This window comes from Brenneria izadpanahii (assembly GCF_017569925.1).
GTDB lineage: Bacteria > Pseudomonadota > Gammaproteobacteria > Enterobacterales > Enterobacteriaceae > Brenneria > Brenneria izadpanahii.
The window spans coordinates 2,820,470-2,935,812 of record NZ_CP050854.1; the positions used below are offsets into that span (position 1 = coordinate 2,820,470).

85 protein-coding genes, 1 tRNA gene and 3 pseudogenes (2 of these 89 running past the window's edge) are annotated in these 115,343 nt (G+C 58.7%); 30 read left to right on the forward strand and 59 right to left on the reverse strand.

Annotated elements, in window-relative coordinates; translation table 11 throughout:
* The 7 genes from nirB to HC231_RS12735 all read right to left on the reverse strand — a co-directional run.
* Positions 1 to 2,817, reverse strand: the 5' portion of a protein-coding gene (nirB, locus tag HC231_RS12705; protein ID WP_208227006.1) for a nitrite reductase large subunit NirB. It extends 93 nt beyond the left edge of the window; the window shows 2,817 of its 2,910 coding nt (coding positions 1-2,817); the start codon lies at positions 2,815 to 2,817; the stop codon falls past the left edge of the window.
* Between the two features lie 108 nt (positions 2,818 to 2,925).
* Positions 2,926 to 3,720: an ABC transporter ATP-binding protein gene (locus HC231_RS12710; RefSeq protein ID WP_208231325.1), complete on the reverse strand. Its 795-nt coding sequence runs from the start codon at positions 3,718 to 3,720 to the stop codon at positions 2,926 to 2,928.
* A gap of 10 nt (positions 3,721 to 3,730) precedes the next feature.
* Entirely contained in the window at positions 3,731 to 4,651 is a 921-nt protein-coding gene (ntrB, locus tag HC231_RS12715) for a nitrate ABC transporter permease (RefSeq protein WP_208231326.1), read from the reverse strand.
* An 11-nt stretch (positions 4,652 to 4,662) separates the two neighbouring features.
* Positions 4,663 to 5,922: a CmpA/NrtA family ABC transporter substrate-binding protein gene (locus HC231_RS12720; protein WP_208227007.1), complete on the reverse strand. Its 1,260-nt coding sequence runs from the start codon at positions 5,920 to 5,922 to the stop codon at positions 4,663 to 4,665.
* A gap of 380 nt (positions 5,923 to 6,302) precedes the next feature.
* Positions 6,303 to 7,607 (reverse strand): nitrate regulatory protein, encoded by a 1,305-nt coding sequence (locus HC231_RS12725; RefSeq protein ID WP_208231327.1) that lies wholly within the window; start codon positions 7,605 to 7,607, stop codon positions 6,303 to 6,305.
* A 180-nt stretch (positions 7,608 to 7,787) separates the two neighbouring features.
* A complete protein-coding gene (locus HC231_RS12730) occupies positions 7,788 to 8,657 on the reverse strand; it encodes a helix-turn-helix transcriptional regulator (RefSeq protein WP_208227008.1) in 870 nt (289 codons plus the stop codon).
* Positions 8,658 to 8,771: 114 nt separating this feature from the next.
* Positions 8,772 to 9,488, reverse strand: a complete 717-nt coding sequence (locus tag HC231_RS12735) for an SDR family oxidoreductase (RefSeq protein ID WP_208227009.1) — start codon at positions 9,486 to 9,488, stop codon at positions 8,772 to 8,774.
* A 291-nt stretch (positions 9,489 to 9,779) separates the two neighbouring features.
* Between HC231_RS12735 and HC231_RS12740 the strand changes: the two genes are divergently transcribed.
* The 8 genes from HC231_RS12740 to HC231_RS12775 all read left to right on the forward strand — a co-directional run bounded on the left by HC231_RS12740 (position 9,780) and on the right by HC231_RS12775 (position 19,524).
* The gene (locus tag HC231_RS12740; protein WP_208227010.1) at positions 9,780 to 11,237 is read left to right on the forward strand and encodes an FAD-dependent oxidoreductase; all 1,458 of its coding nucleotides are present in this window, start codon (positions 9,780 to 9,782) and stop codon (positions 11,235 to 11,237) included.
* An 11-nt stretch (positions 11,238 to 11,248) separates the two neighbouring features.
* Positions 11,249 to 11,944, forward strand: coding sequence for an SDR family oxidoreductase (locus HC231_RS12745; protein WP_208227011.1), 696 nt, complete (start codon positions 11,249 to 11,251; stop codon positions 11,942 to 11,944).
* A 30-nt stretch (positions 11,945 to 11,974) separates the two neighbouring features.
* Complete coding sequence (locus tag HC231_RS12750) at positions 11,975 to 13,021, forward strand: uroporphyrinogen decarboxylase family protein (RefSeq protein ID WP_208227012.1); 1,047 nt, start codon at positions 11,975 to 11,977, stop codon at positions 13,019 to 13,021.
* Between the two features lie 258 nt (positions 13,022 to 13,279).
* Positions 13,280 to 14,914 (forward strand): TIGR04028 family ABC transporter substrate-binding protein, encoded by a 1,635-nt coding sequence (locus tag HC231_RS12755; RefSeq protein WP_208227013.1) that lies wholly within the window; start codon positions 13,280 to 13,282, stop codon positions 14,912 to 14,914.
* A gap of 53 nt (positions 14,915 to 14,967) precedes the next feature.
* Entirely contained in the window at positions 14,968 to 15,912 is a 945-nt protein-coding gene (locus HC231_RS12760; RefSeq protein ID WP_208227014.1) for an ABC transporter permease, read from the forward strand.
* Complete coding sequence (locus HC231_RS12765) at positions 15,909 to 16,763, forward strand: ABC transporter permease (RefSeq protein WP_208227015.1); 855 nt, start codon at positions 15,909 to 15,911, stop codon at positions 16,761 to 16,763. Before HC231_RS12760 ends, HC231_RS12765 begins: the two co-directional genes overlap by 4 nt.
* Positions 16,760 to 18,409: a dipeptide ABC transporter ATP-binding protein gene (locus tag HC231_RS12770; RefSeq protein ID WP_208227016.1), complete on the forward strand. Its 1,650-nt coding sequence runs from the start codon at positions 16,760 to 16,762 to the stop codon at positions 18,407 to 18,409. The genes HC231_RS12765 and HC231_RS12770 overlap by 4 nt, the downstream gene beginning before the upstream one ends.
* Entirely contained in the window at positions 18,406 to 19,524 is a 1,119-nt protein-coding gene (locus HC231_RS12775) for an alkylhydroperoxidase domain protein (protein WP_208227017.1), read from the forward strand. The genes HC231_RS12770 and HC231_RS12775 overlap by 4 nt, the downstream gene beginning before the upstream one ends.
* Positions 19,525 to 19,778: 254 nt before the next feature.
* Here HC231_RS12775 and HC231_RS12780 read toward each other — a convergent pair whose 3' ends face one another.
* Positions 19,779 to 20,183: a DUF2251 domain-containing protein gene (locus HC231_RS12780; protein ID WP_208227018.1), complete on the reverse strand. Its 405-nt coding sequence runs from the start codon at positions 20,181 to 20,183 to the stop codon at positions 19,779 to 19,781.
* A gap of 218 nt (positions 20,184 to 20,401) precedes the next feature.
* Positions 20,402 to 21,574: a MalY/PatB family protein gene (locus HC231_RS12785; protein ID WP_208227019.1), complete on the reverse strand. Its 1,173-nt coding sequence runs from the start codon at positions 21,572 to 21,574 to the stop codon at positions 20,402 to 20,404.
* 550 nt (positions 21,575 to 22,124) lie between these two features.
* On the opposite strand from HC231_RS12785, the gene ssuE reads away from it, so the two are divergent.
* Complete coding sequence (gene ssuE / locus HC231_RS12790) at positions 22,125 to 22,676, forward strand: NADPH-dependent FMN reductase (protein ID WP_208227020.1); 552 nt, start codon at positions 22,125 to 22,127, stop codon at positions 22,674 to 22,676.
* Here ssuE and HC231_RS12795 read toward each other — a convergent pair.
* The 9 genes from HC231_RS12795 to HC231_RS12835 all read right to left on the reverse strand — a co-directional run bounded on the left by HC231_RS12795 (position 22,665) and on the right by HC231_RS12835 (position 32,722).
* On the reverse strand, positions 22,665 to 23,786 hold the full coding sequence (locus HC231_RS12795) for an ABC transporter ATP-binding protein (RefSeq protein ID WP_208227021.1): 1,122 nt from the start codon (positions 23,784 to 23,786) through the stop codon (positions 22,665 to 22,667). The two genes, ssuE and HC231_RS12795, sit on opposite strands and share 12 nt — an antisense overlap.
* Positions 23,774 to 24,526 (reverse strand): HAD family hydrolase, encoded by a 753-nt coding sequence (locus HC231_RS12800; RefSeq protein ID WP_208227022.1) that lies wholly within the window; start codon positions 24,524 to 24,526, stop codon positions 23,774 to 23,776. Before HC231_RS12800 ends, HC231_RS12795 begins: the two co-directional genes overlap by 13 nt.
* The gene (locus tag HC231_RS12805; protein WP_208227023.1) at positions 24,516 to 25,952 is read right to left on the reverse strand and encodes a CehA/McbA family metallohydrolase; all 1,437 of its coding nucleotides are present in this window, start codon (positions 25,950 to 25,952) and stop codon (positions 24,516 to 24,518) included. Before HC231_RS12805 ends, HC231_RS12800 begins: the two co-directional genes overlap by 11 nt.
* Before the next feature lie 66 nt (positions 25,953 to 26,018).
* Positions 26,019 to 27,302: an extracellular solute-binding protein gene (locus tag HC231_RS12810; protein ID WP_208227024.1), complete on the reverse strand. Its 1,284-nt coding sequence runs from the start codon at positions 27,300 to 27,302 to the stop codon at positions 26,019 to 26,021.
* A 5-nt stretch (positions 27,303 to 27,307) separates the two neighbouring features.
* Positions 27,308 to 28,228: a carbohydrate ABC transporter permease gene (locus tag HC231_RS12815; protein ID WP_246494482.1), complete on the reverse strand. Its 921-nt coding sequence runs from the start codon at positions 28,226 to 28,228 to the stop codon at positions 27,308 to 27,310.
* Positions 28,229 to 28,239: 11 nt separating this feature from the next.
* Entirely contained in the window at positions 28,240 to 29,118 is an 879-nt protein-coding gene (locus tag HC231_RS12820) for a carbohydrate ABC transporter permease (RefSeq protein ID WP_246494484.1), read from the reverse strand.
* 202 nt (positions 29,119 to 29,320) lie between these two features.
* Positions 29,321 to 30,217, reverse strand: a complete 897-nt coding sequence (locus tag HC231_RS12825; protein ID WP_208227026.1) for a LysR substrate-binding domain-containing protein — start codon at positions 30,215 to 30,217, stop codon at positions 29,321 to 29,323.
* A 439-nt stretch (positions 30,218 to 30,656) separates the two neighbouring features.
* On the reverse strand, positions 30,657 to 31,550 hold the full coding sequence (locus tag HC231_RS12830) for a PHP domain-containing protein (protein WP_208227027.1): 894 nt from the start codon (positions 31,548 to 31,550) through the stop codon (positions 30,657 to 30,659).
* Between the two features lie 20 nt (positions 31,551 to 31,570).
* On the reverse strand, positions 31,571 to 32,722 hold the full coding sequence (locus HC231_RS12835; RefSeq protein WP_208227028.1) for a radical SAM protein: 1,152 nt from the start codon (positions 32,720 to 32,722) through the stop codon (positions 31,571 to 31,573).
* A 286-nt stretch (positions 32,723 to 33,008) separates the two neighbouring features.
* Between HC231_RS12835 and HC231_RS12840 the strand changes: the two genes are divergently transcribed.
* The gene (locus HC231_RS12840) at positions 33,009 to 33,893 is read left to right on the forward strand and encodes a LysR family transcriptional regulator (protein WP_208227029.1); all 885 of its coding nucleotides are present in this window, start codon (positions 33,009 to 33,011) and stop codon (positions 33,891 to 33,893) included.
* A gap of 95 nt (positions 33,894 to 33,988) precedes the next feature.
* On the opposite strand, the pseudogene HC231_RS24385 reads toward HC231_RS12840, so the two are convergent.
* Positions 33,989 to 35,217: pseudogene (locus HC231_RS24385) on the reverse strand (DegT/DnrJ/EryC1/StrS family aminotransferase).
* A 54-nt stretch (positions 35,218 to 35,271) separates the two neighbouring features.
* Entirely contained in the window at positions 35,272 to 36,381 is a 1,110-nt protein-coding gene (locus HC231_RS12850) for an MFS transporter (protein ID WP_208227030.1), read from the reverse strand.
* A 505-nt stretch (positions 36,382 to 36,886) separates the two neighbouring features.
* On the opposite strand from HC231_RS12850, the gene HC231_RS12855 reads away from it, so the two are divergent.
* Positions 36,887 to 38,104 carry an FAD-dependent oxidoreductase gene (locus HC231_RS12855; RefSeq protein ID WP_208227031.1) on the forward strand — a complete coding sequence of 406 codons (1,218 nt, stop codon included), beginning with the start codon at positions 36,887 to 36,889 and terminating at the stop codon, positions 38,102 to 38,104.
* 72 nt (positions 38,105 to 38,176) lie between these two features.
* On the opposite strand, the gene HC231_RS12860 is transcribed toward HC231_RS12855, so the two are convergent.
* Positions 38,177 to 38,506, reverse strand: coding sequence for a DMT family transporter (locus tag HC231_RS12860; RefSeq protein ID WP_246494488.1), 330 nt, complete (start codon positions 38,504 to 38,506; stop codon positions 38,177 to 38,179).
* Between the two features lie 527 nt (positions 38,507 to 39,033).
* Here HC231_RS12860 and HC231_RS12865 point away from each other — a divergent pair.
* A tRNA-Val gene (locus HC231_RS12865) sits at positions 39,034 to 39,110 on the forward strand.
* A gap of 417 nt (positions 39,111 to 39,527) precedes the next feature.
* Here the strand turns inward: HC231_RS12865 and HC231_RS12870 are convergent.
* The 11 genes from HC231_RS12870 to HC231_RS12920 all read right to left on the reverse strand — a co-directional run bounded on the left by HC231_RS12870 (position 39,528) and on the right by HC231_RS12920 (position 51,155).
* Positions 39,528 to 41,210, reverse strand: a complete 1,683-nt coding sequence (locus tag HC231_RS12870) for a methyl-accepting chemotaxis protein (protein WP_208227032.1) — start codon at positions 41,208 to 41,210, stop codon at positions 39,528 to 39,530.
* Positions 41,211 to 41,619: 409 nt separating this feature from the next.
* Positions 41,620 to 41,805: a hypothetical protein gene (locus tag HC231_RS24390; RefSeq protein WP_208227033.1), complete on the reverse strand. Its 186-nt coding sequence runs from the start codon at positions 41,803 to 41,805 to the stop codon at positions 41,620 to 41,622.
* Positions 41,806 to 41,853: 48 nt separating this feature from the next.
* The gene (locus HC231_RS12880; RefSeq protein WP_208227034.1) at positions 41,854 to 42,261 is read right to left on the reverse strand and encodes a hypothetical protein; all 408 of its coding nucleotides are present in this window, start codon (positions 42,259 to 42,261) and stop codon (positions 41,854 to 41,856) included.
* Positions 42,251 to 43,273: a peptidylprolyl isomerase gene (locus HC231_RS12885; protein WP_208227035.1), complete on the reverse strand. Its 1,023-nt coding sequence runs from the start codon at positions 43,271 to 43,273 to the stop codon at positions 42,251 to 42,253. Before HC231_RS12885 ends, HC231_RS12880 begins: the two co-directional genes overlap by 11 nt.
* Positions 43,274 to 43,328: 55 nt before the next feature.
* On the reverse strand, positions 43,329 to 43,886 hold the full coding sequence (locus HC231_RS12890) for a YbjN domain-containing protein (RefSeq protein WP_208227036.1): 558 nt from the start codon (positions 43,884 to 43,886) through the stop codon (positions 43,329 to 43,331).
* A 5-nt stretch (positions 43,887 to 43,891) separates the two neighbouring features.
* Positions 43,892 to 44,572 carry a hypothetical protein gene (locus HC231_RS12895; RefSeq protein WP_208227037.1) on the reverse strand — a complete coding sequence of 227 codons (681 nt, stop codon included), beginning with the start codon at positions 44,570 to 44,572 and terminating at the stop codon, positions 43,892 to 43,894.
* Between the two features lie 21 nt (positions 44,573 to 44,593).
* The gene (locus HC231_RS12900) at positions 44,594 to 46,294 is read right to left on the reverse strand and encodes a putative porin (protein WP_208227038.1); all 1,701 of its coding nucleotides are present in this window, start codon (positions 46,292 to 46,294) and stop codon (positions 44,594 to 44,596) included.
* A 37-nt stretch (positions 46,295 to 46,331) separates the two neighbouring features.
* The gene (locus tag HC231_RS12905) at positions 46,332 to 47,069 is read right to left on the reverse strand and encodes an energy transducer TonB (protein ID WP_208227039.1); all 738 of its coding nucleotides are present in this window, start codon (positions 47,067 to 47,069) and stop codon (positions 46,332 to 46,334) included.
* A gap of 79 nt (positions 47,070 to 47,148) precedes the next feature.
* A complete protein-coding gene (locus tag HC231_RS12910; protein WP_246494489.1) occupies positions 47,149 to 47,514 on the reverse strand; it encodes an ExbD/TolR family protein in 366 nt (121 codons plus the stop codon).
* Between the two features lie 12 nt (positions 47,515 to 47,526).
* Positions 47,527 to 49,458, reverse strand: coding sequence for a DUF2341 domain-containing protein (locus HC231_RS12915; RefSeq protein ID WP_208227040.1), 1,932 nt, complete (start codon positions 49,456 to 49,458; stop codon positions 47,527 to 47,529).
* A gap of 47 nt (positions 49,459 to 49,505) precedes the next feature.
* Complete coding sequence (locus HC231_RS12920; protein ID WP_208227041.1) at positions 49,506 to 51,155, reverse strand: ShlB/FhaC/HecB family hemolysin secretion/activation protein; 1,650 nt, start codon at positions 51,153 to 51,155, stop codon at positions 49,506 to 49,508.
* Between the two features lie 57 nt (positions 51,156 to 51,212).
* On the opposite strand from HC231_RS12920, the gene HC231_RS12925 reads away from it, so the two are divergent.
* Entirely contained in the window at positions 51,213 to 51,356 is a 144-nt protein-coding gene (locus tag HC231_RS12925) for a hypothetical protein (protein WP_208227042.1), read from the forward strand.
* A gap of 47 nt (positions 51,357 to 51,403) precedes the next feature.
* Here the strand turns inward: HC231_RS12925 and HC231_RS12930 are convergent, their stop codons facing one another.
* From HC231_RS12930 to HC231_RS12950, 5 genes are all read right to left on the reverse strand, one after another.
* Positions 51,404 to 58,468: a filamentous haemagglutinin family protein gene (locus HC231_RS12930; protein ID WP_208227043.1), complete on the reverse strand. Its 7,065-nt coding sequence runs from the start codon at positions 58,466 to 58,468 to the stop codon at positions 51,404 to 51,406.
* A gap of 44 nt (positions 58,469 to 58,512) precedes the next feature.
* Positions 58,513 to 59,943 (reverse strand): hypothetical protein, encoded by a 1,431-nt coding sequence (locus HC231_RS12935; protein ID WP_208227044.1) that lies wholly within the window; start codon positions 59,941 to 59,943, stop codon positions 58,513 to 58,515.
* Positions 59,940 to 64,247, reverse strand: coding sequence for a two-partner secretion domain-containing protein (locus HC231_RS12940; RefSeq protein ID WP_208227045.1), 4,308 nt, complete (start codon positions 64,245 to 64,247; stop codon positions 59,940 to 59,942). The genes HC231_RS12935 and HC231_RS12940 overlap by 4 nt, the downstream gene beginning before the upstream one ends.
* Before the next feature lie 449 nt (positions 64,248 to 64,696).
* On the reverse strand, positions 64,697 to 65,368 hold the full coding sequence (locus HC231_RS12945) for a transposase (protein ID WP_208227046.1): 672 nt from the start codon (positions 65,366 to 65,368) through the stop codon (positions 64,697 to 64,699).
* A gap of 605 nt (positions 65,369 to 65,973) precedes the next feature.
* A complete protein-coding gene (locus tag HC231_RS12950) occupies positions 65,974 to 66,420 on the reverse strand; it encodes a hypothetical protein (RefSeq protein ID WP_208227047.1) in 447 nt (148 codons plus the stop codon).
* Positions 66,421 to 66,537: 117 nt separating this feature from the next.
* On the opposite strand from HC231_RS12950, the gene HC231_RS12955 reads away from it, so the two are divergent.
* From HC231_RS12955 to HC231_RS12965, 3 genes are read left to right on the forward strand one after another with little or no spacing between them, the layout of a single operon-like run.
* Entirely contained in the window at positions 66,538 to 67,095 is a 558-nt protein-coding gene (locus tag HC231_RS12955) for a prepilin-type N-terminal cleavage/methylation domain-containing protein (RefSeq protein WP_208227048.1), read from the forward strand.
* 1 nt (position 67,096) lies between these two features.
* Complete coding sequence (gspI, locus tag HC231_RS12960; RefSeq protein WP_208227049.1) at positions 67,097 to 67,492, forward strand: type II secretion system minor pseudopilin GspI; 396 nt, start codon at positions 67,097 to 67,099, stop codon at positions 67,490 to 67,492.
* Positions 67,489 to 68,112: a PulJ/GspJ family protein gene (locus HC231_RS12965; RefSeq protein ID WP_208227050.1), complete on the forward strand. Its 624-nt coding sequence runs from the start codon at positions 67,489 to 67,491 to the stop codon at positions 68,110 to 68,112. Before gspI ends, HC231_RS12965 begins: the two co-directional genes overlap by 4 nt.
* A gap of 51 nt (positions 68,113 to 68,163) precedes the next feature.
* Here the strand turns inward: HC231_RS12965 and HC231_RS12970 are convergent, their stop codons facing one another.
* The gene (locus HC231_RS12970) at positions 68,164 to 69,441 is read right to left on the reverse strand and encodes a substrate-binding domain-containing protein (protein WP_208227051.1); all 1,278 of its coding nucleotides are present in this window, start codon (positions 69,439 to 69,441) and stop codon (positions 68,164 to 68,166) included.
* Between the two features lie 10 nt (positions 69,442 to 69,451).
* Positions 69,452 to 70,558: a substrate-binding domain-containing protein gene (locus HC231_RS12975; protein WP_208227052.1), complete on the reverse strand. Its 1,107-nt coding sequence runs from the start codon at positions 70,556 to 70,558 to the stop codon at positions 69,452 to 69,454.
* Between the two features lie 661 nt (positions 70,559 to 71,219).
* On the opposite strand from HC231_RS12975, the gene HC231_RS12980 reads away from it, so the two are divergent.
* Positions 71,220 to 73,139, forward strand: coding sequence for a pyruvate kinase (locus HC231_RS12980; protein ID WP_208227053.1), 1,920 nt, complete (start codon positions 71,220 to 71,222; stop codon positions 73,137 to 73,139).
* Here HC231_RS12980 and gspF read toward each other — a convergent pair.
* The 9 genes from gspF to HC231_RS13025 all read right to left on the reverse strand — a co-directional run bounded on the left by gspF (position 73,124) and on the right by HC231_RS13025 (position 84,274).
* Positions 73,124 to 74,326: a type II secretion system inner membrane protein GspF gene (gspF, locus tag HC231_RS12985; protein WP_208227054.1), complete on the reverse strand. Its 1,203-nt coding sequence runs from the start codon at positions 74,324 to 74,326 to the stop codon at positions 73,124 to 73,126. The genes HC231_RS12980 and gspF overlap by 16 nt on opposite strands.
* Positions 74,327 to 74,335: 9 nt before the next feature.
* Positions 74,336 to 75,787, reverse strand: coding sequence for a type II secretion system ATPase GspE (gspE, locus tag HC231_RS12990; protein WP_208227055.1), 1,452 nt, complete (start codon positions 75,785 to 75,787; stop codon positions 74,336 to 74,338).
* Positions 75,784 to 78,399, reverse strand: coding sequence for a type II secretion system secretin GspD (gene gspD, locus HC231_RS12995; protein ID WP_208227056.1), 2,616 nt, complete (start codon positions 78,397 to 78,399; stop codon positions 75,784 to 75,786). The genes gspE and gspD overlap by 4 nt, the downstream gene beginning before the upstream one ends.
* Entirely contained in the window at positions 78,396 to 79,028 is a 633-nt protein-coding gene (gene gspM / locus HC231_RS13000) for a type II secretion system protein GspM (RefSeq protein ID WP_208227057.1), read from the reverse strand. The genes gspD and gspM overlap by 4 nt, the downstream gene beginning before the upstream one ends.
* Positions 79,025 to 80,209, reverse strand: coding sequence for a type II secretion system protein GspL (gspL, locus tag HC231_RS13005; protein WP_208227058.1), 1,185 nt, complete (start codon positions 80,207 to 80,209; stop codon positions 79,025 to 79,027). The genes gspM and gspL overlap by 4 nt, the downstream gene beginning before the upstream one ends.
* A 2-nt stretch (positions 80,210 to 80,211) precedes the next feature.
* Positions 80,212 to 81,231, reverse strand: a complete 1,020-nt coding sequence (gspK, locus tag HC231_RS13010; RefSeq protein ID WP_208227059.1) for a type II secretion system minor pseudopilin GspK — start codon at positions 81,229 to 81,231, stop codon at positions 80,212 to 80,214.
* 23 nt (positions 81,232 to 81,254) lie between these two features.
* On the reverse strand, positions 81,255 to 81,707 hold the full coding sequence (gene gspG, locus HC231_RS13015; protein WP_208227060.1) for a type II secretion system major pseudopilin GspG: 453 nt from the start codon (positions 81,705 to 81,707) through the stop codon (positions 81,255 to 81,257).
* A 324-nt stretch (positions 81,708 to 82,031) separates the two neighbouring features.
* Positions 82,032 to 82,946, reverse strand: coding sequence for a FecR family protein (locus HC231_RS13020; RefSeq protein ID WP_208227061.1), 915 nt, complete (start codon positions 82,944 to 82,946; stop codon positions 82,032 to 82,034).
* Between the two features lie 113 nt (positions 82,947 to 83,059).
* Positions 83,060 to 84,274: a sigma-70 family RNA polymerase sigma factor gene (locus HC231_RS13025; protein WP_208227062.1), complete on the reverse strand. Its 1,215-nt coding sequence runs from the start codon at positions 84,272 to 84,274 to the stop codon at positions 83,060 to 83,062.
* A gap of 264 nt (positions 84,275 to 84,538) precedes the next feature.
* Here HC231_RS13025 and HC231_RS13030 point away from each other — a divergent pair, with 264 nt between their 5' ends.
* From HC231_RS13030 to HC231_RS13090, 13 genes are all read left to right on the forward strand, one after another.
* Positions 84,539 to 84,871: a hypothetical protein gene (locus HC231_RS13030; protein ID WP_208227063.1), complete on the forward strand. Its 333-nt coding sequence runs from the start codon at positions 84,539 to 84,541 to the stop codon at positions 84,869 to 84,871.
* Between the two features lie 543 nt (positions 84,872 to 85,414).
* Positions 85,415 to 86,251 (forward strand): UDP-2,3-diacylglucosamine diphosphatase, encoded by an 837-nt coding sequence (locus HC231_RS13035; RefSeq protein ID WP_208227064.1) that lies wholly within the window; start codon positions 85,415 to 85,417, stop codon positions 86,249 to 86,251.
* Positions 86,248 to 87,393 carry a ceramide glucosyltransferase gene (locus HC231_RS13040; RefSeq protein WP_208227065.1) on the forward strand — a complete coding sequence of 382 codons (1,146 nt, stop codon included), beginning with the start codon at positions 86,248 to 86,250 and terminating at the stop codon, positions 87,391 to 87,393. Before HC231_RS13035 ends, HC231_RS13040 begins: the two co-directional genes overlap by 4 nt.
* Positions 87,350 to 87,976: a DedA family protein gene (locus tag HC231_RS13045; protein WP_246494490.1), complete on the forward strand. Its 627-nt coding sequence runs from the start codon at positions 87,350 to 87,352 to the stop codon at positions 87,974 to 87,976. The genes HC231_RS13040 and HC231_RS13045 overlap by 44 nt, the downstream gene beginning before the upstream one ends.
* Positions 87,973 to 88,650 carry a glycosyltransferase family 2 protein gene (locus tag HC231_RS13050; protein ID WP_208227066.1) on the forward strand — a complete coding sequence of 226 codons (678 nt, stop codon included), beginning with the start codon at positions 87,973 to 87,975 and terminating at the stop codon, positions 88,648 to 88,650. The genes HC231_RS13045 and HC231_RS13050 overlap by 4 nt, the downstream gene beginning before the upstream one ends.
* Before the next feature lie 220 nt (positions 88,651 to 88,870).
* On the forward strand, positions 88,871 to 89,803 hold the full coding sequence (locus tag HC231_RS13055; protein WP_208227067.1) for a polysaccharide deacetylase family protein: 933 nt from the start codon (positions 88,871 to 88,873) through the stop codon (positions 89,801 to 89,803).
* 59 nt (positions 89,804 to 89,862) lie between these two features.
* Complete coding sequence (locus HC231_RS13060) at positions 89,863 to 91,365, forward strand: ABC transporter substrate-binding protein (RefSeq protein ID WP_208227068.1); 1,503 nt, start codon at positions 89,863 to 89,865, stop codon at positions 91,363 to 91,365.
* 15 nt (positions 91,366 to 91,380) lie between these two features.
* On the forward strand, positions 91,381 to 92,301 hold the full coding sequence (locus HC231_RS13065; protein WP_208227069.1) for an ABC transporter permease: 921 nt from the start codon (positions 91,381 to 91,383) through the stop codon (positions 92,299 to 92,301).
* An 11-nt stretch (positions 92,302 to 92,312) separates the two neighbouring features.
* Positions 92,313 to 93,176, forward strand: coding sequence for an ABC transporter permease (locus HC231_RS13070; protein WP_208227070.1), 864 nt, complete (start codon positions 92,313 to 92,315; stop codon positions 93,174 to 93,176).
* Positions 93,177 to 93,184: 8 nt separating this feature from the next.
* Entirely contained in the window at positions 93,185 to 93,970 is a 786-nt protein-coding gene (locus HC231_RS13075; RefSeq protein WP_208227071.1) for an SDR family NAD(P)-dependent oxidoreductase, read from the forward strand.
* Complete coding sequence (locus tag HC231_RS13080) at positions 93,967 to 94,959, forward strand: ABC transporter ATP-binding protein (protein WP_208227072.1); 993 nt, start codon at positions 93,967 to 93,969, stop codon at positions 94,957 to 94,959. Before HC231_RS13075 ends, HC231_RS13080 begins: the two co-directional genes overlap by 4 nt.
* On the forward strand, positions 94,956 to 95,933 hold the full coding sequence (locus tag HC231_RS13085; RefSeq protein WP_208227073.1) for an ABC transporter ATP-binding protein: 978 nt from the start codon (positions 94,956 to 94,958) through the stop codon (positions 95,931 to 95,933). The genes HC231_RS13080 and HC231_RS13085 overlap by 4 nt, the downstream gene beginning before the upstream one ends.
* A gap of 10 nt (positions 95,934 to 95,943) precedes the next feature.
* Complete coding sequence (locus HC231_RS13090; protein WP_208227074.1) at positions 95,944 to 98,301, forward strand: penicillin acylase family protein; 2,358 nt, start codon at positions 95,944 to 95,946, stop codon at positions 98,299 to 98,301.
* A gap of 40 nt (positions 98,302 to 98,341) precedes the next feature.
* On the opposite strand, the gene entS is transcribed toward HC231_RS13090, so the two are convergent.
* The 11 genes and pseudogenes from entS to HC231_RS13145 form a co-directional block, all read right to left on the reverse strand.
* Complete coding sequence (gene entS / locus HC231_RS13095; RefSeq protein ID WP_208227075.1) at positions 98,342 to 99,574, reverse strand: enterobactin transporter EntS; 1,233 nt, start codon at positions 99,572 to 99,574, stop codon at positions 98,342 to 98,344.
* 109 nt (positions 99,575 to 99,683) lie between these two features.
* On the reverse strand, positions 99,684 to 99,926 hold the full coding sequence (locus HC231_RS13100) for a phosphopantetheine-binding protein (RefSeq protein WP_208227076.1): 243 nt from the start codon (positions 99,924 to 99,926) through the stop codon (positions 99,684 to 99,686).
* Positions 99,927 to 99,944: 18 nt separating this feature from the next.
* Positions 99,945 to 103,892, reverse strand: a complete 3,948-nt coding sequence (locus tag HC231_RS13105) for a non-ribosomal peptide synthetase (RefSeq protein WP_208227077.1) — start codon at positions 103,890 to 103,892, stop codon at positions 99,945 to 99,947.
* 25 nt (positions 103,893 to 103,917) lie between these two features.
* Positions 103,918 to 104,688 carry a 2,3-dihydro-2,3-dihydroxybenzoate dehydrogenase gene (gene dhbA, locus HC231_RS13110; protein WP_208227078.1) on the reverse strand — a complete coding sequence of 257 codons (771 nt, stop codon included), beginning with the start codon at positions 104,686 to 104,688 and terminating at the stop codon, positions 103,918 to 103,920.
* Between the two features lie 45 nt (positions 104,689 to 104,733).
* Positions 104,734 to 105,351 (reverse strand): annotated as a pseudogene (locus tag HC231_RS13115) (isochorismatase family protein); the annotation flags it as partial.
* A 22-nt stretch (positions 105,352 to 105,373) separates the two neighbouring features.
* Positions 105,374 to 106,984: a (2,3-dihydroxybenzoyl)adenylate synthase gene (locus HC231_RS13120; RefSeq protein ID WP_208227080.1), complete on the reverse strand. Its 1,611-nt coding sequence runs from the start codon at positions 106,982 to 106,984 to the stop codon at positions 105,374 to 105,376.
* Complete coding sequence (locus HC231_RS13125; RefSeq protein WP_208227081.1) at positions 106,981 to 108,171, reverse strand: isochorismate synthase; 1,191 nt, start codon at positions 108,169 to 108,171, stop codon at positions 106,981 to 106,983. Before HC231_RS13125 ends, HC231_RS13120 begins: the two co-directional genes overlap by 4 nt.
* A 379-nt stretch (positions 108,172 to 108,550) precedes the next feature.
* Positions 108,551 to 110,856: pseudogene (locus HC231_RS13130) on the reverse strand (TonB-dependent siderophore receptor).
* A gap of 633 nt (positions 110,857 to 111,489) precedes the next feature.
* Positions 111,490 to 112,512 carry a nucleoside hydrolase gene (locus HC231_RS13135; RefSeq protein ID WP_246494491.1) on the reverse strand — a complete coding sequence of 341 codons (1,023 nt, stop codon included), beginning with the start codon at positions 112,510 to 112,512 and terminating at the stop codon, positions 111,490 to 111,492.
* Between the two features lie 208 nt (positions 112,513 to 112,720).
* Positions 112,721 to 114,343: a carbohydrate porin gene (locus HC231_RS13140; protein WP_208227082.1), complete on the reverse strand. Its 1,623-nt coding sequence runs from the start codon at positions 114,341 to 114,343 to the stop codon at positions 112,721 to 112,723.
* 274 nt (positions 114,344 to 114,617) lie between these two features.
* Positions 114,618 to 115,343: the 3' portion of an alpha-L-rhamnosidase-related protein gene (locus tag HC231_RS13145; protein WP_208227083.1), read on the reverse strand. The gene runs 822 nt beyond the window's last position; 726 of the gene's 1,548 nt are visible here — the last part of the coding sequence; its start codon lies beyond the right edge, outside the window; its stop codon occupies positions 114,618 to 114,620.

Below are 115,343 nucleotides of genomic sequence, written 5' to 3' on the forward strand. Positions count from 1 at the left end.
GCGTACGCGCTGCTCGGCATTATCCGGACTGACGCCATCGCGCAGCCTGAAACGCTTTTTGTATAACGGAGAGATCACCACCGGTTCGCCGGATACGTCGCCCAACAGCCCGCGGGACAGGACGTTCGCTCCGCTGCCCGGTTCGTGGTTTTCCAACGCATAAACCCGTTGCTCGCTGGCGGGAAGATGGAACAGCGCGATCTGCTGCTGGCCGAGGCGCGCGGCCATGCCGACATTGGCGGGAATATCCCGCAATGCGCCGATATGAATCCAGTCGCCTTCCGGCGCGGACGCCGTCTGGATCGGCGGCTTTTCATCCTCCCGCGCCGGCCGGATCTGCCCGCGCGTCGGCACCATCACCACCGCTTCATCCGGGCTGTCGCTGTTGAGAAACGCGCGGAACAGCGCCAGACGCTCCGGGCTTTCCAGCGTGGTTTTCCATTCGCACTGGTAGCTATCCACCACGCGCCGCATCTCTTTATCCAGCTCTTCGCCGATATGCAGACTGTCTTGCAGAATCACCTGCCGCAGGTACGCAATGCCGCCTTCCAGATTGTCCAGCCAGGTGCTGGTGCGCTGGAGACGTTCGGCGGTGCGGATATAGAACATCAGCAGGCGATCGATGGTGCGGATCAGGGTTTCGCTATCCAGATCGCTGGCGAACAGATCCGCATGGCGCGGCTTCATGCCGCCATTGCCGCACACGTACAGATTCCAGCCCTTATCGGTGGCGATGACGCCGATATCTTTTCCCTGCGCTTCCGCGCATTCGCGGGTACAGCCGGACACCGCCATTTTGATTTTATGCGGCGAGCGCAAGCCCTTGTAACGCTGCTCCAGCTCAATCGCCAGCGCGGTGGAGTCCTGTACGCCGTAGCGGCACCAGGTGGAACCGACGCAGGATTTCACCGTGCGCAGCGATTTGCCGTAGGCGTGGCCGGTTTCAAAACCGGCGTCGATCAGCTCGCGCCAGATGGCGGGCAGTTGCTCCAGCCGCGCGCCGAACAGATCCACGCGCTGGCCGCCGGTGATCTTGGTATACAGGTTGTAGCGCTGCGCAACCTGCCCGATGGCGATCAGGCCCGCCGGGGTGATTTCGCCCGCCGGTACGCGCGGCACCACCGAGTAGGTGCCGTCCTTCTGGATATTGGCGAAAAAGCGATCGTTGGTGTCCTGCAACGGCAGATGCTGCGGTTTCAGCAGGTAATCATTCCAGCAGGACGCCAGCATGGAGCCTACCAGCGGTTTACAGATCTCGCAGCCCAGCCCGTGTCCGTAATGTTCGAGCAGCTCATCGAAGGAACGAATTTGATGCACGCGGATCAGGTGGTACAGCTCCTGGCGCGACCAGGCGAAGTGCTCGCAGATATCCTTTTTCACCTCAACGCCCAGCTGCGTCAGCTCGTATTCCATCACCTGTTTGAGCAAGGGAACGCAGCCGCCGCAGCCGGTGCCCGCTTTGGTGCAGGATTTGATCGCGCCCAGATCGGCGCAGCCGGCGGCCACCGCCGCCGAAATATCGCCTTTACTGACGTTATGACAGGAGCAAATCTGCGCGCCGGCGGGCAGCGCCGCCACTCCCAGCCCTTTCGGCGCATCGCCGGAGCGGGCCGGCAAAATAAGGCTTTCCGGATGCGCCGGCAGCGGCATGTCGTTGAGCTTCATTTGCAGCAGCGTGCTGTAGTCCCCGCTGTCGCCGATCAGCACGGCCCCCAGCAGATGTTTGCCATCCGCGGAAACCACGATTTTTTTATAAACTTCGTTCGGACCGTCCGTCCACTGATAGCTTTGGCTGCCGGCGGTGCGGCCGTGCGCATCGCCGATGGAGGCCACTTCCACCCCCAGCAGTTTCAGCTTGGTGCTCATATCCGCGCCGGTAAACGGCGTATCGCGCTGCGCCAGCGTATCCGCCACGCTGCGCGCCATCTGGTAGCCGGGCGCCACCAGCCCGAAAATTTGTCCGTTCCACAGCGCACATTCGCCAATGGCGAAAATGGCCTCGTCCGACGTCCGGCAGCGGTCGTCAATCACGATGCCGCCGCGCGGCCCTCTCTCCAGGCCGCAGCCGTCCGCCAGATTATCCCGCGGACGGATACCGGCGGAGAACAGCACCAGATCGGTTTCCAGTACGCTGCCGTCGGCAAAGCACAGCCGATGCAGCGCCTGTTCTCCGTCGACGATTTCACGGGTTTCTTTGCTGGTGTGCACCTGCACGCCCAGCGCTTCTATCTTGCGCCGCAGCATCGCCGCGCCGCCCTCATCCAGCTGTACCGCCATCAGGCGCGGCGCGAACTCGACGACGTGCGTATCCAGCCCCAGTTGGCGCAGCGCGTTGGCCGCTTCCAGACCGAGCAAGCCGCCGCCTATCACCACGCCGGTTTTCGCTTTTTTCGCCTGTTCGGCAATGGCGTCCAGATCGTCCAGCGTGCGGTAAACCAAACAGCCCGGACGCGTATTGCCTGGAATCGGCGGCACGAACGCATAGGAGCCGGTCGCCAAAATCAGTTGGTCATAGGCGGTTTTGTTGCCCTGCGCATCGCAGACGCATTGATGTTCGCGATCGATGGCGGTGATTTGGCTGGCGCTGCGCAGTTCAATGCCGCTGGCGGCAAAAAATCCCTCTTTAACCAGCGACAGGGATTCCGCCGTGCGGCCGGAAAAATATTCAGAGAGATGGACGCGATCGTATGCCTCCCGGCTCTCTTCGCCAAACGCCACGATGCGGTAACGCTGATGCAGATCGCGTTCGACCAGTTGCTCAAGAAAATAGTGGCCGACCATGCCATGGCCGATAACCAGCAAAACGGGTTTGTTCATTAAGTAAATCCTTACTGCTACGGGCTATCATCAAAATCAGAAAAAAACCGAAGCGCGGCGGCGCGGCGCTTGCGCCATGCCAGCGCCAATCATTGTTATCCCTTCTCGTCAGGCGGCCTTCGATTGTTTCTCATACAGGAAATGCAGAACCTGCTGCCGGTACTGGTGGTAGCGGGGATCGTCCGCCAGCGCGACGCGCGAGCGCGGGCGTTCCAATTCAACCGCCATAATCTCCCCTACCGTCGCCGCCGGACCGTTGGTCATCATCAGCACCCGATCCGACAGCAGCACCGCTTCATCCACATCGTGGGTGATCAGTACGATGGTGGTTTGCAGCCGCTGCTGAATTTCCATCACCGCATCCTGCAAATGGGCGCGGGTCAACGCATCCAACGCCCCGAACGGCTCATCCATCAGCAGCACCTTGGGCTTTATCGCCAGCGCGCGGGCGATTCCCACCCGCTGTTTCATCCCGCCGGAGATCTCATTCGGGCGTTTATTCGCCGCGTGCCCCATATTCACCAGTTCCAGATTGTGAGTGATCCACTCATGCATCTCGGTTTTGCTCATCTGGCCGCGAAACACCTGACGCACCGCCAGCGCCACATTTTCATACGTCGTCAGCCACGGCAGCAGCGAGTGGTTCTGAAACACCACGCCGCGCTCCGGTCCGGGGCCGTCGATTTCCCGGTTGTCGCACAGCAGGCCGCCGCCGCTCGGCAGGGTCAGACCGGCGATCAAATTAAGCAAGGTGGATTTGCCGCAGCCGGAATGGCCGATCAGGCTGATGGTTTCCCCGACGTAGATATCGAAGCTCACCTGATCCAGCGCCAGAAACTCGCCGCTGGCAGTGTTGAAACGCTGGCTGACCTGCTGTACCTGAATAATCGGATTGGCTCGCATCGTCGGCTCCTTAGCGGTTGTCATAGTTGAAACGTTTGGCGATCAACATCAGCCCTTGCTCCAGCAGCAGGCCGATCACCCCAATCACCACGATGGCGATAATGATGTTTTCCACATTCAGGTTGTTCCATTCATTCCAAATCCAGAAACCGATGCCGATGCCGCCGGTCAGCATTTCCGCCGCCACAATCACCAGCCAGGCGATGCCGATGGATAACCGCACGCCGGTCAATACATTCGGCAATACCGCAGGCAGCAGAATCTTGCGCATTACGGTGAATTCGGACAGCTTAAGCACCCGCGCCACGTTCAGATAATCCTGCGGAATATGTCTTACGCCCTCGGCCGTATTGAGGATCATCGGCCAAATGGAGCAGATAAAAATGGTCCAACTGGAAGCCGGTTCGGCGCGCTGAAACAACAGCAGGCCGATGGGCAGCCACGCCAGCGGACTCACCGGACGCAGCAGGGAGATAATCGGATTCAGCATATTGGCCACGAAGCTGAAGCGGCCGATCAGGAACCCGGCGGGAATGCCCACCAGCGCCGCCAGCCCAAAACCGATGCCCACGCGCTGCAACGAGGCCACCACGTTCCAGCCGATGCCCTGATCGTTCGGCCCGGCGATGTAAAACGGCTCGGCGAAGATATCCAACGCCGCCAGCCAGGTCGCCCAGGGCGTCGGAAAGTTTTCACTGTTCAGCGCCGCGGCCTGCCAGATACAGAGCAACAGACCCGCGCCCAACAGGGCGGGGAAAACGCGTTGGGCCGCTTGACGCAATAGAGGACGATACCGGCGCGCCGTTGGGGCTGAAGAGACCGCCGCTTTTTCCGCCGCCGATCTAGCCGGCAAGGGCGTAATCTCCGCGCTGTGTACGGCGCCGGGAGGTTTCTCCGGCGCGATTGGAATAACCTGAGCCTGGTTTTTCATCATTGCCTCACTTATTTCTTCACGCTAAAACCGTTGGCGTAACCGGCCGGATCGCTGCCGTCCCAGCGTTGGCCATCCATCAGCACGCTGCTGCGCATATCGCTGTCCGGCAGCGGTACATTGCCGACCGCCGCCGCGGCTTGTTTATAGATATCAATCCGGTTGACCTGCCTGGCGACAGCCAGATAATCCGGATCTTCCGCCAGCATTCCCCAGCGTTTATGCTGGGTCAGAAACCACATGCCGTCGGACAGATAGGGGTAGTTCACCGATCCGTCGTGGTAGAAGCGCATGGCGTGTTCGTCCTTCCAGCTTTTTCCCAGCCCGTTTTCATACTGGCCCAGCATCCGGCCGACGATGGTCTCTTCCTTGGTATTGATGTAGGCGCGGCCCGCCACCACGCCGGCGGTTTCACGGCGATTTTCATCGGAGGCATCAATCCAGCGCGACGCCTCCAGTATTGCGGCGGTGAGGGCGCGGGCGCTGTTCGGGTTGGCGTTGACCCAGTCGGCGCGCGTGCCGAGCACTTTTTCCGGGTGATCGGGCCAGATATCCTGCGACGCGGCGGCGCTAAAGCCGAGCTTGTCGCTGATGGCGCGCTGGTTCCACGGTTCGCCGGCGCAATAGCCGACCATGTTGCCGATCTTCATGTTCATCACCATCTGCGGCGGAGGCACCACCACCGTGCGCACATCGTTCAGCGGATGAATGCCCGCGGAAGCCAGCCAGTAGTAGAGCCACATGGCATGGGTGCCGGTGGGGAAAGTCTGGGCAAAGGTGTAGGTGCCCGCCGGGCTGGCGGCGACATATTTTTGCAGCGCGGCCAGATCGGTTACGCCGGCGTCGCGTAGCTGGTTGGCCAGCGTGATCCCCTGACCGTTCTGGTTGAGCGTCATGAGTGCGGCCATCTCGCTCTGCGGTCCGGATAATCCCATTTGCAAGCCATATAGCTGGCCGTACAGGATATGCGCGGCGTCCAGCTCGCCGGATACCAGCTTGTCGCGCACCGCCGCCCAACTGGCTTCCTTGCTGGGGATAATGGTGATTCCGTATTTCTTGTCGAAGCCTTTTATTGCGGCCATCACCACCGATGCGCAGTCCGTCAGGGGAATGAAACCAACGCGGATTTCCTTTTTCTCCGGCGCGTCAGAGCCTGCGGCCCAGGCGCTGCTCATCAACCCCGGCAGCATAAAACCGCCGCCCAACGCCGCGCCGCCCAGTAAAAACTGACGACGGGAAACCGTCATGCCCTTGCTTTTGGAATCACTCATTCACGACACCTTTCATCAGATTGCTGTTTCTGGCGGTAAAAAAAAACGGCGCCCATAAGCCTATGCAAAAGATGCACGCTTATGGACGCCGTTATCCGGTTAACGCGAAACAAACCGCCGTTGGCTTGAAACGCGTTAATGATGTTTAGTTGTTACTGCCAATTTTAAGGCAAGATATGTGCCAGGAATCACACTTCAGATGAAAATCGCGAAGACTTCATGCGCCGACCACCAACGGCCTTTAGCCGTGTGATGCGGGTTCCGACCCCGGCCACCCCTCCCGCTGGCAAGCAGGAGACCGGGAGGGGGTGATGGTAGGATAAGCCGGCCTTTTGCACCATCGCTGATCGAATCACGCACCTTTTGTGTGCATATGGTTTTTACGGGGTATCTTGAAAAACGTCGGCCACCGCCAGCATCGCCGTAGCGATTTCAATCAATTTTTTATTTTGATTCATCGCCATCTTGCGCAGAGTTTTGTACGCCTCTTCCTCGCTGAGATCGCGGTGCTGCATCAGCAGGCTTTTGGCCCGGTCGATATATTTTCTTTCATTCAGGGTATCGCGCAACGTCGCCAGCTCATGATCCAACGCCTGTAAACGCCGCGACTGCCGTTGTACCAACGAGAGCAACGAACGCCCAAGCTGCGGCCGGACGCCATCGCTATTCAGCCAGCCATGCGACGCGTGCTCCCCGTCCGGTTCGCGTCTCGCCATGTCATGGCTCGCAATAAACACCGAATAGCCCGGATCGTCGTTTTCCCTGGGAGACATCAGGCTTTCTATATCCGCCATTTGCTCGCTGTTCGCCTGCTCGGCCGCGGCGATACGATCGCGGCAAAGCTGCATCAGCGTCTGCTCCAGGCGATCTTCCAGCTGTTTCATGGCATCGATACGCTGCGTGGAAATGGCAAACCAGCGCAGGCTGCCCTCATCCTCGCGTTTTTCCGCCGCGCCGCGGGTGCAGGCAATGCGGCGCAGACGCTCAAATTCGCTATCCGTCGTCATTTGTAGCCAGAGTTGCCGGTTTCGCTCATCGGCGAAATCAGCAAAGGTGGCGAAACACCGCTCCTGCCGTTCGATCAGGTCCAGCAACTTTTGCTGCGTATCTTCATCGAAAACGCCGGAGGCGAAGGCCGCCGCGCCAATCGCCCGTTCTTGTCCGGCGAACTCCTTGCCCTGCATAAAGCTGAACATAGCGATCAACGCGCGCGAGATCACCGGCTCCGCCGCCGTGTCGGAGACTTCGAACACCAGCGAGAGCAGGTTACGGATAATGTCATTGAAAAAGGTCATGGCCTGCGGCAGCGGCAATATGCGCCGGCGAATATCCTGGCGCAGCGACGGCAATAGGCTCAGCGCATAGACCACGCTGGCGACGCGGCTGAACAGACGGCTGGCCTGCGGCAAATCGGCCGTCATGGCCTCCAGTTTATCCAGATGCGCCATCAGCGGTTCCTGCGCCTGCGCCACTTCCCGCTCGCGCAGCGCCAATTCATCCATGAACAGGCGGCCGTCAGAGCAAAGAAACAGGTTGGAGGTGCCGCGCTCGCGTTGCAGCATATGCACCAGTTGACTGATCTTTCCCACCAGCTCGCCGCTTTGCAGCAAATAGCGCAGGCTATTCAACTCGCACTGGCGCGAAGCAAGCAAGAAACGGATCGTTGTTGAAGGGTCCGCCACCATCATTATTACTCCCGAAAAATCACTGGCGAAGAGATGCAATTAATACGCCAGCAACCATTAGTATTGATTTGAAGGCCAGGCTGAACGGCGTTTGCGGCGCCAAAGCCGAACGTTTAACGATCGAAATGCCTTAAAGGAAGATCCCTTCCGCCCGCGGATATGCGGCCTTAACGCTCGCCCTCAGCCGTTATTGCCGGCTAGCCGCTCCCAGCCGCCAATAAGACGCTGCATTTTTTCGACGGTATTGTTCTCTTCGAGCGGGGTATAAACCACCAGCTTCATGTTTCGCCCGTCGTCGGAACTGAAGCTATTGTATTCGAATACCATCGCCCCGACCTCCGGATGGTTTATTCGTTTATTGATCGAGGTATAGCGTATGACATCGTGTCGTTGCCACCAATAGCGAAAGTCCTGACTTTCGCGCAGCAGCGTCGCAACCAACCTGTCATAATCCGCATCGCCGGTCAAAGGCGCATTTTCCGCCCGAAACATGCCGACCACCGTGGGAGCCAGATCCCGCCAATCGGTCAACAGGCGGCGGTGCGCCGGATTATTAAACATCATGTACATGATGTTCCGCTCATCGCCATGCAGCTTGGAATAGTCGCCGAAAAGCGCGCTGGCGGCATGATTCCATGCCACCACGTCCCAACGGGGGCCCAGAATATAAGCCGGTTGATTGACGGCCCGCTGGAGCATGCGCAGCATGGCCTCGCCGGGCGGTTGCGGCTTCGGCCGGTAAACCTTCCGCAGCGGCTGCCCCGCCAAATCAAAAAGATAGCGGCGCTCGGCCTCATCCAACTTTAGGGTTGCGGCAATTGACGACAAAACTTCGTAAGACGGACGAACGTCCCGCCCTTGCTCCAGCCACGTATACCATGTGATGCCGATGCCCGCGAGCAAGGCGACTTCGTCGCGCCGCAAACCGGGCGTGCGCCGCCGCGCGCCGTCGGGCAACCCGACATCCGCGGGACGAAGTCTCTCCCTCCGGGACTTAAGGAAAGAACCGAACTCATGCCGTCTGGCATTTTCACGCGCCGAACTCTTCATCCTGTGCCCCTCTGCGCCCATACCTACCGATCATAGAATAAAATCGGCGCTGTCGACGGTGAAACGGTCAAACCGCAGGCATGGCGCGCATAAGCGACGCCGTCTTATATATCGTTAACTCCCCAGTCGCAAGCCGCCGTCGCAGATAACCACCTCCCCCGACATAAATGCGTTGCCGACCAGAAAATAGACGGCATCGGCGATATCATCGGCGCTCCCGACGCGGCCGACCGGCGTTTTAGCCGCATACTCGGCGAATATCGGGGCTTTCTGTTCATCGCTCAGGAAATTCCACCACGGCGTATCAATCACGCCGGGAGATACGCCGTTCACGCGCCGGGGCTTGAGTTCGGCGGCCAGAATCGGCACCAGCGCGGCGACCGCGGCATTCGCGGCGCCGATGCCGGCGGTGCCGGGCATGGCCGCATGCGCGGTTACCGCAGCAATGAAAGTGATGGAGCCGCGTTGGGCAAGAAACGGAAGCGCCGCCTGCGCGGTGGAAAAGTGCGGGAACACCTTTTCCTCGAAACCGGCGCGAACGTCATTCATATCGACAGAATCAAACGCCCCGCCCCCGCTTGTGCTGCCGAACGCCAACACTAGGTGGTCGAACGCCCCAATCTTCGCGAAAGTTTCTTTTACCGCGGCGGGATCGGCGGCGTCCAGTACGCAGGTCTTCGCCTTATTATCGAGCCAAACGGCGGCCTGCGCCAACCGTGAGGCGTTGCGCCCGCCGATGGTCACCTGAAAACCGGCTCCGGCGAAACGTTTGGCCGCGGCAAGACCAATGCCGGAAGAACCGCCGACGATAACAATATGCTGTTCAGACATGTTGGGTATCTCCTCTCCAAATGGTTGTCTGATGCATATTTCCACGTAACAACCCGCCCAAACAGGTCTGATTTTATACCGGTATTGGCAGTAACAGGATGCGCCGCCAGCAGGCGGAGAAATGCGCGAAAACCGGGCCATCGCCCCCTAACCCGACGATTGCCCTTGCGGCGTCGGTTTATGCCAAGAACACAATAGCCTAGCGAAAATTGTTATTAGCCTGCCCGGCAACGCAATGTTATTACTCAATAAACAGGAGATTGAATTCACTGCAACAGGAAAAGAAATAGCATGTCACAACCCCATGAGGACGCCATCGGACTCCCCGCGCTTGAAGCCCGCGTAAAACAGGATCTTGAATGGCTGGCCCAGCCGGCGAAGCGCTGGTTGCCGGTGACCGAGCACGCGGGCGCGCCGGTAAACGATGTCGTCATTATCGGCGCCGGAATGGCGGGGCTGGCCGCCGCGTTTGCCCTGCGCCTGCAAGGCATCGATGCCGTATTGTACGATAAAGCGCCAAAAGACGACGAAGGGCCGTGGGCGACCAGCGCGCGCATGGAAACGCTCCGTTCCCCCAAGCATTTGACCGGTCCCGCGCTGGATCTGCCTTCTCTGACCTTTCGCGCCTGGTATGAGGCGCAGTTCGGCCTGCAGGCCTGGAACGAACTGGACAAGATCCCGCGCCTGCAATGGGCGGACTATCTGCGCTGGTATCGTCGGGTTCTGGCGTTGGACGTCCGCAACGACCATACGCTGACCGATCTGAATCTTCGCAACGGCCGCCTGGTTGAGCTGACATTTCAGCATCGCGGGCAGTTCAGCGCCATCGCCGCGCGCAAGGTCATTCTCGCCACCGGCATGGATGCGTTTGGCGGGCCGTCGATCCCTGATTTTGTCGCTGAATTACCCAAACGCTACTGGGCGCATTCAGAGGAATCCATCGATTTCGCCGCGCTGGCCGGGCGCCGGGTGGCGGTCGTGGGCGGCAGCGCGACGGCGATGGATGTTTCAGCCACCGCGCTGGAAGCGGGCGCCGCGGGCGTGGAGATATTGATCCGCCGCCCCGATTTTCCGCGCGTCAACCGCTCGAAAGGCGCGGGCAACCCCGGTTTCGAATCCGGATATCCCGCCTTGCCCGATGCATGGAAATGGCGTCTGGCGCACCATATCGCCAGCGAGCAGATCCCGCCGCCGCATGGCAGCACGCTGCGGGTATCGCGTCATAAAAACGCCTGGTTCAACTTTAATGCGCCGGTGCAACGCGTAGAGCCGCAAGGCGGCGGCATCGTCGTCCATACCCCGCAGGGCGAAATCCCGGCGGATTTTTTGATCCTGGCTACGGGCTATCAGCTGGATTGGAACGCTCGCCCAGAGTTCCGCTCGCTGGCCGGTCAGGTAAAAACCTGGGAGGATGCCTGGCGGCCGCCGGCCGATCAGCAGAACGCGCAGTTGGCCCGTTACCCTTATTTGGGCGCGGATTTCGCGTTGCAGCCTAAACACGCCGACGCCCCGCCGGCGCTGTCGCGGCTGCACTGCTTCAGCTATCCGGCCCATCTCAGCAACGGACACGTGGTAGGGCTTATTCCCGGCATCAGTCACGGCGCCCGCACGCTGGCGCAGGCGATCGCCGGACAGCTGTACGTCGAAGACAGCGAATACCATTACCAGGCCATCCTTGATTATGACGAACCCGAACTGCTGGGCGATGAGTGGCGGCCAGCCACGCCTTATGCCTGGCGCCAGCGTTGATGGAGGAATCGATGCCTGAGGAAAAAAACCGCCGTCCCGTCGCGCTGGTCACCGGCGGCACCAGCGGCATCGGACTGGCCGTGGCGCACGATTTGGCTCGCGACCATCAGGTTTATGTCATCGGCCGCCGCCGCGCCGACGCGACGCCGCTGGCCGGACACCCAAACGTTATTCCGGTCAGTCTGGATTTACGCGACGGCGAGGCGCTCGCCGCCTGGGCCGCCGCCCTCGCCCGGCTGGATGTGCTGGTGCATTCCGCCGCCGTCTCACAGCCGTTTTCCGTCGCGGCGGCCACGCCGGAGATCTGGCGTCATCAGTTCGATATCAATCTGTTCGCCCCTGCGGAACTGACGCGCCTGACCCTGCCCGCGTTACGCGCCAGCCGGGGAAGCATCGTCTTTATCAACTCCGGCTCCGGAACGCGGCCGCTGGCGGGACATACCGTCTACTCCGCCAGCAAATTCGCCCTGCGCGCCCTGGCGGAAGCGCTGCGCAATGAAGAGCGGGAACATGGCGTAAGGGTCGCGACCGTTTATCCCGGACCGACGGACACGCCGATGAACCGCCCAGGGGAAGAGGACGATCCGCTGGCGCGCAGTTCGCCGCACTCGATCGCCAAAGCGGTGCGCCTGGTTATCGACACCGATGAAGATTCGCAAATCACCGAAGTCGTGGTGCGCCCCCGCCACGACCCGGCCCAACGCTAAACGATCATCCATGCGGCAAAGGAGCCTGAAATGACCGCGACTTCACGTATAAAAGCCCTGCTGGCGGGAGAAAGTCTGGCGCAGCCCGCCATATCCGGCTGGCTGCATTTGCCGCACGTCGATCGCGATCCCGCGGCGTTTATTCAGGAAACGATCCGCCTGACCGATGAAAACTGCTGGGATTTCATCAAGGTGATGTCGAACGGCCACTATATGGCCGAAGCCTATGGCGCGGACATCGTTTTTTCCCGCGATCCCGCGCAGTGGTCCGGCGTATTCCGCCGCTACCCGATAGCCAGCGCCGCCGATCTGCCGAATCTGCCGGCGCTGACGGCGGATAACCCGGTGCTGGCGCGGGAGATCGGAATTATCCGCGGCCTGGCCCGGCACTATCAGGGCAGCGTCCCTCTGCTGGCGACCTTGTTCACTCCGCTGACCTGGATACAGGAGATGACGCAATCCACCCAACCAGGCCCGACGCTGGCGTTTATCCGCAACCATCCTTCGGCGCTGCGTCAAGGGTTGGACGCTCTGCTGCAAACCAACCTAAACTTCCTTGACGCGCTGTTGCAGGCGGGTATCGACGGCATCTTTCTCGCCACCCAGTATGCGCGCGGCGATCTGCTGTCCGCGGCGGAGTACCAGACATTCTGCCGCCCTTATGATGAAGCGCTGCTCAACCATATAAAAGGCAAAACCTGGTTTAACATTCTGCATCTCCACGGCGAAAGCCAGCTGTTGTTCGAACCCTGTATCGACTACCAGGTTCAGGCGTTCAACTGGGAAAATGCTCCACAATCAGTTACACCGTCACAACGTGTCGGCGTCGCGCGCGTGCGCGCCATGACCGATAAGATTCTGATCGCCGGCATCGATCAAAACCGGGATTTTCATTACGACGGCGGGCGTCGGCCGGCTGTCAAGGCGCGCTTGCGCCAGCGGCTGATGCAGCTCAGAGAGGAAAGCGGCGATCGCGGTTTTATTTTCGCTCCCGGCTGCGCCCTGCCGCTCGACGCCGACGCGCGTCTGTTCACGCTGCTCGCCGAAATCAGCCGTGACGAGGGGGACGGGATGTGAGCGCCAGCGTGAGGAGAACGCATTTATACGCCACTACGTTGCCGTCAAACGCAAACTCGCGCCGGCGTGATTGCGTCATGAGACGCTGGCGCGATGTTTTCTAACAAAATTTCGCATAATCAATATCATTATTGTTCTTTGCTGTTTACATTTTCCTGTGAAAATATCACCTGTAGATACCGGACGGCTAGCCGTCCATATCGCGATGTCGCATCAGCCGACTGCATGATTCGCAAATGATAACTACAGGAAAATACGATGTTGATTCCCTATTCCGGGCAGAAGATCCGCACACTGGTTTCACTGGCATTACTAGGACTCAGCGGCGCAGCGCTTGCCGCAGATCAAACGCCTAAAACGGGCGGCACATTGGTTTATCTTGAACAGCAGGCCCACACCAACCTCTATCCGCCCGCCGGCGGTTTCTATCCCAACGGGGGGATACTGAATCAGATCACCGACAAGCTGACGTGGCAAAATCCGGATACGCTGCAAATAGAACCGTGGATTGCAGAATCCTGGACCATCAACGACGACAATACCGAATACACCTTTAAGATCCGCCCCGGCGTCACCTTCTCCGACGGTACGCCGCTGGACGCCAATGCGGTGGCGAAAAACTTCGATACCTACGGGCTGGGCAATAAAGCGCTGAACCTGCCGGTATCGGAAGTCATCAACAATTACCTGAAAAGTGAAGTCATCGATCCGCTGACGGTAAAATTTTACTTTAACAAACCGTCCCCCGGCTTCCTGCAAGGCACATCCGCCATCGGTTCCGGTCTGGTCTCGCTCGGCACGCTGGAGCGCAACTTCAACCAGCTCGGCAACGGACGCAATATTATCGGCTCCGGCCCGTTCGTCGTGGAAAGCGATCGGCCGGGCCGCGAAGTCAAGCTGACCGCGCGCAAAGACTATGACTGGGCGCCGCCGAGTTTTAGCCATCAGGGACGCCCCTACCTGGACGGCGTCAACATATTGGTGACCCCGGAAGACGGCGTGCGCATCGGCGCGTTGCTTTCGGGCCAGGCCGACGCGATCCGCCAAATCCAGGCTTACGATGAAAAACGCGTTCAGGATCAGGGCTTTTCTGTCTACGCGTCCGCCACGCGCGGCGTCAACAACAGCCTCTCCTTCCGTCCGGATAATCCGCTGGTCGCCGATTTGCGCGTCCGCCAGGCGCTGCTGCACGCCACCAACGCCAAAGAGATCGTCCAGACGCTGTTCTCGGCCAACTATCCGCAAGCCACCTCTCCCTTAGCGAAAACGGCGGCGGGCTATGTCGATCTGTCCGACAAGCTGACCTTCGATGCGGAAAAATCCTCCCGTCTGCTGGATGACGCCGGCTGGAAAACCGGGCCGCAGGGCGTGCGGCAAAAAGACGGGCAGGCGCTAATACTGACCGCGTATGAATCGCCGCCGCAGCCGCAGAACAAAGAAACGCTGCAACTGGTGGCGCAGCAGTGGGCGAAAATCGGGGTGAAGCTGAATATTCTGGCCGGTGATGCGGGCAGTAAAACCGTGGATAACCTCGATCCGCTAAAAACCGCGCTTTATCCCTCAATGGTGGGACGCGCCGATCCGGACGTGCTGAAAAGCCAGTTTTACCCGACCATCCGCAACGTCCTGCTGCAAAAAGGCGGCACCAGCGATAAGGTGAAAAACTTTGAAGATACCCGCCTTAACGCCCTGCTGGACGATATCGCCTCCGAAACGAACCACGAAAAACGCCTGGCGCTGGTAGGCGATGTGCAGCGCTACCTCATCGATCAGGCTTATGTGATCCCCATCTTTGAAGAACCGCAGGTCTATGCCGCCGCGCCCACTACCAAGGGCATCGATTTTGAAGCCGTCGGCCGGCCCAGCTTCTACAACACCTGGTTAGATAAGTAATCGCGCCCTCCTTGCCCCGCGCCGGCAAGGAGAGTAGCGAAAGAGGAACGATCATGAGCAGATATCTGACGATGCGTTTGGGGCAGGCGCTGATTGTATTGTGGGCCGCCTTTACGCTGTCCTTCATTCTGTTGCAGGCATTGCCGGGCGACGCGGTACTGATCAAATTCCAAAACCCGGAATTGGGTCTCAGCGCCGACCAAATCGCCCAACTGCGCTTGGCCTACGGCTCCGATACGCCGGTGCTGACGCAATATTTTCACGCGTTCGCCAACCTGCTGCACGGTAATCTCGGCATTTCTCTTCAGTCCGGCGTTCCGGTAACGGAATTACTGGCGGAAAACGTGCCGCCGACGCTGCTGCTGGCGTCATTAGGATTAGCCACATCAATCATCTTGGCGTTCCTGCTGGCGGGGCTCTCTTTTCTCAGCCCGTTCAGCAGCCTGCGGGCGGCGCTGCAATCGCTGCCGTCGCTGTTTATCTCCGTTCCCACGTTTTGGCTCGGCATCGTATTGATTCAGATCTTTTCTTTCCAGTTAGGACTGATTCCGGTGATCAATCCCGGCGAATGGGAAGGACTGATTCTGCCGACGCTCACCCTGGCTTTGCCGATCTCCGCGCCGCTGGCGCAAATTCTGATGCGCAGCATCGACCAGGTGCAAACGCAGCCCTTTGTCGCCGTTGCCCGCGCCAAAGGCGCCAGCCGTCTCGGCGTGTTGTGGCGTCACGTCATTCGCAACGCTCTGCTGCCGACGATTACCGTGGCGGGTCTATTGCTGGGCGAGCTGATCGCCGGCGCGCTGGTCACGGAAACGGTATTCGGGCGTAGCGGTCTGGGGCAACTGACGCGGGAGGCGGTCAATACCCAGGACAGCAGCGTTTTACAGGCGGTGGTGGTGATTTCAGCGGCGGCATTCGTCGCCATCAATCTGATTATCGACCTGCTGTATCCCCTGCTCGATCCCCGGCTGAAAAACACCACAGGAGTCGCATCATGACCATGGTTCATCAGGGAAAAATCAGCTTACGGCAAAAACACGCCGCGCTCTTCCATCATCGCCTGCAGCCGGGATTGATCGCCGCCTGGCTGGTTTTGTTCATCGTAATTTTGTGGGCGATCTTCCCGCATTGGTTTACCTCCTATAGTCCGATAGACGGCATCGCGGGGGCGCAGCGCCTGCCGCCGGGCGGCGGCTATATACTGGGCACCGACCAACTGGGGCGCGATCTCTATACGCGCATCGTGTACGGCTCGGTACACTCTTTGTCCGGCGCGGCGATCGCCGTCGGGCTGGGGCTGGCGCTGGGCAGCCTGCTCGGTCTGCTGGCCGGCGCGCTGGGCGGCTGGCTGGATAGCGTGGTGATGCGTTTCATCGATATTCTGCTCTCCATCCCCGGACTGCTGTTGGCGTTGAGCGTCATCATTCTGCTGGGATTCGGTACGGTCAACGCCGCCATCGCCGTCGGGATTACCTCCATCGCCAGCTTCACCCGGCTAATCCGCGCCGAGGCTCTACAGGTAAAGCACAGCGACTATGTCGAAGCGGCCTACGGCAGCGGCGGCTCATTCTTTAGCGTGTTATGGCGTCATATTTTGCCCAACACGCTGAACACGGTGTTCGCCTTTGCCGCCTTACAGTTCGGCAACGCCATTCTGGCGATCTCCACCTTAAGTTTTCTCGGTTATGGCGCGCCGCCGCCCACCCCGGAATGGGGGCTGCTGATTGCCGAGGGACGCAATTATCTCTCGACCGCCTGGTGGTTAACCACCTTCCCCGGCCTGGTCGTGGTGTTGGTGGTACTGTCCGCCAACCGTATTAGCCAGTCTCTGCGGAGGGAACAGCCATGAGTCGGCATCAAGACAACGCCGCGCCGCCGGTGCTGGATCTGGAGGATGTCGCCATCAGCTACCGGGCGCGAGGCGTGGAACGGACGGTGGTGGAAGGCGTATCTTTCTCCATCAACCCCGGTGAAGTCGTCGCGTTGGTCGGCGAGTCGGGCTCAGGGAAGACCACCACGGCGCAAGCAGTGATCGGCCTTCTCGCCGAAAACGGACGCCTGATACGCGGCGCAATCCGGCTTAACGGCACCGATATCAGCCGCTGGCCGCAAAAACGGATGGACGCCATCCGCGGCGCCCGCATCAGTTTGATCCCCCAGGATCCGACCAGTTCGCTTAATCCGGTTAAAACCATCGGCGAACAGGTGGATGAAATTCTGCGTCTGCACCTGAGCGCCTCTAAACGCGCCATTCGGGAAAAGACGCTGTCTCTCCTGGCCCGTGTGGGGCTGACGCAGCCGGAGCTGCGGGTAAGGCAGTATCCGCATGAGCTGTCGGGCGGCATGAAACAGCGGGTGCTCATCGCCATTGCCGTGGCGCTGAAACCCGCGCTGATTATCGCCGACGAGCCAACCAGCGCATTGGACGTTACGGTACAAAAACGCGTGCTCGACCTGTTGGACGAACTGCGGCGGGAAAGCGGCACGGCGGTGCTGTTCGTCACGCATGATTTGGGCGTAGCGGCGGAACGCGCCGATCGCCTGTTGGTATTTCAAAAGGGTTACATTCAGGAACAAGGCCCGACGCGTGAAGTGCTGAATGCGCCGCGCAGCCAATACGCCCAGGCGCTGCTGGCCGACGTGCCGTCGCTAAATCCGTCGCCGCGCCCGCTCCGGCTCGCCACCGGAGACGTGGCGGTCAAGGTGGAAAATCTGATACAGGAATACCGGCTGGGAGGACGGCAAGCGGCGTCTTTCCGCGCCGTTGACGATATTTCGTTCACGGTCGAACGCGGCACCACGCACGCCATCGTGGGTGAATCAGGCTCCGGAAAAACCACTACCGCGCGCAGCCTGCTCGGCTTCCATCGTCCGACTTCGGGGCGCATTCTGATCGACAATACGGATATCACCCGGCTGAAAGGCGAAACGCTGCGCCAGTTCCGGCAAAAAATCCAGTTGGTGTACCAGAATCCGTTCAGTTCGCTCGATCCCTCGCAGCGGCTGTTCGATATCGTGGAAGAGCCATTACGCAATTTTAATCGCTATAGCCGGACGCAGCGCCGCGACAAGGTGCACGATATCTTTGAACGCGTCGCGCTGCCGCACACGCTGCTGGCCAGAAAGCCGCATGAACTCTCCGGCGGGCAGCGTCAACGCGTCGCCATCGCGCGCGCGCTGGTGCTGGAGCCGCAAGTGTTGGTGCTGGACGAAGCCGTATCGGCGCTGGATGTGACCGTTCAGGCGCAGATCCTGCGTCTGCTGGAGGAGCTTCAGCGCTCGCTGGGATTGACCTACATCTTCATTTCGCACGATCTGGCCGTTGTTCGCCAAATCGCCGATACCGTGACCGTGCTGCACCACGGGAAACAGGTGGAGTCCGGACCGGTAGAACACATCTTCACCCATTCAACCCATCGCTATACGCGAGAACTGATCGAGGCCATTCCCGGCCCTTTGCCGTCATCAGCATTTACGTTACAGGAGACCGTATGACCCGGCATGAGCATGACATTCTGAATACACTGGCCGAGATTGCCCCGGACAGCGAACTGGCGCAGGCGCGCCATACGCGCGATGCGGCGGCCCGGCATACCGAAGGCAGCTATCGGGCGCTGTTTTCCGCCGACGATGGAAACAGCGCGCTGCCGCTGTCGTTACGGCTATGGCTGGCGGAAAACATCAGCGCCTGGCATCAGGACGGCCGGCTGCAACGCTTTTACGCCCAGCGCCGGAAAGACTTCCCCGCGCCGCCGCAAACGCCAGCGATCGACGCGGCGTTGCAACACGCCGAACGCCTGACGCTCGACCCGGTCGGCGGCTCCCCAGCCGATTTGCAGGCGCTGCTCGCAGCCGGATGGACGGAGGATGATATAGTTACGTTGTCACAGACAACCGCATTCGTCAGCTTTCAGAGCCGCTTGTTGCGCGGCTACCGGCTGTTGGCGGGACACGAGGTCGATAATCCGCCGCCGCGGAACGCCACGGCCGGACGCTGGCATACGCACGAACGCACGCTGAGCGGCCAGCGCGCGCCGCAGGCGTTTACTCAGGCCGATCTCGGCTGGGAACCCTGGATCGCCCCTAAAGCGCTAAACGAATTTAACGCCGATGAGCAAGCCCTTCTCGCGCGGTTCGGCCATAGCGACTCGGACTATTTTCGCCTGTTGGGACGCGATCTGCCGGTGCTGGAACAGCGAACGCTGACGGACAAAGGGATTTTTTACACTTCGGGCGGTCTGCCGCGCGCGGAACGCGAGCTGGCGGCGGCGGTCGCCAGCAAGGTCAACGGCTGTATTTTCTGCGCCTCGGTTCATGCGCGCAAAGCCAGCCAGCTTTCCAAGCAAAACGATGCGGTGCAACGGCTGTTGGACGCGCCGCCCGGCGCGGATCTCGCCCAGGAACAAAATCCGCGCTGGCAGGCGATTATCGCCTTCGCCGCCCGCCTTTCCTCCACGCCGGCGCAAGTGAATGCGCACGATCTGGCGCGCCTGCGCGAACATGGGCTGAATACGCTGGAAATTTTGGATCTGGTGCAATCCGCGGCCTTCTTTGCCTGGGCCAACCGGCTGATGCTGACGTTGGGCGAGCCGTTCTGGCCCGCACATTAAGGAAGAAGCGTATCCCTCGGCGGGCTGAGGGATACCCATAACTGGGTTTGGGGTTGACGTGCCGTCAGCCCCCCACCCTTTGTATGTAATATTCGCCTCTTTGACCAGCCGATCTACTGCAGATTTTGCGTAGATGCCAGTGCCAGGAATTCAGTTTTTGGTTCAGGTTTTTACACGGCCAGCGCCAAAAACGGTCATTTGAAGCGCCTCGGTGCGCTAACCAATGTGGCGTTAAGCAATAACCGATTCATGAATCATCTGAAGAAATCATCAACCGCATCATTCCAATCGTGCCCCGAAATAGACCACTCCTGATTGATTGAGGGCGGAAAACCGCTCCGGCAGTATCCATTTTTAGTTACGAAGTTAAACACGCCGTGCGGATAGCCATTAATCAAAAGCACACATTTCTTGCCGTCTTCCGACCAGCCAATCTTTACGTCAGACGGAATGTTGCCGTCTGAAATGTCTTCTGCATTATAAATATGCAGAGCATCCTGAATGGGGTTACCATCAACCGCCCCATCGAGGGCATAGAAATACCCGGTTTCTCCATCATCTTCAAATACCGCAGCAAACGCCCCCTCTGGCGCCGGACTTTCTATCACTTGCGGTTCGCCTACAATGAGTTGGGCCTGAGCCGTAACCAGTATTGTCATTTTGAATCTCCTTAAAATTCATACCTGAATATTTTCCCATATTGTAGGTATTAATGTAAGTAACATTGATATGTAACCTTTTGATTGTCATGACTTACTGGTAATTACGTCTTCATTTGACATATCTGAGTCTATTGAAGTCCGATGCAGCCGTAGGCAAGCTGCGGAGGCGTTGTTGCAAAATAAGAAGACGAAATAGCTTGCTTTAACCCGGTAGCTTATCCGCTAAAATTGCGCTGCAAACGGCCGATGACTTCAATCAGCCGCGTGCGCGGCAGGGCAAAATTCAAACGCATGAAACCGGCTCCGGACGTCCCGAAGTGAAGGCCGCTCTCAAGCAATAATCCCGCATCATTAAGCAACCGCCGCTCCAGCGCCTGCTGAGATAGCCCGGTTTTTCCAAAATCCAGCCAGGCAAGATGGCTGCCTTGCGTTTCGACCAAATCGATAGTGGGAATCCGTTCGATCCCTTCCCGTAACAGCGCATAATTATTCTTTAGATAACCGATCAGCGCATCCAGCCAATCCGCTCCGTGGCGGTAAGCCGCATCCGCGGCGTAAAGCGCAAAGACGTTGGGTTTATGTATGCAGAGTCGCCGAAAAACGGCGCTGATTTTTTCTCTGATCGCCGGATTGCGGATAATCAGGTTGGCGATTTGGATGCCTTCAATATTGAAGGTCTTTCCAGGCGAGGTGAAGGTTACGGTGAAATCCGCGAACTGCTCGCTAAGACTGGCCAGCGGCGTATAGGGCACATCACCGATGATCAGATCATGATGGACGTCATCCGACAGCAGCAGCAAATTATGCCGCTGACAGAAGAGGCCGATTTCCCGCAGTTCATCCGCCCGCCAGACTTTACCGATGGGATTGTGCGGATTACACAAAATCATGAGACGGGTTTTGCCGGTAATCCTGCGCTCAAGCTGAGATATATCCAGCGTATAACCGCTATCGTCTTTATCCAATATCACGTCAATGGCATTGCGTCCGGTCTGGTCGATAACGCGGGCAAAAGCGCCGAATCCCGGCGAGAGGATCAGGATATCGTCTTGCGGTTCGCTCAACGTTTGAATAACCGCATCCATAGCGGTTTCCACCAAGTTGACGGGCAGCGCCCACTCCGTTTGAATTTGCCAACCGTGCCTTGACGCCAGCCAGTTCCGCAGCGGTTCGATAACCAGTCCGGAATATTCGGTATAGCCAAAAACGCCGTGTTCGATCACATCATACAGCGCTTGCGACACCGCCGGCGGCGATTTGAAATCCATATCGGCAATCCACAGCGGAATTACCGGCTCTCCGGCCGCATTGACCTGATTCGCCGCCGCGAGCCATTTGGTGGAATTTCTGTTATGCCGGTCAATAATGCGATCAAAGTCATAATGCACGATGTTTCCCCTTTCAGTCTCCAAGCCCAACAGCATGGGTATGTACATCCGGCCTTTGCGCCGGCGCATTGAATGAATGAGCTTAGTTTCAATAAGGAAATATTCAGGCTAGCATAGCTCCGGAATATTCAGTATATAACTTAAACTCACTTAATATTCCATTTAACTCCGCCATGCTTCAAGCCGCGGGTGCGCCGCCCGGCGCGATATCATTATTTCTCGCCATTATAATAAATATGCATTTCTAATAAGCATGCCATTATATATTTCTGTTTCATACCGCGAGATTTTTAACTTTTAATTATATTCCCATTCAATCATTTACAGAGAACAAAATAAACTTACAATCTCGGAGGATAAAAAAACGTTTAAATTATCCGCCATTTGCAGATTTCAAATATCGACAGCCATAAATCATATTTCTGCTACTATTCGCCAGGTACTAGAGTTATTAATTATCGGTGAATCGCATTAATTGACTCAATACCGCTAATTGGCCGATCTCTTTCGCTGGCCTATACCCTGAATAATTCGAGTTGCAGGAGACAAAATGAACGTTATTACCCTGGCCGGTAGTCCGCGTTTTCCATCCCGCTCCACCGCGCTTCTTATCTTTGCCCAACGCTGGCTTGAGCAAAAAAGAATTAACGTTCTTCCCTGGAATTTATTTAATTTTAATCCGGAAGATTTGCTTTATGCCCAATTTGATAGCCCCGGTCTGAAGGTTTTCATCGACCAGTTGGCCGGTGCCGATGGGGTGATCATCAGTACGCCCGTTTATAAAGCCTCCTTTTCCGGCGCGTTGAAAACCCTGCTCGACCTGCTGCCGGAGCGCGCGTTTGCCAATAAAGTGATTTTGCCGGTGGCCTGCGGCGGCTCTTCCCGCCATATGCTGGCGCTGGATTATGCGCTGAAACCCGTGCTTAACGCATTAAAAGCGAAGGAGATACTCTGCGGCGTTTTCGCAGAGGAGAGTCAGATAACCCACTACGATCACACGCCGGTATTCAGCGCATCGCTTGAAGAGCATCTGGCGACTTCGCTCGGGGACTTTGCCCGCGCGCTGGAGCGCCAGAGCAACGCCGGCGCGCTAGCAGAATAACGATTGCTCGCTCTCGATATCAAACAGGTGACAATGCGTCATATCGAAGCGCAGCCGCAAATTATCGCCATGACCGACGGCCTTACACGGCGCGAAAGGGATGCGGGCGATCATTCTGACGCTGTTTAACTCAAAGTAGGCGAACAGTTCATTTCCCATCGCCTCGACCACGCTAATCCGCGCGGCTATCACGTTATCCGTCTCCGTCGGGGACGCCACCGTCACGTGTTCCGGCCGCAGCCCGAACCAGACCTCCCGGCCGAGATGCTCCGCCGCACGGCGCGCCTTTTCCGCCGGCAGTTTCAGTTCGACGCCATCAGCGAGCCGAACGCCGACATCGGCGCCATCGCCTACCAGCCTGGCCTTGCTGACGTTCATCGCCGGCGAGCCGATAAATCCGGCGACAAAGCGGTTGGCGGGATATTGGTACAGGTTCATCGGCGTGTCCACCTGCATCACCCGCCCCTGATTGAGCACGCAGATGCGATCGCCCAGCGTCATCGCCTCCACCTGGTCGTGGGTGACGTAGATCATGGTGGCGTTCTGCCCTTCAAGTTTCAGAGCGTTGTGCAACTGGGCAATGCTGACGCGGGTGGAGACCCGCAGTCTGGCATCCAGATTGGAGAGCGGCTCGTCAAACAAAAAAACCTCCGGCTTGCGCACCATGGCGCGCCCCAGCGCGACCCGCTGCCGCTGGCCGCCCGACATCTCTCCCGGCTTGTTGGGCAACAGATGGTCGATCTCCAGCGTGCGCGCCGCTTCCTGAATGCGCCGCTCGATTTCCGCCTTCGGCAATTTTTGCTGCTTTAGGCCGAACGCCATATTTTCGTATGCCGACATATGAGGATAGAGGGCGTAGTTCTGAAATACCATGGCGATGCCGCGATCTTTGGGCGCCAGATGATTTACCGTTCTGCCGCCGATGGCGATCTCGCCTTCGCTGATCTCTTCGAGTCCGGCAATCATGCGCAAAATGGTCGATTTGGCGCAGCCGGACGGGCCGACGAACACCATGAACTCCCCTTCGGCGATGGTAAGATCGATGCCATGCACCGCCTTGTAGCCGTTGGGGTAGACTTTCTCTACTCCTCGCAGCGCTACTCCAGCCATACCCGTTTCCCCTCGTCATAATCTAACTGCCGTAACCGGAAGGCATTAAAGTCCGCCACCGATGACAGGATCATATCCGCATAAGGCTCCAGATCCTCCCGGCTGGCGGCGCCGGTCAGCACCCCTACGCGTTTGGCGCCGGCGTTGCGGCCGAACAACATATCGGAAACGGTATCGCCGAAGATGACGATATCGCCGGCGTTGAGATCGCAGCGGGCGCAGAACCGGTGGAGCAGAACGGGCGCGGGTTTGGGCGCGATATCGCCGTCGGAATAGCCGATATAGTCGAACAAATGGTAGATCCCCGCCTTCTCAAGGCTGAATATTGTGGCGTCTTTGCTGTCCGCCGTCGCCACGCCGAGTTTGAAACCCTGCTCCTTTAACCCGGCCAACGTCTCTTTCACTCCCGGCAACGCGCGGATCAACAGCGGATTTTCTTCCACCTGCGAGTTAAACAACCCTTTCACCTGACGGGTAAATAGCGCCAAATCGCCGGAGATAGCCATCAGCCGATACCACGCTTTGGCGATATCTTCCGCCGGATGCGTCGCCAGCAGACCATGGTTGGCGATACGATCGCCCGATGCGCCGATGGCCGTCAGCAGCGATTGCGCGCTGACGGTAACGTTCGGGTGCGCTTGCAGCAAACGCGCCGCCACCGCGCGGGCAATCAGCAGCCACATGGAATGAAACTCCAGCAGAGTGCCGTCTTTATCGAAAAGCAATCCTTTAAATCTCATGGCGATTCATCATCTCCAGCAGTTCGCCCCAGGTTTGCGCTTTGGGCCGCTCGAATAGGGCGGACCGGCCGTTATAAACCGGATTGATCAGCGCTTCGAACTCATTGCGTCGGCCGTCATCGCCCACCCGGCGGATATCGATTCTCGCCCAGGCGCGGCGGCCAAGATCCAGCGAGAAACGCACCGGCTGCCGTTCCAACGGATAGCTGGCGACACATTCGCCGTCGACGATACATTCGGCGATATAACGGCGCGCCGTATCCGTCACCGCCAGCCGGTAATCGACCATGCCGCCGCCGACGTCTTCGCCGGGCAGCACGGCTCCATCGTTGATGGCGAAATCCAGCCCACAACCGCGCTCAATATAGACGTTGCCCCGGCGCAACCCGCGCAGAATGCCGTTTCCGCTCAGCCCCTGCGCATAAACGAAGGTGGAGGGATCGCCGTAAATCGAAGGTTCGGTGGCGTTGGGGTTACGCTCGCTGGGCGTCAGATGGGAATCGCTGCCGCCGACGGCGGCAATTCGGCGACCGGCGTTCCACATGGCGCTGAGCACCCGCAAGGCGTCATCGGCGGCCTGCGGCGAGGTGGACCAGGTAGGATCGCAACACACTTCCAGCGTGTTCACCCGGCTGAGCGGCATATCGCGGTACAGCCAGTGCCACGGCTTCATCATCGGATGGTTGATGCTGATGGCGCCGAGTCCGTCTCCGACCATCGCCAATCCCCGCGCGATCAGCGCTTCGCTTGAGTATGCGAGGCCGTTCATATCAAGGCCGCGCGCCGGCCCGTGCACGTTGAAGTGTCCCAAATCGGTGGTGATTTCAATGCCCGGCAGGATCAGCGTGTTCTCCATCAGCGGCAGATCGGGATGGCAGCTGTTGTGTTCGGTCAGAAAGAAGAAATCCAGCTGTTGCCTTGCGACGATATCCACCACGGCGTCAATGGCGTTGTGGCCGTCCGACAGCACGCTGTGGGCATGCAGATCGCCGCGATACCAGCGGGTTGCGGGATTTTTTTCGGCGTCGTAATCGAAAATAATCCGATTATCGCTATCAAGCGACGGCGCCGTCGGCACGCCGATGTCCAGCGGCGGCGCGTCGAATTCAATCTGGATATGGTACGGCAGCGCCTCGGTCGCTCGCCGTTCGCCCTCCATGCGGTAAACATGCAGCCGCCACTCCCCGGCCGCGATCTCGCCTTTGAAACCGCCGAGCGAGGCGCTTTCGCGGCTGATGACCAGCCGTTTTTCGCTTTTTTCAAACAGAATATTGGCGCGTATGCGTCCCTGCGGATCGTACAGGTAAACATAAATCAGCCCTTTTTTCTCCGTATGGCCCTGCAAGGCGATGCTGCCGGTGTCGGCGGGCACGGAGAAAGAGAACGCGTTGTGTCCGAAGCTCAACTCGCCGCTGAAAGTCGTCATGGATGATTCCTGTGAAAAGCAAGAGGTAAACAAGGCGGCGCGACGTGGCCGCCGCCTTGCGGCAAATCAGGGGCGGTTAGCGCGATCCAACGCGCGTTGCGCGCTTTTGGCCGCCTGTTGCAGCGCCTTCTCCGCCGGGATGTTTTCAATCTCGATTTGATCCGCGGCAATCGCCAGCGCATCGAGAATTTTGCCGCCCGTCGGGTCGAGGAAATCGGGCGTAGCGGTGCCGGCCTGCGTCAGCGGAACCAGCGCCTGCGGATTTTTGTCGGTATACGCCTTGTAGGAAGGATCGGCGATCACGCTGTTGCGCACCGGGATATAGCCGGTGAACATGGACCAGCGGGCGGTATTGGCCGCGCTGACGTAATAACGGATAAAGGCGAACGCGCCCTGCGCCGCTTTATCATCCGTGCCTTTGGGCAGCACGAACTCCAGCGCGCCCGCCTGCGGCGCGGCCGGATTCGAACTCCAGCCCGGCTGCGGCGCCGCCGCGATTTTACTGAAATCCAGATCGCCCTGATCGCCGGATGATCCGGTATAGCCCAGCGCCTGGCCTTTCATCACGTCGTCGATGGTTTTATACCAGTATTCCCATCCTTGCCCGCCGTGGTGAATACGCATGATTTTGTCGTCATGGATCCATTTTCGGAAGCCATCAAACACGGCGACCCAGGCGGGCGAATCGATCAGCACTTTTTTGCCGTCGTCGCTGAGCACTTTGGCGCCGTTGGAGAATGCCGCATCGATCAGGTTGCCATTGCCCCACATCGGCTCCCAGCCGTAAAACGTGGTATTGCCCTGGGCGTCGCGCCGGGTCGCCTTGGCGGCCGCCTCAGCCAATCCCTGCCAGGTTTTCAGGTTGTCCGCCGTAAAGCCGAGATCGGCGAGCGTCTGCTTGTTGTAATACAGCACCTGCGTGGTGCCGTAGGCCGGAATGGCGTGCACCGCCCCATCCGCATCCGTGACCTGACGGCGAAACGCGGCGACAAAATCGTCAAAGTTGAATTCCGCATCCATATACGGCCGCAGATCGCGCAATATGCCGCGTCCCGCCAGCGTTTTGCCGGTAACGCCGTTCACCAGCGCGAATGCCGGCGCGGTTTTTGATGCCAACCCCGCTTGAAGTTTCTGAAAGGTTTCCTGGTAGTCGCCCTGTAACGCGCCCTTGATTTCATATTCATTCTGGCTCTGATTGAATTCATCGATCAGATCTTTCATCAGTTGTTGCGGCTTGCTGCCGCCGGAATACCAAAAGTTGACTTCCGTTTTCGCCAGCGCCTGGGCGGAAAAACAGATCGCGCCCAATACGATGGTCGAACATACGATTGCTAATTGCGTTTTTTTCATGATGCTCACTCTTTTACGCCGTTGTCGGCGATGCCGGATAAAATGATTTTTTGCGAAAGGATAAACAGCAGCAGCAGCGGCAATACCGCGATGGCGCTCGCCGCCATCACCTGCGACCAGTTGAGCCCGTAGTTGCCGTCCGCGATGAAGAACTGGCGGACGCCCGCCGAAATGAGGCTCAAATCCTGCGAGGTAATCACCAGCCCCGGCCACATGTAGCTGTTGTAATTGGTGATGAAGGTGATAAGAAACAGGGTCGCCAGCGCCGCCTTGCATTGCGGCAGCACGATCCGGTATAGAATCTTCAGCTCTCCGGCGCCGTCGATGCGGGCCGCTTCAACCAGCGACGGATGAACCTTCAGGAATACCTGCCGCAAATAGAAAACGCCGAACACGCTGGCGGTGTTGGAGAGGATCAACCCCGTATGCGTATCCAGCAGGTGGAGATGCGACAGAATAATGTACGCCGGAATATAGGTCACCGCGCCCGGTATCATGTAGCACCCCATCACAATGAAAAACAGCGCGGCGCGCGAGCGGAATTTGAACTGGGTGATGGCGTAAGCGAACAGCGACGAATTGACGATCACCAACAGCGTGGTAATCAGGGCGACGCTGAAGCTGTTGTAGATATACAGGCCGAACGGCGCGCGATGAAAGGTATCCACAAAGGTGGAGAAACGGAAATGCTGCGGGATCAGATTGAGCGGACTGCTGAAGATTTCATCATTAGATTTCAGCGCCCCCGACAGCATCCAGATAAAGGGGAACGCCATGATCAGCCCCGTTGCCGTCAGCAGAAGATGTTTGCCTACGGTTGACGCCCGCAGCCCGCGCGTTGCGCCGGGCGAGCGGCGGCGTTCATGGCGGCGCGGCTGCTCCCGCTCGCCGGAGCGCGGGTCCATAATGAAAGTATCGACGGTCATAATGTTAGCCCTTAATAGTAAACCCAGCGTTTGCCGATAATGACGTTAAGGAGAGTCAGCGAACCGGCGATAACCAGAATCACCAGCGATGTGGCGGTGGCCATGCCCATATCGAACTGTTCGAACGCTTGCTGATAGAACAGATACAGCAGCGTGCGCGTACTGCCGCTCGGCCCGCCCTGGGTCAGGATCCGGAACTGATCGAACGCCTGCACCGCGGTAATCATGTTCACTACGGCAAGAAAAAACGTCGTCGGCGAGATCAACGGCAGCGTGATCCTAACGAAGCGCACCAGAGGACGGCACCCGTCAATCAGCGAGGCTTCATACAGCGAACGGGGAATTTTGTTCAGCGCGCTGATATAAAACAGAATGGTCCAGCCCAACGCCTGCCATACGGTGACGATGGTTACCGCCAGCATGGCGCTGCCGCCGCTTTCCAGCCAGGGAACGGGAGCAAACCCCATTTTGCCCAGCAACAGATTGGCCAGCCCCGCTTTGGTATCGAACACCCAGGACCAGACGATGGAAACGGCAACGGTAGGCGTAATCCACGGGGAAAAGATCACCGCCTGATAGACGCGGCTGCCGCGGAAGTTTTTATGCAGCAGCAAAGCGAATAACAACCCTAGCCCCACGGTAGGCAGCGTAACCCCGCATGCGAACAGTAAAGTGTTGCCGAGCGCCTGTAGAAAATCGTCGTCCGCCAGCATATAGCGATAGTTTTCCAGACCGACCAGATGGTAATCGGCGGAGATGTAGTCCCAGTCGGTGAAGCTGATATAGACGCTGACGCCAAAGGGAATCAGCCAGAAGGTGATGAGAGGAATCAGCAACGGCGCGACGAAAAACAGCACCTGTAACCTTTCTCGCAGTGTATGAGATAACATCGTCATCGTTCCTCTTCTCAATGTCGATGTGGTCATACTAGAAGACGCATATGACAATTTGGGGTGAAAAAACCGCACCTTTTTTAATCCAAGGCATTAGAAAAACTTAATGACGGATGGCGGATATGTTAAAAAAATTTCCGCGCCGCGTTGTTTAACGCCACAGCGGGGCAACCCGGGGGGATGGCTCGCCATAAACGCGCTATTCCGCGGCATCGAGCAGATCCACCGCATACTGGCTATGCAGCCACTGACAGAAAAAACTCGCCTTGGCCGAGCGCGGATTTCTGGTGATGAGGTAATGCCCGGATTCGGACAGCATCGAGCCGTTAAGCGCCAGCACCACCTCTTTGTTTTTCAGCGCGTTATGCGCGACAAGAGAGCGCACCAGCATAATGCCCGCGCCGTGCTTGACCGCCTGTAAGCCGTGCAGGGAATTGCTGATTTCGATCCGAATATCGGGGGTGACCGGCGGCAGATGGTTGTGCGCCAGCCACTGCAACCAGCTTTCTTCGTAGCCCTTAACCTGTACGGCGGGCAGCCGCGCCAGATCCGCCTTTGCCAGCGTCTCTTCGTGCCGCGCCTTAAAATCCGGGCTGCATACCATCAGCCAATGTTCCTGAAACAGTTTTTCCGCCCGCGTATCGCTCGTTTCGACAAAACCGTTCGTCAACTCGATATCGGCGTCTTTGCATGGCTCTCTTGACGGCCAGTCGACCAGGTTCAGATCCAGGCGAATAAACGGATACTGGCGGGTGAAATCGTGCAGTTTGGGGATCAGCCAGTTATGACCGATCGAGTGGTTGGCATTGATCGTTAAGGTGTCCGCCTGCTGGCTGTCGCCAAACAGAAACTGGGTCTGCTGCCGCAGGTGTTGCAGAGAGCCGGCCACCACGGGCAAATATTGTTGCGCTTTGCCGGTCAGCGAAATTCGTTTGTTATCGCGCTCGAATAACGGGCTGCCGAGATATTGCTCCAGACTTTTCAACTGCTGGCTGACCGCGGATTGCGTTACATGAAGCTCGCGGGCGGCGGATCCGATCGAACCCAGCCGGGCTACCGCCTCGAAAGCCATCAAGGCGCGCAAAGGAGGAAGCATTGTTAGTCGTCCACGTGATTATTGCCGTCAGCAAGCAAAATAAGACGGTTGGATGACTAAAAGATGGATGTTTTATGTCGGCAAAATGACATTATTCATCACGACGCGCGCGACGCCATTCTCCCCCCGATTCAATTAATAAATAATCGCTTTTCCCGTCATACCAGATATACCCTGACCGCCATAAGGATATTATCACCATAAGCGCGCCGCTCTCGGTAAGCGCGCTATCAGGCAAGGCTGATGAAAGCCAGAATATGGCGCATAGTAGGCGGGGATTAGCAGGAGAGGATTATTCGCTGCGCTTTCTCCGCGGGCCGCATTCAAGTTCGGCATCGTTTATTCGAGCACGGCCCAGGGCCAAGACGGTAAGCGAAATAGTCCTAACGGATAGGTTTTAATACGCGGCGCTATTATGATGACGGCGAAGTGGCCAATATTATAAATCAGTCAGGATTATCTCCGTCAGCTCGCGGATTTTTTGATATTGCTCATTGTTATAGCAGCAGCTGCCTATCTCAATTTCGGGTTTATTTTTACCATGGAAATCACTCCCGCATGATACGAAAATATCCGTTGAACAAGCATAGTTGTATAAAAGGCTGGATAGTTCCTCTGAATGATAGCTGGAAAACGCTTCAACACCCATAACGCCCACGGATAACATATCGTCGAGAACCTGCTCATAGTTGCTTTTAATATTTGCGCCGATATGGGCAATGATGGGGATGCCGTTATTAGACTTTATTATTTCAACAATCCGCTCAAGCGGCGGGTAACTGGCATCTACATAACAAGGCTTGCCGTAGCCGAAAAAATCCCAATAAAAATTTATCAAAGGCATGTTTGAACGCTTTCCACCGTCCCGGTATGGCGTGAGCAATTCATTATCGTTGTTTCTTTCATCCTGTAGAATCAACTCGGCCATTTGTTCTTCCTGTGGAATTCTCCCCATGGCCAATTGATAAAGTTGCTCTTCATCGATAAAAAAACCGAGATTTCTTAACTTTTCAAGTTTCACTGGGATTAAATTAATTTGTAGTTTAAAGAAGTTTTTTTCAATCAGTTCGAAATCGGAAAAATGATTATCAAAACCATATCCGAGCAAATGGAAGTTTTTATCCTGAAAAACGCAGTCGACTTCAATACCCGGAATCGCAGTAATTCTGTTATCCGAGAATTCTTTCACGTCATTAACAGAATTGATCGAGTTATGGTCGGTAATTGAAATTATATTTATCCCTTTCGCGACGCAACGCTCGACTATATCCTTAACAGGGAAATCCGCATCATCACTATAGTTTGAATGTATATGTAGATCTATTTTTTTCATGATTGCCATCCTATTGTTCTTTAAAAGAAGAAGTCTTCATTTTTCAATTCACAAGACTCTTTTTCATTAAAAACGATGTTCTCAGCGAGAATCTGATTACTTATTCCGGCCAATCTGCAACAAACAGAACTGCCCAGGCAATACTCTTTATCTAAATTGAAGTAGCTAAACTGCTTTAAACCGATATCATTTCTTTCATACACAATATTACCAATCGGGATGCCGTTATTCGTTGCCTTCATAACACATGGGTAAATATTTCCATCGGCCCTTATCATCCATCGGGCTAAGGACATATAGCATTTATCAAAGCGTGGCGATCTGCTCTTCTCTCGCAGCAAAGAGATATCCAGGATATTAGTGTTATTTAAAATACGGCACTGGAGATCAGAAGAAACGGAAGAGAGATCCTCGACCTGCTCATGCAGTTTTGCCACTTCAAGTCGCCACCAATCTTCGAGATCGGGCGTCATAGCTTGCGATGATGAATAATTGGCCGAAGGACAGTGACAAGATTGAATTAGGCATGTCGGTCTGAATTGGATATTGACCCTTTCATCTTTAAACTCAGAAAAAATCATTTCACAAAAAGAATAAACCTGATGGATATTGGTTTTGTTGTATAAAAAACCAACGCCGATATGGGCTATATTCGATCTTACCGCGGCATGAATGAACGCCAGTCTTTTATCAAATCGTCCTTTTTTAAGATTATAGAAAGATGCGCCGTCGATCGCATCCAACGATACCCTTAACCAGCTAAGTTTATCAAAAGATGATGTATTTATAATGCGAGACCCGTTGGTAATCAAACCCACCGAGATATTTCTTGCATAAAGTTCATCAATCACATCATCAATATCATAATCGTTGTCTTGGTATAAACTTGGCTCTCCCCCTCCAGCTAAAACCACGGCTTTAGGATTAAGCGCCAGAACATGCTGAATGGCATGAAAGGGAAAGGTATTTCTTCTTTTGGCGCTGACCTCTCCACTTCTATAACTACAATATCCGCATTTCAAATCACATCTGTCGGTTAAATGAAGCTCAATAACATTGACGCGATGTAATGAATCAAAATTCATTACATCGCCAAAAATCTTCTCTTTTATTAGCGGTAAAGAATTTTTGGCTCGCTCTACATTTCTGAGTTTCTTTTTAACGATAGACATAGCGTTATTTCTCCATCGATTATACCCGTCACGTTTCAAGCCGCAGATACACAGATCTTTTCGCACTCGAATTATTCAGAGTAAAAGTACTATCCGGCTCATACATCATTATTCCATGCCGCTATAATAAAAGCATGTTTATACTATCTTATCTTATAAGACAATCAATTGAAGCCGTTGCCTGTAATAAAATAACGACCTAAAAGGATTATTAATCATGCTGATTTAATCATGTGCCATACTGTCTGTATAATGGAAAATAGTTTTTTGGTGATAGGAGGTTGGAATGGAGTTCAGACAACTGCGCGCTTTTGTTATGTTGGCCGAATGCCTCAGTTACAGAGAAGCCGCCGATAAGTTATGGCTAACTCAACCTACACTAACAAAACAGATCAAGATGTTTGAACAAGAATTAGAATTAACGCTCTTCATTCGCGATAACCACGGGACTCAACTCAGTCCTCACGGGCTTGCCTTATATGACAACGCAAAAAATTTACTTGAGGAAATTGATATATTTAAAACGCGTTGTAAGAATATGAAACACGGACTGGAAGGAAACTTATCCATTGGATTTATTAACTCCGTTTTAAAAATCATACCGGAAATAATCTCCTCTTTCCGGGAGCGCTATCCTAAAATTAATATTCAGCTAAATGATCGCTCTTCTCCCCTACAGAAGGAATTAATTACCGCAGGGAAAATGCAAGTTGGCTTTATGCGATTGCCCGTTGAACATCCTCTGGCCTATGAAAAAATAGGAGAAGACTATCTTTCCATCATCTACAGTGAAAAAATAAATTTAGCGGGTCAGGATACGAAAAACCTTTTAAAGAAATATCCGTTATTGCTGGTTGATGCAAAAATGTGCCCCGGCTCCGCCCACCAAATACATAATTTTATATTTCACAATAAACTCAATGAGATATCAACCCATTACGTCAACAACGTTAGTAGCCTGATTGCCATGGTGGAATCTCAGATAGGCGTAGGTATCTTACCCCAAAGCAGTATACCGTTAGAGAATCCAAACCTTATCTGTGAAAAACTGACGGGAAATTATGCTACCTGGGACATCGGCCTGGTTTGGAACAATAGCATTGATGATTCTGTGCGAGATAGTTTCATAAAAATGGTGATTGCGGAGTTGAGTTTAAAAAACCAGCAATAAATAGTCCCTAATCGCTTAATAACGGCTCAACCCCCGCATTCGGTCTAAAACTCAACCTCATGTTTAACAACAAACGAGATTGCGTTTGGTTTTAACTACTCAACACTATGAGCATTCAGCAAGTTAATAAGTTTATCAGCACAATACCGGATATGCTTCTCTTCCCAAGACGGATGCAGATAGAGGCTAATTGTTCTGTTCAATAGAGAACGTGCCGTTTCGCATATCACATCGTTGTATTTCACAGACTCTGGCGATGTATATTCTTTAGATTTGAAAGGAAAATCAGCCGAACCAAACCCGCGCAGTTCTCTGTATACTTTCTCTCCATACGCTTCGGGCCACTGTATCTTAAAGGATGGAACGCCGATAATTTTCAGTTCATCTAATATTTTTTCCGCCGTACAATCCAGCTTTTCAAGATCAAATACAATGGGATACAGCCAATACGCATTCTCCCTTTCTTCGTTATTTAACGGAAGTTTATAAATGGTATCCACACCACTGAAAATTTCGTCGTATAACTTGGCATAAGATTTACGCCTCGGTATATTCCAATCATCAAACCTTTCTAATTCATTGATTCCTATAATAGATTGAATTTCCGTCATTCTATAATTATAACCGATGCGGTTATGTACATGCCAGGAGGTTTCCTCAAGGGCAAGTAAATCAAACTTTCTTCTTACATCGAAACCATGATCTCTAAACGCTCGGCATTCCCAGCCGACAGCCACATCATTAGTTACAACCATTCCGCCTTCGCCACCGGTTGTAAAATGTTTAGACTGACAAAAGCTGAAGGTTCCAACATCGCCAATCGTCCCCACATATCGCCCTTTATACTTGCCCCCAAGCACTGCGCGCTGTCTTCAATGACTTTCAGATGATGTTTTTTTGCAATGTCGAGAATTGGGTCCATATCGCATACAACGCCGTATAAGTGAACCACTATTATCGCTTTTGTTCTGTGTGTAATCAGGCTTTCTATTTTACCGGCATCAATGGTGTGATCTTCCGTGGTATCACAAAAAACGGGAATCGCGCCTGCCTGCAATACGGCAAAAGAAGTCGCAATAAAGGTATATGAGGGAACAATAACTTCATCGCCAGGGCCGATATTAAGAGATGCCACGGCGATATGAACAGCGGAAGTACCGGAGGTACATGAGATAGCCATATTTGCATTAATCCATTTTGCAAATTTATTTTCAAACTCCATTCCTTTCTTTCCTGTCCAATAATTAACTTTGCCTGATATCAACGGTTCTTGAATATCGGAAAGACTTTTGGGAGAAAAACTTGGCCAATTAGGAAATTCCATAATTCCATCCTCACATTGTGTTTTACACTTAAAACAGCCATCGGGAATAATTTTTTATCGAATAATTCTTGCACTTAATATTAGAAACATCGTACTTAACGCTAAAATAAAAAATGCCAGGGTCAAACCTGATAAATGAGCAATAAATCCTATTAATACGGGACCGATCATAATCCCCGCATAGCCAAAAGTGACGATTGCAGCCACTGCGTGACTCGGAGCCATTACACTTTGCCGCCCCGAAGTTGAACACAATATCGGAACCAGGTTTGAGGCGCCTAACCCAATACAGATAAAACCAATCAAAGAGATAAAAAGTAGGCCAAAGTTGATGACTAATAAAAAGCCTAATCCGATACTAATACTGCTGATAAAGAATACCTTACTCCTACCGTATAATGTAACTAATTTATCGCCAAAAAATCTGCCTAGCATCATCGCAAAGGCAAACATCACATATCCTAACCCGCTTACCGAAGGCGGCATGCCAAGCTCAGTCGTGATAAAAAGCGCGCCCCAGTCAATGATCGAGCCTTCAATAACCCCCATCAAAAAGCACAACAAACACACATAAATGACTATTCCTTTCGGTAGCGAAAAATATTTCTTATTTTCTTTTTCTCCGCTGCTAACCAACCCGGAATAAGATATAGCGAATAATATTACAAGAAGAAATGACATTAGATAACAGGCTGGAGGCGCCGTCACGCCTAAATAAATCATAAATGACATACCTGCTGCGCCGACAATCCCCCCCAAACTAAAAAAGCCATGGAAACCAGACATCAAATTCCTATTGAACTCTTTTTCAACCTTAACCGCCTGTATATTCATAGATACATCAACGGTGCCGATTGACGCGCCGAAAAAGAACAACGATACGCCTAATTCAAGCGGGGTTTGGGAAATAACTAAAAATGGAAAACTTATTATTGTTAATAGCGCCGAGGTGATAATAACGCGTTGACATCCATAACGCGCCGACAACATGCCAGTGACGGGCATCGAAATGATTGAGCCCAGGCCCAAGAACAACAGCAGAACACCTAAAACACCGGTATTAACGTTTAACGCTTCTTTCACAATAGGAATTAACGGCGCCCACGCCGCTATTATCAAACCAGCGGAAAAGAAAACAATCCTTGTTGCATATATTTTATTCATTATGTTTCCTGAATGTTAATTCAAGTATTATCTTTATGCTAAAAGCGCCGGGCTTTTAGGTAAGCGAGAAAAAGGCAGAAGAAAATATCTATTTAAATCGGTTAGCATGATTAACCAGAGTATGTATTTTTCATTTTTTGTATAATGAAAAAAGGTTTTTTTGTGATAGTTATCTGGAATACCCTGGCGAATACGGTCATCCAGCAATGGCCTCGGCGCAGGAGACGGATTGACCTTCTCCCCAAAAAAAGGCAACGCCTTGATATCTCATAGTAAGGCCATAATTTGGTCGGCTATCCCGTTGATCATCGGGCAATTATCACGCGCGGCGATGAGCGTTATATCCGCAGCCGCGCATACAAGTTAATAGGGTTGGTATGCATAGCTGCCCCCAACCCCATTTCGAAGACGTAAATCCCCTTTAGTTACAGGGTAATGATAATTATTTGCAACTTGTCATCAGGCTTCTATCATTAGGTTTTCCCCTGTCTGACGATAGTTGCCTATGACCGATAGAATCCTGGAAACGACCTGCTGTATTGTCGGCGGCGGCCCGGCCGGACTGATGCTCGGCTACCTGTTGGCGCGCGCCGGCATACCTGTTGCGGTGCTGGAAAAGCATGCCGACTTTCTACGTGATTTCCGTGGCGACACTATCCATCCCTCAACGCTGGAAATTATGGACCGTCTGGGACTGCTGGAACCGCTACTGCGCCTGCCGCATCAGCGGGTGGAGAAACTTATCGGAGAGTTCAACGGAAGGAAAATCACCATGGCCGATTTCAGTCGCCTGCCGGGTAAATGTCGATTTATGGCGCTGATGCCGCAGTGGGATTTCCTCAATTTTCTGGCTGAACAGAGTCAGTCGTTGCCGGGCTTCCAGCTATTACAGGCTACCCGAGTGGTGGGGCTGACGCTGGAAAATGGCGCTATAAATGGCGTGGAGGCATTGGATGCCAAGGGTGACAAGCTACTGATCCGCACCGGACTGGTGGTTGGCGCCGATGGCCGTCAGTCAGTGGTGCGTCAGGCGGCCAATCTGACCGGCCGCAGTTTCGGCATGCCGCGGGATGTACTATGGATGAAATTACCCAAGGCCATCGGCGACGAAAATTGGGCCAGCGGGCACGGCGGCCCCAAGAACAATTTCATCATGCTGGACCGGGGCGACTATTGGCAATGCGGCTACAGCATCACCAAAGGCACCCTTCCCCATATCAAGCAGCAAGGCTTGCCAACGCTGCTGCGACAGGTCGCGGCGGCGTCGCCCGTCAGTGTCGAACGGCTATCGGCGGCGGTACCGGACTGGGATCATGTTAAATTGCTGGATATCCGCATCGATCGGTTGGATCGCTGGGCCGCGCCAGGCGTCTTATGCATCGGCGATGCGGCGCACGCGATGTCGCCCATCGGCGGCGTGGGTGTAAATCTGGCTATTCAGGACGCCGTGGCCGCCGCCAATATTTTGGCCGAGCCTCTGGCGCACGGCCCGGTTAGCCTGAATATCCTTAACCGGGTGCAGCGGCGGCGCGAATTTCCCACTCGGGCCACCCAGCGGCTGCAAATAATGATGACCGGTAAAGGAAAAACATCATCCCGCGTAGCCGCCCGACGCCCGCCGGCATTGGTGATGTGGCTGATCCGCCAGCCCTGGCTGCCGCGTTTGACCGGCCGCATTATCGGCTTGGGTTTTCGCCGCGAGTTCCCCCGCCTGCCGCGCTGATACCCACTGTGCCTGATTTTTCTGGAATCAGGCAGGCAACGCGGACGCCATCGGCGGAACTTTCGGGTGGCATCAAGCGTGCTGAAACCAGCGGTCGCCGAACATAAACAGCGCCAGTCCCAGCAGCATCACGCCTATACCGGCGAACTTCCACCAGTACACCGGCCGTATCGGCATCTGAAGCAGACCATAATTATCGATGACCATACCCGAAGCCAGTTGGCCGATAATAAATAAAAACATGGTGTTGGCAACGCCAAGTTTGGGGGCGAGAAAAATTGAAGTGAACACGAAAGCTGCGCCAATAACGCCGCCTATCCAGCGCCACCATGACTGCTGTCCGATATTCGCTCCCAAACTGTGCCAGTCGGCCTGAGCCAGCGCCACCGTCAGTAAACACAACGTCCCGATACCAAACGAAATCAGCGCGGCAATTAACGGCTGACCCCCACCCCAAAACTCAAACGGCTATTGACGGCGGCTTGTATCGATAAACCGGCTCCGCCGGCCAATGCCATCAACAAATACGCGATGTTCATATTGTTCCTTATGTAATGACCCCTGAAACTTCGGGCGCTCAAGCAACGACAACTACACTCAATACATTCGAGGGTATACATTCATACTGGCGTGATGGGGCGCGATGGAAAGCGGCCCCATAACCGATATTACGGTATCGTATATTCCCGGCCATAGGCAATGCGAGCCGGAGCGGTTCATCCCTCTTCTTTCCGTTTATACCGGACGGTCCGAACTGCTGGTTGACCAAACATTCAGCATCTGGAAGGGTATGATATATAAAGGTCTTGCCATCTATCCCGGAGCAGTCCATAATAGCGTCCATTCCAGATACTTGGATGCAAAAACAGCATTTTAATCAAAAGGTTAGTTCACGGAGTTATCATCCGTCAGAGCATAATCTACCCTGTACGACCGTAGCTCAGTTGGTTAGAGCACCACCTTGACATGGTGGGGGTCGGTGGTTCGAGTCCACTCGGTCGTACCAATTCATATTCCGCTGACGTCTCTACAGACTAAAAACCTCTCGTCTTACTTTCCTGTGAAATCTATCTTTATCGACTACGTCTAAATCGCCTGAACCCAGACACTTGCGCGCCCCCAATACAGGGCGAAGGGATGAGCATTCTTTGGACTATCGCAGGTTATAATTCACGCAGATATTGTGGTGTTTCATTCATACTAATGAAACACCACACGCTGTTCGGTTGAAATGCAATCAGATCAAGTATTTTGCGGGCAGGTTTGAACTGAATTTTGCTGAGCACGCTAAAAGCTCTTGCCATCCTTGGCCAATACAGAACTCGCCGTTAATCCCGCAACGCGTCAGGTTGTTGCGGGATCTGTCAGGCAGATGCTATTGCGGCGGGGAAATGCCGCCATATATTACTTCTCAAAATTTCGATTAAAAAGAACTCCAGCCCCCTTCAGCGGATGAAGCGGATTTGGCGCCGGCAGCCGCAGGCTTAAGCTCCAGAGCTGCGCGAGACGCCGTAGCGGCAGAGGCAGATTTGCCGGCGGCCGGCGCGGAACCCGATATCTGCCGCCCTTCCGTTAGCCGGAATACGCTAACCACCTGTTCCATCTGTTCGGCCTGCTGCTGCAACGACTGGGTAGCCGCGGAGGCTTCATTAACCAGCGCCGCGTTCTGCAATGTCGTTTGTTCCATCTGATTGACCGCTATGTTTACCTGATCGATGCCCAGAGACTGCTCCTGACTGGCGCTGCTGATTTCGCCCACCAGGTCGCTGACCTTGCGCACGCCGTTAACGATGTCCAGTATTGATGCTCCCGCCTGTTCCACCAACCGGTTGCCTGTTTCCACGGTCTGCACCGAATGATCGATCAGCTCCTTAATCTCTTTCGCCGCCGAGGCGCTGCGCTGGGCCAGGCTGCGAACCTCCCCGGCCACCACGGCGAAACCGCGCCCCTGCTCGCCGGCGCGGGCGGCTTCCACCGCGGCATTCAGCGCCAGGATGTTGGTCTGGAAGGCGATGCCGTCGATTACGCTGATAATGTCCACAATCTTTCTGGACGAGGTGTCGATCGCGCCCATAGTCTGCACCACCTCGTTCATCAACTGCCCGCCCGATTGGGCCTGACCGGCCGTTGATTGCGCCAGTTGATTGGCCTGCTTGGCGTTATCCGCGTTCTGACGCACGGTGGAAGCCAACTGTTCAATGGCCGCCGCGGTTTCCTGCAACGCGCTGGACTGCTCTTCGGTGCGGCTGGACAGATCAAGGTTGCCCGCCGCGATTTGCGAAGACGCCCCGGCGATGGATTCCGAACCCTGACGAACTTCACCCACGATGGTGCGCAGCTGGAGCGTCATTTCCTGCAAGGCATGAAGCAACTGCGCGGTTTCATCACGGCCTTCGGCATGCACATTCCGCGTGAGGTCGCCCCCGGTCACGGCATTCGTAATCTGCACGGCATGCTCCAGCGGCCGCACGATACTGCGCGTGAGCATCCAGGCAAGCAACGAACCGACGACGGCAATCAAAAGGCCGATGCTCCCCAGAAAGATAAAACCGTTGCCGGCATTCCTGGAAATATCCGCGCCCAACTGGTTGATGGTGGCGCGCTGCTGGTCACGCAGGGCTTGCAGCGTAGCCAGATAATTATTCGCCGAGGGGCGGAAATCCTGTTCAAACAGCTGTAACGCCTGTTCGTGTTGGCCGTTCTTATTTGCGGCGGAGACGGCGTCGCGCGCCTTGATGTAAGCCTGGCGCACTTCTGCCAGCTTATCGAACAGCGCCTTTTCTTCCGGGCTGCCGATCAGTTTGGCGAACTGCTCCTGCCGTTCGTTTGAGTCTTTTGTCGAGGCGGCGTTATCCGCCGCAAACAGTTCAGCCAATGAACCATCGCTGCTGCGCGCCACCGCGGTAGCGCGCTGTACGCTAGAGCCGATGGCGCCGTACCAATCGGCCACCAGCCGCTCTTTGTGTAACGGCACCTGCATCATCCGCTGGGTGCTTTGGTCGATCTGCTGAAGCTGATAGACGCCGCAAGCCAGCATAATCAATGAAAAAACAATAAGTAAGCCAAATCCCACCGCCAGCCGAATGCCGATTCTGAAATTTTTCACTTTCCCGCTACCCTTAAGTGTATATAAGGCTTGCCTGATGCCAGCCCTTACGTTGATGACTCACATTTCGCTATGGGTTTCATCCGTTGATAGCAGTTATCGCTACCTCCCGACTTCCAGCGGGAAACTGCCGCAAAGCCAATGCTGAAAAAACAATTGCCGTTTGTGGAACAAAGCCTGACGCCTGGTGGAAAAATGCTTCGACCAGCTATCTTGCGCATTGAGTGTCCAACGGCAGTAATATGGCGGGAGGATATTCCAACGACGCTGTCATTTATCGGCTGACGGGAAAGGAAGTTTATACACTCCATCGATAAAAACGATCAAACAACCAATTTTAATAGACAACTTAAATTGAATAAGTAATTTCGATCGTTAAATACTATTGCGCCATCTGACCAATTTGTAATTAGCCATTAAATACAAGTTTAACCAGCCGATTCCAACGCGGTTGATTCGCGGCAAGCGGAAGATAACCTTTCGCGCAATCCCATCTGGTACGGCGCGCCGTCAAGTAACGCGGAATATTCTCCGCTTCCTGATGAATAAGCCGGCCTGCCGCGTGATCCCAGGGTTTCAGGCTGCCGTTAAGCATAAAATCCGCGGTTCCCTGAGCAAGGAAACGGTAAAACAACGCTTGGGATCAGGCCGCCAGCGGTATTCTGACCACCAGCAGCAGCGGCATCGGCATATCTGTCGGCGGCGTGCCTGGTTTAAGCGTCAGCACGATATCGCGCAGCAGTTCTTCCAGTTGCAAATCACCCAGCAGCGGTGCGGAAAAGCGTTTTATCCGGCCGCGATTGTCAATCCAGATTCGAACGACGATGCCGGAACGGGCGATATCGGCGGGCAGTTCCTGCCGCTCGTTTATCCGCTCGCGAAAATGCCGGACGGTATCGTTGTTTTCATTAAAACAGGCCTGCAAGCGCACGGAGGTCTCCCGTGCATAGCGATCCCAGAGCAATTTGTCGGCGGAGTGCGCCGATGTCGACAAAAAAGCCAATAGCAATCCCGATAGCCAGCGGCGCATCGTATTCTGTCTACTGCACATCTTGCGTTTTCTTTCGTTCGTCAGTTGCCGGCGACACGCCGGCCAGCAACTGCTGCAACGCCGGTCCATCTATCGTTAACGGCGCCGCGCCCAGCAGGTTGTTTAGGTAGGCTTGCGCCTGCTCAGCCTGTTTTTGCTGACGCATCAGCGCCGTCAGGCGCGGGGCGACCTCCTCCAGCGTCGCGGTACGGGAGGGGATCACCTCTTCCAGCTTGACGATATGAAACCCGGCCTGCGAACGCACCGGCGCCGACACCTCGCCAGGCTGCAGCGCCGCCACCAGTTGACGCATTTCCGGCACCAGATTCTGCAGCGGCTGAACGCCGATATCGCCGCCGTTGGCGACGCTCTGCGCATCCTGGGAGTATTGATTCGCCAATTGCGCGAAATCGTCCTTCCCGCCGCGCGCCCGGTCTGCCAGCTCTTTGGCCTGTTTCTCCACCTTCGCCGCCGCGTCCGGGTCGTTCATCGGCGCGGACAGGAAAATCTGCCGGACATGATAGCGGGCGGCGACCACCAGCTTATCTTTCGCCGTTTCGTAGGCCGCATTCAGCTGCTGCTCCGTAGGATAATCGGGCGCGGGCTGACTGACCGAGGAGAGATAGCTGCGCAGTAAAACCTGCTGCTCGGCGGCCGCCATCGCCGCCGCCACTTCCGGCCGTTTATCCCAGCCCTTATCCCGCGCTTCCGCCAGCAACGCTTTCTCCTGAATATGCTGGCGCAACCACTGCTCCCTGCGTGCGGAATCGTCCGTCATCTCTTGCCGCGCGGCGGGCGGCAACACCGTCAGCCAGCGGCCGATCTCATCGCGCGTGACGTTTAACGCGCCCAGACTGGCAACCGGTTTCGCCGCCTGCGATTCCGCCGCTTGCCGGACATCCGCGGCGGCCTCGGCCGGTTGCTCGATGCCGTTCAGCCACAAGGCGATAACCAGCGCCAGCGCCGCCAATACGGCCGCTGCGGTATAAAGCCGCTTTTTCCCTTGTTGTCCCGTAAACAGAGTTGTAAGCATATCGCCTCCCACTGGCTTCAACGCGAATGATTCCCGACCGAGCTTTTTCGCGCGTCTACGCCTTCAATTCGATTTCCTGTTCCAATGCAATGTCCTGTTCAACCGACGCGGCGGGCGACTGCGCCTTATCGCCCGTCAGCCCAGCCGTCTTCGGCGCCGCGTCCGCGCTGCCGAGCGTGGTTTCTTCTGCTGAGACCTGACGGTAAGTACGCAGGTAAAGCAGAAACTCCTGCATCAAACGATCCCAGATTTCGATATTGGCGCGTATAAAACCGCCGCTGACGCCGCCCGCCACCAGGCAATCCATTTCCAGCGCCAGAAAATGTTCCTGCTCGCTAAGACGCGAAAAACGTTTGCTCCGATTCCACTGCGCCGTCATCGCTTCCGGCAGTTCGCCTTCAATGCGCAGAACGCAGCCGAAAGTGAAATCCAGCCACGCATCCGCTTCCGGCGCGGAATTGCCGAAGCGCACGGAAAACCCCATGCCCTGGCTGGCGCTGAGCAGTTGCACGATGCCGTTCTGTTCCGACGGCGTAACGCGATAGCCCATGCTTTGCAGATTTTCCGTCAGCGACGCAACGTTGACGCTTTTGATTAGCTCTTGCTCTTTCATACCGTTTACTCCCGCGTTTCACTGTGGTTGGCCGGGGTTTCCGGCGTAGAAACCGTATTGCGGGCGTCCGCCCGGTTCTCATACAGGCGATCGCCGTAGGACTGGGCGATTTCGTCGAACCTCACCCGCGACGAGGTGGCGAAAGGCTGACGCATCTGCAGGATGCTGCCGGTGCTCAACCCTTCATAGGCGGCCAGCACCTCTTTGCCAAGCGCGTACAACTGCTGGTTTTTCTGCCGGCAGATATCCAGCGCCTGCCGGGTCTGCTGCGCGCTGCGTTGCAGATCCAGCCGTGCGGCTTCCCTGCCGCGCGCCAGTTGCAGCAGTTCGTCATAGGCGGAGCGGAATTTTTCCACCTGCTGTTGGCTGGCCGCCACCTGGCTTTCCGCCGCGCTGCGTACCGCCTCCTCGCGCGCGGCCAGTTCCCGCGCCTGCCCTTGGCTCTGGCCGAGTCGAGCCTGCAACTGCGCGATCTCCTGCCGCGCCGTCTGCAGTTGCGCCTGCGCCGCATTGCGCTCCGCCAGCGCCTTGGACTGCTCGATCTGCGCGTTCTGCAACTGCTGATTGGTGGCGCGCAGCTGATCGCGCAGGCGGTTTTCCAAATCGGCGTCGGCCCGCGCCGCCGGCGACAGCAGCGTGCCGGCCAGCAGCAGCATGCCGATGCGTCGTTTCAGTTTGTTATCCATACCCTTCAACTCCTTCCCGCGTCAGAAGCGGGCGTTCAGGTCGAGCTGGAAGACATCAATGGAGAGCGGCTGACCGGACACCTCCTTCGAACTGCTCCAGCGGCCCTGCAGCGCGACGCTGTCGGCCAGCGCATAGCTCGCTCCGAGGAAATAGCCGCGCGCGTTGGTGCCGCCCAGATGGAAGCTGGAGTCGTTATAGGCGTCCGGCATGGCGTCGGGCTCAATGTACTTGTAGCCCGCGAAGACGTTCCAGTCGCCCTGCCGCTCCATCTCCAGCGAGCGTCCTAACATCGCCTGCAGCATCCAGGCGTTCGGGCCGCTGTCGATATTGCCTTCGCCGTCCAGAAAAACATCCGCGATCTGCCCTTGAGAACGGCGCTCCATCTTGCCCTCGTCGTAAGCCAGGTTGCGCACGTAGTTGCCCTGCAGGCGCAGCTTCATGTTGTTGAAGGTTTCGGTATCCCACACCAGGTTGACGTCCAGCAGATTGAATTCAGACGCCAGCCCGAAATATTGCGGCTCTGCGGTACTGGCCGGATTGGCGGGGTTCCGCACAATATTGCGCAACATAAATAGGGTGTTGCCCCTCTGCATAAATTTCGGGCGCGACCAGTCGCTGCTGCACGCCGGGTCGCCTTCATAAAGGCTGCACGGCGCGGAGCGCACGCCGGAAATATTGTCGAAATAGTAATAAGCCAGCGCGCCTTTTAAGCGGTTGCGTTCGTCGATTCGCCACTCCGCGCCCACCTGACCGCCGTACAGCCACTTATCTTCGCTCTTGCCCTTTTCCCAACTGTTGGCGGGCCAGGAATCGGAGCCGTATTCCAGCGGGAAGGCGCCCAGTGTGCCGAACAGGGAAAGCGGTTCGGATAGCTTGATATCGCCTGCGCTGAACGAGAGGCCGTCCAGGTTCAGATCGTTCGACCAGAGCAGATCGGTGGTCATAAACGGGTTGGCGCCGCGGCCGAAATCCATGCCGTAGCCCTGCGGCGAGCGCCAGCGGATCCAGGCCCGATCTAGCCAGATGTTCTTCTTGCCGTCGTTGTTGCCCAGCGTCTGGGTGGTGGTGACCGGGCTATCGTCGCTGCCCGTCGCCACGCTTACGCCGCTGGACCACTCATCCGCCAGTTGCGCCTCGACGCCGAGCCGGGCGCGGATACGGAAGCGGTTCTCGCGATCCTGGCGGGTATTCAGCAGCGGCGGCAGTTGCCCGTTATTGGAATTGAGATTGACGTCATAAGGACCGTTTTCATTCAACGCATGGAAATCAATAATCGTGTTGTCGTTGGTATCGGAATAGAAACGGGACTCATAGCGCGAGCGCACGTCGCCGCTAACCTTGATGCGCGACGCCCAGTCGGGAAAGGTGTTGGGCGCGGCCCAATTCTCCGCTTTCGCCTGGGCGATCACCTCCTGTTTGACCTCGTCGCGAATCTGGTCGCGCACCGTTTCCGGCACATAGGGCACGCGCACGTCGCCCGGCTGCGTGGCCGGAGACGACTGCGCCGCCGCTTGCCGCTGTTCGACCGCCTGTTGCGCTTCGGCCTGCGCCTGGGCGATCAGCGCTTCGGCCTGATCCCGTTTCAACACCCCCTGCTGCACCAATAAATTAATCAGATTGACGGTGGCATTCTCCGAGGGTGCCGCCAGCGCCTGTCCGGACGATAATGCCAGTGCTGCGGTCATCGCCACTGCCAGGCGCCCTGGTGAACGTTTCTTCATGTTGCACTGCTCCTAAAACAGAATGGATTGAATAACATCAGCTAGGACGCCGTCCCTGTAACGAGACCCGCACCGGCAGCGTCAAAGATTTCGGCGGTTTCTGCGTCATGGCCGGTGCCCTGCGCAGGGCGGCGATAATGGCGTCATCCACCGTTTTATTGCCGCTGGATCTCACCAGTTCCACGCGCGTCATGCTTCCCGCCTCGTTGAACCAGACGTTGACCTGCAGGCGATAGCTGAGCAGACGGGTACTGTCGTCCTGGCGCAGGATCTGCTGAAACATATACGACAGATACTGGCCGTAGGTGGCGTTCCCCACCCCGCCCGATCCGCCGCTGCCGCTCATGCCGCCGCTTCGTCCCGCGCCGATGTTGAAACTGTCCGTTCCGGCCTGGGCTTCAGCGTCCATCTCCATCGCCTTCGCCATATCGTCCATCGGCTTGGGCGCCTCTTCCGGTTCGGGTTGTTCCGCCGGTTTGGGTTCCGGCAATGGTTCCGGCTCCGCCACCTCCTCGGGCTTGGGTTCCGGTTCAGGCTGCTGCTGCTCGGGCGGCGGTGGCGGCGGCAACGGAATGATCATGTCCTCCCTGGGGCTTTCCCGGCGCACGCCCGCCGAATCGTGGGCCCACAGCCAGATAAGCCATCCGGCGGCAATCAGTACCGCGATGGCCGCCACCGTCTTCACCGCCAGCCGGCCTGTCGCTTTCTTCCGTTCCGCCTCCCGGTCCTTCCAGTCCGGAACCGGCCCTTTTACGTGGTTTGAGTCAAATGACATGGTTAGCCCCGGCCTGCGTTGTTTTACGATTTATTCGGTTTGCCCGTCACCAGCCCCACCTGCGACAACTCCAGCCGTCTCAGGACGTCCAGCACATCCACCACTTTCTGGTACTGCACTCCCCGTCGCCGCGGACGATGACCGGAAAATTAGGATTCAGCGCTTTTTCCGTACGCAGGCGATCCTCCAGTTCGGGCAACGTCACCGGATAGGCGTCAAGAAATACCTGCCCGGCGTCGTTCACCGCGATCGCCTTGGTCTTCTGTTCCGAGAGCGACACCGTCGCGCTGGCCTTGGGCAGATTGACCCGGATACCGGATATCTGCGCCGTCGCCGTGAGGATAAACATCACCAGCACGACCAACAGCACATCCACCAGCGGCGTGATATTGATGCCGTCAAAAGTGCTGCTCTCTTCGTCATCGGATACCGTGTGGTTAGCCATCTCATTGCTCCTTCAGCGTTGCGCGGTGGATGTTTCAGGCTGTCGCGACCCCGCCTGACGCAGCGCGACGGACTCTTGCAGTTCGGCCAGACGGGCGAGATATTCATCGGTAAACATGCGCATATCGGCGCCCACTTCCCGGTTCTTGGTCACCAGCCGGTTGTAGCCGAACAGCGCCGGAATGGCCACGAACAGCCCCATGGCGGTGGCGACCAGCGCGGCCGCCATACCGGGAGCGATGGCGTTGATATTGACGTCGCCCGCCATCGCGGTGCCGAGAAACACCAGGATGATGCCGAGCACCGTACCCAGCAGGCCGATATAGGGGCCGCCGGCGATAGCGTTCGATAGCGTGGACATCCGGGTGCCCAGCCGCTGGTTTTCCACCGTACGGGCCGCATCCATCGCCGCGCGGATCGCTTCTATGCCGGCCGGCGTGATTAACCGCTCGCCGCCGTTCCGATCTTCTCTTGCCCGAACTTCCCTGACCGCGACTTGATAAAGCCGCCAGAGCGAAGAATTGCCCAACGCGCCGTTGAGTTCGGGATCGTCAACCAGCGCGTCATAACGGGTACCCGCATTGGCGAAGTGCTCGCGAAAACGCAGATTGCTGCGGACCACCCGGCTCAGATGGCGATTTTTGTGGATCATGATGTACCAGGACTGGAACATCATCAGAATCAGGACGACGATCACCACCCAGGCGTCCACCGGAACCGACTTGAGCAGGAAGCCTAAACCGCCGAAGCCGAAACCGGACTGCTCCTCATCCACGCCATAGGCGACCAACCGGGCATCGACGCCCTGCGCCAGCGTATCCGCCAGCAGCAAGGAGCCGGAGCGGGCGACTTTCGACAGCCGCAGTTCATCAATCGCGCCGATAAAGGGCTGGTACTGGGGAGCTACCGGCTGGGCCTGCGTTTCCGCGGAAGCCGAACCCGCGGCATCGTCGGCATCCGCGGAAGCGGCGTCCGGCTCGCCATTGGCCTGCGTATCGGTTGAAGCCGGCGCCGCGCTCTCGCTATAACCGGCGCTGCCGGGAATGTCGCCGCCGATGGCCGTCACCGCTGCCAACGCGGGCAACGCGACGTCCAGATGGCCGATCGGACGGCCGTTAAGATAAAGATCGATACCGGCGGCCCCGGCCGTCGCCGACAGCATCTGCCACTGTCCGGCGGCGGCAAGCTGACTGGCGGCGGCCCGCTGGCCGTTGACCTCCACAAAAGGCACGCCCTGGCTCAGACCGATTAACAGCGCGTTGCCGTTATCCCGCCGGGCGTAGACCAACTGTTCGCCCTGCGCATTGTCCGGCCGGATCCAGGCGCTGAAGGTAAAAGCGCCGCCCTGGGCAAGCGCCAGCGACTGGGTAGCGGGCAGCATCAGCGGTTCCCCGCCGGTAAACAGAGCCGCCCGGCCGATCATGCCATCGATGACGGCGCCGGGCTGGTTCTGCGCATGATTGCCATAGGCGGTGGTATCGTGCGGCGTAACGCCGGAGGCATCGTCAAAGTGGTAAACCAAGGTGTAATCGGGATCGAAAATCAGCTGGCCGCTGGCCGTGGACGGCGCCTTATCGTTGCCGTAGTACATCCACAGATCCTGGCGTTGCCCGCCCTCCACCGCCGGCACATCCACCCAAATCAGCGCAATGCCCAACAGGGGATCGAAGCTTTCTATCTGATGATTGAGCACGGTCTTATCATCTCCGGCGACAAAGCGCAGATCCGCGCCCTGTTCCTGCGTGCCGTCAAAGGTAAAATTACCGGTGTGAAGGCGCACCAGCACCGGCATGCGCCCGACATTTTCCGTGATGGCGGCGCCCTGCGGGGTGGCATCAATCGAAATCTGTTTGCGGTAACTCCACTCATCCTGCCACCATGCCTGCGCCGAGAGCGGCGCCAGTATGCTGATACATATAACCAATAACGTCAGTAGGCGTTGCATGTTCTTACTCCGGGATCGGACTTGGGTTAAATTGGAATGTGTCGTCATCAGAAATTGCTGCTTACGCTGAAATGGAGACGCGGCGCGTACTTCTCGGTATCCGCCCCGTCCGTCAGGGGCCAGCCGAGATCCAGCCGCCCATCCAACCAGGACCAGGCGCTGGCTTTGGCTCCCACGCCCGTGCTGGCCATATTGAAACGGGATTTCTGCTCCGCCAGGGGATCGCGCAGCCATATCTTCGCGCCATCGACAAAAGCGTACAGACGCAGTTCGCTCAGCGGCGCGCCGATATAGGGCGCCAGCGACGGCGTACGTATTTCGGTGCTCCACATTACGCCGTCATCGCCCGCCTGCTCGGCGGCGAGATAACCGCGTACGCTGCTGGCGCCGCCGGCGGAAAATTGTTCGTTGGATACCAGCGGACCGGAAGCCATCTGGAAACCGCCCGTCAATGCCATCTGCCAGTCGCCGGCCAGCGTTTCCGTCACGCCGAAATCGCCTTTCAACAGCGCAAAATCCGGATCGGCCTTGTAACGTTTGTAATCGAACTCGGACTCATCGCTGCCGTAGCCAAAGAAATTACTGGTCGCCCATACCAGGCTCAGCCCCGCATTGCCCTGGCGCCGTTCGCCCAGATAGTAGCCGTTCCAGGACAGCGTCGCCGGCGCATACCTCAGCGGCACCTTATCGCCGCTCTCGCCAAACTGGACTTCTTCATCGAAGTCTTTCAGATCGACGCCCAGCGAAAACGAATGCAGCCATTCATCCGCCAGCGGCAGCGTATAGACGGCATTGATGCCGTACGAGTGGCCGCGGCCCAGCACATTGGTGCCGCCGATAGTGGCGACGTCGCTGTCCGAACGATAACCGGAGGCTCGCAGGCTCCAACGCTCGTTCAGCGGCATGGCGTAGCTGGCGGACCACACCTTGGCGTTATCGCTCTTTTCCGGCGCGGTAAAAAAGGTCAGCGACGCGCTGTGTCCCTGCTGCCAGAGGTTGGTGTTGCTTAGCGTGGCGACGGCGCGCAGTTTCTCGGTATCCGCGCTGTAATCGTTATTCAAGGTCAGGCTTCCGCCCCAGGGATTGCGATCGGTTACGTTCAGATCCACGTCCATGGTGCCGGGCACCATGCCCTCCTTCACCGTCGGCGTAACTTCTCGGCCGCCGCCGCGATTAATAACCGTCAGCTCCGCCTGCACCTGACTGAAGTCGGGGACGCTATCCTCGGCCAGCGCCGGCACCTCATCGCGGATTTTCAGCGGCGAATGGTACTTCGCCCCCACTACCCGCACCCGGCCGACGCGGGTTTCCGTCACTTGCAGATAGACGACGCCGCCCTGAACCTGCTGTTCCGGCAGCGCCACATAAACCGAGTGATAGCCCTTATCCTGATAGACTTTTTGCAGTGCGCCCTGCGCGCCTTCCACATCGGCCAATGTCTTCTGCGGTCCGAGGAAGGGGTAGACCGCTTTTTCAATTTCGCGGTTGGTCAGCACCGTATTGCCGCGGATGATGTATTCACTGATATAGACCCTGGGCGCCGCGTCGGGATCCGGGGCCGCCGCGGAATCCTGCCGGGATGCATCGGCGTCATCCCGGCCTTGCGTCTGTTCCGCCGACGATACGGCGGGCAACGCCAGCGCCACGGCCAGGGTAAGCGGAGCCAGACGGTATTTTTTCTTATTCACGTCACGCACTGATGAATTCTCCGTATATGAAATCGCATCATCTTTCGCATGCGGCGCACAGCGACGATGCTTGTCACGATCAAGACGGATAACGACGGCAAAGACCGAACCTTTGTCACCGAATATTCACAAAAATGGCAGGGGTATCGTTTGGATAAGAACGAAGATACGGGATGGATACTTACTTTCCTTGATGAGTACGTTTCGTGAATGGCCGCCATTTTCATGTTACTCCGTAGCATGAAAATGGCTGGCGGTTACAGCGAGAGGTCGTTTTTTTCCTCCTGAGTCAGCAACGCGGCGGCCCGGGGGCTTAGCGGACCGGCGCCCAACACTTGGATGGCGCTGTCGGGCTGGTAATCCGGCGGGCCGTTGCGCGCGCCGTCCAGCGGCGCGTCGCCGCCCGGCTGCAGCCGCTCGTTGCCGTAGCCGAGGATCTCGACGCTGATAATGGAAGGCCGGTTACCCTGCGCCTGGCGATTGATCTGCTCCGCCGCCTGCACTGCCGACGAGGCCGCCTGGCTGGCCGAGGTCAGCGCGCCGACGTTCACCGTTACCGCCACCGGCAGCCCGGTGGATTCCCCCTGCACCTGGATATTCTCCGCATTCACCACCCGCAGCGCCGCGATATTGACGTTGCCCGACACTCTGATGCCCGCTTCGCCGGCATCGATGGTGCCCAAGGGTGCTACCAGATCCACGTCGCCCGCCGGCACCTCCGGGATCGGGTTGAGCGTGGCGATGCCCGCGCCGGTGCTCGGCACGGTCGGCGACAGCGCCACGTTGCCCCACTGGTCGTACACCCGGCGCGGCAGGGTATAGACCAGGGTGGTTTTGCTGCCGCGGCCGGCGTTGATATCGCCCTCGTCCGACCAGGCCAGGATATCGCCGCCGAAGGTGGTCATGATGCGGCTCTGGCCGAGCAGAATGCTGCCCAGCGAGTAGAGCTGGATATTTCCCTGCCCCTGGGTGATCAGCCCGGCGGTGGCGGGCGGCACCGCACCCTCCACGCCGTAGGTCTGCGCGCCGCCCGGCGTCAGCACCTGGATGTCGCCGCCGACGTTGGTGTGGATGCCAGCGCCGCCGTAAGCCAGCACATCGCCGCCGTAGGCGATGGATTTGCCGTCGGCATCCGCGGTCGGGAACAGCGCGGCGATGGCCTCGCGGCCGCGCAGGTAGCTGCCGAAGCGCGGGCCTTCGGCGTCATTGTACTCGCGGCCGCCCGCACGCAGCTCGGCGAAGTAGATCCGGCGGGCGAAGATGCGCTGCTGTTCGGCCGGCAGCGCCGCGAAGTAGGCTCGCGCATCCGCCGCCGCGCTTTCGCCGCCGGCGGGCGCAAAGCCGTAGCGCTCGGCCAGCCATGCGATCAGCTCGGCCTCGTAGGTTTTGGCCACCTTGCCGGGCTGGTCGGCCAGCGGCAGGCCGGAGGTCACGTCGGCCTGGTTGGCGGGGTCGAGATACAGATCGAGGAAACCGCTCCAGTCGGCGCCCTGCGTACCCAGACCGGCCTGCACCACGATGCCGGCGCCGGGGCGGCCGTCGCCGGCGAGCACCGAGCCGAGGCTGGTGATGGCGGATTCGCCGTAGATCGGTAGATTATTCAGATCCGATCCCACCTGCCCGGCCAGCAGAATATTGCGGCCAGCGGAAACCTCCAGCGTACCGGGGCCGGCGACGTTGAAGTTGGAATAGAGGATGTCGCGCCCGGCATCGACGATGGAGACATCGGTGGCGCTGCCGTGGACGAACAGATTGCCGCTGCTGGTGCCGGTAATGCCAGTTTGTAAGTTCGACGGCGTACTGGCGATTTCAGCGGGGAAACCCACCGAACCATTAAGCAGTCTGCCGGAGCGCACAATGTCGCGGCCGGCGCGCATCCACACCGGACCGGCGCCTTCATACCAGGACTGCCCGGCGCGCTGTCCATTGGTGAACGTCAGGATCTCGCCGCTGCCCAGGCCGACGATATCGCCGGTCAACGCGTATAGCCGTACCGGCGCGACACTCTCATCGTTCGTGGCGGTGTTCGGGCCGAAGGTAAACAGCGGGAAGCGATTCGTTTCCGGCCGGATGGCATCGGCGGACAGATTGTACGTTGTGGTCAAGGAACCACCCGAAGTAAACACGCCGAACGCGGGACTGAACGGCGTAGGCAACGCAGCAGTGTCGGCGGCGGAGACGCTGAACACATAGCCGCCGGCGTAGATCGCGTCGCCCGCCAGCAGCGCCAGGCTGGCGTTGGCCGAGGGCGCCAACAGCAACGAATAGGCGGCGTTGTAATCGACCGCAAGGGTGCTGCCCAGCGCCGAAGGGCCGAGATAGAGGCTGCCGCCGGGCGCCGCCGCGCTCAACTGCGCCGGCCAGACGAAGCGGCCGTCGGTGGGCGAGGTATTCCTGCCCGCGATCGGCGATGCATTGGATACATCGCCCAACTGCACGCTGGGGGTCAGATCGCCGCCGGCGGAGAACAGGTTGATGGCGGTATTGTCCGTCCACAGCGAGAACCAGCCGTAGCCGCCGGACTGCGGCGCGCCCCCATTCTGCGCATAGGGCATGGAGACCGGCAGGGTCACCCGTCCAGGATCGCCGCTGCCGGAAACCACCAGATCGCCGCGCGTCAGCAGCGTGGCCACCGCGTCGCCCAGCATCAGCACCGGCCCGCCGGTGGCGGTAGCCAGCGAGGAGCTATAAGGATCGTAGGCGCGCGTTTCGCGGTCATCGACCTGACCAGAATGGGATTGGTAATATATCAGCGCCACGCCGCCCGCGGCGCCGGCCTGCAACGCCAAATCGCCGCGCAGGTTGGCCAGTACCCCGTTCAAGTCGAGGTTCTGCCTGCGGTAATCGGCGGCAGTGGACGCCGTGGTGTTCGGATTCGGCACCGCGCGGGCGGTCAGCCCGGGGTTGAGATCGCCGCCGACGGTCAGCGTCATATCGCCGCCGCCGGTCAGCAGGATGCTGCCGTCGGCCAGCACCCGCCCGCTGGAGGCCACCGTCAGCGCCAGCCCCTGACTGCGCGGCTGGTTGCTGGACGACGTGTCGGAGCCGCGGCGCGTCAGCAGACCCGCGTCGCCGGCCACCTGTACCGTCAGATTGCCGCCGCCCAGGGTGCCGACGCCGGTGAAGCCGACCAGTTCCGGAATGGCGGAAACCGCAAGACCGTCGGTGCTACTCAACGCCCCCTTTTGTCCATTCACATGCCCAGTGCTGGATACATAGGTACCGAAGTTGATCCACCAGCTGGTGGCAATGGCGTCCACCCCGGCGGTGTCGCCGCTGCCCTGGCGCCATAGCCAGTTGCCCACATCCACGCTGCTGCGTTGCATGCGCAGATCCTCACCCTCTCTGGTCGGGTTGTAGGTCGCCAGCATATCGCCGGTGAAATCGCCGCCGGCGCGCAGCAACAAATCGCCGCCGCCGTCCGGGTACCAGGCGGCGTAGAGGCTGCTGTCGCCGCCGTCGACCAGCGCCTCGTAGAGCGGTCCGGCCTTTTCCTCCCCTTCGGGCGTTTCGGCCGTGTTGCTGGTATTGAGGTAAGTGCCGTCGGCGGCTTTGGCTCGAGCCTGATTGAAAGCTGCCGCCTGGTCGCCCGCCAGCGAGGCGGTGGAGGCGCCCGCGGTATAGACGCCGTAGAGCGACTGCATGGCGACGTCGCCGCCGGCGATCAGATCCAGATCGCCGGTGCCGGTACGCAGCACGCTAAAGTTCTGCGCCACCGGGTAGACTGCAATAACGTCGCCGATAACAGTTTGATCGGGCGTACCGGGAATCGGCTCTTTGAGCCTGATGCACAAGCCAGGAATACTATTGCAATAACTGCTCCACTCATCCGGCACAGGCGTGCCAACCGTGAAGCTGGGATCGAAGAGCGAACCAAACTCACCCCACACATATTCCACCTTTACACACCAGCCGGCTTCGTTACATGCACTGCTCCACTCATCTGGCACAGGCGTTCCAGGTGTGAACCCAAACAACTCTCCCATTTCATCCCAATACCACACATAACCGGGTTGTTCCGGCGTGCCCGGGATCATGGTGGTCTCTCTTTGCTTATAAAGGCTGTAATGCGTATCGGCCAACACCAGATCGCCCTTGCCGTCCGCCCGGGTCAGGCGCGGATCGGCGGCTGCGGTATCAGCGCCGGCAACCAGCCGCAGGCTCCACGACGACGATCCCTCCGGCAGCATCTGCGCCAGCGCCCAGTTACGGGTCACTGCGCCCTCGGGGCGCAGGTTTACACTAAGCGCATCGCCCGGCAGCTTAACGTCGGTCATCGACGGGATCAGCGCCCCCATATTCAACGTGAGACTGCCCGCCAGCAGAAGCGTGGAGCCGCCAGCGGTGTCAGGCAGCGCCACGCCCGCCGGCCAGATCATGGCCCGCAGACTGGTCGCCGCCGTCAGGCGGAACCCCGCCCCCAACGTGCTGTCGGCCGGCAGGGTCAACGCTTGCCCCAGCAATGTGCCCGCCCGGTAGCGCGTGCCGTCCGCCAGCGTCACGTCGCCGGCCAGCACGGTATTGGCCGGCAGCGTCAGCTCGGCCGCCAACTGCGCCGACGACGGTAGTACCGTGCCCGCCGCCAGCGTCGCCGCCTGCAGCGGTAGATCGTAATTGAGCACCTTGCCCACCAGAAAGCGCGTGCCCTCGGCCAGCACCACGCCGGCGCGCGGCACCACCACGTCGCCGCCGTAGCCCTGCACGCCCGGCGTCAGCACCCAACCGTCATCGTCCGGGGTAGCCGGCGGCGGCGTGAAGCCGTCATTGACGCTGCCGTAGATCGACAGATCTCCGCCGGCGCGCACCACCAGCGCCCCCGGCTCGCCCGAGCCGGGGGCGCCGCTCTGCTGCGCATTCGGGTTGAGACTGGCGTAGCGGTAGCCCGACAGATCCAGATCGCCGTTCACCACCAGATCGCCCGCCGTGACGATCTCGACGCCGGGACGTAAGTGGAACGCCTGCCGGTAGGTAGCGTTGTTAAGTCCGGCCAGTTTGCCGTTCAGCAGGTCGGCGTTTTGCAACGCGGCGGTGATAAAGGCGGCGCTGTCCTCATGTTTCCGGTCCAGATAATCCTGGTCGATAAGCTGCCAAGGCTGACCGCCGGCCGCTTCATCGGCGCCGGCCGGCGCATCGTCATAGCGCCGCACCGCGTTGAGGGCGATCGACTGCGCGCCCTCGATGATATAGTTGCCGCCGGCGTCGACGGCAATGTCGCCTTCGCCATCGGCGCCCAGGCGCGGCGCATATAGCTCCAGCCGGCCGCGTGCGACGTCGTCGGCCAGCGACGGGTCCGACTGCACCCGCGCATCATCGGTACCGTGGCGCAGATCGATGCGCGCGCCGTCAGCCAGGATCAGCGCGCCCTGGCCCGAGTTCAGCTCCACCGTCGCCCGGTTGGCGGCGTCGATCGCCTCGCCGTAGCTGTCCAGACGCAGCAGCGTGCCGTGCGCATCCAGCAGCGCATTCCCTGCCAGGGTCAGCCCCTGCCCGCCCGCCAGACGGATGCTGCCCACCCGCTCGCCGCCGGCGTCCACCGTGCCGGCCACCGTCAGATGGCCGCCATCGAGCGACACCTCAATCTGGTTGGCCTTGAGTCCGTCGCCGATGACCAGATCGTCCTGTTTCAACTGGAAGCTGCGCAGGCCGTAGACCTCGCCCTGGTTGAGCCGTTCGTTGAGCGCCGCGAATGCCGCGCTCAGCTCGCCGCCCAGCGTCTGCGCCCGCAGCGTAACGCGACCGGCCAGATAGGGCACCTCGGTGCCGCCGGCATCGTAATAGCCGCTGGCCGAACCCAGCACCGCGCCCTGCAGATCGACGGCGCCGGCTGCCTCGCCCAACGCGGTGACGGTCAGGCTGCCGGCCTGATTATACTCGGCCGACAGATCGATGGTGGAACCGGCGGACTGGCTCACATTGCCCGCCGCGCTCGTCAGGAGCGCATCGCCGCCCCAACTATACTGAGTGGCCGCCTCGTCGTCGAAGAACGCGATGCTGCGGCCCGATAGATCGAGGTACGCGAGATCGCCTAACGCCACGTCGTCCTGCGCCGCCAGCGTCAACTTGCCGCTGGGCAGAGCTATCGTAGTATTCAGATTCAGGCTCTTGCCGGCGGTCAGCGCCCATTCGGCGCCCAGTTCGCTCATCGTCACCGTGGACGGATCGGCCGCGCCGGCGGCGGGCGCGAAGACCGCAATCGCGCCGCCGGCCGTGATTTTGCCGGCCGCCCCATCTTCACCAGTCAGCAGCGGCGTGACGATATTCAGGTCGCCGCCGCCGTACTGCCAGCCCTCGCCGGTGACGTACTCGCCCTGCGACTGGTATACCGCCAGCGTACCGGCATTGTTGGCGGTGATGCGCTCGCTGGCGGCAAGGTGGACGCTGGCGAAGCCCAGCGCCAGCCGGTCCAGCGAACTCACCCCGTCGGGTTGGCCGTAGCCGCCGTAGCCGAAACTGATGCGCTCGGCCTCCACCTGGAACACGCCGGAACCGGTGCCGGCGCCGTCCGTCGCTACCGCGCCGGGCGCATCGGACGAGCCGTTCCACACCAGATGGCCGGTTTTGATCAGCGCCACGTCATCGGCGTCGCCGTAGCCGTAGACGGCCGGCGTGGTCAGCAGCAGCTCGTCCAGCAACGAGTTGCCGTCGTCGTCCAGCGTCGACAGGGTGATGTCCTCGAAGAAGTTCACCGACTGACCGGCGATCAGTTCAAGAGTTTCCAGCGCCGGCGCGCCCGTGCCGCTATCGCCCTGCAGCAGGCGCGTCAGCACCTGCTGGTTAAGCGTCAGGCCGGAAGTCAGCGCGCCGCGCACGGCGGCGGCGGCCAGCGCCTCGGCCGAGCCGATATTGAAAGCGCCCACCGCCAGGCTTAGCTGGCGGGTGCCGTAGCGCACTGCGTCGTCGAGTTGGAAGTCGTTGTCGGTAACGAAGGCGATGGTGCCTTCCGAATAGAGTTGCGTCATGCCCGCGCAGTCGCCCGAAGCGCAGGCGCCCACCCGGATGGGGCCAGGGGTGGTCGTACTATCACCTTTGCTCGGCGCCAGCCACTGCTGGACGCCGTTGGAGACGGATACCACGCTGCGGGGGCCGGGCTGGTAGATAAAGCCGTCGTTCGAATCGTAGGCCGCCGCGCCCTGGCCCAGGGTATTGATAATCGCGCCCTGCTCGATTTCGATGGCGCCATCGCCTAAATAAGTGCTGATCCGCGTAATCAACATCACCTCCGGCGCGGCGAGTTCCGAACCGCCGCGCAGCATGATGGAAGTAGCGACGCCGTCTATGGTACGGCTCATCTGCACCAGGTTGCCGCCCTGACCATAATCCACATACGGCAAACCACCGATGACCAGGCGATTGACGTCGGCCTTGTTCAGATCCGAAGCACGCAGCGCGATGGCGAAGTCCGCCGACGGCGCCGCGGCGTCGCCGAGGATCTCGATCCCAGTCCGCTGCCGAGTACGGCCAGCGTGCTGCCGTAACCGCCCTCGGCCGCCTCGCCCAGCACCGTGCCGGCAAATTGCAGGCTGAGCGCCTCGCTCTCTTTTTCGCGGGTGGTAAACCCCAGTTGCAGCAGCTTGGCGTCAGCCTCGATCTGCGCGCGTGGAATGCCGCGCGTCGCCGCGTCCGCCGCCGCGAACGCGGCGTAGCTGGTCTCGTTGTACTGCGAATAGGTACGAAGTACGTCCGCCGGAGTCAGGATCAACTGGCTCGCCAGGCTGTCGCGGATATTCGTCCCTGCGATGGATATCACCCCCGAGGCCGAGTATGAGCCATTGCGCATCGCGGCGGCGGCGGTGGCCGTGCCCTGGCCGGCCAGGCCATTGATCTCTACCCGGAATGCGCCGGGCAGCAGGGCGTAGGTGGAGGGTAGCAAGGTGTAGGTGCCCGCCGGCAGACCCGGCACGCCGGCGCCGAGAGTGATCTGCTGACCGAGCAGCGAATCGACCGCGCCGCCCTCGCCGCCGGCCGGCGCCGCTATCGCCTGAATACCCGGCACCAGCGCGTAGACCGGGTTGCTGTCCAGCCCCGGCAAGGTGAGGCCATCGCCGCCCAGTTGCGCCAGCGGCGTGTAGCGCGCATCGGTGGAACCGCCGCGGCCGGAGATGAAGCCCGCGCCGGTCAGTTCGCCGCCGCCGGACAGGTCAATCACCGCCCCCTCCCTCACGTCCACCAACTGCCCAGTCAGGGTCACGCTGCCGGCAGCGGTCGAGCCCACGCCGTTCAGCGCAATCTCCTGACCGGCGTATTCCCAGCTCACGCCGTCAGTGGTGCCGCCATAGGGCATTACCAGCCCGGCCGCGCTGACCGAGGTCAGGCTGTCGGCAAGCAAATTGACGATTTTAGTACTACGACTCGCGCCTCGTGAAACCCCCAGGTTCAGCGCTCCCAATGGGGCGCGTAGCACGCCGCCCTGATTGATGATGGCAGCGCCCAACGTCAGGCTGCCGAATACCGAGTAAGGGACCGCGGGCGTTTCGCCAGTGGTACGCATCAGCGTCAGCCGGCGATCCGGATCGTAGTCCACGCCGTCACCGCGCCATCCGGCGTATACCGTGGCAGTGGCGCCGGTGGCCGGGTAGATCTGCGCCGCCGCCAACGTCAGGTCGCCTGGCACATAGAGTTGGGTACCGTTAGCCTGAGTCGCCGCCAGAAAGCGCAGGTCGCCGCTGCTCACCAATTGCATATCCGCGAAGCCGCGCCGGTCCACCACCGTCGCCAGCCCTTCGGTCGAGGCAGTGCCGCCGCGTACGCCGACGTTGAGCTGGTCACGCACCTCCAGCAACTGGCCGGCTTGGATCAACAGGGTGCCGGCCAGATCCTGTTGGGATACGCCGGCGGACCCGCCGCTGTGTACGGTAGGATGAATGCGATTGTCCCCCCCACCGCGCCGCCCATTCCCGCCAGGCGCACATAGGGAGCGGTTAGCGAGACGCGGGTGTCCGCGGACGCTTCGTCGGACAGCCCCAGCACGCGGGCATGCAGGTTGAGCGACTGACCCAGCGTCAGCGACAGGTCGCCGTCGAAACTCAGCAGGCCGTCGCTGGCCAGCGTCAGGCCGTCGAAACCGCCGGCTGCGACCCGGTCCGCGCCGATCGCGCCATAGCCGTAGGCCAGTTGGTCGGCGGCCTCATCAGCGCCGAGGCCGGCGGCCAGCGGACTTTCCGCCTGCGTTTGGCTCAGCACCAGCTCGCGCGCCAGCCGCACCCGTTCATCCGCGCCCGTCGCATACAGCGGCGTATCCAGCACCAGCGTCAGGCTGCCGCCGGCGGCGTTCGCCCCCCCGGCCGCAGCGCGCAGCACCCCGTCGATATACAGACCGTTGCTGGTGGCCAGAGTGATGGCGCCCCCAGCGCCGGCCACCTCAATCGCGCCCAGACCGGGGATATCCAACACGGCGCTAGCGCCCGATGCGTCCAGCAACGCGCCCTCACGCACCACTACAAACAGATCGTCAGCATCGGCGTTGCCGGTTATATCCGCCACCCCGGCAGTGCCGCTTGCAGGATCAAAAGCGCCGCCGATGACAATCTCGCCGCCGGCGTCGACGATGCCGTAGCGGCGGCCCAGCGCATCCGTCGCCACCGTGGCACGGCCAGCCGCATCCAGCACCGCCTGTTCTCCGATCCAGATGGAACGGCCGCCGGCATCCGTCGTGGACGTTTCGATCGCGCCCAGTTCGATGCGGCCGCCCCAGGCGTTGAGCGCGCCTTCCACCGTCAACTGGCCGACGCTGCGCACTTCGATGGACTGGCCCGGATCGACCGTAACCGTCGCCCCTTTGCCGATCAACGCTTGAGTCAGCGCCTTGTCGGCGGAGCTGGACTGCGCCGTGCCGGCCAGCAGCGTCAGACCGGCGCCTTTACGCTGAGTCAGCACGCCGACGGCCGCATCTTCCTGATACAGCGGCGGCGTCCATAGTTCCAGCGCCTCGGCGATCGGCGTACCGGTGACGGCAACCTGTGTGGCCGTTCCGTAACGATAGACCGGCATATCTGCGTCGACCGTCGCGTCTTCGGCCACCGACATGCCGCGCATGCCGGTGACACGGTACTGCGAGAATCCTTTGTCGAAAAACATCTCGTCCAGCCACAAACCCGCGTCGGCTTGATCCTCTTCACCGCCGATCGTCACCCGTTCCGCCAGCAGATCCAGCGTGCCGCCGCCGTCGACGCCATAGCCGCGCAGTTCTCCATCCAGAACAAAGGCGCCCTCGTCCGATGCGTTGTTGGCGTTGGCCACCAGGGTAATATCGCCCCCCGTGCCGCCGCTAAAACTGCCGTCCGCGCCCAGCGCCGCGCCGGAGGAAACATCGACTACGCTGCCCGCGCTTAGCGTCACATCGCCGCTGCTGCGCAGGGAGACGCCGCCGCCGTTCACATAGGGCAACCCGCTGATGTCCGCCGCGTCCAGCCGCAGATTGCTCCACAGACCGCTGGCGTCCAGCGTTGCGCCCGGCCCTAGCGTGACCGCCGCCGTGCCGGCCGGCGCCGCCAGCACCGTATCCTCGACGCGCAAGTTGCTGCCGATCTGTTTGAGCACATTGCCCAGACGGATATTGCCGCCGTGCGCCGCAAGATCCGCATTGACTTCCACCCGCGGGCCGTACAGCGTGATCTCGCCGCCGTTGCCCACCGTCAGCGCGTCATCCACCGTGATGGCGTCCGTCGCCGCGATGCGCAGCGCCCCCAGACCGATGTCGTTGAGCAGATCGGTGTCCAGATACAGAGCGCCCTGGCGCTCTTCCGGCAGTTCGCCGTCCAGCGCCAGATCGGCGGCGATGGCCGCTACCTCGGCGCTCAACACTACCGACTGTACGGCGCCGGACGTCGCCGTCAGGCCATATTGCAGCGTGCCGCTGTCCTTGACGTAGTACGGCGTGTACTGCCCCACCACCAACTGCGCGCCGCGCGCCGCCGCCTTCTGCGACTGACTGTAGCCGTCCAGACCCGCCTGCGCCGCCTGCGTCTGGCGCTCGCCCTGATAGGTGTCGCCGGCGATCTCCCCCTCCAGCACTGCGTTTTTCGTGCCGATCACCAGCGTGCCGGCATCGCGGCCCACCGTGTAGCCGTTTTCCAGCCGGCTCTGCGGCGCGATAAGAGAGTTGTAGAAGGTTTCCGTTATTCCCCAACGGCTATGCTCGACCTCATATCCCTGGTATATCCCCGTGTACAATATATCGGCCGGCGCGCTGGAGATTTGGTATAGCCGGCCGTCGCTGCCCTTGAGCCAGCTCAGATTGATTTTTCCGCTCTGCACGTCCAGTGTGCCGCCGGACAGGTTGATCTGCGATCCGGCCTGGGTCACCACCTCATTGCCGGCGAAGCTGACCGTGCCGCCCTGCGCCATCCATTCGCCTACGCCGTGGCCCTGGGCGCCCAGATAACCGCTCACTTCCAGCAGCCCGCCGGCGGTGTACCAGCGGTCGGACTCGTAGCCGTTGGTGCCGGCCGGCACGTAGATCAGCTCGCGCGCGTCCACCCACACGTCGGTGCTGCTAAGCGCTCCGCTGTCGCGGTTGAGCGCGGCGTCGCGCAGTTCATTGCCCTGCACGTTGACTTTGACGCTGTTGCTCTCCATCGCCACCTTGACGCCCAGCGCGCCGGCGACGTCGATAACCGCGCCGTCGCGCACCAGCGCGCGCGACGCGGCTTCCACCGCCACCTGTCCGCCGGTGGCCAGCGTCAGCGAATCCCCGGCAAAGTCCACCGTGTCGCCCTTGATCTCCACCAGCGACAGATCGCGGCGGTATTTATCGGCCGCGACGATATTCTGGTCGTCCGCTGAGGTATCCACCCCCGGCGCCAGCAGGCTGTCGCGCTGGCTGTCCAGCACGCTGGCGTCGGTGTTCTCCAGCAGGATCGCCGTGACGCTGTCCGCGCCCAGCGTTACGCCGTTCGCCGCCGTCAGATGCACGGTGCCGCGCACGTCCTGCGAGGTGGTGGAAACCGCCACGCCCTGCTGCCGCACCTCGCTTCCGGTCAGGGTGATATCGCCGGTGGCGGCGCGGATCAGGCCGCTGTTAAGCGCCGTACCGTCGCCGCTGACGGTGACCTCGTTGCCGCGCGTGGTGGAACTCTGATTGCCGTCGGTGCCATAGCCCTTTTTGATGGTAAAGCTGTCGCCGGCTGCCAGCACGGTCTGGCCGTTGACGGTGACGATTTCACCGGCATTTTCCGTTTCTTTCCCCAGCAGCAGCACATAGCCGCCGCCGGCGGTGACGCTTTGCGGCGCATGGGTGGTAAGCTGCGCCCCCTGATCCACCTTCACCGCGCCGCCCGCAGCAGTGAAAGTGGCGGCGCCATTAACGCCGTACAGCCCGCTATTAAACTGGCTGTCGCTGATATTGGCCGCCGCGGCCACCAGATTGCGCACGTTGACCTGCGACGACCCGCTGAATACCACGCCGTTGCGGTTGACGATCATCACCGTGCCGTCGGCGTTGATCTGCCCCTGGATCTGCGAGGGGCGCGAATTCGGGTCGTTCACCCGGTTCAGTACCGCCCAGCTCGCATCCTGTTGGAAGTTGAGCGTGGTGTTTTTACCCACGTTGAAGGTCTCCCAGTTGAGGATCGCCTTGTCGGCGGTCTGTTCGACGGTGACCGTGGTTTTGCCGCCGGAGACCGTATGGGTCGGGTCTTTGGCGTTAAGCCAGCCTTTGGTGAGCGGGTCGGCATCCACTTTCAGGCCGCCGGCGGCCAAGCCGTCGGGAATGTCGGACGCCGCCTGCTGCGCCGCCGCCTGCACGGCCTGCTGGCTGGCGATAAGGGAGGCGCTGCGCGCCAGATTGCCGACGGAGCGCTGCAACTGCTGACTGGCATCCTGCTGCTGTTTCAATATCGAGGACCCCGGCTGGGCGGCGCCGCTCCCTGTCCCGGCGGCGGGATTCTGCGCGGCGGCGGCTCGGGCGGCCCCCGCCTGCGCGAACCAGGCGCTGCTGAACGGTCTGGCGCCGGCCTGGACGTTTCCCGCAAGCAGTAATAGCGATAAGGTATAAGCCAGCGGCGACAGACGGAAAAATCCGCCTAACCGCGGGCCGGCATGTTTTTTTGTGGCTCGCCGTCCATGGCCGTCACCCTTACGAGCCGCCGCTGAACGCGACGTCAAAAACCTCTCCCGGAAGTTTTTTGACGGGTATACCGACTTCACATCAGCGATGTTTTTCTTGCAGGAACATTCAGGGCTAAGGGATGGCATCATGACTTCCTTTCAGGGTAACGGTCATAACCGGTTCGCGCCGACGCACTCAGTCAACGTCATTTCACGACTTACTTTTCTTGTATGACCGCTCCTGGCGGGTGAGACCGAACTCCGTTCATAAAAAGTTCATGGTTTGGCCGGCGCGACGCGCAGGGATCGATGACGGGATGATCGTGATGACCGTAAGCCAGAAACCCCGTTGCGTATTCCTCCGCAATGGGGCGTACCTGTAATCACCGAATGTGGTTAGCGCCTTCGCTTGACGCTAGCCGATGAGAAATAGACCGGGAGGAACCAACCTTCCGCACGCCCCGATCGGCTATCCTGCCGATACGGGGTTTGCGCAGTTGACGACATCATGTTTTTTCAGCGTCGTTGGAATGAAAAATATCCTCTGCATCGGACGGTTTCCGCGCCGGATGCCGTATCCGTAGGGTGTGCAACAGGCCATGATTGATGCAGAACTCCCCCGTATTGTCATGCAGCGCCTCATGGTTGGCGAGGCAGCGGCATACAATCCCAAGTGCGCCCGGATCGGTGCTGACCATATCCATGTCATGGATAAACGGTTCCGCCTTCGGCAATTTTTCGGAAATCCGATCGTAGCCGATAAACCAGCGCCAGAGCATGTTGTAGGTTAGAATTTCATAGACCTGGCGGGCGCTGGTGCGCGAATACAGAATTTGCAGCAGCCAAGCGCGTATTACCGTGCGGGCGTTGACGCCGCAAATGCATTTTTCGCCGAGTTTGCTCACTGCGTCATGCTCGCCGGCCATGACATCATCGATCGCTTCGCGCAGGTCAACCAGCGCATGCGACGGGGGAATGAAGGAAGAAAGGTGATCCATTTCAACCCACAGCGGATGAGCCACCAGCCATACCCAAGGCACGCCGTAGCGTTTAACCATGACGGGCTGTATTTTTCTCGCCTTATCCACCCATTCCGACAGTTTTAAATCCAGTTTCGACAGCGATACGTTATGGATGCTGTCTTCCAAATTGCCGTTTATTGATCTTCGCTGCTTCATTCAGACTTCTCCATCCGTCTGCGCAATAGCTCAGATAATCAAATGCTGCAATTCTATATTGGTCCGCAATCGACCGCGGAAGGGCTGCTTGTGCAGCCGTTGACCAATATGCCCCGCCGCGCACCGCATGCGCGTCGCACATATCCCTGGGTCTTATTTAGTTCAACCGATACAATGAATTACATAATAATTTTTTCGTCGTCCCGTTTTTTCTAGTTGCTGCTTTTTTAGTCTTTTATTGTAAAGGTTGTAACTTTACGTGATAAAAATGAGATTACAATGAATGGAAATCACGAACATTACCAGGGGAAACGTCCGGCGTGTCCGGCCACAGAAGAACCGATGGAACGTGCTTCAGGCATAAAGCAGACGGTGAGTAGCAGTGATGATATATGAAAGGAATATGACAAATTTCTTCGAGGTTTGAGTTTGCCGACAAAGTTCAAAACGTTGCCGCTAGTAGCCCCACCGTCCCACTGTCTTGTCAGGAGGCGGAGCTAACGTATTAAAAATTCCTGTTTTTTCTCTCCTCTGCAAAGGAGGATACGGGTGAGGTTAAATCCAGAATGACAAACTGGCCGCAGTTCCCTCTGCCAACGACGCTTTCAGCGAACTCGCTCAATACCTGATATTCCTCTGGCGGGCAACGCGGGAGCGGCAAGACGAAGGGTGCCGTCCGCCTGTCCGATCGTCACGCCGGCCGCGTCTATGACGTCGAGCGTAACGCCGCGCAGCAACTCCTCCCCCTCAATGTAGGCTCTGGGCGCCGCGCCGTTAATCGCCAGTAAAGCCACCGCCCGGTCATGGCGCAGGATCAGCCCCTGCACGGCAATATTCAGACGAACCTGGCCGGGCTCGAACCACCCGGCAACCGCGGCGCCGGCAGGATCGTCCGCCCGCGCCATAGAATCCGCCGGTTGCGCCGCTGGCTCGCCCGGAGAACGCAACACATAGACCCAGAAACAGATGGCCGCCCCGGCGGCGCACAGCCCTAGCAGATGAGTCAGACGCGCCGAAAAGCAGACGGATGGACGTTTCCAGGTAAAATTCATCACAACGATCCTCTACCAACAAGCGAGAAGAGCGGCTTGTCGCCGAATGCGCACATGTGGCGGGTTTATCGCCCGCCGCCAGAAAAATTTTTACCGATCATACCAACGCCACATTACATGTTTATTATTTCGCCGCCTCCTGATTATTTATTATTCAATTTCGCGCTAACGCTGGAAACCATGCTAATGAAATGCGCCAGTAGCAGACAACAGGGTTTTTCTCTGATCGAGGTTATGGTGGTGCTGGTCATCATCGGCATCGCCACGGCCGCCGTCAGCGTGAGCATGGCGCCGGATCCGGCGGCGAATCTGCGGCTCGATGCGCGGGAACTGGCGGAACGGCTGGCTGCGGCGCAGTATGAGACGCGCATCGACGGACGCATCATCGTGTGGGAGCCGCTGGGCGACGGCTATCGTTTTGTCCGCGGGGTCTGGGTCGAGCAGCCCGGCAGCGTCGTGCCGCGCGTGACGACCGCCGGAAAACTCGATGATTTCGCCCGCGACGATGCGCTGCGGCCGCGCCGCTGGCGCGACGGCGCGGTCGAGGTCGCGCCGCCGACGCCGCTACGTCTGACGTCCGAATGGCTCGGCGCGCCGCTGCGTTTGGAACTGCGACGCGGCGGGCACAGCATCGCCATCGTGCGCGCCGCCGACGGCGGCTTTCAGGTGCAATAGAATGCGCGGGCGTCTCCCGGTAGGGCGGGAACAGGCTCGCCAGCGCGGCTTTACCCTGATTGAAGTGCTGGTGGCGCTGACCATCGTCAGCGTGGCGCTGGCGGCCTTTGCGCGCATCACCGGCCAGACCGCCGCCAATCTCGGCCATATCGAACAACAGTCGCTGGCCATGCTGTCAGCCGAAAACAGCCTGGCGGAACTGCGTATCGGCACGTTGCCGGCGCCCGGCGTGCGCCGCTTCGAGTGCCCCCAGGGCGAACGGCGCTTTGCGTGCCGCGTATCGATCGAACCGCCGCGGCAAGGGGTGTACGACGTCGCCGTGGACGTCTATGCCGGGCGCGACGACGACCATAGCCTGGCCTCTCTGCGGACCCAACTGCCGGCGGCGCGGCCATGATGCGGCATGCGCGCGGCCAGTCCGGTTTTACGCTGATCGAGGTGATGATCGCCCTTGTTATCATGGCGACGCTCAGCATCATGACCTGGCGCGGACTAGATAGCATGAACCGCGCCGATGCCCAATTGCGCGTCCGTACCGCAGAGACCGCCCGTCTTATGCGCGTCCTGCAGCAGATCGATCGCGATCTGGCCTGGCGCGCCACGGTTGAACTGCCGCCGCTCGGCCCGGCGAAAAGTGTTTCGCTGCTGCCGGCGGGGATCACGGCGCGCAGGACGGCGCAGACGCCGTTGCTGCTCGAAGTGGTGCGGGCGGCGCCCGCCGAACCGGGACGCTGGCAGCGCGTGCAGTGGTGGGTGCAGGCGGACACGCTGTACCGCGCCGCGGGCGAAGCTGCCGCCGCCTACCCGCTACCGGCGCCGCGGACAGCGGATCGCATCGCGCTGCTGACGGACGTGACGGCGTTCGAGGCGCGGGCCTGGGAGCCGGGACAAGGCTGGCGAAGATTACCGGCCGCCGATCGGGCCGGCGCGTTCGCCACCGGGCTGGAGATCAGGTTGGGCGTGCGCCGTGACGCCGGTCCGTCATCTGCCTACCGGCGCGTTATCGCCTTTGATTGAGGCGTTTGCCATAAAGCGCCGGCAGCCGCCCGACTCTGCGCATCACGTTGCTTACTGCGCACGGCCGATGCCGTTGCACACATTTGGATTGCCGATGCTCAAGCTGCTGTTGGCGTTCCAGAAGGTATCGCGGATCGCCCGTTTCCAATCGTTACGCAGTGGAACAAAACCATGAGTTGCAATAGCGGTATCGTTGACGGTGCCATACTGCTGATTGAAGAATTCTCGGATCCGCAAGTTATCACCCGCATCTTTATAGCACTGACTAAAGAGCAAGTTAGTGGAGGCGACAATAGGATAACCCTGCTCTGGATTAGCGTTGCTGATGCCCCACTTGGCCGGGTCGGCTTTGTCTGCGGCAGTGGACGGCGGCGTCACCGTTTGAAGCACCGCCTGAATATTGACCTCGGCCGGCAGTAGTCCATTGATCGATGCAACCCTGGCCGGATTATCGTAGTCGACCTTATCGGGACCGGCATAGCCTATCGAATAGGGCGTGTTATTTACCGCGTTCACCACGCCGCTGTCGCCGGTAGCGGCGACAAACTTCGACGAACTGTTGACATTGATTACTTTGGTAAAGTCATTGCTGACGGACCACACCAGCCCGGAGTTTATCGCGTTAAGATAGCGCAGAAAGATTTCGCTGGCGCCGTTTTCATCGCTACGGTAAACGACCTTGATATCCGCATTCGGCGCATTAGCAATCCCCAGCGCCGGATCATTCCATGTCAGCACGGCCGGATCCGCGAAAATTCGCGCCAGTTGTCCACTGGTCAGATTTAGCGAACCGAGTCCCGGCACGTTAAAAGGTACGGCGATCGACGTAATGGCGACCGGCACCTGGATTAGCGGACCGAAAGCGGACTCGCTGTTAATCTGGTAGTTCTGCAACTCGGTGGCGCTAAGCAGCGAATCGCTGCCGGCATAGTCGACAGGGGTGCCGGCAGCCAGGTTTAACTTCGTGGCGTCGTTGTTGAGAAAGGCGCTCTTGCCATTGCCGCTGCCTGCGCCGATATAAGCGTTGAAACCGGGCAAGGGTGTTTTCGTCAGGATCTCATTGTACAGATCTTCCGGCAGCGTGGCGCCGCCGCCGACGCGACTCCCGCCATCATCATACCGACCGCGGCCAGCGCTTTCAGAGTAAACCACATGTTCATACCCATGTTCTCCTGTCTTTCCGCTCGTGCCGCCATCATGGCTGGAGGCACGGACAGTGCTATATTCGAAACGGTAAAGGCCGGGCGGATGCACGCGCCCGACCGGCCTGATAACAAAGGCTAAACCGTAGCCGCGCAGATCCCGTTCCCGGCTACGCTTCCCTTTCAAACTCTGCCAGTTACTGCGGACGGCCGATGCCGTTACACACGTCAGCCTTGCCGATGCTCAGGCTGCTGTTGGTACTCCAAAAGGTATCGCGGATCGCCTGTTTCCAATCGTTACGCAGTGGAACAAAACCATGAGCTGCAATAACGGTATCGTTGACGGTGCCATACTGCTGAGTGAAGAATTCTCGGATCCGCAGGTTATCACCCGCATCTTTATAGCACTGACTAAAGAGCAAGTTAGTGGAGGCGACAATAGGATAACCCTGAGCCGGATTGGCGTTGCTGATGCCCCACTTGGTCGGATCGGCTTTGTCCGCGGCAGTGGACGGCAACGTCACAGTTTCAAGTACAGCCTGAACGTTGACTTCGGTCGGCAACAGACCGTTGATGGCGGCGACCTTGGCCGGGTTATCGTAGTCGACCTTATCGGGGCTGACATAGCCGATCGAATAAGGCGTGCTGTTCACTTTACTCACCACATCGTCACTACCAGTAGCGGCGATATACTTTTCAGTATCGGTGACGGTGATTACTTTAGAAAAGTCTTTATTAACAGATGGTACCGACCCAGCAGCCACCGCATTAAGATGTCGTAGAAAGATTTCACTAGTACCGCTTTCATCAGCACGGTAGACAATCTTAATCGCTTGGCTCGGGCCTCCAACTTCATTCCAGTTCTTTATCTCACCGGCAAAAATCTTCGCTAGTTGATCGCTGGTCAGATTCAGAGAGGTTCGACCGGATACGTTATAAGGCACCGTCACCGAAGTCAGCACCGAGGGCACCTGGATCAGCGGGCCAAAAGTTGATTCGCTGTTGGTTTTGTAGTTCTGAGCCTCAGTCGCACTAACCAGCGAATCGCTGCCGGCATAATCGACGGGGGTGCCGGCAGGCAGGTTGAACTTCGTGGCGTCGTTGTTGAAGAAAGCCGTCTTACCGTTGCCGCTGCCTACGCCGATATAAGGATTGAAACCAGGAAAGGGTGTTTTCGTCAGGATCTCGTTGTAAAGCTCCTCCGGCAGCGTAGCGCCGCCGCCGACCACCGCCGCTGAAGCGGCGCCAGCCATCATCATCATGCCGGCCGCTGCCAGCGCTTTCAGTTTAAACTGCATTTTCATGTCATGCTCCTTCCCGTGTCAGGATGAGTGCTTGAAAAAAATCAGGAAACTGCATCTGCGGGCATGCGATAGATTGGTTAGCGACCACCGCCCGCCGGACCTGGGTCCGTTCCGTCGCCTTTCTCCGGCAACGGGGATATTATGGCGGGGCAGCATGACGCCCTGTTAAACTAAATACCCGAATTCAAAAGAAAATCTTCCCGAACTTTTCTCTTATTCGCGGTGGTCGGCACCGCCGTGCGTCAGAATAGAATCCACTTCGCCGGCTATGAGTAATTGCTTAATAGTGTGTATAAAATTTACACAAGGTAACCGTCTGCATCCGCCGATCCCGATACCTCTCCGAATACGGCGCCATGACCAAATTCCCCTAACATGGCAAAAACCATCCGGGGGTATTCCGTTCGCGGGGGAGTTTGCGCCAATGCTGGAGTTTTTTTATGACGGGCTCCCTACCCATTCCCCTCAGGACCGTCGCAGGCAACGTTTAACATCGCTCCCGGCGGTTTTTTAGCAACGGGCGGCGCAGGACATATAATTTACGAGGCATCCCGGTCAGGACCGGCAGCCTAACCAGGTGTAATCATTGTAAGATGTCATATATATGTATTGCGGAGTGAGTATATGTATTGCGGAGTAAGGAAAAACGGAGACGCACACAATGGAAACACCCAATCAGCCCGGCGATTGCATAAAGGTGACGACGCTCCTGCATGTGCTGGAAAGCCTGCGTGATGATATGCTTGCCGGCGTACATAGCGGGCGGCCTATTCTTGACGAGCTAGACGACAGTTACCGGGAAAGCGCATGCAACCTCCTTGCCTATCTGGCATTGCGCCGCCACGATATCCGTAATCTACAGACGCAGTTGACCGAACTGGGGCTTTCCTCTTTAGGTCGTTCGGAAGGACACATTCTTTCTTCCGTCGGCGCGGTTATCGCGCTGCTGCGGATGATGAGCGGCACTTCAGCCAAATCCATTGAACCGCCGCAGGGACTCAACCTGTCCAGCAATCGCGCGCTACTGGCCGAACACGCCGATGCGCTTTTCGGACCGGAGCCCATCGGCCGCAGAGCGCGCATCATGGTAACCCTGTCCAGCGAGGCCGCGGATAACTATCCGCTGGTGCGCGATCTGCTGGCCGCCCATATGGATAGCGCCCGCATCAACTCCGCCCATGACGGCCCGGATGAATGGCTGCGCATGATTGAACACGTGCGGCGGGCGCAGCGTGAACTGGGCAAACATTGCCAGGTGATGATGGATCTCGCCGGGCCGAAAATGCGCACCGGACGCATCCAGCCGGAGACGGCGGCCGTTAAAGTGCGCCCGGTGCGCGACGGCCTGGGCAAAGTATTGCGTCCGGCGCGAATCTGGCTGACGGCCCTGGAGCGCCCAGAGCCGGCGCCCGCCGCGGCGGATGCGGTCATTCCTGTAGCGGATGACTGGCTGCGGAAGCTGCGCAGAGGGCTATCGGTTAGTTTTCGCGATACCCGAAACGCGCGCCGGCGTCTGGCGCTGGTCGAGACCGGCGGTGAGTCCGGTTGCTGGGCCGAATTGCACAAAACCGCCTACCTGATTTCCGGCCTGGTTTTGAACCTGCACGATGGGAACGAGGTCGTTCAAACCACCATCGGCGACATTCCGCCGCTTGAAGGGAAAATTCCTTTGCGACAGGGCGATCTGCTGCAGCTTACCGCTGATGCCGAAAACGGACGGCCGGCGAGTTATGATAGCGCCGGCAACCTGCTTTCTCCCGCGCATATCGGTTGTTCTCTGCCGAAAGTGCTCGATCAGATACACGCTGGCGAATCCGTCTGGTTCGACGACGGCAAGATCGGCGGCGTAGTCGAATCCGTGGAAAAGAGCCGCCTTAACGTGCGTATCACCCAGGCGCCCGGCCCGACCGCGTTGAAAAGCGACAAAGGCATCAATTTTCCGCTGAGCAATCTGCATCTGGATCCGCTTGGTCCCGACGACCTGAAGGTTCTGGCATTCGCGATCGAGCATGCCGACCTGGTGGCGATGTCCTTTGTCAATCGCCCGGAGGATGTGGCGGTATTGCTCAATGAGCTTGCCCGGCGTCGGGCGGACGATATTGGCGTGGTTCTCAAGATCGAGACCCGCTGCGGTTTTGAAAACCTGCCGGCGCTGCTGCTGGAAGGCATGCGCAAGCGCCGCTTCGGCGTGATGATCGCCCGCGGCGATTTGGCCGTAGAAGGCGGGTTCGAACGTATGGCGGAACTACAGGAAGAAATTCTCTGTTTGTGCGAGGCGTCCCACGTGCCGGTTATATGGGCTACGCAGGTGCTGGAAAATCTGGCGAAGAAGGGTTCTCCGTCGCGAGCCGAGATCACCGACGCCGCAAGCGGCGTCCGCACCGAATGCGTGATGCTCAATAAAGGGCTCCATGTGCGGGAAGCGGTGCGTATGCTGAATGACTTGCTGGCCCGCATGCAGGAAAATCTGCATAAGCACAGTCAGCTAATGCGGAGCCTGAAGGTGGCCCGCCAGCCGGATATCGCCGGGGTGTTGAAACGAAGCAAAAATTGTATCGCTAACCCTCAGCGCACCATCTGATTGATTTCCATGATCGGCAACAGCACCGCGAGCACGATCATCATGACGATGCCGCCCATGCCCAGGATCATCAGCGGCTCCAGCAGCGCCGTCAGGCGCGCGGCGCGGTGTTCCAGATCGCGGGAGAGGTTGGCCGCGGCGCGGTCGAGCATCGTCGCCAGCGCGCCGGTCTTTTCGCCGCTGGCGGTCAGATGGATCAGATTCGGCGGAAAAACCTTCTGTACGCGCAGCGCCGCGGCCAGCGGCGCCCCTTCCCTGACGCGCGCCGTCGCATCCAGCACGCACTGCCGGAGGTAGTCGTTGCCCAGCGTCTGGCGCGCGGCGTCGAGCGCGCGCAGCAGCGGTACGCCGGCATCCATCAGGATAGCCAGCGTCGAGGCGAAGCGCGCGGTATTCGATCCCAGCACGTATTTGCCCGCCAGCGGCAGGCGCAGCAGCAGGCCGTGCCAGCGCAGCCGGGCCGCATCGTTACGCAACGACCGGCGCCACAGCGTAAAACCGCCCGTCAGCGCGGCGGCGGCGAGCCAGCCCCATTCGCGCACGAAGCGGCTGGCCGTCAGCATTACCTGGGTAATGGCGGGCAGATCCTGACGCGCCTGCGAGAATGCGCCGACCACCTGCGGCACCACATAGCCCAGCAGGAAGATGACGATGCACAGCGATACGCAGGCGACCACCGCCGGATAGATAAAGGCGGTCAACATTTTGCTGCGCAGATTATCGCGGCTTTCCAGATAGTCGGCCAGCCGCTCCATCACGCGCGCCAGATCGCCGGAATCCTCGCCGGCGCCGATCAGGGCGCGATAGATGGGAGGAAAATCGCGCGGACGTTGGCCCAGGGCGTCGGCCAGGCGCATACCGCCGCGCACCTGGTTGCACACATCGGTGAGCGCCTCGGCGACCACTTTTTTTTCGGCCTGCTCGACGGTCGCCGTTAGGGCCGCCTCCAGCGGCAGGCTCGCCCCCAGCAAGCTGGCCAACTCCCGCGTGGCCCAGCATAGATCCGCCGCGCTCAATCTGGGGCTTAGCCATGCGTTCCCCTGCCCGGCGGCGCTCTGCCGGATTTCCAGCGGCGTCAGGCCGCGTTCGCGCAGTTGCGCGCGTACCGCGCGCGCCGATTCGGCCTCTATGACGCCCGCCTGGATCTGTCCCGTCCCGTTGGCGGCCTCGAAGCGGAACCTCGCCATCGTCCCCCCTTACCCCTCGTCGCGCGTGACGCGCAAGATCTCTTCGGCCGTGGTTACGCCGGCATCGACCCAGCGCTGACCATCTTCGCGCATAGTGCGCATGCCGCCGCGCCGCGCCGCCGCGCGCATGGCCTGCTCGTCGCCGCCGGCATGGATGATGCGGCGGATCTCGTCATCAATGACGAACAGTTCATGGATGCCGGTGCGTCCCTTGAAGCCGGAATGATTGCAGCGATCGCAGCCCACGGGCAGGTAACGGACGCTGCCGTCGGGCAACGTCTGCGCGCGTTTACAGTACGGACACAGACAGCGAACCAGCCGCTGCGCCAGTACGCCCAGCAGCGACGAGGAGAGCAGAAAAGGTTCAATGCCCATGTCGGTCATGCGGGTGACGGCGGAAATGGCGTCGTTGGTGTGCAGCGACGCCAGTACGCCGTGCCCGGTGAGCGAAGACTGTACGGCGATCTGCGCGGTCTCCAGATCGCGGATTTCGCCGATCATGATGTTGTCCGGATCCTGACGCAACGCCGCGCGCAACGCCGCGCCGAAGGTCATGCCGATCTTGCCGTGCACCGGGATCTGGTTGATGCCCGGCAGATCGTATTCCACCGGATCCTCTACGGTGAGGATATTGCTGACGCTTTTATCAAGCTGGTCGAGCGCGGCGTAGAGCGTGGTGGTCTTGCCGCTGCCGGTGGGCCCGGTCACCAGTACGATGCCGTGCGGCTGGCGGATCAGGCGCGTCAGTTCCGCCAGGGTCTCGTGCGCCAGCCCCAGCTTCGCCAGTTGCAGGCGGCCGGCGTCCTTTTCCAGCAGGCGCAGCACCGCGCGCTCGCCATGCACCGTCGGCACGGTGGAGACGCGCACATCGATGGGCCGCCCCCCCACGCGCAGGGTGATGCGGCCGTCCTGCGGGATGCGTTTTTCGGCGATATCCAATTGCGCCATGATCTTGATGCGTGAGATCAGCGCGGCGTGCAGCGCCTTACGCGGCGCCACTACATCGCGCAGCGTGCCATCCACCCGGTAACGCACCACCGAACTGGTTTCAAACACCTCGAAATGCAGATCGCTGGCGCCGTCGCGCGCGGCTTGGGTCAGCAAGGCGTTGATCATGCGGATAACGGGAGCGTCGTCGCGGGCGTCAAGCAGATCGGTCACCGCCGGGATATCCTGCATCAGCCGTTCCAGATCGACCTCGGATTCCGCCGCGCCCATCACCGCGGCCGCGCTGCCGGACTCCGCATAAACCGCCGCCAACAGGGCGTCCATCTCCTTTTCCGCCACCTCTTGCAGCGCGTAAACCCCAGTCCGGCGCCGCGCCTCCCCCACCGCCCAGCCGGGCGTGTCCGCACAAAGCGCCAGACGCGTCTCGCCGCCATCATCACGCCGCACGACGATGCGCTGCGCGCGCGCCCAAGCGTGGGGCAGCAGCAGTTCGGGCCGGGCCGGAATACTCATGGCGTCACCACGATTTCAGGCGTATAGCCCAGTTCGCGCAGCAGGGCCACCGCCTTATCCACTGATGCCGCATCACGGGGCGCATCCACGCGCACCGCGTAGCCGGCGCCCGCCGGACCGGCGACGATGTACGCCTGTAGACCGCCGACGCGCACCCGTCTGGCGATGGCGGCCGCGTCATTTTCCCGTGCGACGTCAGCCACCTGCAATATGCTGGTATTGCCGGCCGGCATAGCGTGGAGCATCGAAGAATGGCCGGAAACGGCCCCCGAACGCGGCCGCGTTTCGCCGGTGATTGGCGTAGCGATCGACGCCTGCCGCAGATCCAGCGCCGCCCCGCCGCCTGCAGCCTGCACGCCGGCCGGCGGCAGGATGGGCGCCGACATATCCGGCAACAGCGGATGTCCGCCGGGCTGTACGCGGCTTTGCAGCGTGCGCATGAAGTTGTAGCGATCCTGAGTCAGACCGCGCCCCGCTTCGGCATTGCGGATGACGTAAGGGCGCAGAAAGATCATCAGATTGGTTTTGACGCTCTGGCGTTTATCGTAGCGGAACAGCGCGCCCAGCAGGGGAATCGAGCCCAGTATCGGCACGGATTCGGATTGGATGGTGACGTTGTCGTCCAACAGCCCGCCCAGCACCATGATCTGGCCGTCGTCGAGCAGCACGCTGGTATCCAGCGCCCGTTTGTTGGTGACGATGCCCGCGGCGCCGGAGCTCTGCTCGTCGATGCTGGAAACCTCCTGGTAAATGTCCAGCTTGACGGCGCCGCCCTCCGAGATTTGCGGCCGGATGTTGAGCTTCAGCCCGACATCCTCCCGTTCGACGGTCTGGAACGGATTATCGCTGCTGCCGCCGCTGGTGACGTACTGACCGCTGACGAAGGGCACGGTTTTGCCGACCATGATCGAGGCGGGCTCGTTGTCGAGCGTCAGAATATTGGGCGTGGAGAGAATATTGGCCCCGCCCTTGCTCTGCAGCGCGCGGGCCAGTACCTCCAGATTGACGATTTCCCCTACGCCCGGCAGCGTGACCGTGCCGTTGATAATTCCCAGGTTCAGCCCCTGGGGCAGCAGATCGATGGTGTTGGTTGCGCTGGTGTTCAAACCCGCGCCGCCGAGATTGGCGCCGCCGATGAAACGCCCGCCGTTGCGCATCCATTGAATACCGAACTCCGCGGCATCGTTTTCCAGCACCTCGACGATCAGCGTCTCCACCAGCACCTGCGCCCGCCGCTGGTCCAGCAGATCGATGACGCTGCGCAGACTGCGGTACATGGGTTCGGGCGCCGAGATAATCAGAGTATTGGTGGCGGGATCCGCCTGTACCGTCACGCCGTCGGCGGAGAACGCGCCGCTGTCTTCGCCGCCGGAAGCGTCCTGCGCGCCGCTTCCTGTGGCAAATCGCTGGCTGACGGCCGTCGCGTTTTGGGAAGCGCCGCTGGAGGAGGAGGAAGACGATGTGCCGCCGCTGGTCCCCGTAGATCCCGTCCCGCCGCTCATTCCGCCTGCGCCGAGAGCGGCGCGGGCGTTGCCGTCGCTGCCGAGCGCGCTACCGCCGCTATCGCCGGTGAGCAAGCCGCGCAACACTTTCATCAAAGAGGATGCCTGAGCGTTACGCAGATAAACGACGTGAAGGTTGCCGGGATCCTGCTGCACATTATCGAGCTCAACGATCAAATCGCGCGCCAGCGCGGTGCGCGCCGGACTGCTGGCGCGGATGATGACGCTGTTGGAGCGCGGATCGGCCAGTACGGCGATGTCGCGCTGGCTGTCATTGTTCTGCAGCAGTTCATTGGTCAGTCCGGCAATATCGACGGCGATGCCGTTATAGACCGGAACGACATCCGTATCCAGCGCCGTGGGCGTGTCGATGCTCTCGATAATGCGGGCGATGCGATCCAGGTTATCAACATAGTCCGTCACCACCAGGGTGTTGTTGGCGGCATAGGCGGCGATACTGCTCTCAGGCGCGATCATCGGTTTGAGAACGCCGACCAGCGCTTCGGCCTTTTCATAAGCCAAACGAAAGGTGCGGGTGGCGACGCCGCCGCCGGGCGCCGCGGCGTTGACGGCGCCGCCCTGGATCCTGGCATCGGCCGCCGGCACTACGCGGCTGACGTCGCCGACGTCCACGATGGTGAAGCCGCGCATGCGCAGGGCCGAGACCAGCATGTCATAGGCGGTGTTTGCCGGCACTTCCCCTTCGGAAACCAGCGTGAGTTGCCCCTTGACGCGCGGATCGATGAGGAAGTGGCGACCCAGAAAGCGGGACATGGCCGCGATAACGGATTCGATTTCCACATTGGTGAAAGTGAGCGTCACCTTTTCATCGGCGGCGAACAGCGGCCGTCGGGACGTGACTGCGGGCGAGCCGGGGCGGTTCTGCCCCACCGGCCGCACGACATGCCGCCGGGAAGCGGTTTCCGCGGTTCCTCCCGGCCTGGCCGCTTCCTGCGCCTGCGGCGAGGCGGCACGCCCTGAACTGGGTACATAGACGCCGTCGCGGAAAAGCGATTCCGTTTGCGGATCGGTTGTCGTACAGCCCGACAACGCCAGGCCGCACATCAGTATGCCTTTTGTGAACGTTCGCCGCACCGAGCGATGCTTCATGGCTCTCTCCCTGCTGATGATTGCACCGCCACGGTGACGGTGGCATGAACGCGCACCGGACGATCCGACGCCGGCAATTCGTTTTCTTCCGGCGGGCGGCTGAGAATCGCGTGCTGCACGGACATGCCCAGCGAAGCAGGCGCATTCAGCAGCCAGCTCATCAATCGGGCAGCGTCCGTCGGACTCTCAAAGGCCAGCAGAAGCGCATCGCCGGACATCTCGATCCGGTTATGCCCAGCCAGCCCCGCGTTATCCAGGCTGGCCGTCAGGCGCGCAACCGGCGGCAAAGACGACGTCGGCGCGCCGGCGGCCACGCCGACATCGGCCAATACCTCCTGCAATGCCGCCGCCTGCGAATGCAGGCGAGGCAGTTCGCGATCCCAGTACGCCAGCGTATCCAGCGCGGGCTTCACCAGCAGCAGCCAGACGACGGCCGCGACAAGCGCAGCGGCCGTCAGAACAATCTGTCTTCGCTCCCGGCGGTTCAGCGCCAGCCAGCGGCCCCGCGTCTGAACCAGAACGGGACGAACGCGCGCGCCCATCTTCTGCAGCAATCGTCGAACGCCGCCGGGGACAGCGATCCGGCCGTTCCGGCGACGGGAGACGAGTAGGTTTGTCCAGCCGCTCATGGCGTATTCCCCGCCTCGGCGTCCGCCTGCAGGAACAGCCCGTCGCCGTCGGCGCGGATCGCCAGACCTCGCTCCCGCGCCTGTTCCCGCAGTGCGCGCAACTCTTCGCCGCTGAAGGCGGCGCCGGCGCGCGGTTGAAGGCTCAGTTGCCCGTCGCGGTACTCCAGTCTTTGTATCTGGCCGTCCGCCTGCGGCAACAGGTTCGCGGCGGCGCGGATCAGCGCCGGAAAATCCGCGTCCGTGCCGGCGGAAACGCCGTTGCCGCGCCGCGCATCGCGCTGTTGCCTGGCCTGCTGCAGCGGATCGATGACAACCGGAATGTCGGGAAACGCGGTCTTTACCTGTTCTGTCATCATTCGATTCAACGCCTTGCCGCGGACATCCGTCTGCGCGGCATAAAGGTTGAGCCCCGTCAGCCAGATCGCCGCGACGGCGCAGCCCCAGCCCGCCGCAGGCAACGCCCAGCGCAGACCGGACAATGCGTTAGCCTCGCCCATGACGGACATAGACCAGGACCAGCCATCTCCCTGCCAGACCATCGGTTCGGAGGCGGACTCCACGGCGTGTTCCGGCATAGCCGGGAGCCAGCGCACCTCGGCGACGTCGGGGTGCAATCCCTGCACGCGCTGCGCAACCCGCGCCATATCAAGGCGCTCCTCGGCCAGCGGATACAAGCAACCGGAGCTCACGCCGGCGCGCACGATAACCCAGTCGTCGAACCGCACCGCCGTAGCGGCCTGCGCATCGAAGCAAGGCAGAAATGCGGGCGGCGGATAAACGGCCCGGACCATCAGGCCGTGCCGGCGCAATTCCTGCAGCGCCGATCGGAGCAACGCCGCATCGGCCCAGGCTACGGGCACCTTACCGTTTGCGGCGCGCGCGCCGAACCCCACGGACAGCGATTCCGGCGGCGTCAACGCCAATGGCTCCAGCGCGCCCAGTACGGCGATGCGGAGCCGTTTGACCGGCAGCGGCGGCAATTCCACTTCCGCCATGGCAACGTCGGCAGGATGCGGACAGGCTTCAATACGCCGGGCCTGATACAAGCGGGAAATGGCGGCGGGATCGTCATGCGCGGCGCTTTGCCAGCGCCCTTGCGGCGTGCGCCAGGCACATCGCAACGGCGATTGAGCATCGCCCTGAGAGGGCGGCAGCACAAGGCGCAGGAGATCGACTTTCATTCTCAGACTCCCTCCCTGAACCAGATCACCCGAGGCAGGGTTTCCTTGTCGTCATGCAGCAACGCCTGCATCATCACCAGGGTATGGGGCAGACGCAGCGCGGCGGACACGCGAAACCATTGGCTGGTAATGCCGATATGCACGGTGTTCGCAACCAGTTCCGGCATTTGCAGGCGGTTGACGAAATCGCCGCGATTGATGAACCACTGCCCGCCGTCGCGAGTCTGCAACAGCGCGCGAGCGCGCTCCAGCGGCAGCCCCGGCACCCAGGCGGCGATGAGTTCCGCCGATGCGGTATTGCCGTTTATCCAGGTGCGCCGGGGCAGCACGGTGACATAAGGCTGGAGCCGCGCCACGCTCTCCGCGGCTACGTGCGGAACGGCCAGCAGATCCTCGACGACCCGCAGTCTCGGCGCCAGTTCCCGCTGCGGGATATCGGCCAGGCCGAGCCGTTCTGCGGCGGCCCGCGCGGCCTCGGACTCCGGCGGCGCAGCGTCCGTCCGGCGCTCCGCGGCGACCAGGCTCACGACCACCCGGCGCGCCATCAGCATACCCTGCTCTTCCGGCACCCCCAACAGCGCGCACAGACGCAGGAACGCGTCGATTTCGATCGGATCGGGCAAACCGTTGTCCACCAGATTACGCAGATTGAATTTGGCCTGTTCGTCGACGATCTCGCTGAATAGCCGTGCGGGCTCGCCCGCCACCGGCCCGATGGTCAAACCGGCCACCGGCCGGTTCCAGCGGCCGTCCAGACGCGTGACCGGCCCCCGCATCGCTTCGGCCCGCAGCGTCAGTTGGGCGCGCGCCAGCTCGCCGCGCAGCAGCCAACCAGCCTGTAAACGAGTCAGTTCGCTCTGAACGCCGCGGATCGCCACGGTTTGACGTCCCATCATCGCCGCGGCCAGCACGGCGATGATAGCGACCACCAGCAGTACGCCGATCACGGCCATGCCTTGCTGAGCGCGGCGCGCCGGACATTGGAACGAGAAATGCGCCCGTCGGTTCGCCGAGGATGCCATGCATTCCGCCATATCGTCAGCGCCTACAGCTGCCAGGAGCCGATATCGGCGGCCACGTTTTCTCCGCCAGGTTCGCCATCCGAGCCTAGAGAGAACACGTCGATTTCACCGTTGACGCCGGGATTGAGATACTGATATGGATTGCCCCAGGGATCGTTGGGCAAGCGCTCCAGATAAGCGCGCCAGTTGGTCGGCGCCTTGCCGGCTGCGGGCTTTTCCACCAGCGCCCGCAGCCCCTGCTCGGTGCTGGGATAGGCGCCGTTGTCCAGCCGGTAGAGTTTAAGCGCCTGCATAATGGCGCCGACATCCTGGCGCGCAGCCGTGGCGCGGGCCTGATCCGGCCTGTCCATCAGGCTGGGTACGACCAGGGCGGCGAGAACGCCCATGATGACCAGCACCACCATGATTTCAATCAGCGAGAACCCCCGCTGCCGCCGTAGGCGATCCGACAGAGTCCGGGGATCTGCAGCGATCATATCTATTCTCCCAGCCGTTTGTTCCGCCTGGAAAATGATCGCAAGTTTATGTTTCCTCCTGATGGACTTTTTCCGGGATAATTTCCGCTTTTTCGCCGGCGAAAGACGGGAGTTCAGGTCATTTCGGCAAAAAATATCCACGATATTCCTTCATCGTACCGTCATCATCTCCGCTATTTAGCGATGCGACGGGCGCGCCCGGTTCATTGATGCCAGCGCGCGGTTGGTTTGCCGCGGTTATCTGGGAATGACGAGTTTTAGCGGAGCGCCGGGCGGATTGAATATCTTATCCGCCGGCGGCGCCGAGACAGAAAAGGAGAGGGTTCAGCTTAACAGCACGATATCGCCGGGCAGCGTCGTCACTCTGGCGCCATAGGAACGATGGATAAGGTCGATAACGTCATCCAGCTGTTCGAGGGAAAAACGGCCATGAACCTGCCGGCGGGCGAGTTCCTTGTTCAGCAGAATGATCCGCCCTTTGCGGTAGCGGTTCACTTCGGCGATCACGTCGCTGAGCGGCGTATGGTCGAACAATATCTGTCGATAACGCCATGCCAGCACTTTGCGTAGATCGACCTGAGTTACCGGAAGCAGACGTGAATAGGCATAGCGCACCTGCTCGCCCGGCAGCAGCGTCAGCGATGCTTGCTCGCATCGCACCTGAACCTGCCCTTCCAAACAGGTTACGCTGACGTTATCGTCAAAATAGAGAATATTAAACCAGGCGTTCCGGGCCAGCACCGTCCCCACCCCCGCTTTTACGCTGACTTCGCCCGCATCTGTTCCCAACGCCTGAATCTGGGCCTCCCCCTTTCGCAGCTCAAGCGAGGTCGACTGCGGCGCGCTGGCAAGCACGTCGATCTGCGTGCGGGTATTTATCTCCAACGTAATATCCTGCCGCAGAAGGATGCTTTTCTGCTCTCCCGCCGCGGTGCTGAAATCGCCGCTGCTTCCCGGCAGCCGCGGCCAGTCAAACAGTTGCCGTGTCGCCAGAACGCCCGCCGCGCACATCGCGCCGGCAAGCATCGCGCGTCGCGTTTTATTTACCGGCGCGCCGCCCGCCGCCGACCGCGACGGCGCCGTCAGCAGCGCCGGTTCCATCTGCCGCCAAAGCATACGTATTTCCGCAAAGGCGGCATAATGTTCCGGGCTTTGCGCCAGCCATTGCCGGAAGGCGGCCGCATCGTTGGTAGTCGCGCGGCCCGAAGTTAACCGGATCAACCAGGTTCTTGCTTCCATTGATTGCTTACTCTTCCGCCTGCGCCGAGTCAGGAAATTCATCGCCGCTTCATACTCCGTTCATCAACATTTATCATATTCCCCGTTACCACCAGCCCGGTTAATATCAGGTTCTACTTATCAGACGTTTTTCGCGCCTTCGGACCGAACCGCTGCACGACTTCTTTTTGCATTTTTTTAGCGCAAAACTGTAAAGCGGTCTTCAGCTCTTTTTCGACCATGCGCGTAGAGATGCTGAACCGGTTGGCGATTTCTTGATGGGATTTACCTTCAAGACGCGAAGCGATCAATATTTCCTGCTGACGCCAGGATAGTTGCGCAATCACCTGACGCAAGCGAACAATTTCCCGCTGTCCGTCCGCAAGACGTTCAAGATCCTGAGTGGCGTCCGTTACCTGTATCAGTTCGTCGATTTCGCTGGCGACAAGCAGCCGTCCCCCCTGTTGATGGGTATTGTCGATCGCCACATTCAGCGCGGTGCGGTAAAGATAAGCCGAAGGGTTATAGACCTCTTTATCCTGCTCTAACTGGTTGATACGCAGCCAGGCGTCGTGCAATGCGTCCTCAGCCAGTTCGTCCGACCCCAACCGGTATTTAAGTTTTTTTAATAATACGTTGTAATACAACAGAAAATGCTCACGCATTTTATCCCCGGCGTCCAGGCATTCCTTGCCGGAATTCACTTCAGACAAAAACAAAACCGTTATCGGCTGAGGAAGTCCGGGAGGAGGCTCGGACCGGAGCCGCATGCGTCGCACCGCCTCCGTTAGCGCCTTATCGCGGGAGGGAAGACCGGTAGAAGTCAACAAACGCAGCCTGGTCACCTGCCCGCGGGCCGAAATCCAAAGTTGCATAACGGTGCGGAAATCTCCCGGACGCGTCAGGGCATCGGCACAAAGCGCGTCCCTGAGCTCCCGTTGTAATATGGCGCCAAACCAGTTGCCCCCTAATCCGGGCATGGATACATCACCCGAGGCGGACGGCGCCGTCTCTTGTAAATTCGCGCTCCGCGGCGCTTTCACCAATGTGAACGACCGATCGCGCGCATATCGAACCGACAAACCGCTTCCCTGCAACAGCGCGGCCAATGCCGTCTCCGGCGCCATCGCGCCTTCGACCGCCGCGGACGTTTTCCCCGCCGTCAGGCCGCTGTCAACCAGCACAGCCCACCCCGACTGCTCGCTAAAAAGCGTTAATGCCTTGGTCAATGGCTGAACGGGAATACGAAAATAACGGACAGAAGACGGGCTCCCCTCATTGGGGTCTGGTTGGGCTGGAGCAGACATCGGCAGCAGGCAGAGCAACAGACAGCAACCAATACGGAACAAAAATTGTGCCGCATGACGTATCCCGACGCTCTGGCAGCAAGCTCCCACCCCATCACTCCCGGTGACGTCTACGTGCTAACAAGCACACCCACAATTAGTCTGGTAATGGGGAATAGTAGAAATTATTAATGACAAAAAAATGACGTTCCGGTTTCATCACAACGATGACGTTTGCGAACGGCGCGTTCGCAAACGTCATCTTATTGCCATCCTGCGGCGCTACGCTATGGCGTAAACACGGTGATGATGACGAAAGGCGGAGCGATGAAAATAGTACGCCAAGCAACGCTATGCGGCACGCTGATGCTGACGGCCGGCATAGTCCTGGCGGCGGAGACGCCCGCCTTCCGGCAGAATAATGCCCCGGCGTCCTGCGTGGAGGCGGAAGTGAACGGCTACCGCGCCCTTCCGCTGGACTGCTATCAGCAACTTATGACGCCGCCCGCCTCTGCCGCCAAACAGGGCGCTATCGGGAAACCGGCCTCCTCCGACATCAGCGCCCGGCAGCCTAATCACATCGGGCTATTCAGCGCTTCCGCGCTGCGTAACCGTATGGGCAACACGCTGGGAACATCGGTCTATCCGCAACGCCCCTAAGCGGAGGCCGCCGAGCCGAGCGATCGGAATCGCGCGCCGCGCGTATCCCGCGTTGCCGGCCTCCATGTCAAACCGCCCTCGCACCACGACCGCGACGAACATATGCTGAAATGCGCGATGTGGTGCAACAGACGGTTAACTCCTTAATATTTCCTTAAGAAATCACCGGCAAGATACGCTGTATTTACGTGCGATCCCGGTTACGTTATTTCAGATCGAAGCGGCGAGACGTTTTTAGCGCCGCCCACCCTCACGCCGATGGACGCAGGGTTACATTACTTGGGTTACACATTGATTTAACATATGTTCTATAGTAGTGATACATGACAACGTATTATCCGAACGTTTTTGGCTGTCTGCATACCTTATAGATTTCGAGTGGCAGGACAAAACGTTATCGCTTTGCATAACGCAAAGCGTCGGCCTTTACGGACGAGACTCATTCATGAGCCTCGTATAACGCGGCAAGCAAGTACCCAAGCGACGCCCCTGCGGCTTGAAAGATGAAGGATATAAACCAGGGCCTGGAATTTGGAGGAAGTTATGTCACCTTATGGTCGTTTCCACTCTCCGATGCGCTACCGCAGTCTCTTTCTCTCTGATCTTCATTTGGGCTCGCGGGGATGCCGTGCCGATAAACTGCTCGCGTTTCTCAGACTGCATGAAGCCGATCATATCTATCTGGTGGGGGATACCTTTGATTTCTGGCATCGCCGCGCCGTCCACTGGACGCCGCATCATGACTTCATCATTGATTTGCTCCGCCGCCGCGAGCAACAGGGCGTAAAAATAGTGCGGCTTCCCGGCAACCACGACCCGCTTAGCCTGACCGGGGAGAACATTCACCCGCAGTTGGCCTCCCTGGCGGCAACCGTAGGCCCTGTTATCCACAAGGCCGCCGACAAACGACGCTATCTTGTTTTGCACGGCGACTGCTGCGACTTCTGGCACGGCCGTTCTTATACCGTCTCGCGTCTGGGCAGCGGCATCGATTGGTATCTGCGCAGCAGGCAGGAATTACGGCGTTCCGGCCGCCCAGACGGCGGCGCGGATGAGCCGGCTCCGCTTCGTCTGATAAACCGGGTCGGCTCGATTCTGAAGTACCGCGGCCGCATTGAACAGCGGCTGATCGCGCTGGCCAGGCAAAACGGCGCGGACGGCATCATCTGCGGTCATCTGCACAAACCCGCACTACAGACGCGCAACGGCATTGTGTATGCCAATTGCGGAGACTGGGTTAGCAGCCTGAGCGCCATTGCGGAAGATACTTTGGGCAGATTTAGTCTGATTGACTGGAGTAGTTGCCCATCACTGCTATTATCGGATACAGCTACGACTATTCCCGTTTCGGAACCCGAGAGCGAGACCGCTACCGCATGACTCTAATCGCCACTTTTGCCGCCGTAATCTGCGGCACGCTTACCGTAATCCAGTTTGGTTCTCTCGGCCTTGCCCTGTGGCGTCTGCGTCGTCCGCTAAAGAAAAAAGAAGCAGGCCGCGAGTATCCATTTATCGCGCTGACCCGCCCCCTATGCGGTCAGGATAGTTTCGAAGAAGAGACGCTGCGTTCGAGCTTTCAGCAAGACTATCCCAACTATGAAATCCTGTTCTGCGTCGCTTCCGCGGATGATCCGGTCATCCCGCTGGTGGAAAAGGTTATCGCCTCCTACCCTGAACGGCCCGCGCGTCTGTTGATAGGCGAAGACAAGATCTCCGGCAACCCCAAGATAAACAATCTGAACAAAGCCTGGCATGCCACCCGCTCGGACTGGGTGGTGATGGCCGACAGCAACCTGCTGCTGCCGGCTGATTACCTGCTTTCCCTGATGGATACCTTTGACGATCAAACCGGGCTGGTCAGTTCGCCCGCGTTCGGGATACGCCCCGAAAATCTGTGGGGAGCGGTGGAAGCGGCGATGTTTAATACCCATCAGGCTCGCTGGCAATTTCTGTCCGATTTCGCGGGTATGGGCTTTGCCCAGGGGAAAACGCTCTTCTGGCGCCGCGCCGTGCTGGAAAACGGCGGCGGCCTGAGCGCGCTTGGCGCCGAACTGGCGGAGGACGTGGCGTCAACCAAGCTGGTGCGTAACGCCGGGTTGAAGGTACGTCTGCCCCCGCGTCCCTTTCCGCTGCCGATTGGCCGCCGCAGCCTGAGCGCGGTCTGGAGCCGCCAGTTGCGCTGGGCGCGTATCCGGCGTTTTGGTTTTCTGTGGCTGTTTATCCCTGAAATACTGCTGGGATCGCTGCCGCCGCTGGCGGCTGCGGTCTATCTGGCGGCCATTGACGTTTTCCCCTGGGCGATACCGCCGGCGCTGATGGCTATGTGGTATGCTGCGGAATGGGGATTGGCAAAAGCGGCCGGCTGGCCTCACCACCCGCGAGACGTACTGGCGATGGCGATCCGCGATATCCTGTTCCCCGCACTGTGGTTATGGTGCTGGACCGGACGCAGCTTCGTCTGGCGCGGCAATATACTGGATGCAAAGCCATCGCCCTCGGGCAATCGGCAACCCGGTAAGTGAAAAGAGAATTAGCATGTTCGATCTGCAAACCATAGAGACGCTCATCAGAGCGCACGGGCTGATGCTGCTCACCCCGCTGGCGGTCATCGAGGGGCCCATCGTCACCGTGATTGCCGCCTACATGGCCCGTCTCGACTACTTTAGTCTGAGCGCGGTATGCGTCATCGTCATCCTCGGCGATCTGGTCGGCGACACGGGGTTTTACGCGCTGGGACGCTGGGTGATCGATCCCGATGGCCAGCCGCCCAAATGGTTGGCCCGTCTGGGACTAAGCCGCGCCAGATTGGAGAAAATGGTCAGCAGTTTCGACAACCGGGGGGGCAGGATCCTGGTATTCGGTAAAATGACCCATTCGGCCGGCGCCGTTGTCCTGGCGGCGGCCGGCATGGCGCGCATGAATTTTGGCGCCTTCCTGCTCTACAACACCCTGGCCACCGTTCCCAAAAGCCTGTTTTTTGTGGCCGTCGGCTGGATGTTCGGCCATGCCATCGAGCAGGTAGACCACTGGATAGTGTATGTATCCCTGACCCTGCTGATCCTGGTGATTGCAATCGGCGTGATGTGGCTGAGGCCGGAAAAATGATCTCCGTAAGCTGCATCATCCCGGCTCACAACGAAGCGCTGCGGATTGGCAACGTGCTTGAGGCGGTTATCCGCCACCCGCTGCTGTGCGAAATTATCGTGGTGGACGACGCTTCCTCCGATGGCACGGCCGAACTGGCGCAACGGCAGGGAATAACGGTCATCCGGCTGCCGGAAAACCGAGGCAAGAGCCAGGCCGTGGCGGAAGGTATCGCCGCCGCCGCCGGCAGCCACCTGCTGCTGCTTGACGCCGATCTGGTCGGACTGACGGCGGATGACATCACGTCATTAATACAGCCGGTGCAACAACAGCAGGCCGACGTCACGATCAGCCTGCGGCGCAACAGCCCCTTTCTCTGGCGCGTCATCGGGCTTGACTATATTTCCGGAGAACGCGTATTCGCACGCGCCATGATCGCCGCGCGTCTGGATGAATTACGCTCGCTGCCGCATTTCGGGCTGGAGGTCTGGCTTAATCAGATCTGGATCGCGCAGAATGCGCGCGTCCGGGTAGTTAAATGGCCGCGCGTCATCAGCCCTTACAAAGCCGCCAAGATGGGCTGGCTGCGCGGTCTGCGCGCCGATGCCGCCATGATGCGCGATATTTTCCATACTATCTCCCTAGGTGAAGCCCTGCGCCAGATCATCACCCTGCTGCGCCGACGCCGGGCCTGATCCGTCCGGCCTCCCCCTCTCGTCCCTGGCGGCTGTCCCGCTGCTCCAACGAAAGCGTTCGATCGGTTCGCAATTATCCCCTTTGCATTCAATGGTCAAAACTTGACCGTCAATTAAACTATGTGGTTATATGAATCATTATCGTTATTCTTTTTGCCCTTGATTATCCGGCATTCTCACTCAAGTTTTTAAAGGGCAGACAACAATAAGGCAACATAATATGTTTGAGTTGGAAGGGCCGTACTCTGTCGATGCGCCTTGGCTGTGGCCGGACGAACTCTGGCGCCGCCAGGTGGATCGCGTCCGCGCCGGCCGCTCGCTGAAACCCCATGCCTGGAAGGACGGCGCGCGTATGGCGGTAGCCCTCTCTTTTGATGCCGATCATGAGACATTTGAACTGCGTAACGGCGGGCTGTCGGCGGGACGCCTGAGCCAGGGCCAGTATGGCGCGCGCGCCGGTATGCCGCGCATCCTGCGCCTGCTGGAGAAATATGGCGTGCCGGCTTCGTTTTTCGTGCCTGCGGTATCGGCGATGATCAACGCCGGAGAAGTGCGCGATGTGGCGGCGGCGGGTCATGAAATCGGCATACACAGTTGGATCCATGAGTTTAACTCCGCTCTTGACGCCGACACTGAACGCGATCTGACCCTGCGCGCCGCCGATGTGCTGGAGCGGCTGTCGGGCGTCCGGCCGGTGGGCATGCGTACCGCCTCATGGGATTTCAGCCCCGCCACGCTCGGCATCGCCCGCGAGATGGCGTTGCTCTACGACTCCTCGCTGATGGCCGACGACGAACCCTATGAGCTACTGGAAGACGGTCAGCCGACCGGCATCGTCGAAATCCCGGTGGAATGGATCCGCGACGATGCCCCCTATTTCGCCATGGATCGGATGAGCGCCGCCCGTCCCTATGGCGATCCGCTGATGGTACTGGGCATTTTGCAGCGTGAACTGGAAATGGCCTACCAGGAAGGCGGCCTGTTCCAGTTGACCCTCCACCCCCACCATTCAGGACACCGCTCACGGCTGTTCCTGCTGGAGGAAATCATTCGTCTGGCGCAGTCCAAAGGCGATGTCTGGTTTACCACCCATGCGGATCTGGCGGCGTTCTGCGCCGCCAGCGCCGGTCTTGAGCGCAATACCCCGCGGTAATCCATCAGCGTCGCCGGCGGGAAATAACCCTGTATTCTGGTCTGAAGAGAGTGACGAATATGTCTATGATATTGAGATGGGCCGCAGCCGCCGCCCTGACGCTGGCGGCGTCCCTGGCGGCCGCCCAGCCGGTAAAAGAAACCCTGACCATCGATTTACCGGGCGACGCGGCGACGCTCGATCCGCATCTGCAATGGAACACCGATAGCTACAGCGTCTATCGCAATATATTCGATAATTTGCTGACCCGCGACGCCGCCGGCAAGATCGCGCCGCAGATCGCCGCCTCCTGGACCTATGTCAACGACACCACCATCGACTTCCAGATCCGCGATGACGTCAGCTTTCAGGACGGCAGCCAGCTCACCGCCGACGACGTGGTCTACAGCATCAGGCGCATCATCAATCCGGAACTGAAAAGCCCCCAGTTATCCCAGTTTGATCAGATCGATAGCGCCGAAGTCACCGGCCCCAATCAGGTACGCATAACCACCAAATCCCCTTACCCGGCGCTGCTGGCGCAACTGGTCAAGCTCTCCATCGTCCCGCGGGCCTATGTGGAAAAGGTCGGCGATCAGCAATTCAATCAGCGCCCCCTGGGCAGCGGCCCCTACCGGCTGCTTAACTGGCAAAAGGGCGTGCAGATAGAATTACAGGCCAACGAGCGCTACTGGCGCGGAACGCCCCCCTTCCCGCGGGTGGTGTTCCGCGCGGTGCCCGATGTCGCGACCCGGATTGCCGACCTACAGACCGGCAAAGCGGATTTGATCCGCGATCTGCCGCCGGATCAGACCGCCGCCGTACAAAATAACGCCGATACGCAAGTACTTTCGGCGCCTACCGAACGCATCGGCTATCTGTTTATCAATGCCCAGGCGGGCCCGACCAGCGATGTCCGCGTCCGTCAGGCCATCGCCTATGCCATCGATCGCCAGGCGCTGATCGACGCGCTGCTGGAAGGTTATGCCGCGCCGGTCAACGTGCTCGGCGCGCCGCCGGTGTTCGGCTATACCGACCAGGTACCGGGCTATCCGTTCGATCCGGATAAGGCGCGCGAATTGGTCAAAGCCGCGGGAGCCGAAGGGGCGACCATCACCTTCCTGACCTCGCCGGTTTACAGCCGCGCCATGGTCGAGGCGATTCAGCAGATGATTAACGATGTCGGCCTGAAGGTGGAAATCCAGTCCAGCGATCAGCCGACCTTCCTGAAACGGCGTCAGGGCGAAGCCGCCAATGCCGGCGGTCTGGCTCTTGGCGCCTGGTCCTGCGCCTGCCAGGATGCGGACGGCGTGATTTTCCCGCTGTTCCGCAGCGGCAGCCTATGGGCCAAGTACCACAATGCCGACTTTGACGCCCTGGTGGACAGCGCGCGTTCGATCCTCGACAGCGGGCAGCGGCTGGAAAAATATCGCCAGGCCTATCAAATCCTGCATGACGAGGCGCCCGGCATCGGGCTATATCAGGCCTATGCGATATACGGCGCCAGCAAGCACCTGGAGTGGCGGCCGAGCGCCAACGAAGCGATGTTCGTAATGGATATGAGCTGGAAGCCGAAGCCGTAGCCAGAGGGGCGCGATGTGTTGAGATATATAGCCGGACGGCTGTTGCATGCCGCTATCGCCATCCTTGGGGTGCTGACCATCGTATTTATGATTATGCACCTGTCGGGGGATCCCACCCTGCTGCTGGTGCCGCAGGACGCGTCCGCCGAGATGATCAACGCCCTGCGCCGGCAGTTGGGTTTCGACCGGCCGCTGGGAGTGCAATATCTGGCCTATTTGAACGATCTGGCCCATCTGGATTTCGGTATTTCCGTGGTGCAACGCGTGCCGGCGCTGGAGATTGTCGCCTCCAGACTGCCCTATACCTTGATGCTGGCGGCCGGCGCGCTGCTGGTGGCCATCGGCGTCGGCATTCCGGTCGGCATCCTGATGGCGACGCGGCGCGGCGGCTGGCTGGAACGGTTGTTGACCGCCATCGTGGTCACCGGACAAAGCGTGCCCACTTTTCTATCGGGCATTTTGCTGATTTTTATTTTTGCCGTCACCCTGCGCTGGCTGCCGACTTCGGGATCGCAGGAGCTGTCCGCGCTGATCATGCCCTCTATCGCCCTCGGTGCGATTTCGATGTCGACGTTCGCCCGCATGACGCGTATCTCGGTGCTTGATGAACTGGGCAAGGAATATGTCAGAGCGGCGCTGGCCAGGGGGATGTCCCGCGGCGCCATCGTCCGCCGCCACGTGCTGCGCAACGCCGCCATTCCGGTGATCACCATCGCCGCGCTGGAGATTGGCAATCTGTTGGCCGGGGCGGTGATTATCGAAACGGTGTTCGCCTGGCCGGGCATCGGCCAGTTGGCGATCCAGTCCATTCAGTCGCGGGATTTCCTGGTGGTGCAGGTGATTGTGCTGCTGATTTCCTTTGTCTATGTGATGACCAGCATTCTCGCCGATCTGGTGTACGCGCTGGTCGATCCGCGTATCCGTCTGGCGCGTTGAGGAGCCGCAATATGCAATTCGTCCATCCGGCGGTCGCCAGGAGCAGGAGAACGGTGCCGCTTTCGGTGCTGGTCGTTTCGTTGATTCTGGCGCTAATCGTACTGCTGGCGATCTTCGCCCCCTGGATCGCGCCGTTGGATCCGGCGCGGCAGAACCTGCTGGCGCGGCTGAAGCCGCCGGGCTTTGAGGCCAGAGGCGTCGTCTTCTGGTTCGGCACCGACGATCTGGGCCGCGATCTGCTGTCGCGCACCCTATACGGCGCCAGAGTCTCCCTGAGCGTGGCGGTGCTGTCGGTGGCGGTTTCGACCCTGGTCGGGGTGACGCTGGGCATGATTGCCGGCTGGTTTCGCGGCGCCGCCGAAACCCTGATCATGCGGTTGGTGGATATCATGATGTCGATTCCGGCGATCCTGCTGGCGGTGCTAACGGTGGCGGTGCTGGGACCGGGCTTTCTCAAGCTGGTGCTGGTGCTGGCGTTAACCCGCTGGCCGCGTTACACGCGTGTAGCCTATGCCCAGACGCTGCAAATCGCCAATCTGCCGTTCATCAAAGCCTCGGAGCTGGCCGGCGCCGGGGCGGCGCGTATTCTGCTGCGCCATATTTTACCGAATATCGCCGGCCCGCTGCTGATTGTCGCCACCGCCGAATTTGGGTTGATGATCCTGATGGAGGCCGGCCTGTCGTTTCTCGGACTGGGCATTCAGCCGCCGGCCTCCAGTTGGGGGTCGATCATGAGCGTCGGCCGACAGTATATCGAACGCGCCTGGTGGATTGTCGCCTTCCCCGGCGTCTGCCTGTTCCTGCTGGTTTTTTCCGTTAATGTGCTGGGAGACTGGCTGCGCGATCGGCTCGATCCCCGTTCCCGTATACGCTGAGGGGTAGTATGGAATTTGAAAACAAAAAGGTCGTGATCACCGGCGCCGCCGGTATTTTCGGACGCTGGATAGCCGCCTGGTTCGCCCGCGAAGGGGCGCAGCTGTGCCTGAGCGATAACCGCGCCGAGGCGCTGCAGGCCACGGTGGCGCAACTGGGTCTGAATGCGCAGACCACCTTGTTGCATACCACCGAACTGACCGATAACGACTCGCTGCTGGATCTGGCGGCCCATGTGCGCCAGGCGTGGGGCGCGCCCGATATCCTGATCAATAACGCCGGCATTTATACCCGCTTTGGCCTGCTGGATATGGAATTGGCCGACTGGGACCGCGTATTCGACGTGAATCTGCGCGCGCCGTTCGTGCTGACGCGGGAAATGGCCCGGCTGATGATCGGCGCCGGGAAGCAAGGCTGTATCGTCAATATCTCCTCCGGCGCGGCGCGCAAAATGAACCAGAATTCGGTGCCGTATTGTACCTCGAAAAGCGCGCTGGAACGGTTATCCAAAGGGTTCGCCCTGGAACTGGCCGAATATGGCATCCGCGTCAATGTGGTCGAACCGGGCTTTGCGCCGGGCAGCGAAGTCAGCCTGCTGTCCGGGGATTATGTCAAGAATATGTTGGCGCGCATCCCGCTGGGCCGGAGCAGCGGACCGGAGGATGCGCCGGCGGCCATCGGGTATCTGTGCTCCGCCCGCGCCGGCTTTATCACCGGGGCGGTGCTTAGCGTGGACGGCGGCAATTCCATCGGCACATATCAACGCCCCTCGCCGGCGGCAGGGGAGCGTGAATGAAGGCGAGCGAACGGCTGCTGAGCGTGGAAAATCTGTCGATTGATATCGACGGCGCGGCGGTGCTGGACGATGTGTCGTTTGACGTCGCCCCCGGCGAGGTGATGGCGCTGGTGGGGGAATCCGGCTGCGGCAAATCCCTGACCGCCTACGCTATGCTCGGCCTGCTGCCGCCGGCGGCGCGGCGCACCGCGGGCCGCATCATGCTGGCGCAGACCGATCTGGCCGCACTGTCCGAACGCCGGCTGCGCCAGGCGCGCGGCAAGGATATTTCCATTATTTTCCAGGAGCCGAGCGCCTGTCTGGATCCGCTGACCACGGTAGGCGAGCAGATCGCCGCCGCCTACCGTATCCATCACGGCGTATCCAGGCAGACGGCGCTGGCGCGGGCGCGGCAAATGCTGGCGGCCGTCGGCATCGCCGATCCCGATCGCCGTCTGCATCAATATCCGTTTGAGCTGTCCGGCGGTATGTGTCAACGCATCATGATATCCATCGCGCTTATTTGCGATCCCAAGGTGCTGGTGGCCGATGAACCGACCACCGCCCTGGACGTGACCATTCAGGCGCAGATCCTGGATTTGATGAAGCGGCTGGTGGCCGACCGGGGCACCGCGATCGTGCTGATCACCCATGATATGGGCGTGGTGGCCGACATGGCGGATCATGTCGCGGTGATGTATGCCGGCCGTATCGCCGAGATCGCGCCGGTACACGACCTGTTCCGAGCGCCGGCGCATCCCTATACCGCCCTGCTGCTGGCCAGCGTCCCGCGGCTCGATGACGAACCGAAATCACTTTTGGCCACGATTGAAGGCAGCGTGCCGACGGCGGAGCAATTTATTGCCGGCTGCCGTTTCGTCGAACGCTGCCCGCTGGCGACGCCGCGCTGCCGGAATGAACGGCCGCCGCTGTTTGACTGCGGCGATGGTCATCGCTCCGCCTGCTGGCATATCGGGCGGATAAAGGAAATAGATAAGGTTGTACGATGAGTGACGGCAAAATGATTCTGGAAGCGCGCGGCGTGACGGTGCATTTCGGCGGCCGCCGCAGTCTGCTTGGCAAGACGGCCCCGGTAGTGCAAGCGGTTAACGGCGTTGATTTGGATATCGCCCGCGGCGAAACGGTGGCGCTGGTGGGGGAATCCGGCTGCGGTAAATCCACCTTGGCCAATACCCTGGTCGGTCTGCAAAAACCGGTGGCCGGCAGCGTGCGCATTGGCGGCGAGCAAGTGGTGGGAGCCGGCGCCAAGGCGTTGAAGGCGATACGCCGGCAGGTGCAGATGATATTTCAGGATCCGGCGCTATCGCTCGATCCGCGCGCCACCATCGGCGCGGCGATCGGCGAACCTTTGCTGGCCTGCGGTCTGGCTCGCGGCAACGCGCTACGCGTCCGGGTCGCCGAGCTGCTGCAACAGGTCGGGCTGCGGCCGGAACATGCCGAGCGTTATCCGCATCAATTTTCCGGCGGCCAGCGCCAGCGGGTGGTTATCGCCCGGGCGCTGGCGTTGGAGCCGGCGCTGGTGATTTGCGACGAGCCGGTATCGGCGCTGGATGTCTCGGTGCGGGCGCAGATCCTCAATCTGCTGGTGGCGTTGCAGCAGCGTACCGGCGTCGCCTATCTGTTTGTATCGCACGATCTGGCGGTGGTGCGTCATATCTGCGATCGGGTGGTGGTGATGTACCTTGGCCGCTTCGTCGAGAGCGCCCCGCGCGATACCTTTTTCGCCAACCCCAGGCACCCTTACAGCCAGGCGCTGATCGCGGCGGTGCCGCAGGCGGACCCCGCCGTACAGCGCGGCAGGCAAGGCTTTATTCTTGGCGGCGAACTGCCCAGCCCCGCCCGTATTCCGCCCGGTTGCGCGTTTCATACCCGCTGTCCGCTGGCGACCGATCTGTGCGCCAGACAGCGCCCGGAACTGACGCCGCGTTCGGACGGCGCGCAGGTCGCCTGCCACTATGCTTAACGAGGATCCGATGCATCAGTCCATTGAAACTGAAACCTTGTCGCTGTCCGGGCTGGAAGCGGCCTGCGAGCTGCGTATCGACCGCTGGGGCATCAGCCATATTCGTGCCGATAATCTACAGGATCTATTTTTTGCCCAGGGGGTTAATGCCGCCCGCGATCGCCTCTGGCAATTGGATCTGTGGCGCAAACGCGGTCTTGGGCTGTTGGCCGCCGACTTCGGCCCCGGCTATCTGGCGCAGGATCATGCCGCGCGCCACTTTCTGTTTCGCGGCGATATGGCGGCGGAGTGGAAATCCTATGCGGATGACGCCCAGGCTATCTGTACCGCTTTCGTCGCCGGCATCAACGCCTGGATCGCTTTGTGCCAACGCGAACCTGAACGCCTGCCGCCGGAGTTCGCCCTGTTCGGCACTCGGCCGGCGCTTTGGCTGCCGGAGGATGTGGTGCGTATCCGCACCCATGCGCTGACGCGTAACGGCGTCTCGGAAATTTTACGCGCCAACGTGCTGGCGCGCAGCGATGCCGCCACCGATCTGTTGCGATCGGGCATCACGCCGCCGGTGGAACCGCAGTTGGCGGACGGGCTGTCGTCGGAGGATATACCGCTTGAGGCGCTGAAACTGTTCAAGCTGGCGACCGCCCCGGTCAGCTTTGACGACGCCCGGCTGGCCGCCGCGCCAGAACAGGCCTGGGCGTGGAGCGAGGTCACCGATCTGGGCGATATCGTGCGCGCGGGCAGCGAGGAAGGCTCCAACAACTGGGTGGTGCACGGCAGCCGCACCGACAGCGGCCGGCCGCTGCTGGCCAGCGATCCCCACCGCGCTCATGCGGCGCCGTCGCTGCGCTATCTGGTTCATCTACAGGCGCCGGGATTTAATGCCATCGGCGCCGGCGAACCCAGCGCCCCCGGCATTTCGATCGGCCACAACGGTCAAACCGCTTTCGGGCTGACTATTTTCGGCGCCGACCAGGAGGATGTGTACGTTTACCAGACCCGGCCGGAAGACGCGGATTATTACCGTTATCAGGATGGCTGGGAGCGCATCGAACGTCGACAGGAACGCTTCGAGGTCAAAGGCCATGCGCCGCAGACGCTGCCCCTCTCCTTTACTCGCCACGGCCCGCTGCTATATGAAGATCCGGCGCGCCGGCGCGCCATCGCGCTGCGATCGGTCTGGCTGTCGCCGGGAGCGGCCGCCTACCTCGGCAGCCTGTCCGCCATGCGCGCCGCCAGCGTCGATGCGTTCGGCGCCACGCTGGCGGCGTGGGGCACCCCGTCGGTGAATCACGTCTGCGCCGACGTGGCGGGCAATATCGGCTGGTTCACCGCCGGCTTTACCCCGGTCAGGCATAATTGGCACGGTCTGTTGCCGGTGCCGGGCGACGGATGTTATGAGTGGGACGGCTATCTGCCGGCGGATCGGCTGCCGCGCAGCATCAACCCCGCAGCCGGTTTTTTCGCCACCGCCAATGAAATGAACCTGCCCGCGGACTATGATGCGACCTCTATCGGCCATGAGTGGGCCGAGAGCAGCCGGGCGACGCGTATCAAGCAGGTGCTGGCCGGCGATGCGGCCCATTCGATAGCCGCGGCGCAAGCGCTGCAAAACGATACTTTTTCGCTGCCGGCGCAGCGGTTGTGCCGGCTGCTGGCGCAGATCGGCCGTCAACAGGAGATGACGCCGCCGAATCGCCTGGCGGCGCAACTGCTGGCCGGTTGGGATCATAAGCTCGACGCCGGCAGCGCCGCGGCGGCGCTGTTTGAAGTCTGGTGGATGAAACATTTACGTCCGGCGCTGTTTGCCCGTCTGGCGCCGAACCCGCAGCTCCGGGCGCTGTTGCAGCCGGGAGATATGGATACGCTATTGCAACTGATAGAAACGCCGGACGCGCGTTTCGGCACTGATGCCGGACAGGAGCGAGACCGGCTGATGCTTGACAGCCTGACCGCGGCCTGGGACGAATGCCGGCGGCGTTTGGGGCCGGATTCGGGTCAATGGCAATGGGGCCGGCTGCACCAGGCGCTATTCGAACACGCGATCAGCCGCACCCGGCTCGGCGCGGATCGGCAATGGAACGTCGGGCCGCTGCCGCTGGGCGGCAGCCGTTCGACGCCGATGCTGGCGAGTTACCGGATAAACGATTTCAGGGTGACCGCCGGAGCCTCGGTGCGCCTGGTGATGGACGTAGGCGACTGGGATAATTCAGTCTGCATCAACACGCCCGGCCAGTCCGGCGATCCGCGATCGCCCCACTACCGCGATCTGGCCGACGGCTGGTCGCATGGCGAATACGTTCCCTTGCTGTATAGCGAGGAAAAGATCGCCGCCCACACCCTCAAACGCATCGTGCTGCTGCCGGAGTAGCCGCCGACAAGAGCGGCCGGACACAACTTGTCCGGCCGCTTTAGTCATTTATCCGCACCGGCTCGCCATAGCGTCTGATAATCAACAGGATAATGATCCCCGCGATTAACGCCGTCCCGCCGTAAACAATGGCGATCATCGTCGGCATCATGATAGCGCCAGCCATACTGATAAAAAAAGCGCCGGCCATATCGCTGCCGACGTTCTGCGCCATCCAGAGCCCGTTTACCCGGCCCAGCAAATTATTGGGGGTATGGTTCTGCACCACAATAAACTGCAAAACGCTGTTGATCGCGCTGAAATAGCCATAAACCATCAGGAAAATCAACGCCGTCGCGAAGTGAGAGACGATGCCCAAAATCACGATGGCGGTGAAAGCGCTGTAGGCGCTGATGAACATCACCCGTTCCGTCCGCCAGCCGCTATCGACCCAGCGCCGGCTGGTTAGCATACCGATAACCGCGCCTAGCGGCATCGCAGAATACAGCAGCCCAAGATGACGCAAGTCAACCCGCCACTGCTCGGCCAGCGCCGGGAACAGCACCCGCACGGCGGCGATGGCGCTCACCATTCCGCCGATCAGCATCATCGTCCAGATGATCCGCTGGCTCAAGACGAATTGAACGCTTTGCCATAACGCTCTGGCGGGATGCTGCCTGGTGCGTTCTCCGCTCGGCATAGAGGGAAGCGTAAGCAGCGGAATCAGCGTCAGAAACGTGCCCACCGCAGCCAGCGAGTAATTGAGCGTTACGCCGCCGTACGCGATCACCAGACCGCCAAGCGTTGGCGCAATAACCGTTCCAATCCTGAACATCATCATATTGATGACGCCCGCCACGGCGATATTCTCACGCCCGACCAGCGCGGGCGTTGCCGCTAACAGCGCGGTAATGCTCATCGCGCCGAAAAAACCATCCCATACGGATAGAAAATACATCACCGACAAGGAGGGCGAAGGCGCCAACGCGTTCAGCGCCAGCCCGGCGAAACCCAGCCCGCAGACGCTCCGGCCAAACAAAATCATAGTGCGGCGATCGTACCTATCCGCCAGCACGCCGCCCAACAGCAGCCCGCTGAACATGCCGCCCCCGGCAAGGGTGACGGATAGTCCCACCAGCATCACCGATCCGGTCATCCATTGAATCTGCACCGGGATCGCTACCGTCAACATGCCTAATGACAAAATGGACAATGCTCTGGCATAAAAGACGGCGCGAAAGGGCCGATTGCCCTTCAAGAGATGAAACGCCGTCAAAATTAAGTTTTTATCCACTCGCCCTCTTTTTTCATTGAAGCGACATTTTGGGCCGGCGCGAAAGTTTATGCGCTATCGTTCCCGCCGCTGCCGTTCGGTTTCACGCGCTGTTTGGTTTCACGCATTGTCAAACGCCGACCAGCTTTCGCCACGCGCTAAATGTCGGCTCTCTTACCATATCGATGAAGCTGACCTCTATTCCGTGCGCTTTCAGACAGGCGATCAGCGCCATCACGTCCACTGAATCCAGGCCGTAGTCGAAAAGGTTTTCATGTTCGTCAAACTCCTCATCCGATACGTCCAGTTTTTGCAGCAGCAGTTCCTTCAGTTCCGCTGCATTAAAGGCGGGTAATGTCATCTGCCTATTCATGGTGGGTATCCTTTAATTTTAGCTGCGTTCACGTAACCGTGATGCTTGGAATAAATCTTGCTGAATGGCCTGCATCGCGCCCGACGCGGCCAATTCATCCATTATGGTATCGTGCTTCCCGTCGAATTGATGGCAGTTCAGCCGTTCTCTCACCAGCATCCGCCATTCATCTCCCGGAGCGGTAACGCCGTAGTGACAGGTTTGTCCGGCGATGGTAAGCGGCGTCAGCTCCGCCGCCTGGTCCTGAGCGCTGGTGACGCTAAAACGCAAAGCCCGAATCAGTTGCGCCTTATCCATAAACCGCATATGCCCTGCGCTCAACAGCCGTTCGGCGATAATCTCAAGCTGCGCCTCATCATCCAGTTGCCTAACCTCGGCGAGAAACTCCGCGCCTAATGTGTCTCTCACCAGGGTATAGAGCGAGCTCTCCATCTTTTCGATGAACTGCGGCGGTCTGCTGTCCAGCAGGCCGAGGTAATGGATTTCGCCCCCCTGCGCGATCAACCGTTGCGCCACCAGATAAGCGATGTTGCCGCCCAGGGAGTACCCTATCAGGTAATAGGGCCCCTGCTGCTGCACATGACGAATCAGCTCACAATAGCGCTGCGCCAGATCGGACAAGGTTTGGAGCTCCTCGGCGGATTCAGACAGGTATGGCGCCTGGATCGCCAGCACGTCAAACGACTGATTGACGCGTTCCGCCAGTTCCCGGTAGCAGTCAATGCGCCCGGAATATGGGTGAAATGCCCATAGCGTGCGCGGGCGTTGATGGTTTTGCAGTTTTACGATCCACTCCAGACCGGATATTTGCGGTTCGTCATCGTCGGCAATTCGCCGCCAGGCCTGATACAGGCTGTGAATGGTTCGGTTTTCCAGCAGCAGCTTAGGCGGAATGGGCAGTCCCTGCCCGGCCAGACGGGCGTGAATGGAAAACAGGTTCAGCGAACTGCCGCCCAGCGCATAAAAATCCTGATGGATCCCAACGCTATCCAGCGTCAGCTCCGCCTTCCATGCTTCGGCCACCTGCCGCTCAAAATCGGTTGCGGCGTCTTCGGCCGCGGCGGCGTCAATACGAACATCCGGCTTCGGCAAACGCTTTTCATCAATTTTTCCGCTGCGGGTAAGCGGAAAGTCGGTAATCGGCATAACCTGATTGGGCTGCATATATTGCGGCAACACTTTCCGGAGATGGGCTTCGATCCGCCCGCAGGAGACCGCCGCGTTTTCATCCAGTTTGACATACAGGACAAGCTGCGCGTTGCCCTCATTCCACATCACCGCCCGCGCTTCTTTCACGCCGTCCACCGCCAAACAGCAATCGCGGATTTCATTGAGATCGACACGATAACCGCGGAATTTCACCTGCTTGTCAATGCGCCCCAGATAGACGATTTCCCCTTGTTCCGTCTGCGTTACCCAGTCACCGGTTTTATAGGCGCGCACGGCTTTGCCCGCGATGGTCAGCGTAATAAAGCTCTCGCGGGTCATCTCGTCGCTGTTGATATAGCCGCTCGATAGCGTCGGCCCGATAAGATACAGCTCGCCTTCCATCCCCCGTTCGACCGGACGCCGGGCGGCATCCAGAATCAGACAGCGCAGCCCGGTCAGCGGCAAGCCGATCGAGCGCAGATCGGGGGTTCGCGGATCGAACCCGTCACCGGCCAGCACTTTGTAGGTAAAGATGATCGTGCCTTCCGTTGGCCCGTAGGTATTGATTAACCGTACCCGCTCGCCCATCAACGACTTCCACTGCGACAAACGTTCCTGCGAAATCGCCTCGCCGCCGACAATCAGCGTTTTCACCGCCGCCGGCCACGCGTGCCGCTGTTCGCTTAACGTTAACGTCAGGGTGTGCCAGAAGGTGGTGGGCAAATCCAGCACGGTGACGGCGTGCTCTATAACATACGACAAAAAAGCGTCCAGCGATTCGGCCATTTCCTCGCTACGCAGAACCACACAGGCGCCGCAGCACAGCGGAATGAAAATCTCTTCCAGACAAGCATCGAACGTCAGCGATGAGAATTGCAGTACCCTGTCGTCCGGCTGAATGTTGTACGCCTGGCCCGCCGCGTCCACAAACCAACTGAGCGCCCGATGCGGGATCGCCACCCCTTTAGGTTTCCCGGTGGAGCCGGAAGTAAAAATAATAAAGCCGGTGGCGTCCGGCGCAATCGCCGCCGGCGCGGATGTCCGATCTTCCGGATGCGTCAACAACGCCGAGTAAGCGATGCTTTCAACGGTGAAGGCGCGGCGATCGTTTTCCGGATCGGCCATAATGACGAACCGCGCGCCACACGCGTCCAGCGCCTGCTGCAAGCGCTCGTCCGGACTGGCGGTATCCAGTACGAAGCAGCTTGCTCCTGCCGCCAGGATGCCTAACATCATTTGCACCGTATCGGCGGAGCGCGGCATATAAACCGCGATCACCTCCCCCGCTTGAATCCCGCGTTCGATCAGCGCGCCGCCTATCGCGTCAACCCGCGCGGCAAGCGCCGCATAGCTGACGCGCCGATCGTCGCTTTCCAGCGCCACGGCTTCCGGCGTGAGCGCGGCCTGTTCGCGGATACGCGAAATCACGCTCCGCCAGGCGAAAGCTTTCTGCTCTCGCGCGTGAATGACATAATCCGCCAACTCGCGCCACTTACGCTGGTTAAGCTGCGCCATGCTGGCGTGCGGATGTGCAATCCAGTAGGTAGCCCAGGCCATCAATTCATCGCGAATGGCGGACAGCACGTCGGCCGGGTAAATATTGGGATTAGCGTCCAGGTGAATCTGTAAGGCGCTATGGTCATCGTTGCCGGTCGGCACCACGCGCAAAGCGCAGTCGTCCACCGGGCCGCCGTGTACATTCTCAATCACGCCGCGCGCGCCGTTGAAATCCAACTCCTCATAAAACGGCATGACATTAACCACCGGGCCGAACAGCGGCTCATCGTCCTCCCGAAGCCGCAAAAGCCGCATTCCCCGGTATTCGGTATGGGGCTTCACGTAATCAATCTCCCGCCGGACGCTTTGCGCCAGGCTCGCCAGATCGTCGTCCGGCCCGACCTGAACGGATAAAGGCAGAATATTGACCAGCATGGCCGGCAGTTTGAACAGTTCCCCGTCATTGCGGTTCATAAAGGGCATTCCCAGCACGACGCCGCTTTCGCGCGTTTTCCACGCCACGTAGCCGGCGAACAAGGCCAGCCATACCTCAACCCATGACGCCGACCACGCTTTCGCCAGCGTTTTTATCCGCGCAAACTGCGACGCGCGCAGCGTCAGCCGCTCACGCCGCACGCTGTCGCTGACTTCGGCGCGCGCCGGGCTGAGTCTGGGGGCCGGAGGCAAACGGCGGCAATAGGCTTCCCAGAAGGCCGTATCCCGCAGGAAACGCGTTGAATTGCGGTATGAATCTTCTTTATCCAGCAGATAGCGCAGCGGCGAGAACGGCCGCGCGTCTACACTTTTCCCCTGCTGCAGCCGGGAATAGGTATTTGCCACCTGACGCAACACCATCGCCACGCCATAACCATCCAGCGCGATATGATGCGCCCGCTGATACCAGCAGAACTTTTCATCCGCCAGTTGAATCAGGCCGACGCGATACAGCCGCCCTTGCGCCAGGTCGACGGGTTGCGCCAGGTCGTGCCGCATCCACTGGCGCAGGCTAATTTCAGGCTGTTCATCCCGCCGAAAATCAAGGAACTGATAATTCACCTCGGCCGGCTCACCGATTACCTGCACCAGTTCGCCGTCCCGCAATTGATACCGGCAATTGAGCGCCTCTATCTGCCGCATAACCTGAGTCACCGCCGCTTTAAAACAGTCGGGAGACAGAACGCCCTCGATTCTGACGCACTCGGCCGTATTGTAGCGCGCGCTGTCCTCAATCATCTGCTGGGCGACCCAGATCTCTTTTTGTCCTTCCGTCAGCGCCAAAATGGCGTTATCGCTTAAAGACGTATTATTGTTCAAAGACATCGTGTAGCCCCTTTGTTGATATCCGTCAGGCCGCCAGCGTTGCGCCGCCGTCAACCACGATATCCTGCATGGTGATATGGCTGGCCAGATCGGAGGCGAGAAAAACCACGGCGTTGGCGATTTCTTGCGCGTGGGCGATCTTGCCCAGCGGGATCCCCAGCTTATATTGCTGCGGAAAACCTTGGATGGTCTGCCGTTCTCCGCCGTCGTCCCGCCACATGCCGCGCAGCATGGCGGTATCGGTAGATCCGGGGGAAACCAAATTGCAGCGCACGCCATACTCCGCCAGTTCCAGCGCGGCGCAATGATTCAGGCTGGCCAGCGCCGCTTTGGAGGCGCAATAAGCCGCCATCTGCATTCGCGGCACATGCGCGGCATTGGAGCCCACGGTAACTATCGCCCCGCAGCGCTGCCGCTTAAAATGCGGGATTACGGCGCGCAGCAGATAAAAAGCGCCGGCCGCGTTAACATTCAGGCACTCGCGCCAGTCATCGTCGCTCAGCGTTTCCAGCGCGCCCAGCCGCAAAATGCCGGCGGCATTGACCAGAATGTCCAAACGCGGAGAGTCAGCCAATTGTTGCCGGCACACCGTTTTCACCTGTTCGGGCTGCTGAATGTCCAATAACACGCAGCGATAAGGCAGGCCGGGCGACGGAAACTCGCGATCGAACCCAACCACTTCCGCCCCCAGGGCAAGGAAAGAGCAGGCAATCTGCTTGCCGATGCCGCGCCCCGCGCCCGTCACCCAAACCTGTTTACCCGTAAACTCCATCTGCAACCGTGGTGTCTTTTCCATTTTCGTTATCCTCAACATTCGCCGTCCGCCCGCGCGGCGTCATGCCAATTCTGCGACGCTGACGACCTGTCCGGCCCGGCTCGCCACGTAATCGAGCGCCATCATGTGATCCCGCCGGGAAAAATCGGCAATGGCATCCCCCACCAGAAACGCCTTGATATCGCGCATAAAGGCGTCCGTCGCGGTGATCATGCAGCCGATATGGCCGTAAACACCGCAAATGATCAGCTGGTCCCGCTCCCATTTCCGCATCTTCTCTTCAAGGGGAGAACGATGAAACGCGCTGTAGCGCCATTTCACCAATACGGTATCGTCGTCATCCGGACGCAGCGCGCTAACCACCGGCTGTAATTCCGGGCACCGGTTAATCCCCGGTCCCCACATATCGTTCAGCAGCGCCCGATCCTCAGGGCTTTGGTTATTCGGCTGCGCGGTGTACACCACCGGAATCCCCTGTGATTTGCAGGAACGCCGAAGAACAGCAATATTTTCAATTAATTGCGTAACAAGCTGGTTTTGCCGACCGTAAAACTGTATGAAATAATCCTGCATGTCGTGAATCAGTAAAACGGCGCGGTCAGGCACAAATTCCCATGACACTTTATTCGCCGGGAAATCGTGCGGCTGAGGCATGTCATAAACGCTCAGAGAAGGAATAGCCATAACGTGAAATCCTTACTGATTATCAAGGCTGTGTTGTTTCAGAAAGCCGGCCGCGCAGCGCCCGCTTATCGATTTTCCCCACCGGGGTGACGGGCAAGACGTCAATCAATTCGATGCGATCCGGCAGTTTGTACTCGGCGATCCCCTGACTACGCAGGTACTTGCGCAACGTCAGCGCGTTCAGTTTCGAGTCCGTCGCGACGATAAAGGCGCAGCTTTTTTCGCCCAGCGTCGGGTCCGGCATCGCCACCAGCGCGGCGTGAACGACGCTAGCGTGTTTCAGCAGCAAATTTTCGATCTCCTCCGCGGCGATTTTCTCTCCGCCGCGATTGATTTGATCTTTCTCCCGCCCAACCACGCACAGGTAGCCATCCTCGGTCATGCGCACCACATCGCCGGAGTGGTAGAAGCCTTCCGCATCAAATGCGCGCTTGTTATGTTCGGGGTTACGGTAATAACCGCGGATGGTATAAGGACCGCGCGTTATCAACTGGCCCTCCGCCCCCGCCGGAACCGGATTTCCCTGTTGGTCCACCACGCGGATTTCATCATCCGGACACATGGGACGCCCCTGCGTGGTAAAGATATGTTCATCGTCGTCGTCAAGCCGGGTATAGTTCACCAGCCCTTCCGCCATCCCCAAGACCTGTTGCAGCTTGCAGCCCAGTTGCGCCGGAATGCGGCAGGCCACACTTTCGCTCAGCCTGGCGCCGCCGACCTGCAATAATTTCAGGCTCGCCAAATCGTCTTGGTATTGCGCGGCGGACTGCGCCCACAGCGCCGCCGCCGGAGGCACCAGTGACGTCATATCTATCCCGTGCCGCTTTATCAGCGGGAAACAGGTCATCGGACCGGGATCTCCCGCCAGCACCACGCATCCGCCGGCATAAAACACGCCAAGCGCGCCAGGAGAACTCAAAGAATAGTTATGTGCGGCCGGCAAAGCGCACAAATAGCGGGTTGAGGGAGTTAAGCGGCATATCTCCGCGCTGCGGCGCACGCTGTAGTAATAATCATTGTGCGTGCGGGGAATCAGTTTCGGGGTTCCCGTCGTGCCGCCGGAAAGCTGAAAAAAAGCGACCTCGGCGGCGTCCGACGGCCGGTATTCCTGCGGCGAGCCGGCTTTCAACCAGCGTTGGAGATCGCGTTCATCGCCGCTGCCGTCTAACAATACGGTCGTTAATGTCGGATACTGAGTCCGCCATTCATGCAGAAAACGATCGTCGGCAAACAGCGGATGCTGACGGGAAGCAATCAGCAACCGCGGGGCAACCAGATCCGCATAGGCCGTCAGTTCCAGCCGATTATGGCTGAACAGCGCGTTCACCGGCGCTACGCCGATTTTCAGCAAGGCAAAAAAGGTTAGATAAAACTCGGCGACGTTAGGCAACTGCACCAACGCGCTATCCCCGGCGCGCAATCCCTCGCGGGTCAGATTGGCGGCCAGCGCCGACGCCTGCTGTTCAAACTGCCGATAGCTCCACTGCCGCTCGCCGCAGATAATCGCCGCCGCATCGGGACGCGCCTGATATTGCCGATGCAAAATGTCCCCCAGCGGCCGATCGATCCAGTATCCTTTTTGGCGGTAACGCTGAGCAAATTCATCCGGCCAAGGGGTGAATTCAATCCTCATATGTCCTCCGTATGTAAGCCAAAAGCCCGCAGCATCGTGCCTAACTTTCCTGAGACTTCGGCCCACTCTTTATGCGGTTCCGAACCCGCCACGATGCCCGCGCCGGCAAAAAAACGAACCAATCGCCGCTGTACGATGCCGCAGCGAATGGCAATGGCCCACTCGCCGTCGCCATTGGCGTCGCACCATCCCACGATGCCGCTGAACACGCCGCGGTCGTAAGGCTCCAGCAGGGCGATCAGATCACGCGCCGCCGCCGTCGGCGTTCCGCAGAGCGCGGGGGTGGGATGTAACAAGCAGGCAAGCTGGATCACGCTGGTTTCAGCCTGAGCCAATTCGCCGCGAATGGCGGTGGCAAGGTGCCACATGGTGTCGGTACTCAGCAGAGAAGGCGTTTCGGGCAGCGTCAGATCGCGGCAAAGCGACGATAAATGTTGCCGAATATCATCCACCACTATCCGGTGTTCATGACGATCCTTTTCCGAATCAAGCAATTGGCTGGCATTGGTTTTATCCTGCCGGCTATCGCTATGACGAGGGGCCGAACCGGCCAGCGGCTGGCTATGAATAAATCGGCCTTCCTTGCGAATTAATAATTCCGGGCTGGCGCCCAATAAAATACCGCCATCCGGTAACGGCAGAGAGAAATGATATCCGCCGGGGTTACGCAATCTAAGATTATTTATTATATTCTGGCGATCTATTTTCTGTTCTAATTCAATTTCCACCATCCTTGAAAGCACTACCTTTCTTATTTCGCCGTTCTGGAAATAATTCAACGCCGATGCCACCGCGGATTTAAACTGAGGCGCTTCCGGTATGTTTTTTATACTTATGATGCTGTTTATCTTATCAATACTGTTTAACGTTTTAGCATCCGCGGTTGATGCTGAAATAAACTGATATTCTTTAGGGATATAGAGGCAGGATGGCTGAGAGGCGTCAAAAGGTATTGCGCCGACCACAATAGGCGCCTCGACGCCCGCCTGCTTAGCCCGGTTCATGGCCTGTTTGATATGCAGCCAAAATGCGCGATCGTCGGCGTTTTTTAGCATAGCCGGCCGAGATATCCGCTCAAATATTCCTGAAGCGTCGATACAACGATGCGCCGAGCGATACGAAAAGCTGGCTGATTCATCGCAGCCCGGCGGCCCGTCGCCACTGAATTCTGTCGCCAATTCGTTCATCTGATCACCCTTCATTACACCTGAAAATGGAATGATTATGATAATCACTATCGTTTAAATATAAACTATACTAAAGTATCGAGCAGAGGCAACAATATATTTATATTAATTTTAAATAGTGTGAGATCAGGAAATAAACCGATCGGATAGCAATAGAAAATGAAAGGATTTATTTAACGTTTATTTAATTTCAGCTCGTTGTTATTAACACATTCATTGCACGGTTGTTTCCGCGAAATAGGCTAATAAACAGAAATCAATATTACCATTCCACATAAATTCCAAACGCCGATTACAGAAAGAACACGGATATTCCGTGTTCTTTCTTTGCGATATCCGCCAGATATCAAGCTGCCTGCGTATTGATATATAGCAGAACTTAGAAATGCGTATTCAGGCTGACGAAGAAGGTTCTGCCCGATTCGTTATAGGTCGCCGCCCCGCCGCCATACACCGTCGAGGTGACGCCCCCCGATGTATTGGTAACGGACTGCGCATTCCCGGCCCGGAACTGACGCTTATCGAACAGGTTATCCACCCCTACCGTCACGCTTGCGTATTTATTCACATCATAGGTGCCGCTCAGGCCGAAGACCGCATAAGGGCTGACTTCATGTTGATCATACTTGGCCGTCAATGGAATAGAGGATACCGCTTCTCCCTTATAGTTATATTTTTTCGGCTTCTGGCGCCCATACCAGGTCATGTCGGCCAGGAAATAAAGGCTCTCCGTCGCCTGCCAACTGACTGAGGAATTCAGCGTGAATTCCGGTGTGATCGACAGATAGTCGCCGGTGGTTTTGTTTTTCGATTGCAACATCCAGGTAATATTGTTGTTCCATTTTACCGTATCGCTGATGGGAATATTCAGCGTCCCTTCCAGCCCTTCCACCAGCGCCTTAGGTACGTTCTCCCATTGCAGGATCTGGGTATTGCCGTTTGTGGTGGTTCCCACTGAGGAGTACCCGGACTCAATCTTATCGCGGTAATCGTTGCGGAAATAGGTCACCCCGGCCTGATAACCATCGCGATTAAACTCAATGCCGACTTCCTTGTTAATACTGGTTTCCGCCTTCAAATCACCATTACCCATCAGATAACACCCGCTGCTTCCCGCCACAAAACAGCCGTTGCCGCGGCTATAGAGCAGGTAGTTAGGGTTCATCTGGTACAAATTGGGCGCTTTGTACGCCCGGGCGATCCCCATCTTCAACGTGAAATCGTCGCCCAATTGCTGCGACAGGTTCAGCGACGGACTCCAGTTATTGCCGACGATGTTGTGATGATCGAAACGCAGTGCCGGCGTCAGCATGGTGCTGTCGGTGATTTCAATATTATCCTCGGCGAATACAGAGCCGATTCGGGCCGACATCCTGTCGCTGCGCGTACCGGTCGGATAACCGTCGATGATCCCGCCCTGCTGAGCCTGTGTATTCGATGATGGATCTTTCATCTTTTGTTCGGACCATTCCACCCCGATAGTCGCCGTTTGGTTAAACAGCGCATAAAAAGGAACATTCACTTCGCTATGGCCGGTAAACGCATCCAGTTTAATGGTGGTGAATTCGTCGCCCTGCGGCCGCCCGGCCGGACCGCCGGCCAACGCTTCAAAAATACGGGTATTGTGCGTATTTTCATATTGCAGGTAGGACATGGCGCTTAAACCGCTATCCCAGTAACCGCGATGGGTAACGGCGAAATTCTGCCGGTACATCCGGTTGGTTTCCTGACCGTATTTATCAATGGACGTCACGTTGCTGTTATTGTTTTCCGTGTCGCCGGCGTAGATATTGCCCTGACGACTGAATCCGGCTTCAAACTCCAGCGTTTGCTGCGGCATAAACTCCCAGCGCAGCAGCCCATTGATATCTTTATTGCGCACGCCTTCGCGCCCGGCGGGAATATTGGTGGCCAGCGGGCTAAGCTGATGGCCGTCGTTGATATCCCAGGCATCCGCCTGCGTTTTATTGATATTGCCGTATAGACGGAAGCTCAAGGTATCGGTCAGCCCCCCATCAGGCTGATATCAGTACGTTTAGTCGCGCCTTCAGACTTATGTTGCGGCATATTCAGGTAGGTATTCCAGGCGCCGTGCAGTTCCTGCGTCGGCTGTTTGGTGATGATATTCACCACCCCGCCCGCCGCGCCGTTGCCATAGCGCGCCGCCGCCGGACCGCGCAGCACTTCAATCCGCTCGACCATATCGGCCGGCACCCAGTTGGTATCGCCGCGGGTATCGCGTTCGCCGCGCCAGCCGTAGCGCACGGCCGCCCGGCTTGAAACCGGCTTGCCGTCGACCAGAATCAGCGTATTTTCCGGCCCCATGCCGCGCAGATCGATCTGCCGGTTATTGCCGCGGGAACCGCTGTTTGAGTTGCCGGAAAGATTAACCCCCGGCATGGTGCGAATCAGTTCGGATAAATCATTCGCCGGAGGACGTTTACTGATGTCATCCGCCGTGATGACGGAAACGCCGGGCGCTTGCCGGGTCTGTTCCGCCGCCGTAACCACGATGGTGTCGCCGGTATCATTGCTCGTGGAACCTGTGTTTTCCTGACTGTTGTTTTGTGTCGTCGTGGCGTCCGCTGCTGTTGTTGTCTCCGCTGTCAGAACCGGCAGGGAAAGTGTCGAGGTGCTCAAACCCAATAGCGCCGCCACGGAATAACGCGATAATTTTATCATCATGTAATTCCCGTTTTGCTTACCGTTCTGAGGGCAGAAAAGGACACCACTTCAGAAAGGTGAAGCGTTCGTCGTTGTGTAATCATCAAAGTCGGGGTCAGGTCAATTCCCTCCTTTTTATAAAAAAAGGAATTAATGAAGCAGCGTCACCCGAGCCCGGTAGGAATAGCCTTGGATATATGGCTAGCTAAAAAATAAGCAGACACACCATATTACACATGATAATGATTATCAATATTAATTGAATTAATGTTTACAAAACTGCCGAAAATTTGATTTATCTCACGAATTGGCGGCTAGCGCGCTCATCGGATTTGCGCTTTTTCATAAAGGAATTGCAAGTGACAGGTCAAATATTCAGCGCCTAATCGGCGTTCGGATATGAGAGCGAGGCAAAAAAATCGCCGCCGGCCGCATCAGTTGCCGCTTGATGCAGACCGGGGCGGATTAACGGCGAATGGCATCGCCTTATTAGTACAACCGGCGCGCTGCGGGCCGGCGCCGGAACTTATCCGTCCGGCACCGGGGGCGCCGTTTCCCACGCGCCTTCAAATTAGCGGCCCGGAGAGATACTTTTCAGGACATGACGTCAGTATACTGACGCCGTTTTCATCATATGGACGGGATTCAGCCGGACTAATGTTTCACGCTATAAGCCAGCGCCAGCTTGGCGTAAAAATCTTCCAGCGTGAACCGGGTATCCACCGCGTTATATACCCGAATCTGGCGTGCGTTCGGCTGCGGGGCATAGGTAAGATCATCATTTAACCGCGGCGCATCGACTAACGCGTAATTGTATTCATGGTCGTCCAGCAACAGCGATACTGAAGGATTATCGCCTAATACCCACACTTCACTTTTCGGCCAGGGCACATCTTTGACGATAGCAGAAATCTCTTTATTAAAATCAATCATTTGCTGCCACAAGTACGCCCCCACTTTACCTTGCGGTTTGACTCGGACAGCCAGTTCCGAGAGCGATACCCGCACGGACATATAGACATTGTGCGGTATTTGCCACATCGGAACCTGCGATTTAAATACATTATCCGCGGCAACCGGATCATTAAACATATTGTATTCCCAGCCGCCTTTCGGATACGGCATGCCGCCAATCCAGACCACCGTCATTTTCTGCGCAATACGCGGCTCGGCCAGCAAAGCGGCGGAAACATCCGTCAGCGACCCCATGACCAGCACAAACAGCGGAGCATCATCCTGCTTCATGGCTTCCTTAATCAGCGCTTGCGCCCCTTCACTCAACGCCGGCGACGTTTCTCCTTTTTTGAGCGCGTCCGCCGCGCCGCGATATACCGGCACATCGGTTTTCTCCATCAGAGTCAGCAGACGTTTCAATTCCTGATAACTGTTTTCCATACTGGCGCCGGGGTCGCGTTTCATTAATGGCGCGGTGCGAGCATAGTGGGCGGCGATGATGCCTTTAACCTGGAAGGTCGGCGTCAGCAGCGCATGCGCCACAGCAAAATCATCATCCGCTTCGTTCTTGGCATCGCTGCTGATCATCACCCGGATCTGTTTATGCGCTGCGACATCAAATACGGGCTGAGCCAGAACAACCGCCGGCGCGCCCAACATCACGACCAGAAACGCGGCAACAATCCCGCGCAATCCAACCATCATCGAGCCATATCTCTTCATAATTCAATCTTTCCTATATCTATTTTTAATATTCGGACGCCGTCTTATCATTCCGCCGCCGAATATGCGCAGGCATACCCTTCATCTTTCAGGCCGCGGATTTATCGCCAACCTTCCCGCGTGTTGAAATCCGTTGAGTATATACCGGGCGATATTAGACCCCAAAAGCGTAATATCGCCCATTAAGACGGAGTAAACCGTCAATTATTTACCACCACACTTCCGCCTGAACCCCTAAGCTAAACTGGTCGCTCTTATTGTCGTTGAATGAGGCATCGCTGATATCGTTATCCTGAATTTTCAGATAAGTGCCGTAAAAACGTATTTCAGGGCGGGATGTCAGCATGCTGGTGCCTACTTTTAACGCGTGATAAAGCGTAGTTTTATACCCTGATTCATGATAATTCACACCGCCAGCTTTATTGGTATGATTAAAATAAGCCAGCTCCACGCCGGTTTGATTATACTCATCCCAAATATAGGCAGGACGAATAACGGCACGAATGCTGTCGAAATCCGTATGCGCGCCGGTATCATAGCTGTAAATATCACTCCCTTGCGAATATACCAGCGCATTGGCCATAATCACATCAGGACGTAAATACATTTCCCCCTGCGAAATTACCCGGAAAGCGCTGCCTGAATGATCGCCGTAATAATTGCCATTATAACCATATACGGGATTGGCATCCGATATATTGGAAAAGCCGCTGGCGATCGAGTTAACCGCTCCCTGCACCGTGAATTCATTATATCCGCCAGAAGTAAAATTCTGCCGCAGAATCATTCCCGCGGTCCACGCGTCTTTCATCTTGTAATATTCGCCCGAACCTTCGTTGTTTTTCTGCACATTATCTTTATTCGCCATAGTATATTTACCAAGCAGCTCCAAGGTAGCGTTATCCCAGAGCGGAATATCTTTATAGCGAATATCAAGGGAATTGGTATTAACCTGATGTTTATTTCCACTGGTATCGTAATCAATGGCATGCACATCCAGATCTTCACGGGTCAGCCCAATGTTTAACTTACCGATCCCCAGCGCCCAATTTTCAATACCCAGGCCAGCAGCCGATGTTTCTGAACGGTAGCTTTTCCAGTCCAGCATCTGAATTTCATACACTGGCAAATTGTGTTTACCCACCCAGAAATCCGATTCTGGCGCAAAAGGCAGAAATCCCTGAGTTTTTACATACATATCGGAAAACTGCAATAGGTTTTCCGTGTTCTGATCAAACCATGCACTGCCGTACTGCATGCCTACATTGCCGTCCAGCATGACGATGGCTTCTACTTTTTTACCGTCTTGATCATATACTTTTTGTTTTAATTGCAGATCAAACCAGCCGCTATGTTCATTGCCGAAACGCCCCAATGAACCAATGGCATAGGATTTAGGCGAGCCATGATCGGCAGAGGCCCAGCCGGCGCGGAAATAGCCGTTATAGCTAAATCCGATATCATCTTTAATATATTTACTCAGTTCCCCCAGCGTCAGCGCCTGCATATCGGCGGTATTAGACGTTGCGCCATCTGCCTGTTCATTTGTATTTGTTTTTTTCTCCGGTGCGACATTCACTAGAACGGCGCTTTTCTCCGTCAACGCCGTATTATTCGCTGCCGAGGCCGTTGGGCGCTGTTCAAGAAAAGCTTTATATTGCTTTAATTCATTTTTAGTGGATTGCAATTCCTGCTTGTTCGCCGCCAGTTCCTTTTCCAACAGCTCCAGCCTTTCCTCGACGGTTAATTTTGCCGCGATAGCACTATTGGACAATATCGCGGATGATATTAATAATACAATAAGTTTTAGAGAGTAGTGTTTTTTACGCATAATGTTTTCCAGATAGAGCACATAATAAAAAATAACAACAAAGGGATATTTGATACCATTATCAGTACCTGTTCGTGCTTTTAATGAATTTCCGCGCGTTAGTTTAGTTTGTGTAGTATTGGTGTTTTTTATTTCCTAAATTGGTTGCGAATAAAATAGTTTGGCGTACAGCTCCATGCATGACAATAGCTATTAATTTGTTTACTGCCATAAGGTGAAGCCTGAGGGTTATCAGGTTCGAAGGCCTCCCAAAAAGTATCTGTTCCTGCTTTTATCATTCCCCCCAATAATTTTCGACCAATTTTTTTGCTTCTGTTATTAATCCACTCTGTACCAAAGCATCAACCATATGATGATATAAATAAGGCGTCAACGGCCGAATTGCCTCAGCGTTTATCATTACTTTTTGTAAAGAGATTGCGGCCTCTTTCTGTGGCAGCACATTAGCTAATGCCATCCATATTTGTGATGCCCATGATATTTGCCGGTTTTTTCCACTGACAAATAACTGCAATGCCGGATCGTAAAATATTTCTCTGGCCGCGGCAGTCATTTGCGCTATTTTTTCAACGACGGCATCCATATTTTCTTTGGGAAGAATGACCTTTCCTAATTCAATCAAGCGCCGGCAACTATAAATCAGCAACCCTTGCATTGCGGCCTGTTTATCCATCCCCTGTGTTGCCGCCTCCTGATCTTTTCCGGTATTCCAGTCAATAAAAACATAATCTTTATCCGGTATAATGAAGAGACCTTCCTGATTAACGTGTTGCAAAAGCAGTTCAATCTGCTTTTTAGCTATCGGCCACAGTTCAACAACGGTGGCTTTATCCTGACTGGCGCGGAAGTAATCCAGCAGGATGCCGCCAAACAGAGCGGAATAATCGAGCAATACCACTTCACCAATTCTGGGGGTGGGTTTTTCATAAACGCACGCGGTGACATAGCCATCATCACGCTGCAAGCCAGCGAATAGATAAAGGCAACGGCGCACCAAATC

Bases quoted from the DNA above. Each gene is read 5' to 3' on its own strand.
- HC231_RS12710 (WP_208231325.1), bottom strand. From the start codon at position 3,720: ATGCGAGCCAATCCGATTATTCAGGTACAGCAGGTCAGCCAGCGTTTC.
- ntrB (WP_208231326.1), bottom strand. From the start codon at position 4,651: ATGAAAAACCAGGCTCAGGTTATTCCAATCGCGCCGGAGAAACCTCCC.
- HC231_RS12720 (WP_208227007.1), bottom strand. From the start codon at position 5,922: ATGAGTGATTCCAAAAGCAAGGGCATGACGGTTTCCCGTCGTCAGTTT.
- HC231_RS12725 (WP_208231327.1), bottom strand. From the start codon at position 7,607: ATGGTGGCGGACCCTTCAACAACGATCCGTTTCTTGCTTGCTTCGCGC.
- HC231_RS12730 (WP_208227008.1), bottom strand. From the start codon at position 8,657: ATGAAGAGTTCGGCGCGTGAAAATGCCAGACGGCATGAGTTCGGTTCT.
- HC231_RS12735 (WP_208227009.1), bottom strand. From the start codon at position 9,488: ATGTCTGAACAGCATATTGTTATCGTCGGCGGTTCTTCCGGCATTGGT.
- HC231_RS12740 (WP_208227010.1), top strand. From the start codon at position 9,780: ATGTCACAACCCCATGAGGACGCCATCGGACTCCCCGCGCTTGAAGCC.
- HC231_RS12745 (WP_208227011.1), top strand. From the start codon at position 11,249: ATGCCTGAGGAAAAAAACCGCCGTCCCGTCGCGCTGGTCACCGGCGGC.
- HC231_RS12750 (WP_208227012.1), top strand. From the start codon at position 11,975: ATGACCGCGACTTCACGTATAAAAGCCCTGCTGGCGGGAGAAAGTCTG.
- HC231_RS12755 (WP_208227013.1), top strand. From the start codon at position 13,280: ATGTTGATTCCCTATTCCGGGCAGAAGATCCGCACACTGGTTTCACTG.
- HC231_RS12760 (WP_208227014.1), top strand. From the start codon at position 14,968: ATGAGCAGATATCTGACGATGCGTTTGGGGCAGGCGCTGATTGTATTG.
- HC231_RS12765 (WP_208227015.1), top strand. From the start codon at position 15,909: ATGACCATGGTTCATCAGGGAAAAATCAGCTTACGGCAAAAACACGCC.
- HC231_RS12770 (WP_208227016.1), top strand. From the start codon at position 16,760: ATGAGTCGGCATCAAGACAACGCCGCGCCGCCGGTGCTGGATCTGGAG.
- HC231_RS12775 (WP_208227017.1), top strand. From the start codon at position 18,406: ATGACCCGGCATGAGCATGACATTCTGAATACACTGGCCGAGATTGCC.
- HC231_RS12780 (WP_208227018.1), bottom strand. From the start codon at position 20,183: ATGACAATACTGGTTACGGCTCAGGCCCAACTCATTGTAGGCGAACCG.
- ssuE (WP_208227020.1), top strand. From the start codon at position 22,125: ATGAACGTTATTACCCTGGCCGGTAGTCCGCGTTTTCCATCCCGCTCC.
- HC231_RS12795 (WP_208227021.1), bottom strand. From the start codon at position 23,786: ATGGCTGGAGTAGCGCTGCGAGGAGTAGAGAAAGTCTACCCCAACGGC.
- HC231_RS12800 (WP_208227022.1), bottom strand. From the start codon at position 24,526: ATGAGATTTAAAGGATTGCTTTTCGATAAAGACGGCACTCTGCTGGAG.
- HC231_RS12805 (WP_208227023.1), bottom strand. From the start codon at position 25,952: ATGACGACTTTCAGCGGCGAGTTGAGCTTCGGACACAACGCGTTCTCT.
- HC231_RS12810 (WP_208227024.1), bottom strand. From the start codon at position 27,302: ATGAAAAAAACGCAATTAGCAATCGTATGTTCGACCATCGTATTGGGC.
- HC231_RS12815 (WP_246494482.1), bottom strand. From the start codon at position 28,228: ATGACCGTCGATACTTTCATTATGGACCCGCGCTCCGGCGAGCGGGAG.
- HC231_RS12820 (WP_246494484.1), bottom strand. From the start codon at position 29,118: ATGTTATCTCATACACTGCGAGAAAGGTTACAGGTGCTGTTTTTCGTC.
- HC231_RS12825 (WP_208227026.1), bottom strand. From the start codon at position 30,217: ATGCTTCCTCCTTTGCGCGCCTTGATGGCTTTCGAGGCGGTAGCCCGG.
- HC231_RS12830 (WP_208227027.1), bottom strand. From the start codon at position 31,550: ATGAAAAAAATAGATCTACATATACATTCAAACTATAGTGATGATGCG.
- HC231_RS12835 (WP_208227028.1), bottom strand. From the start codon at position 32,722: ATGTCTATCGTTAAAAAGAAACTCAGAAATGTAGAGCGAGCCAAAAAT.
- HC231_RS12840 (WP_208227029.1), top strand. From the start codon at position 33,009: ATGGAGTTCAGACAACTGCGCGCTTTTGTTATGTTGGCCGAATGCCTC.
- HC231_RS12850 (WP_208227030.1), bottom strand. From the start codon at position 36,381: ATGAATAAAATATATGCAACAAGGATTGTTTTCTTTTCCGCTGGTTTG.
- HC231_RS12855 (WP_208227031.1), top strand. From the start codon at position 36,887: ATGACCGATAGAATCCTGGAAACGACCTGCTGTATTGTCGGCGGCGGC.
- HC231_RS24390 (WP_208227033.1), bottom strand. From the start codon at position 41,805: ATGCTTAACGGCAGCCTGAAACCCTGGGATCACGCGGCAGGCCGGCTT.
- HC231_RS12880 (WP_208227034.1), bottom strand. From the start codon at position 42,261: ATGTGCAGTAGACAGAATACGATGCGCCGCTGGCTATCGGGATTGCTA.
- HC231_RS12885 (WP_208227035.1), bottom strand. From the start codon at position 43,273: ATGCTTACAACTCTGTTTACGGGACAACAAGGGAAAAAGCGGCTTTAT.
- HC231_RS12890 (WP_208227036.1), bottom strand. From the start codon at position 43,886: ATGAAAGAGCAAGAGCTAATCAAAAGCGTCAACGTTGCGTCGCTGACG.
- HC231_RS12895 (WP_208227037.1), bottom strand. From the start codon at position 44,572: ATGGATAACAAACTGAAACGACGCATCGGCATGCTGCTGCTGGCCGGC.
- HC231_RS12900 (WP_208227038.1), bottom strand. From the start codon at position 46,294: ATGAAGAAACGTTCACCAGGGCGCCTGGCAGTGGCGATGACCGCAGCA.
- HC231_RS12905 (WP_208227039.1), bottom strand. From the start codon at position 47,069: ATGTCATTTGACTCAAACCACGTAAAAGGGCCGGTTCCGGACTGGAAG.
- HC231_RS12910 (WP_246494489.1), bottom strand. From the start codon at position 47,514: ATGGCTAACCACACGGTATCCGATGACGAAGAGAGCAGCACTTTTGAC.
- HC231_RS12915 (WP_208227040.1), bottom strand. From the start codon at position 49,458: ATGCAACGCCTACTGACGTTATTGGTTATATGTATCAGCATACTGGCG.
- HC231_RS12925 (WP_208227042.1), top strand. From the start codon at position 51,213: ATGCTTGTCACGATCAAGACGGATAACGACGGCAAAGACCGAACCTTT.
- HC231_RS12945 (WP_208227046.1), bottom strand. From the start codon at position 65,368: ATGAAGCAGCGAAGATCAATAAACGGCAATTTGGAAGACAGCATCCAT.
- HC231_RS12950 (WP_208227047.1), bottom strand. From the start codon at position 66,420: ATGAATTTTACCTGGAAACGTCCATCCGTCTGCTTTTCGGCGCGTCTG.
- HC231_RS12955 (WP_208227048.1), top strand. From the start codon at position 66,538: ATGTTTATTATTTCGCCGCCTCCTGATTATTTATTATTCAATTTCGCG.
- gspI (WP_208227049.1), top strand. From the start codon at position 67,097: ATGCGCGGGCGTCTCCCGGTAGGGCGGGAACAGGCTCGCCAGCGCGGC.
- HC231_RS12965 (WP_208227050.1), top strand. From the start codon at position 67,489: ATGATGCGGCATGCGCGCGGCCAGTCCGGTTTTACGCTGATCGAGGTG.
- HC231_RS12975 (WP_208227052.1), bottom strand. From the start codon at position 70,558: ATGAAAATGCAGTTTAAACTGAAAGCGCTGGCAGCGGCCGGCATGATG.
- HC231_RS12980 (WP_208227053.1), top strand. From the start codon at position 71,220: ATGGAAACACCCAATCAGCCCGGCGATTGCATAAAGGTGACGACGCTC.
- gspF (WP_208227054.1), bottom strand. From the start codon at position 74,326: ATGGCGAGGTTCCGCTTCGAGGCCGCCAACGGGACGGGACAGATCCAG.
- gspE (WP_208227055.1), bottom strand. From the start codon at position 75,787: ATGAGTATTCCGGCCCGGCCCGAACTGCTGCTGCCCCACGCTTGGGCG.
- gspD (WP_208227056.1), bottom strand. From the start codon at position 78,399: ATGAAGCATCGCTCGGTGCGGCGAACGTTCACAAAAGGCATACTGATG.
- gspM (WP_208227057.1), bottom strand. From the start codon at position 79,028: ATGAGCGGCTGGACAAACCTACTCGTCTCCCGTCGCCGGAACGGCCGG.
- gspL (WP_208227058.1), bottom strand. From the start codon at position 80,209: ATGAAAGTCGATCTCCTGCGCCTTGTGCTGCCGCCCTCTCAGGGCGAT.
- gspK (WP_208227059.1), bottom strand. From the start codon at position 81,231: ATGGCATCCTCGGCGAACCGACGGGCGCATTTCTCGTTCCAATGTCCG.
- gspG (WP_208227060.1), bottom strand. From the start codon at position 81,707: ATGATCGCTGCAGATCCCCGGACTCTGTCGGATCGCCTACGGCGGCAG.
- HC231_RS13020 (WP_208227061.1), bottom strand. From the start codon at position 82,946: ATGGAAGCAAGAACCTGGTTGATCCGGTTAACTTCGGGCCGCGCGACT.
- HC231_RS13030 (WP_208227063.1), top strand. From the start codon at position 84,539: ATGAAAATAGTACGCCAAGCAACGCTATGCGGCACGCTGATGCTGACG.
- HC231_RS13035 (WP_208227064.1), top strand. From the start codon at position 85,415: ATGTCACCTTATGGTCGTTTCCACTCTCCGATGCGCTACCGCAGTCTC.
- HC231_RS13040 (WP_208227065.1), top strand. From the start codon at position 86,248: ATGACTCTAATCGCCACTTTTGCCGCCGTAATCTGCGGCACGCTTACC.
- HC231_RS13045 (WP_246494490.1), top strand. From the start codon at position 87,350: ATGCAAAGCCATCGCCCTCGGGCAATCGGCAACCCGGTAAGTGAAAAG.
- HC231_RS13050 (WP_208227066.1), top strand. From the start codon at position 87,973: ATGATCTCCGTAAGCTGCATCATCCCGGCTCACAACGAAGCGCTGCGG.
- HC231_RS13055 (WP_208227067.1), top strand. From the start codon at position 88,871: ATGTTTGAGTTGGAAGGGCCGTACTCTGTCGATGCGCCTTGGCTGTGG.
- HC231_RS13060 (WP_208227068.1), top strand. From the start codon at position 89,863: ATGTCTATGATATTGAGATGGGCCGCAGCCGCCGCCCTGACGCTGGCG.
- HC231_RS13070 (WP_208227070.1), top strand. From the start codon at position 92,313: ATGCAATTCGTCCATCCGGCGGTCGCCAGGAGCAGGAGAACGGTGCCG.
- HC231_RS13075 (WP_208227071.1), top strand. From the start codon at position 93,185: ATGGAATTTGAAAACAAAAAGGTCGTGATCACCGGCGCCGCCGGTATT.
- HC231_RS13080 (WP_208227072.1), top strand. From the start codon at position 93,967: ATGAAGGCGAGCGAACGGCTGCTGAGCGTGGAAAATCTGTCGATTGAT.
- HC231_RS13085 (WP_208227073.1), top strand. From the start codon at position 94,956: ATGAGTGACGGCAAAATGATTCTGGAAGCGCGCGGCGTGACGGTGCAT.
- HC231_RS13090 (WP_208227074.1), top strand. From the start codon at position 95,944: ATGCATCAGTCCATTGAAACTGAAACCTTGTCGCTGTCCGGGCTGGAA.
- HC231_RS13100 (WP_208227076.1), bottom strand. From the start codon at position 99,926: ATGAATAGGCAGATGACATTACCCGCCTTTAATGCAGCGGAACTGAAG.
- HC231_RS13105 (WP_208227077.1), bottom strand. From the start codon at position 103,892: ATGTCTTTGAACAATAATACGTCTTTAAGCGATAACGCCATTTTGGCG.
- dhbA (WP_208227078.1), bottom strand. From the start codon at position 104,688: ATGGAAAAGACACCACGGTTGCAGATGGAGTTTACGGGTAAACAGGTT.
- HC231_RS13120 (WP_208227080.1), bottom strand. From the start codon at position 106,984: ATGAGGATTGAATTCACCCCTTGGCCGGATGAATTTGCTCAGCGTTAC.
- HC231_RS13125 (WP_208227081.1), bottom strand. From the start codon at position 108,171: ATGAACGAATTGGCGACAGAATTCAGTGGCGACGGGCCGCCGGGCTGC.
- HC231_RS13135 (WP_246494491.1), bottom strand. From the start codon at position 112,512: ATGAAGAGATATGGCTCGATGATGGTTGGATTGCGCGGGATTGTTGCC.
- HC231_RS13140 (WP_208227082.1), bottom strand. From the start codon at position 114,343: ATGCGTAAAAAACACTACTCTCTAAAACTTATTGTATTATTAATATCA.